This window comes from Dongia soli, assembly GCF_034044715.1.
GTDB classification, from domain to species: domain Bacteria; phylum Pseudomonadota; class Alphaproteobacteria; order Dongiales; family Dongiaceae; genus Dongia_B; species Dongia_B soli.
On record NZ_JAXCLW010000002.1, the window covers coordinates 1,147,112 to 1,231,365 of the forward strand.

Sequence of the window (84,254 nt, forward strand, 5' to 3'; positions counted from 1 at the left end):
TAACGCGGATCCTTGGTGATGTCATCTGAGCGGACGATACCTTCGCCCAGGAATGTCGGGGCGAAAACCGACGTATTGCGCGGCATGGGAAATTTGGAAAAAGCCTCGCGCGGCACGCCGGACAAGGTATAGAGCATATAGCTCTCGCCGTGGCGATCGATCACATTGTAGAAGAACGACCCGAAGGCCGCCCCCGTCAATTCGGTCGCTGCATCGGTGACGATCTGTACCGCCCGGCCAAGATCGAGTTCCGCAGCGACGACAGTGCCGACGCGATTCAGCACTTCCAGCGTATGCGCCTCTTCCCGCAGCTTCTGTTCGGTTTCGCGGCGGATGTGAGCAAGTTGCAGGTTGCTGGAGACGCGGGCGACCAGCTCGCGCGTGGAAAACGGTTTGGTTAGATAATCGTCGGCGCCAGCCTCCAGGCCTTCGACCCGCGCTTCCTCGCCTGCCCGCGCCGATAACAGCAGGACCGGTATTTCGCGCAAGGCCGGATCAGCGCGTAATTCCCGCAACAGGCCGAAGCCGTCCAGGTGCGGCATCATCACATCCGAGAGAACCAGGTTGGGCGGGCTCCGGCGCGCAATCTCCAAAGCCTCGGCTCCATCCGCTGCCGCTTCCACCTGATAGCCATGCGAGTTCAAAAGCCGGCACAGATAGTCGCGCAGATCGGCATTGTCGTCGACCACCAAGATCCGCTTATCGGGTGCCGCTGCCGTGATCGGTTCAGTGGTGGAAAGGAACGCATCGACAGGTGCATCGCTGCCTTGATTGCCGGGGAGCCAGCGCAGGGCTTCCTCGACATAGCTTTGCACCCGCAAGCTGGTGGATGCGGGCATCTCTTCGCCGACGATATGCTCCCCGGCGAGATGTGCTGTTCCAAACGGCAGCGTTACCGTGAAAGCGGAACCCCGCCCGATTGTGCTTTCCACCCCGATGGTGCCGCCATGCAGCTTCACCAGTTCCTCGACCAAAGCGAGGCCGATGCCGCTGCCTTCAATGGTCCGTCCCCTGGCGCCTTCCACCCGGTGAAAGCGATCGAACAGTCGCGGCAATTCCTCGGGCGGGACGCCGGTGCCCGTATCCGCGACCACCAGTTCCGCCGCTCGGCCGTTTTGTGACGGGCGGATCGTCACGGAAACCTCGCCCTCGAAGGTGAATTTGAAAGCATTGGAGAGAAGGTTGAGAACAACTTTCTCCCACATATCGCGATCGACATAGACCGGCTCTGGCAAGGGTTCGCAATCGACGCGAAAGATCAAACCAGCCTTTTCCATCGCCGAGCGGAAGCTTGACGCCAATTCCGAGGTGAAGGTGGCGAGATCGGTCGATGTGTAACTGATCTGTATCCGGCCGGCCTCGATGCGGGAGAAATCCAGCAGGGTATTGACCAGTTTCAGCAGGCGGAGACCATTGCGATGGGTGACTTCGACCAACGGACGAATGTTTGTCGCCGCATCGTCCTGCGGCCGCGCCATCAACTCCTCCAGCGGCCCCAGCATCAGCGTCAAGGGTGTCCGGAATTCGTGGCTGATATTCGAAAAGAAGATCGTCTTCGCCCGATCGATTTCCGCCAGCGCCTCGGCCCGGCGCCGTTCATCCTCATAGGCCTGGGCATTGGCGATGGCGGCACTCATCTGGCCAGCCAGGAGATTGAGGAAACCTTCATAATTTTCGTCGAACAGGCGGAAAGGATTCAAGCCGACCACAAGGACGCCGGCCCGGCCTGTTTCACCCGACGGCAGGATCGGCAGGACCGCCGCCCTGCTCGGCGGCTGGGGCCAGGCGCCGGTTGGCAGGTCCGCATCGAAAAGGGCCGAGAGATCTTCGACCAAGCGAAGCTGATGATCGTTCAAGACTCCGCCGAGCGGCCAGATGGTCTGGCCCTTTTCATCGGCGGTCTCTGGCGCCGCTTGATGACCCCGATCGATGCCACAGCTGCCGGCCAGGGAAATGCGCCCGTCCTCAGGGTCAGCCACATACAGCATGGCAAAGGGAATATCGTAAGGATCTGCCGCCAAGGACCGTGCGCTTCGTTCGCAGGCCTCACGCCAGCTCCGGGCATCGACCGTGGCAGCCGCCGTCTCTCGCAACAACATCAATTGCCGCTCGCCGATGACCCGTTTGGTGTCGTCGGTATTCGCGCAGATAATCCCACCCGCGCTGTCGTCGTCATTCGGAATCGGGCTATAGGAAAAGGTATAATAGGTTTCTTCTGGATAGCCGCTTCGCTCCATGATCAGGAGCTGTTCTTCGACGTAAGTACCCTCGATGCCGGTCATGGCGGTCGCCAGCATGGGGCCGATATCGGTCCAGATTTCCTGCCACACAACGGAGGTGGGCCGGCCGAGGGCATGCGGATGCTTGCCGCCGATGATCGATCTGTAAGCATCGTTGTAGAAAAAGATCAGCTCCTGGCCCCAACCGATCCAGATCGGCTGGCGCGAGGTCAGCATGATGCGGATGGCGGTCTTCAGGCTCTTCGGCCAGTTTTCCGGCACCCCGAGCGGTGTCGCACTCCAGTCATAGGCGCGCATGAGGGCGCCCATTTCCCCGCCGCCAGCAAGAAAACTCGGCATTTCACACCACCGGGCGTACCGGATCCGGGCGAGCCCGCTTTGTTCAAGCCTTTCTCTCCGCTTGGAAGCGTCCATGCTCAGCCCTCAGGTGTAAGGGAATGTCGGTACAAGAGCAATAACCCGAATGACAGCGTGAGATACAAGTGCCGAATAGAGAGTGCAGCGCATCAGTGCACGAACATAAGATCCCAGGAGCGTTGCAGGAACCGGGTGTTCGTAACGGCAAAGTGTATGAAGATAAGTGGCTAAGCAAAAGCCAGCGAGCGCGAGACATCCACGGAATCCCTCGTCGAATGACGAACGGTAATAATTGTGACCATCCCGGCGTCACCCGGCAACTCATCCAACAGGCAGAAATGATGCGGCGAGCGATCGGCATTTGCCGCATCATCTTCCTTACGCGCACTTGCTTTCGCCTCGCTATAGGCGACGGGCCATATGTATCTAGCGGACTGCGCGCCAGGCCTGGATGATGGCTTCGACCGAACGATCGGCATCCGCCTCTGTCGTCGGCCAGGAAATCACCGAGAGACGCATGATCCAGCAGCCTTTCCATTTGGCGCCGCCGGCGAGACAGGTGCCGTCGGCCTGGAGGCGATCGATCACCGCAGCCGTCAGCTCGTCGCCGCGCTCGAGCGGCAGATCCGCGCCGAAACGCACCGCAACCTGATTGAGTGCGACCTCGTTCATGACGGCGATTCCCGGCTCCGCGGCCAAAGCGTTCGCCATGCGGCGCGCGATCCGGCAATGCCGGCCGACCATCTCGGCGATGCCCTCACGGCCCAAGGCGCGGATCATCGCCCAAGTGGCAAAGCCCCTGGCACGGCGCGAGAGTTCGGGAACGAAATAAGACGGGTTGCGCTCGCCTTCCGCCACAGCAGGCAGATAACTGGCGGTGATCGTCATGGCGCGACGATGCGCTTCGGCATCGCGCACAATGGCATAACCGCAGTCATAGGGCGTCTGCAGCCATTTATGACCATCCGTCGCCCATGAATCCGCCAGCTCGCAGCCGGCGGCTAAACTGGCCACCTCCGGACAGGCGCGGGCCCAAAGACCGAAGGCGCCATCGATATGCAGCCAAGCATCATGGCGATGGGCGATGTCGGCGATTTCGCTCATCGGATCGCAGGCCCCGGTATTGATCTGCCCGGCTTGTGCGATCGCGATGATCGGTCCGCTGCATCCGGCGATGGCAAATTTGAAGGCGGCGACCTGCATCCGTCCCATGTAATCGGTCGCGATGCGGATGACACGGTTATTGCCGAGCCCCAGGAACTGCAAGGCGGAAAAGACCGACGTATGTGCATCATCGCCGATCAGCACGTCGACCGGCGGTGCGCCGAACAAACCCTGCGCTTCGACATCCCAGCCGGTCCGCCGCAAGACTTCGCCGCGCGCCGCCGCAAGACAGGTGAAATTGGCGATAGTTGCGCCGGTGACGAACCCGACCGAACACTTGGACGGCAATTGCAGGAGATCGAGCAGCCAGCCGGCTGCAACCTCTTCGCAGGCGGCGGCGGAAGGGGTAGCCGTGTGCGAGCCGGTATTTTGCCCCCAGGCGCTGGTCAGCCAGTCGGCGGCGACACCGACGGGATGCGAAGCGCCGATGACCCAACCGAAAAAACGCGGGCCGGTCATCGCACTCAGCCCATCCGCCGACAGCCGCACCAATTCGTCGATGACCGCAGCGCCGTCGCATCCTTTGGCCGGGAGATCCCGGGCAAAGACGTCGCGCATCTCGGCGAAGCTCTTTTCCGGCCATTGCTTTCGCTTATCCACAGACCTGCGGAATGCCAAAGCATGAGCCGCTGCCATGTTCAGCATGGCTTCATGACCGGCATTCCAGATGGGGTCCGGCAGCGTCGCTGAATTTCGATGAATGTCGGACGCGATCGGAGGCTCGTTCATGGCTTCCCCGCCGGTTACGGATGTAGCACCCAAAGTGCAGCAACGCGGTAAGATGCCTCAATAGGAACTATAGCAGATGCCGCTGCTATGAGCATTTCAATAAGGGACGTCGCCATGCGGGACACCTCGACATGGCAACCGACCGAAACTCGTCATTTCACCCGCCAATGGCGATGGACAGATCCGGCTTGCGATGCTCGGAACAAGGCAGGGCGACCGGCGCCGAGGGCGTATCGTGATCACTACCACAGGGCTCGCGACGTTTCGGGAGGGGTGGCGTTTCTGGCAGACGGGAAGACCACCCCAATACGGCCTGCGGCCAGTCGAAGGTGGCAGGGTCGCGCTAAGCCCTTTTGACGCCCGCTTATGACGAGCGCCTCGGTTCCCTGGAAGATTGATCCACCGCAGAAAGCCCGCCGCCAGGAAACTAACTGTAACGAAAGTCCCGCCGCGGCAACGCGGTCGCACTTCGTTAATTTCTGGAACATTCGGCGATACCTGGTGTTGGCTTACGTCGGCGTCTTAGCTTACGTCGGCAAGCTCAAGATAGGTTCTCTGATGCAAGCTCATAATCGCTCCTCGAACTATTCTCCCGCCGGCGGCCCCCGCTCAACAGTGACGATCGCCAAGCGTCCCATTCATCCGATGCTCGTCCCCTTCCCCATCGTGTGCTTCATCGGCACGCTGATTACCGATATCGCCTACTGGCAGACGGGCAATATCACTTGGTCGAATTTTTCCGCTTGGCTGCTGACATTCGGCATTGTGCTGGGCGCCCTGGCTGCCATCGCCGGCCTGATCGATTTCCTTAGCAACCGGATAATCCGCAACCACAAAGCCGCCTGGATACATATGATCGGCAACGGCATCGCCTGGATCCTCGCGGTCATCAACGCTTTCGTTCACACCCATGATGCCTGGACCTCAGTCGTCCCCACCGGTCTCATTCTTTCAGCCGTGGTGGTGCTCATTCTCTTGTTCACCGCTTGGGCAGGCTGGTCGCTGGTTTATCGACATGGTGTGGGAGTGGCTGAATGATGGCGACCGGTCTTTCCAGAAAACAAGGACTCTGCACCACCGCTCTCGCCTCAATCTGCCTTGTCACGTTGACAGGGTGTTGGGATGACGGTCGCGATCCCAAGGAGCAGATCGGTGCCAATCCGAAACTGCCAGAGCAGCAGGAATATCTGTTCCCACCGATGCATCTGGCGTCAGTCGTCGGCTGGAAGAACGGCGAGACGCCGACTGTGCCGCAAGGCCTGCAAGTCAAGGCGATTGCCACCGGCCTTGCACATCCACGCTCGCTCTATGTCCTGCCGAACGGCGATATCCTGGTGGTGGAATCGCAAAAGCCCGAAGGCGAACCGATCGAGCGGCCGAAGGATATTGTCATGGGCTGGGTCGAAAGCCTGGTGACATCCGGAGGCGATGAACGCGGCAAGGAGAGCAACCGCATCACATTGCTGCGCGACACCAATGGCGACGGGATGCCGGATCAACAAAGTGTCTTTCTCGATCACCTAAACTCGCCTTTCGGCGTCGCTTTGGTCGGCAACGATCTCTACGTCGCCAATACCGATGCGATCATGCATTACACCTATAATCCCGGCGACACGAAGATCACCTCGCCCGGCACGTTGTTGACGGAGCTGCCCGGGGGTCCGATCGATCACCACTGGACCAAGAGCCTGACGGCAAGCAAGGACGGGACGCTGCTCTATGTCGGCGTCGGGTCGAACAGCAATATTACGGAAAATGGCCTTGAGGCGGAAAAGAACCGCGCCGATATCCTGGAAGTCGACCGGGCCAGCGGCCGGTGGCGCATCTTCGCCAGTGGCTTGCGCAACCCGAACGGCCTTTCCTGGGAACCGCAGACCGGCGCACTCTGGACCGTGGTTAATGAGCGCGACGAATTAGGCCCCGACCTGGTACCGGATTATATGACCTCCGTAAAAGACGGGGCGTTCTACGGCTGGCCCTATAGCTATTACGGCCAGCATGTCGATCCGCGTGTCCACCCGCAGCGGCCGGATCTGGTGGCGAAGGCCATTGCACCGGATTACGCGCTGAGTTCGCATGTCGCACCTTTGGGCATGGTTTTCTATACCGGCGACAATCTGCCGGAGACCTATCGCGGCGGTGCATTCATCGGCGAACATGGCAGTTGGGATCGGCCCGACCTCAATGGCTATAAGGTGGTCTTCGTTCCTTTCAAGGACGGCAAGCCGAGCGGCATGGCGCAGGATTTCGTCACCGGCTTCCTCAATGCCGATAACGAAGCCCGCGGTCGTCCGGTCGGTCTTGCAGTCGACAAGACCGGCGGGCTGCTGATTGCGGACGATAGCGGGAATACCGTCTGGCGGGTGACGGCAGCCGGCAAGTGATCCCTTGACCGCGCCAATCAGTCATCGGCTTTGGGCGCGTAAACATCCTGGGGCTCGTCAAAGCCTTTGACGCGGAAACGGCCGATAAAGCGCGTGTTACCAAGACCAAGTCGGCGGGCGAAGACTTTGGAGACGAGGATCGGCTGCTTGGTCAGGTGACAGAGCTTTTCCAGCCGGCTGGTGAGATTGACGGCGGGGCCGATCACCGTAAGCGTGCAGCTTCTACCGGCACCGATCGCGCCATACGAGACTTCGCCCGCATGCAGCGCAATGCCGGCTTGCAGGATACGGCCGGCGACCGGTTCAAGATGCAGACGGTGTTGAATCAACAGCGCCGCCTCGATGGCGTTTTTGCAGCTATTGCCGCCGCGTTCGGCAAAGCGGAAGACGGCAAGGATGCCATCGCCGATAAGCTGGACGACCTCGCCCCCGAACGCCTCGATCACCGGCACGACCAGGCGAAAATAGCCGCAAAGCAACTCGATAAGCTTCTCCTGCGACAAACGGTTCGATAGATCGGTAAACTGCCGAAGGTCGCAGAACATGATAACGGCTTCAATCTGCCTCACAGCCGGCAAAGTCGCTTCGGACAGGCAGAGATCGCCCTTGTTGACGCCGCGCAGGCCCGATAGGTAACAGTGGAGCCGATTGCTGTTGTCGATCATCTCATCTTTCCATCCTCGTCACTTCCTGATGTGCTGCTTTCACAAGGATCATGCGCGGCTGTAGTTCGGCCTCACATAGGCCTTGGTGAAATGCGCCCGCATGTAGTTCCGGTAGGAGTGAGCACTCGGCATGTTGGCCGGTGAAGGCTCTCCGGTTTCGGCCGTGAAGCCCGTGACGCCCGCATTCATGCCGCCGGCAATCCGGCAATTGATCAGCGCCGTTTGCGCGCCGCGCCCGCGATGTGGCGCCAAGGTCGCATCTATCCCCATCCATGCCCATTGCGTCGCCTGATACATCGCACCGCAGGCGACGGGATGTGTTCCGTCATATGCGAGATAACAGCGCCACCCGGGGCGTCCGACCAAAGCGGAAAACCATGGCACGACCGAATATGGCAGGCCGAAGCCGAAAGCGACGACGAAGCCGAAGCTACCAGCTTCGTTGACGTCGATTTCACGGATCTCCAGCCCGGAGGTTTGGGAAATTGCGGGCGCCGCACTTGGCGTATATTCGAATTTCGCCCATCCGCTGCCGCTGCGGTCGAAGGCGCGTTTCTTCATCCAACGTTCCACCCTGGTTGCACCCTCCCCCGGCGGTAATTGGAACACCCAGCCCGGACTTGCATGGGCGTCGAGCCAATCGAAGGCCCAATCGAGCTGCGATCCCGTTGCCGGCTGATCGATATTGAAACCGAAAGCCCGATTGAATTCGGGAATTTGAATGCCGCTATGGGCGAGCAATGCGCATCCGTCGAGTTTCGCGGACTGTACCGAGGCCGCGGCCGCATAGGTAGAGGGTACGGCGACGAATATGTCCAACCAAGCGTCCCGCTCGACCCGTTCGATCGCAAGTCTGTTGGGAGACGATTTCGAGGTGTTCGCGCTATCCATCATTCTAGTGCTTTCTCACTCTCCTGACGTTTCATGCCGGACATTCGGACCTCCCGTTGAGAATATTTATTCCCGCTTAATCGCCACATTGCAGGAGAATAAAGCGCGATATGCGAGGCGTGATCGGGCGCGCGCGATCACGGGCGCTCTAATCGTCAATCGGCGCCAACTGGATTCAGGTCGAGACGATAGCTCGGGGGACGGTGAGTGATTTGCAGGCCGGGCGATGAAAGGCGGTCTGCGGCAATAGGTCTAATGCTGAAGGACGACGTTGCTTCCTGGTTTCCCGAGCTGGTCGATGACGAGCAACTTGACGGGCTCCGTTCCGATATTTTCCGCATGATGCCACTGATCGATCGCCTCGATGATCGGTTGGCCGCTTTTGTAGGTTTCGCTCTTGCCGGTCACCGTATTGGTGACGCGCAGCTCTCCTGAAAGCATATAGCCATATCGTGGATAAGGGTGCTTGTGTTCCGGAAGCTTGGCGCCGGCCGGAATTTCATACATGGAGAAAACAACAGTTGGATCCTTGGGCAGGACAATCGGCTGGCCGGAAGAGGTGACATCGGTCGATAACAGCGGCTGCACCACCACCTTCCCGGCCGCTTCCTCGCCATTGGCAGCATATGCCACCGAGATAGCGCCAAGCGCAAAGCCAGTCCCCACAAGAATCCGTTTCGCAATACGCCCCTGCATCACAAGTCCTTTGTGTCAGTTACATGACTTCGGCAAACGCCGTTACCTGCAGCCAGGATGGATGCGCGTCGCATGACGTTCCCCTGGATCATCATTGCGCGGGTTCCACCCTTTGGATCTGCTATCGGCGTATGTCGTCTTGATGGTACGCAGTTCAAGCCTGCCGCCCAGCTCGGGAATGAAAATTTGCGGACATCGCACAAGTGCTTTTGATCCGCAGACAATACGATTCTGCCGCAAGAATCGCGCGACCAACAGCAAAAAGATCGGCAAAGGGCGCGAATGTGATCGCAATCACCGCGGGCAACCGCCGAGCTATCCGAGGCAATAGGCCGGCGTCGCACCTGCCGGGAAATAACCTAATTCTTCGCCAAGACGATGCCGGCCTCGGCAACCGGCTTGCCGCGATCGAAGCGATCGATCGCAAACGGTCGCATCCGGCTGTCAATGTCGCCTGTCGCAATCGCTTTTGCCAGCAACAATCCGGCGCCGGGTGCACCTGCGAAACCGTAAGACCAGCCGGCGCTGAACCAGAGGTCCTTGAGATCGGGATGTTCGCCGAGCAGCGGACCGAAATCCGATGATACGTGGATCATGCCTGCCCAGTGCCGCAGCACGCGCACTTCCGCCAGCTGGGGAAACATGTCGAGATAGACTTTCGCGGTCGCCGCCATGACTGGCAGATCCGTCGCCAGCGACATACGCGGCCGCTCGGGCACCTCGGTGCCGCCGACGATTTCGCCGCGCGATGTCTGGTGAAAATAGGCCAGGCTGTCGATCAGGGCCAAAGCCGGCTTGATCAGCGGACGGATCGGCTCCAGCGCCATGGCTTCGATCCGCATGGAATAGCCGTCGAGCTTGGTACCGGCGAGATCGGCAAGCTGTAAGTTTTGCCCACCGGCAGCGACCACAACCGTCCCGGCGTCGATGCGGTACTGACCCACATAAACGGCCGATGCGCGTCCGCCGGTTCGATCGAAAGCGGTGACGGCGGTGCGATAAAAAACCTGCACACCGTTCCGCTCACACGCCGCGCGCAAGCCTTTCATGGCGGCGTGATGCGGTGCAACGCCGCCATCCGGTAGATGCAAGGTCGCCGCAACGCGGCGGTGATTGATCGCCGGCAAATGGCGCGGCAGCTCCTCCCGGGAAACAAAATAAGAGTGGACACCAAGGTCCCGGTGCACATCGGCGGCGCGTTCCAGCATGGCTGCCGTCTCCGCCCGCTCCGCGATCATGCTGTAGCCGCGCTTGGTGAACATGACGTTCTCGCCGAGCTTTCTGGAGAGCCGGCTCCATTCATCGCAGGAGAGCTTGAACAATTCGGTCCATTCAGGTCCGCCAAAGCCCGGGCGAATGAGCGTGCCGTTCCGCCCGGAGGCGCCACCCTGCCAATAGCCGGCATCGAGAACGAGAATGTCTTTGATGCCGAATGTTGTCAGATAAAAGGCGCAGCATAGACCCTGGATGCCACCGCCGACGATGACGACAGAAGCTTTTTTGGGCAGGGATGCATTTATCGCCATCGTGCCCATCGGTTTCCCGCTCATCTGTCGGGCTCCACCAGGTCGTGCAGCCCGGCCGCCTGGGCGACCGTGATCGCGCGGCGCGGCGCCCGGTGGCTCGGCCGCGCAAATTCCGTCGGATGCCGTCCGAGGCGGCTGGCCAGCACGGCGATCATGCTGTCCCAGCAGGGAAAGCCCTGGCACGGCCCCATGCCGCAAGAGGTCAGCCGCTTCAGGACTTCCGGATCGGTTTCGCCGGCATCGATATGCATGAGGAGCTCGCCGGCGGTCACATCCATGCACGGACAGATGAGAACGTCATCGGACAAGTCCGCAGGAACGGCGATGTCTTCATCAACCTCTCCTGCTGCTCCCACCACGCGGAGGTTTCCCATGGCTTCCGTCGAAACCAGTTGCAGCAGGCCTGCCGATTGCGTCTGGAAAATGAGATTGGGATCCCTGTGCCACGGCCCCGCATGCACAACCGCATCGCAAGCCACGGTCGCACCGATCTCGATCGAGGTGACATTGGTCCGGCCGTTGATGCGGGTCAGCTTGGCGACATCGCCGACATGAACGACATTCACGCCCAGCGAGGTCAAGCGCTTGGCGATGAGCGTCTGCACGCCGCTCCCCACAACGGCCACCGCCTTGCCCGGCGCAACGCCGTGGTCATGCGCCATCACCAGCGCCGCCTGGGCATCCATCACGCCGGGCACATGGCTGCCGGGAACCAGCGGCGGGATCGACCGCCGGCCGGTTGCTAGGACGATCTCCTGGGCATCGAAAGCGATCGCGCCCTGATCGTGGCGATGCGGTGCGCCAACCAGCAGCGCGCCCTGGCGATAGCTGCCGAACAACTCGATGCCGGTGAAGACCGAGACGCGGTCATCGATGGCATCCTGCTCAACGCCGCAAGCCGCTGCATATCGGCCGCAAATATGTCCGCGCGTCACGATGGCGACCTTCTTGCCCGCGGCGGCAGCCTCGTTCGCCGCCTGCCGTCCGGCGGGGCCGCCACCGACCACGACCACATCATATTGAACGCGCCGGCCGGGTCGTATTGCCGACGGCAGGCTCGGCAGCGGCGGCGGTGACATGCCCGCCAAATGCGCCATCAGTCTTTCCCAAAGGTGATAGCCGCGCTTGCCCTGTGGGGTCCATTCGGCATGTTCGAAGCCGCCATAGAGGGCTTCCGCCGGCACCAATTGGGCAGCCTTCAGCAGATCGAACCTCGCGGAGGGCCAGACATTTTGCGCTTCGACACGCGTGCCCTGTCCGACCGGTTCCAAATCGAGCCTGACATTCGGGCGTCCATCGACCCGCGCCAGCACGCCGGCAATATAACTGCCGGAATGACCCAGCGGACGGTGGAGCTTCCGCGACCTCGCGATCACGCCCATGCCATGGCGACGCAAAGCCGCCGCGATCGGCTCGCCCAGCCGGCCCGATAGCGGATGACCATTCCAATAGAATTCCACGAGCTGCGGATCGGCGCTTTGCCGCGACATCGTTCCTCCCCTTCAGGCACCCAGCTCGACATCGCGTCGATCAGTTCCGATATTCACATTTCTGGTTTGAGCCGGACTCGGTGTCGCAATCCTAATCCAACAACCGACTGGTTCAACGGAAATTTCATTTAAATGAAATCTGTTCATCTGTTTTCAGGCATGCGGGTGTCTCCAGGAAGCTACGAGATTATATAATGCGCCTCATAAACCGAGATTCCAGAGCCGCTAACTCATTGAATTACCGAACAGCAGGTTCTCTTAAATTGAGACTGACACAGCCCTATAATTGAGATTTGTTTCATCCGCACATTCATTTAAGGAGATCATCCAGCGCTTTAGATTAATGATGTGATCGGCGACCACGAGGCGTCATTGCCTCGACTGTCGATCACATGCAGCCATCGCAGAGTGCCTATAAGAGAGCCCATGGCGGCTGGACTGGCATAAGCACCGCCCTTGACCAACGTCGGGAAAGACAGGCGTCTTGAGCGTTCGTTACGAAATCATCGTTCACGGCAACAGGCCGCGCCTGAACGATGACTTTCTGGACTTGGCAAACGTTACATTAATCCACGCCGCCTCCGGCCCTATGCTGTTCGATATCGGCGGGTATATTTCACGGCTTGGATTGATCAAGCAATTAAACGAGCGCGGGCTTTAGCCTGCGGATATCAAGACAGTCTCTCTCTTCCCATCTGCATTTCGATCGCGCCCGTAACATAGACCTCTTCCCGAAAGCGCGCTTTATTCTGAGTGCACTCGAATGGGAATACGCCAAAAATCCCCATTCCGAGGATATTCTGGTGCCCTGGGGCATTCTCGATCAGCTTGCACGCGGCCGTGTCGATCTGATCGACGGTAAAGGCAAAATCGAAGAAAGCATTCGCCATTTCCCGGCACCGGGCCATACCCCGGTAGCCATGCAATCCAGCTGCACATTGAAGACAAGGGCAAGGTCGTTCTCCGGCGATGCCGTCAAGTACGTGAAGGAAATCATCATCTGCCGTTGCGACATGGCTTTCGGCACGGTCGAGCAAGGAACCGCCAGCATCGAGCGCATTCTCTGGACAGTGGACTGCATCGTGCCGGGCCATTTCCCGGGGTTGACCAAGCAGCCGAACGGCTCATTCTTGTGGGACGAACCGGCACATTTTGATCTTCTGGTGAGATGAATAACTTGAGATTAGCATTACTGACTTCATTTCGTGGTCCTCCGACCTCAAATGCTCGCGATCAGCCCGCCATCGATCCGAATGACGCTGCCGGTGACATAGGACGCCCGCTTGCTGGCGAGAAAGGTGACGACATCAGCGTACTCTTGCGGGTTTCCGTACCTTCCGACCGGAATCGAAGACGTGCTTTGTTGAGACACCTCCGCGACCGAGCGCCCTTCACGCTGGGCCTTTTGCTGGTCGAGGAAAGTGATGCGCTCGGTAGCGATGCGGCCGGGGAGGACGATATTTGCTGTGATGCCGTCGCGGCCCACTTCCTGCGCCAGGGTTTTCGACCAGCCGAGTAGCGACGCCCGCAATGTGTTGGACAGGCCAAGGTTAGGAATTGGCGAGATGACGCCCGACGAGGTCGAGGTGATGATCCTGCCCCATTTGGCGGCCTTCATTGCCGGCAGAACGCAGTCGGTGATAGCGATGACCGGGAGAACCATCGCATTGAAAAATTTCTGCCATGTCTCTGCTTCCTGCCCGGCGACGGGAGTTGGCGGCGGTCCACCCGTGTTGTTCACCAGGATATCGATTCCGCCGAGCTCGCGCTCAACGGCTTTTATTTGATCGTTAATAACCGATAGATCAGACAGATCCCAGGTCAAAGCAAGCGCCTTGCCACCGGCACTGGTGATCGCCGCCGCCGTTGCCCCTGCGGTCGCTGCATTGATATCGGCGACGGCGACGCGCGCACCTTCTTGCGCGAGGGTCCGGGCGATCGAGCCACCGAGACCGCCGCCTCCACCGAACACCAGCGCTGTCTTGCCCGTTAGTCCTAAATCCATAGACGCCTCCTTATTGTCTAGTCGTGGCCGAGTCAGCCGGCCATCCATCCACCATCGACCATCAAATTGATGCCGGTGATGTAATTCGCCATGTCGCTTGCGAGGAATAGCGCCGCCCCTGCCACGTCCGAAGGTTTGCCGAGACGCGGCCAGGGTGTCCGCCGACGTGAATAGTCGAGCGCATCCGGATCGTTAGCGACGCCCGGCTTGCCGGTGATGATTTTTCCAGGCGCCACCGCGTTGCAGACAATCCCGTCAGCCGCATGGTCGACGGCGATCTGCCGCGTCATTTGCACGATGGCACCTTTGGTCACGCCATACGGAAAATCGCCCGGGCAGGCGATCATGCCGTGCTGAGATGAAATGTTGATGATGCGGCCGCGAATGTCGTCCACCGGCTCCTGGTCGCGCATCTGCGCGACGGCGCGCCTGGCGCAGAGGAAAAATCCGGTCAGATTAACATCGATCACGCGGCGCCACTGCTCGAGCGAGGTCTCAGTGAGATTGGTCGAGGTATAGATAGCCGCGTTATTGACCAGAACATCGAGACGTCCATGGCGGGTGACGACAGCGTCCACCAGATGATTGACCGAATCCTCGTCGGAAATATCGGTCCTGACGAACCAGGCTTGGCCGCCCTCCCTGGCGATCACCTCGGCTGTCGACACGCCACCTTCCAAGGGTCCTTCCGCTGTATCGGCAATGGTCACCGTGGCACCCTCAGCGGCGTAGCGCTGTGCAATAGCTCGGCCAATACCGGAACTGGCGCCACTGATGACAGCTACGCGGCCTTGTAAAAGAGCCATCATGTCCTCCTAGAACACACCCGCCACGACGACGCCCGTTGGCATTCCCGTCAGCTGCCCCCCACGCACGATTTCCTCGCCCCGCAGGAAGACATGGCGCAAGCTGGCACCAATTTGCCAACCGTCGAAAGGCGTATACCCGGCGCGCGATACTTGCGTCTGATTGCGAACCACATCCGGCTGCCGGCGGTCGATGACGACGATGTCGGCGTCGTGGCCTGGGGCGATCGAGCCTTTGCGCTGCCCGAGACCGAACCGTCGCGCGGGATTCGCGGCGCACATGCGAGCCACGTCACTCAACGTAATCAACTTCTCATCTACCAATCTGATCATGGCTTGCAGCAAGGTCTGCAAACCGGGCATTCCACCTGGAATATCGGCGAAAGCGGCATAGGTGGCAGCTTTTTCGGCCGGCGTATGGGGCGCGTGGTCGGTTGCCATGATGTCAATCAGGCCAGCGCGAACCGCTTCTCGGAGAGCTTCAACATCCTCCGCGCTGCGGAACGGCGGAGATGCCTTGAGAGCTGCCCCTTGCGTTTCATAGGCGGTTGAATCGAAAAAGAGGTTTTGTGGAGTTGTCTCAACGCTCAGGTCGGCGGTGTCTCTTAGGCGGCGCCAAGTGTCGACGCCGAACGCCGAATTGATCTGGCGAATATGGGTCGCCACACCTGTCGCAGCCGCTGCCAACACGGCCCGCGCTATCCCATTCGCTTCAGCCAATGGCGGCCTGCTTGCCAGGAAGGCTGCTACGTCACCACTGTTTGGCAATCTCTCCTGTGCGCGGAGTATGGATTGGTCACCTGGCGAAAGACCCGCTAACATCCGGTTTCTCCCGACATGGCGTAGCGCTGTGGCGACCTCTTCAATACTCTCGAAGCGATAGCGAGCGGGTACATCCGCCGTGAATACCTCGCAGGAGACGGGCCCGAGCTCGGCAAACTCCTCCAAAAGCGACAGGTCCGTGCTGGCCACGACCTGGAAACCGACATCCACATGGATGCGCCCGGTTGCCAACTGGATCTTTGTCCGCAGATGATCAGATGTCGCCGTCCATGGCTTGTCGGTCGGCATATCAAGAACTGTCGTGACGCCGCCAAGTGCCGCGGCATGAGTCCCGCTGGCAAAATCCTCTTTGTCGGTCAGTCCAGGCTGCCGGAGATGCGCATGTGCATCCACGAGGCCTGGCAACAAGTAGCAGCCATTAACATCAACAGCCTCCCTCGCGGCAGCGGACTCGCCGGGGGACAACAATGCAGTAATTTTACCGCCATTGATCGCCACATCAGCACGGCTTTCACCCTTCGCGGTTACAACGATCCCGCCGGCCAGGATAGTTTCGAACACTTTTCCCTCCTACAGGCGCGCCAAGCCGGGCAGTCGTGGCTCTTCATGAGTCACGACCTCAATCAATGCTGCCTGTCCGGCAGTTACGCGGCTGAGGCCGCGCAGCAGGGCACCGTGCAATTGGCCAGGGTCGGTCACGCACTCGCCATAGCAGCCAAGAGCCATGGCGACGGGTGCATAGCCTCCAGACATCCGGTTGGCGCCATATTTTTGTGTCGCGACCGGCATGCTGGCGGCATAACCACCCAGCACATTGTTCCGCATGACTACGGTCAGGATCGGCAAGTTGCAGCGCACCGCCGTTTCAAGGTCGAAACCGACCATGCCGAATGCTGCTTCACCCATCAAATTGACGACGGTTGCTTCTGGCCGCGCCAGCTTGGCCCCAAGCGCGAAACCAAGGCCGCTGCCCAGCTGTGTGGTCTTGCCCCAGCCGATATAGCTGCCGGGCCGCCCCGCACGGTAGAACGGGCAGAATTGGTCACGGGGATTGCCCGCATCATGGGTGACGATGGATGTCTCAGGATCAAGCACCTGCATCATCTCCCACACCACCCGGTAGGGCGAGATTGGTGCAGTGTCGGCGGTCAGCAGCGGCATCCATTGTTCCATGAAGCGCGCATAGACATCGGCGATCTCGGTTTCCAGCCCTGCCCGCTGCGGGATCAGGGCGCGATGTTCCTGTGCCAATGTAAAAATTTGCTTCAGCACGGCTTTCGCATCGCCGACGACGCCCTGGGCAATCGGATAGTCCTTGCCAAGATCGCCTTCATCGATGCTTACCTGAAGTAGCACCCGGTCCTCGGGTAGAGGCAGAATGTAGTGCGACCGGGTCAGACTGGAGCCGATGGCCAGGATGACGTCGGCCCGTTCGAGAAAATGATCGACCGTTGCGGGCCTCGAGCGCCCCGCGGTACCAAGTGACAGCGGATGCGTCTCGGGAAAGGCGCTCTTGCCGTTCGGTGTCGTCATTACCGGTATACGCAGCAGTTCCGCGATCTCGATCAATTCACGCGAGGCGGAGGCGGCGAGCACACCCTGGCCCGCTACGATGACGGGATGCTTGGCAGCGAGCACGGTGGAAACCAGCTCGCTGATCTCCGCATGATTGGCCTGGGGTCGGCTGCGACGCGGCGACTGATAAGCGTCGGATGGCGGCTGGCGGCTTTCAGCCAGGATATCCACGGGAAGTTCCAACAGGACTGGAGCGGGCATCCCATTGCGAACGCGCGAAATTGCCGCATGCATCAGCTTCGGCAGATCCTCTAGCCGGCTCACAGCCTCACACCATTTGGTCACATGATGATAATTGCGGCGTGATTCGAAATTCGGCGTCACGTTCTCCGCACCCCGCGGATAGCCGGTCGGCAAGAAGAGGATCGGGGCCCGGTCGTTGTACGCTTGAGCGATGCCACCAAAAGAGCTTTCGGCACCAGGTCCATATTGCACGGTGACAACGGCGAGCTCCTGTCCGGCTGTGGTCCGGGCATAGCCCTCGGCGATATTGACAGCCACGCGCTGAGAACGTGTGATGATTGGCGGGATATCGAGCTCTGCCGAGGCGTCGAACAACTCACTATTCGGAAAGCCGATGATCTGCTTCACGCCTTCCTGCTTCAGAATCGATGCGATGACCTGCGCACCATTCATGTCTTCCCCACTTCGATGGCTGATGGTTTCGTGACTTGAAATACCGTAGCACTGGCCCAGTAGGTCAGCGGCCTTTACGGAACGTCGTGTGGTTGTCGAGCCAGTGGCGTGCGATATCGAGGCGCCGCATGAATGCGACCCCAGGCGTCTTCTGCACATATTCAATGAAGTCCCGCAGGCCAGAGGCGCGATTGGGCTGACCCGTCCAGCGGGCATGAATACCGATCGTCAACATGCGGCCGCCGATCTCTTCAGCCTCCTCCAACAGATAACCGACGGCCGAGCGGCAGTCTTCGGCGAAGTCGCGGGGATTGCTGTAGCCTGGCGCGATCAGATAGCGGCTGTCATTGAGGGTTTTGGAATAGGGCACGATCAAAATCTGCGTGCCGTTGTGATCGATAAAATAAGGAATGTCGTCATTACAGGGGTCCGAATAATAGACGAACCCTCCCTCGCGCACGACAAGGTCACGGGTATTGACGCTGGGATAGGAGCGGCAGTTCCACCCAAGCGGACGTTCGCCGGTTAATTCCCTATAGAGCGCCACCGCCTGGTGCAGCTCGCGCTCCTCCTCCTCCCGGCTCACCGTCGAATATTCCGCCCAGCGCAACCCATGGCCGAGAAGGTCATGCCCCCGCGCCTTCATCCAGTCGATGACTGCCGGATTCCGCTGCAGGGCGACAGCGCAGGCAGAAACCGTCACGGGCACATTGTAGCGGTCAAAGAGCCGCGCCAGGCGCCAGATGCCGGCTCGGGCGCCATATTCGAAATGTGTCTCCGTACCAAGGTCCCTGACGGTGGGACTGTTGGGGATATTGTATTCGCCCCAATTGTCGTTGCGGCCGTCCTCCAACCAGGAATATTCCGCACCTTCCTCGTAATTCAGCACCAGGTTGACAACAACCTTGGCACCGTTCGGCCAGACGGCATGTGGCGCTTTCGGGCCGTAACCGATGAAATCGCGTATAGGACCCGCCGCCGTATAGGTGGTTGTGGACGCCATCACCGTGCTCCCGTCTTGCTAGGTTGATTTTCGAAGCTGGTGATCCAATCCATGTATTCGTGAAAGACCTGCTTACCCAGCCGCGGCCGCCAGTCGGTATCCCGCAGGATGCGAGCAATGTCATAGGCGCCCCACATGCCGGTTTTGAGCACCGTATCCTGGACGATATTTGCGGTGTCTTCAGGGCTGATCTCAACACGAAGGTTGGGTACCTTCTCTTTCGCCCAGGCGATGATATCGCCGATCGTCACGGTCTCGCCGCTGGCGATATTGTAATGCCGGTAACGTAGGATCGGCGCTTCTAACAGCGCCACGACCGCGCGGCCTACTTCGGCGGAACTGAGATAGTCGCCCACGGGCTCCAGGCTGTTGGGTCGGATCACCTCGCCCGCCAGCGCCATATGTGCGACGCGGTTTGGCACATGCCGGAAGTTGCGGCTTTCGGTGATCCGGTCCATCGGACCGTAGATCGAGGAGAGCCGCACACTGGCCGCGGAAAAGCCGAACAGGTCGACATAACGGTTGACCACCATTTCGGCCGCGTATTTGGAAATACCATAGAGGGTCAGAGGCGCGACATAGCCATCCTCCGGTAGGGCTTCGCCTGTCCAATCCGGACCATGATGTCGGTAAACCGATCCGGAGCTCACATAGATAGTACGTTTGACGCCGGGGCGCTGGCGCACCCAGTCCAACAGGCGGACCGTACCCATGAGATTGACGTCGACGATGCGCGCCGGTGTTTCCGCTTCAGGCTGGCGCTTAGCCTCGGCGGCGCTGCCGCGCGAGAGGGGCGTCACAGTGGCGCCGTGGACGACATGCGTGATGTTCTGTGCGTCGAGCTCCTTTTCCCAATCGCTGGGCGTACAGATATCGCCCGTTACGACAGACAGGCGATCCATCACCGGCGCGAAATAGCGCTGTGCGGTTTCATCCAGCCCCGACCGGTCAAGAATGACGGCCCGTGCGTTCTTGTCGCGGTCCAGCCAGGATTTCGCGACAACACTCATTACAAACCCGGTCCCTCCGGTTACCAGAAGTGTCATTTCGTCCCCATTCCTGAAAAGTCGCCGCCATTAGCGCGCCGCATAGCCGCCATCAGCCAATAGATCCGTTCCGGTCACGAAAGAAGCATCGCTTGAGAGCAGGAAGGCCGCCGCAGCTGCGATCTCCGACGGTTCGGCGATCCGCCCTAAAAGATGCGCCGGCCCCAGGCGCGCGTTTGCCGTCGCAAGATCAGGAGCACGTTGCAGCAAGCGGGCCGTTGCGACCGCGCCCGGCGATAGACTATTGACGCGAATACCCTGCGCCGCATGATCGACCGCCATGGCCTTGGCCAGATGGATTAACCCCGCCTTCGCGGCACAATAGGCCACCGATTGCCCGGTCGCCACACGGCCGAACTGGGAAGCAATGAAAACCACGGCGCCGCCGCCCGATTGCGCGATCAGAGGTATGGCGCATTTACTGACGAGGAAGGCGCCGGTCAGGCTGACGCCGATTTCGAGCTGCCATTGCGCCGGATCGAGGTCTACCACCGTGCCATCCGCCGAAGGTGCTGCCGCATTATGGACGAGCCCATCCAGCCGCCCGAAGCGATCTCTAATGTGGTCGACCGCCTGCTTTATCGCAGTGGCATCCGTGACGTCACATTGCAGCAGCAGAATCTGTTCTTCGGGAAGCGTTTCAAAAGAGCGTAGGGCTACCATGTCACGGTCGAGGCAGGCGAGGCTCGCCCCCTCCTCCAGGCACCGCCGGGTGATGGCACTGCCAATGCCGCTGGCGGCACCCGTCAGCAGGATGACTTTGCCTGCGAGGCGTCCCGGCGGTTCCGCGCCTCCACTCATGACGCCAGAATCCGGGACAGCGCCTGCTGCGGCGGGAATGGCCGTTGGCGCTCTATGAACTGCCCGCGCCCTGGGGCAGCAGTGACAATGCCGTCATCCCAGACCACGTCACCACGAGAAATCGTCATCACCGGCCAGCCCCGCACCGTCTGCCCCTCATAGGGCGTATAATCGGTCGCATGGTGCAGCAGGTTGTTTGCGATGGTGACGACACGATCGGGATCCCAGACCGCCAGATCAGCGTCCGATCCGACAGCGATAACACCCTTGCGCGGATAGAGCCCGAAAAGGCGCGCCGGCATCGCCGAGGTCAGCTCGACAAATTTCTCCAGAGTCAGCCGGCCGCCGTTGACGCCGGCCGAAAACAGCAGCGGGAGGCGCGTCTCGATACCCGGAATGCCGTTCGGCACGCGATGGAAGGGCGTATCGGCCCCTTCGGCGATCTTGTCAGCATAGTTCCAAGGTGAATGGTCCGAACTGAATACCTCCAGAGTGCCGTCGAGGATACCGCGCCAGATTTCCGGCTGGTTGCTCTTGTCCCGCGGCGGAGGGGTGCAAACGCATTTCGATCCGGAGAGATCGTGCGTATCGATATCCTCAGCCGAGAGAAAGAGATATTGCGGGCAGGTTTCGGCATAGACCGGCAGGCCTCGCGCTTTTGCCCGGCGGATCTCCTCCACTGCACCCGCCGCAGAAACATGGCTCACCAGGATCGGCGTCTCGATCAGTTCGGCGAAGCTAATGGCGCGGAAGGTTGCTTCACGGTCACCGATCTCCGGATGTGCCTTGACGTGATATCGCAGCTGAGTCTTGCGGGCAGCGACGAATTTGTCGGTCAGCCAGCGAATGCAGGCGTCGTTCTCGGCATGGACCATCACCATGGCCCCGTGCGTGCGGGCGAGATCAAGCACATTCAGGATCTCGTAATCGTCGAGTTTCAGTCCCTCATAGGTGAGATAGATCTTTAGTGAGGTGCAGCCTTCACGAATGAGGTCCGGAATCTCATGGCGCAGGACAGCTGCCGAGGGATCGCCGACGATCAAATGAAAACCGTAATCGATGCGCGCTTTGGGCCGCGCCCGGTTATGATAGTCCTCGACAATGGTACGTAACGACTGGTCACGCATCTGCATGGCGAAGGGAATGACTGTCGTCGTGCCACCACAAAGAGCCGAAAGGGTGCCCGACTGGAAATCGTCGGCCGTCGACTTCCCTTCCCACGGCTGCTGATCCATATGGCAATGGCTATCGACGCCGCCCGGCAGGATCAGCCGGTCTTTCGCAGAGATTTCCTGCTTGCCAGCGGGAAGTCGTTCATCCAGCGCAGCGATTCGGCCGTCGCAAACACCGATATCAACCGCCTTGACCCCGTCGGGCAGCGCGACACGGCCGCCACGTAAGACGAGATCGAATGTGCTCGCTTCAGTCATTGGCCGGTTCTCCGGTAATGTTGAGGGGCAGGGTCGCGCCATCGGAGACGGTCTGGGTCGCTGTCGGATCAATGTGGCAAAGGATCTCGTGGCTCGACGAGAGGCGCCGCTGAGGTGGCGCCTCTTGATCGCAGATGTCACCCAGCTTGCGGTGGCAGCGGGTCGCGAAACGACAGCCTCGCGGCACATCGACGGGGCTCGGCATCTCCCCCTGGAGTTGAATATGCGCCGCCTTGGATCGATCGGGATCGGTGCTCCGGATCGATGATAACAATGCCTGGGTATAGGGATGCGCCGCACCGCCAAAGATCTCGGCTACGGTCCCCTGCTCCATCACCTTGCCCAGATACATCACCACGACCCTGTCGGCGACATGCCGAACGAGCGCCAGATCATGACTGATGAAGAGCATAGTGGTCTTATTGGCGCGCTGAATATCAAGCAGCAAGGTTACCACCGCCGCCTGAACGGATACGTCCAGGGCCGAGACCGGCTCATCGGCGACGATCAGATTGGGATCTGCAGCGAAAGCGCGAGCGATGGCGATGCGCTGCTTCTGACCGCCGGACAGCTGCTCGGGTTTGCGCTCGGCGAGATCGGGATTCAACCGCACCATCTCGAGAAGTTCGCGCACGCGGCGGTCAACAGCCGCTTTTCCTTTCCGGATTCCGAACTTGATGAGCGAGCGCCGAATCGAAAAGGCAGCGGAATGCGACGGATTTAGCGTGCTGTCGGGATTCTGGAAGATCATCTGCACCGATTGCAACAACTGCTTCGGCCGTGCGCGGGCCTGGAGCTCGGCAATATTCCTGTCGGCTAGGCGAATTTCGCCTGAGGTCGCCTGGTCAAGACCGGTGACGATGCGGGCCAGGGTGGATTTGCCACAGCCTGACTCGCCGACCAGGGCGACGATCTCCCCCTCCTTGGCACTGAAGCTGACCGCCTCGTTTGCCGTGAGGCTGCGACCACGGCTGGTGCCATATAGCTTGGTCACATTGGTGAGACATATGGCGTCGCCCGCGTCACGATCCCTATCAGGGACGATGACAGCTGCCTCCTCGCGACGGCTGAAGTCGCGCCAGCGGGCGCATTTCACCTGGTGACCCGGCTCTACTTCATCAGATCTGAGATCAACCCGGTCGCAAGATCCGGCAACGAAGCCGTCGCAGCGCGGACCGAACAGGCAGCCTTGCGGTCGCTCGTGCGGGAGCGGGATATGGCCGGGTATCGCCGCTAGGCTGCGGCTGTGCTTGTCGCTCTCGACATCCGGAATGCATGCGATGAGGCCCTGGGTATAGGGATGGCGCGGGCGGCGGAAGATCTCCGCTGTCGCCCCCTCTTCCACCAGCTCGCCCGAATACATGATACCGAGACGGTCGCAGCTCTCTGCAATCAGCCCGAGATTGTGCGAAATGAAAAGCAGACTGGTCTGATAGCGATGGCGCAATTCGGCAATAAGATCGAGAACGGCGGCCTCCACCGTCACGTCGAGGCCGGTGGTGGGCTCGTCGAGCAGCAACAAGGATGGTCGCGCGAGCAGCGCCATGGCGATAACGACACGTTGCTGCTGGCCGCCGGAAAGTTGATGCGGATACCGCTTGAGCATGTCACCGGCATCCGGCAACCGGACATCTCTCAGCATTGCTCGCGCCATTTCGAGCGCTTGAGCTCTGCCGGCGCCGAGATGAAGATGGGGGACCTCCGCCAATTGCGCGCCGATCGTGCGAACCGGATTGAGTGCGCTCATCGGGTCCTGGTAGACCATTGCGATCCGGCGTCCCCGGACTTTTCGCAGCTGCCGCGGCGATGCACCCACCAGTTCCTCGCCGTCAAAGCGGATACTGCCACTGGTAACGGCGCCGGTTCGGCCGAGATAGCCAAGGATCGCCATGGCGGTCGTGCTTTTGCCGCAGCCGGATTCACCAACCAGACCGTAGCTTTCTCCCCGCATTACGTCGAGCGAGAGGCCCGGTACGGCAACGACGGTTTCGTCCTGGCCGCGAAATTCGATACGCAAATCGCGGATCTGCAACAGCGGCTCTTGATCAGTACAAGGGGTACCATTGGATAAGTCGAACTGAGAGGCAGATTTTTGCGCGTTGCGTACTTCCATGTTCATGGTTTCCATGCCTCACGAAGGCCATCTGCCAGCAGGTTGAAGCCGAGCACCAGGCTAACGATAGCGATCGACGGTTCGACCGACATGAAGGGCCAGACGTTCAGCACCGTGGTGCTTTCCTTGACCATTCCACCCCAATCGGGATTGGGCGGCGGCAGGCCCAGCCCAAGGAATCCGAGGATGCCGATCGTGATGATGGTGTAGCCGATCCGCAGGCAGCCATCGACGATCAGCATGCCGCGGCAGTTCGGCAGCAATTCCACCAGCATGATGTAGAGCGTACTCTCGGCCCGCAATCTGGCCGCTGCCACATATTCCTGCTGCTTCAGGCCGAGAACGAGGCCACGGGTAATGCGGCCTATTCCAGGCGCCGAGGCAATGGTCGTCGCAATGACGATGTTGATGACGGAGGGACCGATATTGGCAATCAGGACCACGTAGAGAACAAGGACCGGAAAAGCCAGAATGATATCGGAAAAACGGCTGATCACGGCATCGACCCGGCCGCCATAATAGCCGGCGACCATGCCCATGGAGATGCCGACAATCATCGCCACGGCGACCGAGAGCGGCGCCACCAGCAGGACCGTGCGGGCGCCGAAAATGAGCCGCGCCAGGATATCGCGGCCAAGGATATCGACGCCCAGCCAATGGACGGCGGAGGGAAACGGATTGGCCATCGCCATCACATCCGGCTTAGTTGGCGATTGCAACGGCAGGATGGGTGCCAGTACTGCCGCGACGACCCAGAAGCTGACCAGAAACAGGCCAACCAAAGCCGTCTTCGAACGGAAAATGCGCCGCCATTTCGGGCGGGCGGGCCGCTTCGCAACATTCATCAGGGGCGCGGTGCTTTCGAGGGCCATGGATTACCTCACTTCACCCTGATCCGGGGATCGAGCAGCATGTAGCCCAGGTCTCCTACGAGCTGCGTGGTCACGGCAATGGCGACTGTCACCAGAGTGGCCGCTTCCAAAGTGGCAATATCGCCGAACAGGCTTGCATCCAGCAGCAGGCGGCCGAAGCCCGGATAGGCGAAGACCAGTTCGGTGACGACGACACCGCTGACCAGGAAATTGATCTGCAGGAGAAGGACCGTGAAGGGTGCGATCATGGCATTTCGCAACGCATGTCCGAAGATCACCTGACGCGTATCCATGCCCTTCAGGACGGCCGTACGGATGAAGGGACGTTCCATCACGCCGATCATCGAAACGCGGATCATGCGGGCGACATAGCCAAAATCATAGATAACGAGCACAGCCACCGGCAGCACAAGCTGGGAGGGGATCGACCATCCGCTGCCGGGATCTAACTGGCTGGTGCCAGGCAGAAGCGGCCAAAGGATGACAAAGAGGGTGACGAGGAAAACACCCGAGGCGAATTCCGGTATCGAGGTGAAGGTGACGCAGATGACCGACAGAAACCGGTCGAGCGCTCCGCCCTCCTTCAAGCCGGATAGGATTCCGAAGATAATCGACAGGGGCACGATTAACGCAAAGGCGAGCCCGGCCAGCACTGCCGTATGCTTGAGCCGGTCCCAGATCACATCATTGACGGGCAGCTTGTTGAGGGTCGAGTAGCCGAAATTTCCGAAATACTGCGCACCGCGTGGATCGTTGAAATTGAGGCCGCTGTCAGGCGCTTGCAAGGGATCTGGGATGAGTCCGAGCAACACGCCAAGCCAGCGCGAGTAGCGGACTGGCAGCGGATCCGTCGCACGAAGCTTTTTGAATAGCAGGTCCACCTGCTGCTGGGTCGCGAAGGGCCCAAGGGACTTGCGGGCGACGCTGCCGGGTGAAAACTCGCAGACGGCAAAGACGAGGAACGATGCGCATAGCATCGTTACCATCATCATGATCAGCCGGTTGCATAGAAATCGGGTCATTAGATTCCATTTCCGCCGGGCTGAGTTTTCCCCATCCATCACGTGGAGGAAGGGGAAAGCTCGAGTCCTTACACCTGAACGATCGCGTATTGATGAGCAAAGATGTATTGAGACGGATGCAGCTCGAAGCCCTTCACCTTTTTATCCATGACGGTGGAGAAGATGCGCCAGAAGGGCTGCACGATCGGTCCATCATCCTGCATGATGGCTTCGATCTTCGCCATTACCACGCTGCGTTGTTTCGGATCGAGGATGCCCTCGGCTTCGGTCAGCAGTTTGTCAAATTCCGGGTTCGAGTAATTTGACTCGTTCCACGCGGCATTCGAACGATAGGCGAGCGACAGCGTCATCACCGCCAGCGGCCGGTGACCCCAGGCCGTCAGACTGAATGGCGCTTTGGTCCAGACTTCCCAGTATTGGGCGCTGGGCAATGATTTGATATTGACCTTAACGCCGATATCATTGAATTGCTCAGCCAGCACTTGGGCAGTATTGAGCTCCCAGATAGGATCCGGCCGGGTCACCATATCGGTCTCAAAGCCATCGGGGAAACCGGCATCGGCCAGCAGCTTCTTCGCTTTTTCTATATCCCGCGGATATTTGGGTAGAGTCGCATATTCCGGGTGCGAAGGTGCCACGTGGTGATCCTCGGCAGGCGTCCCGGCTCCAAGGAGAGACGTCTGAATCACCTTTTCGCGGTCGATGGCGAAGCGCATTGCCTGGCGGACACGCTTATCCTTGAAGAGATCATTGTCGGGATGCATCCGGGCAACGATCGTCTGCGTCGTCTCCACCTCGTAGACAGCGACATGGGGAAAGTTCTTCATGGAGTTGATCTGAACGGCATCCGCCTCGGAGAGGCCGTCGACTTGCTTCGAGGCAACCGCCGCGATACCGGCGCCAGGATTGTCGCCAAGATCGACGAATTCGAAGGTGTCGAGATAGGGTCCGGTGCCCCAATAGTCAGTCCGTGCCTTGTATTTCGCATTCTTGCCGACGGTGAACTCCGTCATTTCGAAGGGCCCGGTTCCGTTGGCGCCTGGGCCAAATGAACCCTTCTCCTCTGGATCGAGGATGAACATCGGATAATGGAAGAGATGCTCTGGGACGGCGATCTGGGCCGACGAGCAGTTCAGTCGGACGGTATAGTCATCAACCTTTTCGATCGCCTTATCCGACCACAACCGGCTCGATTTCTTAGCATTACCGGCGCTATCTTTTTCGCCGGTATCATATTCCTCGACCAGATAGCCCGTGAAGAGGCCCAGCATTGAGGAGCCAATCGCCGGATCGCAGACCCGCTTTAAGTTCCAGACCACATCGTCAGCGGTCAGCGGCTTTCCCTTATGCCATTTCACATTCTTGCGAACATGTAATGTCCAAGTCTTGAGGTCGTCGCTGGCTTCCCACTTCTCAAGAAGATAGGGATGCGTGATGTTATTGCGATCTGTGAATGTCAGGTATTCGCAGACCTGGCGAATGACATTTGAGCGCTCGGCGAAATCCGCGAGGTGGGGATCCTTGATCTCCATGCAACGCATGCCGATGCGCAGATTGCCGCCCTTTGGCATGTCATCTGCCTTGGCGCCCGCCGGCATTGCTATACCGGCGATCGAATAGGCGGCAGTAGCAGATAGGCCGAGCAGCGTGGCGAAGCGCAAAAACTCACGGCGCGCAAGCTTGTCGTTCTTGAAGTCTTCTACCAGCGCCGGGATTTTTGGATGTGGATACTCTTCCATAGAATGACCTCCCAGGTCTTTGTCTGGCCGTTGGTTTGCTTCCAGAAGCCCGTTATCGATCTGACTTTTTGCTGTGCGCACGGCCTCCCCAAAAGCCGCGGCAGGTCAAAAGCTACGGTGGCATGGCGAAGTATGTAACTCATCAATCCGACATCCAATGTGCGCCGTGCGACATCAGATTCTCGACGCTGATCGACCTTATAAAGAGGGCTTGGCGGTCTAGATTCGGACGCGGATGCGGCGTCGCTAGGGCACTGAGTTAAGCCAGCGACATGCGGCTGCGTGTATCGGCCTTGCGCGTTTCAGCGGGCGTTTCGCCAAAGTGCTGTTTGTAGAAGCGGCTGAAATGGGACGGCGATTCGTAGCCACAGGCTTCTGCGATCTCAGAAACGGAAAGGTCGGTGTCCAACAAAAGCTCCTTTGCACGGAGCATCCGTAGTTCAAGATAGAAACGCGAAGGCGTCTTATTCAAATTATCCCGAAAAAGGCGTTCGAGCTGCCGCGGAGAGAGTTTGACGCTATCGGCGAGCTCCGAAATTTCGACGGGCGCAGAGAGACTGCTTTCCATGCGGCGGATAACGAAACCCAATTTCGCATTGCGGATCCCAAACCGCTGCTCCGGTTGCATGCGCTGCGCGTCATCATGGCGTCGTATGCGCGGATGGTTGAATTGATCCGAGATTTGTGATGCCAGGTCCCGCTCTTCGATTGCCGATATCAGATAAAGCATCATGTCGAGGGTGGCCGTGCCTCCGGACGACGTCAGAAACCTGCCGTCGACGGTAAAAATGTCGTCGGTCGCGAGGCACTTGGGAAATTCTTTACGAAAGCTGGCCAGCGATTCCCAGTGCACGGCACATCTTTTACCATTCAAGAGGCCCGCCTTGGCTAAGTAAAAGGCACCGGTACTTACCGCGCCGAGAACACAGCCTTCCGCAAAGATCTTCCGCAGCCAGGCGAATAATCCAGAACTATAGCTCCTTCGGTAATTGATGCCAGCACACACGATGACGACGTCAAAGCGCCCAGTCTCGCCCACTTGTGCGGTCGTCTGCAGTGCTAGTCCGCTACTTGACCTTGCTTCTTTCCCGTCAATCGAAATAAGTCGCCACTCGAACACATTGCGTTTGGCGAGGCGATTGCCCTGGCGCAGGGAATCGAGAGCCGTCGAAAAGGTCATCAATGGAAAATCGGGGATAAGCACAAAACCGATCTTGATCGGTCGCTCAGCCCCGGAAAGTTGGGCGATTGAAAACGACTCTGCCATCCTTGCCTGCCACGAATTGAGGCACTTTTCCTCCGTGCTCCCGCAGTATAACCACGATGGTTAGTCGATTTGGTAGGAAAGAAAATCGGGGTGTAAATTCTCCGCAGTTCTCCATCTTTCGCCATTATTACGGCTCAGGTGAGCCCGCCCTGGGGCTACCCACCCCAGCGTTCATGCCCCAACAACCCGGCGTAACCCGGCAGCCTTTGCCGGCCGAGCGTTCTTTATCTGTCCAGCCATGTTGATGTGGATCGCATTCGCCTAAATTGCAGTTTTTGGAGGTGGCTGCGCGTCTGCCAGGCGATCGAAGACTTGCTTGGGCCCTAACCCACTCAGCATTGAAAAGTAGCTCATGAGCGTCATTGCCCGTCCCATCACCAGCCGGCGGCTCCGCTTATCGCAGCCGGATCCGTTCGGTGACACGGCGGCAGCACCGGAAGGCTTCATCTACCGTGACGACGTTATCTCAGCGGACGAAGAAGCGGCGCTGATCCAAGAGATCCAGCGGCTTCCCTTCAAGCCCTTCGAATTCCAAGGCTATCTCGGAAAACGGCAGATCGTCTCCTTCGGCTGGAAATACGATTTTGATCGCAAGACGCTACGCAGCAACAGCCCGTTGCCGGACTTTCTGATGTCGCTGCGGGCGACGGCGGCCGCGTTTGCAAGCCTAGCGCCTGAGGATCTGCAGCAGATACTCATCAATTAATATGATGCCGGTGCCGGTGTGGGCTGGCACCGCGACAAGGGCATGTTCTCGGACGTGGTCGGCATCTCGCTGTCATCGCCAGCAACGTTCCGCTTCCGTCGCGAGCGCGGCGAAGATTGGCAACGGATCTCGCATGTACTTCAACCGCGCTCCGCATATCTGATGCGCGGCCCGGCGAGGTGGAGCTGGCAGCACAGCGTGCCGCCCGTCAGCCAGTTGCGCTACTCGGTAACATTCCGGAACTTCGTTGCGGATCCATGAGGGCGCAAAGAACTGCGGACCTCATTCCCTTCATGGGAGGTTGAGTTGGGGTGAAGCACAACGCGCTGATACCTCAGAATTTCCAGGTGAGGTTGGCATTGAAGGTGTGGTTGTAGCTGTCCTTCGCCGCCTGGCCGTCATAGCCGATGCCGAGCGAGAAATTACGATCGACGGTGAGATCGATCCCTGCTTCAGCAATGAGCGCATCGCGTGCAATCGGCAGGCCCCGCGGCTGGAAGCTATCACTGCCTTCAAAGCGGACACTCGTGCTCGGCGTCACATTGCCCAGCATGTGCTGCCAGCCGAGACCACCCCGCAGATTGAGCGACATCGAGTCAAACCGCGCCACTTCGCCATTGATGCGCAGGCCGAGCAGGCTGTAGGGCATGTCCTCCTGGCTGCTCTTGCCTTCCAAGGCCGCCGCCCCGCCCTTTTCCTTGAAGCTGTCGCTCCACAGATGCGTGTAGCCAAAGCCGCCATAGGGCTCGATCACGGTGTTTCCAACCGCGATTGGATAGCCGGCTTCGGCGAAGGCTTGCAGCAGATGCGCGTCGTAATTGGATTTCAAGTTCTCATCGACGGCGCCAAAAGCGACATCGCGCTTGGCCTTCACATGATTCCAGCTATAGCCGAGCCCGCCGCGCAAGGCGATCGGTCCGACCTGGCCGCTGCCATAGGCACCGATGTGAATGCTGTTGATATCGTCGTTGCTATCGGCCTGATCGACCCAGCTATGGCTGTAGCCGCCCAAGGCACCGACGCGCCAGTCCTCGCCGACCGCGACGTCGGCACCGATCACCTGGCCGGCCGTGACGCGATCTAGCGCCTCGGCATTACCGTCGCTATCGTCATGGCCCCAGCCGCCCAGGCTCTGCATCCAGAACTGGATGCCGTCGGAGTTGCCATTCTCCAATGGCATGTCGCTGGCCGTGTTCTGGTCATTGGCCGCCGCCAACTGGCCATCGAGCACATCGCTGCCGACGCGCGCCGCATTCACCTGCGTCTGAGCCTGCCGATTGGCCGACATCTCACGCAGCCGGCCCATCATCATATTGGCGAGCGCCCGGTTGTTGTTCAGCACGGCGTTCTGCGCATTGGCATGGGCATCGCCCGCCAATTGCTGGAACGCAGGCCGCGCGCCCGCCGCATCGAGGTTGAGTACCCCGTCATAGAGCGTGTTCCCCGCCCCCAGGCTCTCCACCGCCTGTGCCGCCTCCTGCTGGTTATGCGACGCCGCCAAGCTGGCGAAGCTGGTGACATTGCGCGTCAGCGTCAGGAACACTTTGTTGGGATCGGTGGCGAAATCGAGCGTGCCGTCCAGGAAAGCGAGATTGGTCACAACCGTGCTGTCGAACGTGCCGTCGATCGCGTTATCTGATGACAGGATGGCGTAGGTCGTCAATGCCCCATATCTGCCACTGCCCGCCAGCACCGAGACCTGAGCGCCATTAAGATGCGCCACCCCGGTCACCGTCAGCTCATCGCCGCTACCATCGGCATCGACCCGCGCCTGGAAGGTTGAGCCGGTCGCCATAATCAGATCGCCGCCGATCGTGCCAAGGCCGCCGACAGCCGCACCGCTCGAGACAGTCACGCCCGAACTCACCGAGCCATTGAGTCCCAAGGCGCCCTCATCGACGGTGGTGCCGCCGGTAAAGGTGTTGGTGCCGTTCAGCGTCAGCATGCCGGCGCCGTCCTTGATCAAACCGCCCGCCCCCGCGGTCACTTCCGCGATATCGCCACTCAAGGTCATGTCATGGCCGTTGGTGTCGACCGTCCCCACGGTGTTCAGGGAAACGGCATTGCCGAGGGTGACGTCATCATTCGCCTGCAAGCCGCCGCCATTGATGGTGACCGCGCCAGTGCCCAATGCGGCATTGTTGCCCACCGCCACGGTGCCCGCATTGACCGTGGTGCCGCCGGTATAGGTGTTGGTGCCGTTCAGCGTCAGCATGCCGGCGCCGGCCTTGACCAAGGCAGTACTGCCCACGGTCCCGGTCTCAGAGATATCGCCTGAGAGGGTCACGTCATGACCGTGGGTGTCGATCGTTCCTGCCGTCCCGCCCTCTAGCGTCACGTTATTGACGAGGGTCATGGCGGCATCGGTCCGCAAGGTGGTATCGGTCAAAATGAGCTTACCGATGCCCAGCGCCATGCCATTGGTGATCGCCAGGGTTCCCGATCCTGCGATGATGCTGCCGCTGAAGGCGCTGTTGACCCCGCTCAGTGTCAACGTGTTCGCGCCGATCGAAACAATCGCGCCAGTGCCGGAGATCGTGCCGGCAAAGGTGGTATCGGTGGTACCCTGGACGAGCAATCCGGTATCAGCTCCGGTCATCAGCTTGCTGCCCGCAACGCCGCTGAGATCGCCCATCAACACGATCTGTGCATTCGTGAGATCGAAAACGGCGCTGGCGCCCACCAGATCGACATTCCCCATCGTCGCAAGGATGTTGCCACTGGCATCTATCCCGAGCGTTCCTTTCTCGATTGTCGTCTGGCCGGTATAACTGATGTTGCCGCCCAAAGTCAGGGAGCCGGCGCCGTCCTTGATCAAACCGCCTGCCCCCGCGGTCACTTCCGCGATATCGCCACTCAAGGTCATGTCATGGCCGTTGGTGTCGACCGTCCCCACGGTGTTCAGGGAAACGGCATTGCCGAGGGTGACGTCATCATTCGCCTGCAAGCCCCCGCCATTGATGGTGACCGCGCCAGTACCCAGTGCGGCATTGTTGCCGACCGCCACGGTGCCCGCATTGACCGTTGTGCCGCCGGTATAGGTGTTGGTGCCGTTCAGCGTCAGCATGCCGGCGCCGGCTTTGATGATACCGACGCTGTTGCCGCCGCCCGACCCGGCTTCGTCGGCGATGATATCGTTCACCGTTTGGGTGTCGCCGGCATCTGGTGCATAGGTAAGCGAGGCATTCGTTCCCTGCAGGAAGATGCCTGAACCGAAAGCCGAGCCGGCGGTGCCATTCGCGCTGGAATTAAACGTGGTGCCGCCGCTGCCGCCCGCAACGCTGCCGCCGTCGATGGTCAGCGAGCCCTTGATGACGATGCTGCCGCCGTCTTGGACAAAGATCGCGCCGCCTATGCCGCCGCCGCCGCCGCCGCCCTGGCCGCCATTGCCGCCACCGAAACCGGCGCTAGCGCCGAGGCCGGCGGCACTCCCGCCGCCGCCGCCGCCGAAACCGCCATTGCCGCCGCTGCCGCAGGCCGAACCGCCGCCGCCGCCGCCGAAACCACCCGCACCGCCCGTATTTACAGGGCTGCAAGAATTACTGTCGCCGCCGCCGCCGCCGCCGAAGCCACCGTCGCCACCCGGTGCCACCGCGCTCGCACTCGAGCCGCCGCCGCCGCTATAGTCTCCGCCGGCACCGCCGGCCGCTCCCGAGCCCTGGACGGAGCCCGCACCGCCTGCCGGTCCCCCGCCATCGCCGCCTTTGCCCGGCGAACCTGCCACGCCTTGCCCCCCATCTGCGAACACGCCGCCGCCGCCGCCGCCGTTAGAGCCGGAGCCATCGCCGCCATCGCCGCCCATGCCACCGCCACCGCCGTTGTCAGGACCGCCTGGCAGGACATTATCGCCACCCGCACCGCCCTGTGCGCTATTGGAGTCAAGTGACACATCATCCAGTGTCACGGCTGCGCCATTGCGCACGAAAATGGCGCCGCCGGCTCCCATGCCACCGCCGGCGCCGCCACCGCCGTGGTTGCCGCCGCCATCGCCACCTTTCGCCAGTGCGTTCTTCACGGCGAGATTGCTAATCGCCACATTGCCGCCGCCGATGAAGAAGCCGCGGTAAGTCGCGTTCCCATCGATCGAATGACTATTGCCATTGATGGTAAGGTCTTTATCGATCACCGGCAGATTGTCGGTCAGCGTGATATCGCCGGTCACATTGATCGTGTCACCGGCATTCGCATTGCTGATGCAATTGGTGAGCTCGCTGCCATTGCTGGCATCGCAGGAAGCCGCTTCGGCTGACGAGGCCGGATAACCTGCCGTCAGCAAGGTCAGAAAGGAAATCGCCAGCGGCGAGGCCGCTATCATCAATCGCTGCCGCCGGCTGCCATTCGCAGACACGGTTCCCCTGGCTCTTCCGCCCACCATCTTTTCCCCCAATTCGGGCAAATCAAAGCGGGGGGCATGGCGGCGCGGCGCATGTGAATGCATGCAGCCCGGCAGTCGCACGACTCAAGGCGCGTCTTCTGCAGAACCCCCAAATTTCAGCAGACGCTGCCCAAAGCCCGTAGCATCAAAGTGCTTAATAAACAAGGAATCCAAACCGGCATGATGGGTTTATCATCGTTCGGAAGCGGAGAATTTTCCTTTCCCTTCATTGGTGCAATAAGGCGACAAGAAAAGAAACATGGTTAATGGCGTCACCGGCACGGTTCGGCAGCTATCGCCAAGGCGCCGTCGCTTCCAACCATTCGCGTGTGCGCGCTTCCGGATCGGCATTGCAGATGATATCGGTCACCACCGCCGCGCTATCGGCGCCATGTCTGAACACGCCAGCAAGCCGCTCCGGATTGAGGCCGCCTATGGCCACCAACGGCCGTGGCCCGACGCACTGCTTCCATTCGGCGAGGCGCTCAAGCCCTTGCGGCTCCCATCTCATTTTCTTCAAGATAGTCTGATAGACCGGACCGAGCGCCACGTAGTCCGGATTAGCGTCCAGCGCGGTCGCAAGTTCGCTATGGTCGTGCGTGCTGAGACCCAGCCTTAGACCCGCCCGTCGGATAGCGGAGAGATCGGCTTCAGCGAGATCTTCCTGCCCTAGATGCACGAAATCGCATCCTTCCTCGATTGCCAGTTGCCAATAGTCGTTGATGACGAGCGTGCAGCCGGCGCTGGCGCAAATCGACTTAGCTCTGCTGATTTCGGCCCGCAGCGCAATCTCCTCCATATCTTTGATGCGGAGCTGCACGAGCTTCACGCCGAGCGGCACCAACCGCGCGATCCATTCGGCGCTGTCGACGATGAGGTAAAACGGGTCAAGTTTCACTGGAACACGGCCTTGCCGATAATGGGGGTCGAGGGAACCGCCATGTCGCGCGGCTCCAGCATGCCGGCGCGGAAGGCTTGGCGGCCCGCCTCGATGGCGAGAGCGAAAGCATGGGCCATGGCGGCGGGATCCCCGGCTGCGGCGACGGCAGTGTTGAGCAGAACGGCGTCAAAACCCAGTTCCATGACAACCGCAGCATGTGACGGACGGCCGATGCCGGCATCCACGATCAGCGGAATCTCCGGGAAATTGGCGCGCAGGGCGCGCAGGGCGGACTGATTGACCGGCCCCATCGCGGAACCGATCGGCGCGCACCAAGGCATCAGCACACGGCACCCGGCTTCCAGCAGCTTTTCGGCAACGACGAGGTCGTCAGTCGTATAGGGAAAGACCTGAAAACCTTCACCGGACAATATGCGCGCGGCCTCGATCAGCGCAAAAACGTCCGGCTGGAGCGTGTCGTGATGGCCGATCACTTCCAGCTTGATCCAGTCGGTACGGAAGACCTCGCGCGCCATCTTGGCCGTCAGCACCGCCTCGGAGATGCTGTGGCAGCCGGCGGTGTTTGGCAGGACGCTTACGCCAAGCTCCTGGATCATTTCGAAGAACGCGCCGCCCGACCTGCCGCCGGCCGTCTCACGGCGGAGTGAGACCGTCACAATTTCCGTCCGTGACTTCCGCACCGCTTCCGCCAGAGCGGCGGGCGAAGGATAGCGCGCCGTACCAAGCAAAAGGCGCGAGGCAAATTCGGTTCCATAGAGCGACAGCACGTTCAGCCTCCCTGCATGGGAGACAGGATTTCAATGCGGTCCCGTTCCGCGAGGGTGCGCTTGATGCGATCCTCGCTGTGCACCAGTTCGCCATTCACCGCGGTGGCCAACCACCGGCCCCGATAGTCGAGTAGCGATAGCAACTCATGCAACGTCGTGGCGGCGACTTCCCGCTCCTCACCATTGACGATGAACTTCATCGAAGGGCTCTCCTTTGATTCTACGGTATTGGTCGCGTCTTCCAGCCTCCCTCGCCAGTTCCGCCGCAGCTTCGGCTGCCATGGCTGGAGCGAGCAGGAAGCCATGCCGGTAAAGGCCGTTGACGCGGATCGCATCGGCACTGACGATCACACGGGGAAAATTGTCTGCAAAGGCGGGGCGGATGCCGGTTCCCGTCTCCACGAGCCGCGCCTCCCCAAAGGCTGGATGCAGCGCATAGGCGGCATTGAGCAATTCCATCACCGAACGGACGGTCATGGGCCCGCCCACCTCGCTTTCGATCATGGTCGCCCCGATCATGAAGCGGCCAGCCGCGCGCGGCACGACATAGAGCGGATGGCGCGGATGTAGCAGCCGCACGGGCCGCGACAGGACGATCTCCGTGCTGTGCAGGTAGAGCATCTCACCCCGCACGCCGCGCAACCCCTGCATCCTGCCGATCGCACCATCTCCTATGCAGTCAACCACTCGATCGAAGCTTCCGTCTGCAGGCGCAACGTCGCTCCTGCCCAGCCGGAAACGGACGCCCCGATCGGCCAACCTCGTTTGGAGGCCGGTCAACGCCTCTCGGGGATCCAGATGCGCCTCACCAGGAAAGAACAAGCCACGGCAGAAACGGCCGGCAAGTGCAGGCTCCAGCCGGGCGATACCCTCTTCGTCCAGCCATATCGCCCCGCCCATGGTGCGGTCGGCGAAGCGGGCCAACTCACCGACGTCACGCGGCGGTGCAACCACCAGCGTGCCGTTGCGTCGGACATGGCCGGGCAATGCGGCTTCCCACCAATCCGCGGCGGAGCGGCCGAGATCGAACACCGCCTGTTCGGCGCTTTCGCGCTCGCACCAGGGTGCCAGCATCCCACCGGCGAACCAGGATGCACTGCCCTCAATCGACGGACGACGATCGGTGACGGTAATCGCCATGCCTCGTGAGACCAGTTCGAAGGCAACGGCCAGGCCTGCCACGCCTGCACCCCTGACGAGGACGTTCACCGCCGTGTCGCAACGCTTGCAACTTCGATCGGCATGTAGAGGTCGCCACCTTCGCGGAACTTCTCGGCCATAGCGGCCATACCCTCTTTCTGCGTCTGGGCGCGGATGTCGTGCGATATGCGCATGGAGCAGAATTTCGGCCCGCACATGGAGCAGAAATGCGCCACCTTGTGCGCCTCCTTTGGCAGCGTTTCATCGTGTAAGGACCGCGCCGTCTCAGGATCAAGCGAAAGGTTGAACTGGTCCTCCCAGCGGAACTCGAAGCGGGCGCGGCTAAGCGCATCGTCCCTGATCTTCGCCGCTGGATGGCCCTTGGCGAGATCGGCAGCATGGGCGGCGATCTTGTAGGTGATGACACCTGTTTTCACATCGTCGCGGTCGGGCAGGCCCAGATGCTCCTTCGGTGTGACGTAGCAGAGCATTGCCGTGCCGAACCAGCCGATCATGGCGGCGCCAATGCCGCTGGTGATGTGGTCGTACCCTGGCGCAATGTCTGTCGTCAGTGGTCCGAGCGTATAGAACGGCGCCTCACCGCAGACGGCGAGCTGCTTGTCCATGTTTTGCTTGATCTTGTGCATCGGCACATGGCCGGGGCCTTCGATCATCACCTGACAGTCCTTTGCCCAGGCGATTTTTGTCAGTTCGCCCAAGGTCTCCAGCTCGGCGAATTGCGCGGCGTCATTGGCGTCGGCGACGGAGCCCGGCCGCAATCCGTCCCCCAGTGAGAAAGAGACGTCATAGGCGCGGCAAATGTCGCAGATTTCCTCGAAATGCTGGTAGAGAAAGCTCTCTTTATGATGATACAGACACCACTTGGCCATGATCGAGCCGCCACGCGAGACGATGCCGGTGACGCGGTTGACGGTAAGCGGGATGTAATGCAACCGCACGCCTGCGTGGATGGTGAAATAATCCACGCCTTGCTCAGCCTGCTCGATCAGTGTGTCGCGATACACCTCCCATGTCAGATCCTCAGCAATGCCTTTGACCTTTTCCAGTGCCTGGTAGAGTGGCACCGTGCCGATGGGCACCGGCGAATTGCGGACGATCCACTCGCGGATGTTATGGATGTTGCGGCCGGTGGAAAGGTCCATGACCGTATCTGCGCCCCAGCGGGTCGCCCAGACCATCTTATCCACCTCCTCGGCCATGGAGGAGCTGACGGCGGAATTGCCGATATTGGCGTTGATCTTGACGAGGAAGTTGCGGCCGATCGCCATCGGCTCGCTCTCTGGATGGTTGATGTTGGCCGGGATAATCGCTCGTCCGCGGGCAACCTCGTCGCGCACGAATTCCGGCGTAACGAAATCGGGTATCGCCGCGCCGAAGCTTTCTCCGTCGCGCGCCATCGTGTTGCGCATTTGCTCCCGGCCGAGATTCTCGCGAATGGCGACGAATTCCATTTCCGGCGTGATTATGCCCGCTTTTGCATAGACAAGCTGGGTCACTGCCTTCCCGTCCCGCGCCTTCAAGGGGCGGTGGCGCAGCGGAAACTCCGGCGTCAGTTGCTCGCCGGCGACAAAACCGTTGTCCGCCGGTTTGACATGGCGCCCGTCATAGGCCGTCACATCGTCGCGCGCTTCGATCCAGGAGGCTCGAACACGTGGCAGCCCTTTTTCTATCTGCGTCTCACTTGCCGTATCCGTGTAGGGACCGGAAGAATCGTAAACTGTCACAGGTTGCTCGCCAGCGGTTGGATGTACCGCTATCTCCCGCATAGGAACGCGTATATCAGGATGAAGAAAGCCGGACCTGAAGACTTTGGTCGAGGCGGGCAGCGGCCCCGTGGTGACAGCAGGTCTGGTCGGTGGGTTGGCCTTGGTGGCCTGAATGAACGTCATGATCGAGGCTCCTCGCTTTGCAAGCAATGGAGACCCAGCTCTGACAGGAAGGAGAAAGAGCGCCTAAGTTGGAATGGTCGCATATGACCTGTCAGGCGTCCGCACCGTCCCTACGCCAGTATGAACTGGATCAGGTTCATAGGGTTCCGGCGCTGCCTTGCGGCCTGCCGTATCTCAGCCCCTTGTCGGGGCACCCCTGGTGATAGTGCAAATCTGCCCGCTGCCACCTGGAATGTCAACGCAGCCGTGCGCCCGCTATAAGCGAGCGGTCGACTCCCTTCGCAGTGACGGCTCGAAGGGCGCAACTTCAACGATGCGCCCCTTGCAGCAAGCACCATGTTGAACTGATCATCACCTCCGGCAAGGTCCGGCCCCAGCGGATAATTTGCCGGCGCGCGCCAAGTTTCTCCCCAAGCCGTTTGCCGCTCGCGGTCTGAGCGCACCGCTGCACGGTTTTTCCAGGCCGCCTGCGCCTTAGGCGCCGGTCAGTCTTTCTCTGAACTCCTCGGTTACCTATTTCCCCATATCGCCGATGGCGCAGTGAGGGGCTCGGCTGCGTGACGGCCGGGTTCGGTTCGGCCGAGGGCCCTGCGCCGAGCCTGATGCCGTCGGCGAGGACCGTGGCCAGCAGACAGCACCTTCGAGCTGGATAAGGGGACACGGCCATGGCGCGGTGGTACAGGCAAAATTGCGAGTCTTGGTGCTGTTTCATCACCAGGGCGGTGCGCATGTTTTCACCACAACTAGCGATCCGAGACAACTGCGATAGCAGCTCGGCATATTTGAAATGGAGCCTCAAAATGAAACATGCACTTCTTGCTACGGCCGCGGTTATCCTCGCCGCCACGGTAACGCTGACTGACGCGGGCGCAACAGCGCCGGCGACAACGCAAGCTAGGGCCGAAGTCCATGAGATGATGACGCAGTCGTTCAAGGGCGCACAAACCGTCTCAGGTAAGGAACTGATCTTCGCCAGGGGGGCGGGGTGTTACCGACCGGAGCCGGGTTCTCATCGCACGCGCATCGGAAATGGGTGTTAAACGGTCGACCTATCATCGAGCCATTGATGAAGAGAAGCCCGCTATAATCCTCCGCCGGCTCGAGGCCGGCGATCGATAGGAGCAGATTAAAGGAGCCCCGTGCATGATTGCACGGGGCCAGTCAACGTTACGAGTTGTGGGGAATGCTCGCGATGACCAACCGGTCGATTCACGTAAGTTCCGATTATTTCCGCCGATACTTCCGCGGAACAGCGGCCCTCGCTTCCCAATTCGCGAGGTATTGACGCGCCAGATCTGCGTCGCGAACGACAAGCAACTTTTCAGCGTTCTTCCCCTGCGCAGCTTTGGTGAAATTGAAGCTGCGAGTGATCACGGTTTCGCCTTCGATCACCATCACGTTGTTATGGGCGATGGCGACCTTGTAGTCGATTGCCACTGGCACGCCGGCATTTTGCAGATAGGTGGCGCCGGTGTATTTGGCGGTCGCCCGGCTCTTGTCGAGGATCACCTGCACCTCGACGCCGCGACGATACGCATCGTCGAGGGCCTTGGCAATCGGCGCGCGGAAGTGAAGCTATAGGCCTGCACGCGGATCTGCCTTTTCGCAGCACTGATCGCGGTGACAATCAAATCGGTGCAAGGCCCGCCCGGCGTAAAGCAGGTCGTGATGGATGGCGTAGCTACTGCTGGCGCCGCCGCTGTTATCGCAAGGCCGATCGCAAGAAGACTGATTCGTAAAAGCCAGCGCATCGCAACCCGGAATCTTCGATCGGCCTCCGCATGGCGGCCGGCTGCATCGACGAAGTTCACGGCTCCAAACGCTTTCGAATTTCATCGCTAGATGGGTTGATGAAGACGTCGGGGCGCCCTGGTCATCGCGGATGGCCCAGTTGTGGGACGGCTCGGCTGGGTGGCTGTGGGGTTCGGTCTGGCCGAGCTGCTGGGGGTGCTGGCCAACGGCCGAGGGCCTCAGGTCGAGTCTGAGCGTCGGCAAGGACCGTGGTCAGCAGACAGCATGATCGAGCTGGACAGGGGGACTCGGCCATCGCGCGATGGTACAGGCAAAATTGCGAATCTCGGCGCTGTTTTATGACCAGGGCGGTGCCCATGTTTTTTACTACTACTAGAGGTGCTGTCGCCCGGTACAACGCTCCTTGCTTTCAGGAGATGACAGAAGAACGCGGCGACGTCGGCAAGTGAAGCTGTTGCCAAAACAGGCGTGCCGGATGGCGAATACGAAGCCGGGGTCGCCATGTTCGACCAAAAGCAACTGACCGACCTCACGATCGCGTTCGATCTGATGAATGCCTACAACCGGATGGCGCAGCTTCCGCAGTCACCTGCTGCGACCAAGCAATAGCAGCCTCGGCACTATTTAAATTGGAGCCTAAAATGAGACATGCACTTTTCGCCGCTGGCGCGGCTATCCTCGCCGCCACTACGATGCTGACCGGCGCGGGCGGAACACCGCAGGGGACAACGCAAGCTGGGGGCAAGCTCCAGGAGACGATCACGCCGCTGTTGAAGGACGAACCACAAAACGTCCCCGGTAAGGCACTGCTCTTGGCCGACGTGGTGTTCCCGATAGGCGCCGCCTCCCCATCGCACACCCATCCGAAGTCGGTGTTCATCCGGTCGACCTATCATGAGCGCCATTGATGACGAGAAGCCCCGGGTCTATATAGCCATCCCGCCGGCGGCTCGAGCCCGGCGATCGATAGGAGCGTAATGTCATGACTTTATTGTTCGCCGATGACTTTTCGGCCGACCGCGCCGCCTTGGTGACACGTCGCGATTTTGCCTGCCGTGTTATCGGCACCGCCGCTCTGACCATAACCTTCGGTTTTGCGGCAGGGAGGGCCGTCGCAAACGATCGCGCGATCTTTGGAAATGTCCGGCAAAAGCGTCAGATCGCAGGTGCCTCTTTCGGCAAGTACACTCGCCTTTTACACGTCGACGACAAGGTCTTCCAAAGCGATCTGCTGTGGACCGGGAAAGATGGGCAATTACAGGTGGCGATGCTCGACGGCAGCAGTTTGAGCCTCGGCGAGAATGCTGAAGTTCAGTTGAATGATTCGCTTGCCGGCAATACTTTCTCCAGCTTCCTCCATATCCTCGACGGCGCCTTCTGCTTCAACAGCGGTAAAGCAGAAAGGCCCCCGGCATCCCCGAAAATCGAGACGCCCTTCGCTATATTGAGCTTGCGCGGCACCGAGGTCTTTGCTGGCCGCTTCGAAAGCTCTTACGACATTTTTGTTTCCAGCGGCGAGGTTGAAGTGCAAAACGATGCGGGGGCGGTCACCCTGAAAGCCGGTCACGGCACGTCGCTGCGGGCGCGCAATGTTCCGCCGACACGGCCCGAAGTCTGGAGCGATGCGAAAATCAAACGCGCGCGCGCATTGGCAGGGGAATAGTGCCTGTCAGCCCGGCGAGGTTGACCCAGCATCAGCCATTTGTATGGTTCGATCCGGAAGATATCGTTCAATTCAATTAGCGATGAAATCGCCAACTTCATGCAGAAGTGAGCGCCGGACGGGGCCAGTGAAACGCATGATAGCGCCTCGAACCGCTGATCAGGATCGGGTCCTGGGAGTGTATGGCCAATGGCTTCGGAAGCTGAGCGTCGGGTCCCAGCCGAAATGAGGACAGCTCGATGTCAGGAGGTGGCCTGAGGATCGGCAAGTTGGTACCCGCCGCTTCATCGGTTCTCGATATGGCAACCCCATCGTAAACTCCATTCGGAGCTTCAGCCAATGCCACGGGCCGCTCTCTCCGGAGCCTTATGTGCGACGCCGCTTGGATCGAAGGCACTTGCGGTCGCGCGAGCCAGAGCACGGGAGCTTTTCAGCGAACTGATGGAGCACCGTGAGTGCGTGACGTTGGCCTAGGAGGATAGCGATGACTGCCAGAGCTCCCCACAAATCCTGGACGGCACAGGTCGGCCGTCGAAAAGTGTTGGCGGGGACAGGCGCCATGGCGTTGGCGTACCTTGCGGATCGCTGCGTCAGCTACGCCAAGGCTACTGTTCCGTCCGCCGACCACACGATCCGTATTGCGCCGATCTCCCTAGAGATCGCGCCGGGCAAGGTGATCAAAACGACCGGCTACAATGGCACGGTCCCTGGCCCATTGCTGCGCCTTCACGAGGGCAAGCCAGCAGTCATCAACGTCATCAACGAGTCCGGCTACTTAAATCTGGTCCACTGGCACGGGCTCATCATCCCCTCGCAGCAGGACGGCTCCGCCGAGGAGGGCTCGCAAGCCATCCCGCCCGGGGGCTCCTTGCGCTACGCCTTCACGCCGGGGCCAACGGGAACTCGCTGGTACCACAGCCATGCGATGGCGATGACCGATCTCACTCGGAGCACCTATTCCGGCGAGTTCGGCTTTCTGGTGGTGGAGCCCACGCACGATCCCGGTCGCTATGACCGTGAGGTTACCCTCGCCGCCCATCACTGGGAGGGACATTGGGTCAGCATGCAAGATATCCGGAAAGGCCCGCCGCCGGACAATGGCCTGGAGGCGATGTACCGCTCGGCAACGCTCGGCGAGCGGATGCTGGGCCACGGTGAACCGATCCGGGTACGTCAAGGCGAACGGGTGCTGTTCCGGTTGCTCAACGCCAGCGGCAGCATGGGCATCTCGCTGGCGCTGTCAGGCCACCGTTTCACCGTCATCGCCCTCGACGGCAATCCTGTACCGACGCCGATGACGGTGGATGCGGTGGAACTCGACGTGGCCGAGCGGGCGGACGTCATCGTGGAGATGAACAACCCGGGCGTCTGGGTGTTCGGTTCGACCGACGAGGACGACCGCAACATGGGTATGGGTGTGATCATCGAATATGCCGACCGCGGCGGCGACCCGCAATGGGTTGCACCGCCGAAGGCGCCTTGGAACTACACGGCCTTCGGTCGGACCAGTCCCGCCGCGATGCCGGACGAGGTCATTGATCTGAAGTTCGAGAAGATCCCCGGCGGCCGTGGCCGCTATAACCGCTGGACCATCAACGGCAAGTCCTGGCCCGACACGAACCCGCTATTCACCGTTCACCGGGGAAAGCGCTATCGGCTTGTGATGAACAACAACAGCGGCGACACTCATCCGGTGCATCTCCACCGGCACAGTTTCGAGATTACGAAGATCGGCAACAAAGCGACCTCGGGCGTGATGAAGGACACGATCAGCCTACCGCGCTACTCGGCTGCAGAGGTCGACTTCGTGGCCGACAATCCCGGCAACACGCTCTTCCATTGCCATCATCAGGACCATATGGACGAAGGCTTCGCCGGGCTGATCATCTACGGCTGAAAGCACGCAAGGGTAAACGAGAAGGGCGTGTTAGCGAATGATTCCCATCGGCCCGGCGAGTAGTTCATTCGCTAATTTTCGCTGATCGTCACTGAAGGAGGCAAATAACGGGTCGGCTGCTTCCTTTACGGACTTCAGCAGATCCAGACGGCTCTGCAGCCTCTCCTCATGCCTAGCCAGCCGATCCTGCCAGGGCATCGAGCGTTCACCGCTCCTCTGTCCGTTCATCATGTTCTTTTGCATTGCCGCCTTTCTGAGGGCCTCGGCGAACGTATTCCATTTATCCTCCTGATTCGGGGTGATCCTGATTTCGGCCTTCAGATAGGCAATTCGCCCCTCGATATGATCAATCGACTCTTCGTGCGCCATGCCCCCGCCGTGATGCGCCATGCGCATCATGTTCATCATCCCCATCATGGGACACATGCCAGCTCCGTGCATCATGCCGCCCTTCATCATGTCCTCAGGCGACATCATGCCTGGCGTCTGCCCCGTCATCTGCATGGAGTTGCCGTCCACATCGGGCTGCATACCGTCCGTGGATTCGCCGGAGCCAACACCAGGCTGGCTCTGATCAGTGCCCTCATCAGACTGTGCGAGGGCACCGGTTGCGCTCAGAAGAAAAGTCAGCGCGACGAGCAGAAGCATAATTGGTGAGGTTTTCATCATGCACCTCCATGCTGCGGATCATTTCACATTGGGCTACAACTGTGTCCGCCATACACGGCCGTCGCCGAGCATTTATCTAACGAGCGCTTCTCGCCATATAAAAGAGAATCATGTTGATGCCTGCTTCAAAGCACCTTTTTTGGGTACTGATCATGTGGCAACGAAGCGAGGTGCTGCTCTCGCTATCCCCGCCTCTCGCTTTGAGCTACCCGCGCCATAGCTTATTAATAGCATAGATCTTGGACGCTTTGCCGTCTTTCGAAGCCGTCGCGACCGCCGCGCAGTATGTCCGTGCGGCTATGGCTGAGCCAAAGAGTGGCCTGTTCGCCCGGATCAAGGCCGCAACCTTCTCGTTCGCGAGATGGTTGTAGCAGCCGAACACCATGGCGAACGGCAACTCATTGACCATTGGAATCCGGTTTGTGTGCTTCAGGGGTTCTTACGTTGGGGTCCTTTAAATGTCCCAGCAATGCTTTGCAGTCGTTGGTCCAGGCATCGGTTAATCAACGACTACCATGGCGAGCCGTTGGTACCTCTTAAAACTGATTGACATCGATCTGTGCTTTACGCGCTTGAGCCCAACCATCTTGCGATCGGACGGTCGGCAAAGACACACTCACGACCGTACCCTGCCCCACCGCACTTGAGATCGTCAGATTGCCACCGTGTGCCTCAATTACGCCATTAGCGATCGCCAGTCCCAAACCTAGCCCCCCTCGCTCTCGATCTAGCACATTTTGCACCTGATAAAACGGCTTGGTCACATGGTGGAGTTCTGTCTCAGGGATACCAATTCCTCTATCCACAACTTCGAGAACAACCGACTCACCTCGCTGGTGGCACCTCACATCGACACGTTCACCCGAGGTCGTAAACCTAATAGCGTTCGACACAATATTAGTGATGGCTTGGTTCAGCCAGACGGCGTCGGCCAGTACTTGGATGGCGTCGGATGGCATGTGCGCGGCCAAGATTACGCCGACATCCTTGGCACCTGACTGCAATGCAGAAACACAGTCATTAAGAATGCTGCGGATATCCACGGGTTCCAATTTGAGTGTCAGTTTGCCGGTCGAGATCTTCGACATATTCAAGGTGTCATTGATGATGCGGCTCAATTGCCGACCGCTGGAGATAATGTCTTCTAAAAATCTATTTCGAGAGTCCTCTGTCAGCGCGTGCGCCCGGGACCGGAGCAATTCGGAAAACCCGATGATGGCATTGAGCGGTGTCCTAAATTCGTGACTGGCTATGGCAAGGAACGTATCTTTGGCACGATTCGCGTGGTCCGCCCGTTCACGGGCCATATGCTCGGTATGAGCAAAAGCTTCTGCTTTAATAATGGCTTGACTCAGCATCCAGATCAGAATGCTCCCCGCGCTAATTACGCCCAGGAGCGCACCTAACACCGGATAGTATGAACTGCGCAACGTTTCCAGAGCTTGATTGTGTAACAGAACGCCCATCGTCCATGCTTGAATAGGATGTCCCAATGCGGTCAGGAGTTTCCTAACTGCAACGTGCTGCGACGGGTTAGCGCTATCGAGTCCATTGAGAGCTAACTGAATTTTAGCAACTGCAGGAACCAACAGATCCATTAGAGGCTGATAGTTTTTAGTGGTCCGGAGCTCGGATCCCTCCTCTCCAGTCGCAATCGTATTTATTCGGCTTTCGAAAATTTCGAAGCGCTCCCGGACACTGTCAGCGGAGACCTCTGGGTCTTGGCTGTAGAAAGCATCCAGCAGACTCAAGGTTCTGAAATACTCAAGTTCAAGTTGGGCAGCCAGCCAGCTAGTGCTCCTTTGAGCCTGCGACAGTGCGGTGGAATTCTTGACCAACAGGTAGGTGCTAAGGCCAAGTGCGCCCGCAAAGATTAGGGTGACGGCAAAGGCAGCCCAGTACTTCCGAACGATACTCATTCAGGGCCGACCTCCAGCGTTCTGAGTTGCCATATCATTCTCGACTGAACATCCTTTGAGCCGAGGCTATCTGGATAGATGATCCATAGTGGTCCTTTACTCGCGATCGACATGTATTGGCCATTCCGGCGGTAGGCGATCAGAACCGTGGTCGCGTGCAGGTCTTCTTCCGGGATTGCGACGGAATAGTCGTTGAGCGCGTAGGCCATCACAGACATATTTTTGGCCCGAAGGTAGGTCAGGAGATCAATAAGCTTGACGCCGTCGAAGGTTTGCGGCCCATCGGTCCAGGCTGTTGCCGTTGTGACTGTTGTGTTGGGCAATGCTTCCAGCATCTTCATATCGAAGTTTGCCACGCCCCCTGCATTTGTGCGCGAAATAGCACCTGAGACCGTCAGCACCACCTTGCCGGTCGGCAGCTGCAAAGGCTGCGCACGCCCAGAAGCGGGAGACGCTATCAGCGATAAAGCGGCAATAACGATAGATAGGACTGCCCGGAGTGTCGGCTGGCAGGAAGCTTGGGCACGGATCGACATTTTTTACCTTGATTGAATTGATGCCCCAGGGGCCTGCCTGGACGCCAAATGATAGTGATGGCTCCTTTTGGAGATCTCACTTTGCGAAGAAGCCAGCCTCGTCAGTTGCTCTACCAGTTCGACATCAGCTGGACTCGCTTCGATTGATCGCATGGAAACGGACGATCTTCAGCAATCCCGCCTCCAGCGTCCGCAGTCGATTGGTCGGCGTGTTAGCTCCGCAGCAACTGCACATCCCATGTCCCACGACTCGATCCCCGATGATTACGAACGGGATCCTAGAAAAAATTGCGGCGAAACTACTCCGTCAGGCCACATCGAGTGAGAAGTTTCAATAAGATTTTTATTTGCATTAGAGCTAAATGTTAACAGAACTGGAGCCTTGTGCTGTTATGAGCCCGACTGCCGGCCGCGCCGGGAGGACGCCCCCGTTCACGCCCTCGCTATGAATTTGCAGTTATCTTCGAAGTTGAACGAGATCTCGTGGGCCCGGAACCTGCCCCCAGCCGCTCCGTCGTCCTGTCGTCGACGCTTTGTCAGGTGCCGCGGGTTCCCTCATCACGGCCGCAGGCCTAGAAGCGATTTTACGCTTATCGTAGCTGGCGGTTGGCCATATTGCCGATCGGCATAATGTCGGAGACCTGCGCCGATCTCAGCCGGAAAGCGTGCCGGAAGACGATCGTTCAGAGCCCATCTCACCGAAATGAAAGACATTCTCAGGATCGAAAAAGTAACGTCGGTTTCCGCGATGTCGCCGCATATTTGTTTATCGTGCGTTGCTTCGTCGGTATAGGAACGCGTGAACGAGATAAGAAAATACTGAGGCCGTCGGGGCGTGATATGTGGGTTTAATGGCAGCGGCGCCATCGCGAGGTTGTCCAGGCCGCTGCCATTGAACTGCACTGCATCCGAAAATACGGGGCCATTGCATGGCCCTTGCGGCGCATAGCCTATAAACCAGGCCACCGGATCCGTGATCGCGCCAAGCGCAGCGGCAACACCCTTGCCTACTGCAGCCGCAATCCCTTCGCCTGCTAAACTGCTTCCGCCCGAGAGTGCCGCAATCGCGGCCGTTGCGATTGCGCCGAGAAGCTTGAGTTCTATCTCATCCTGCTGCTTCCTGGTGAGGCTCGTCAACTCAGCATCGCTTATGTTTGTAGCGGTATAGACAACGTGAACGCTGCTTCCCGGATCAATTTCTAGGGGCCCAATATCCCAATCGTTGTCCATGTTCGCTTTGTTGTTTGGGCGGACTGCGTTAGCAGGAGTGGAATGAGCAGAAGGACCGAGACCCGGGAAAGTGCCCGTCCCGTGCCCACGATCTACTTGATCCACGAAGACACTGAATGTCACCAGATCAGTATCGGGTATTTTTCCTCGATTATTCTTGACGTGGATTTGATCCAGTTTGAAAACATAAAAACCCATCTCGTCACTCCCACTAAGCGGACACCAAGGGAGATCGCTCCATCACATGCGGAGAGATTCCGGGTGCGCAACGCAAAGAGCATCAACGAAGTGAGATTAATATCGGTATTACTCCGAGGCCGTCTTTCAGCGGTCGTAAAGCCTTACCGATCACAGCGCCGAACGCCTTCAACGGATCGGTCGCTTTCATCGCATGACCAGGAGTTGGAGAGGTAGTCAATAGGTCTCCCGTTTCTATGGCCGAAAGGGTGGCATCGGCTTTGCAATAAACCTTTCCCAACAAACCTATCGGGAGCCTGTTCGTGGCGCCTTCCTGCTTGTCCAATATGATTCCTGGCCTGTAGTTCCCAGCACCGCAAACCACGCCGGCAACCCGTTTGTCATAGGCTTGCTTGCTCTGAAGCAACGTGCCCTCCTCAGCCAGTACGACTACCGTTCCAGGGTCAAGCTCCTCTCTTACGTCAAACTCCTCGGCACAGTCGGCGTTAATCAAACGAATGTCCCCAGTGACTTCAACGTCGCCCTTAAAATATCCGGCGAGCCTCCCGCCTTCACCGTAGACGCCTATGCCTGTTTGGGTAGTCCCGAAAATGCCCGCACCGCTCTCACAGAAGCCGCGCACGCCAACTCCGGCCTTACTCTCGCCGGCTACGCCCCATCCGGGTTCGCAGTATCCGCGTACGCCAACCTGGTTCTTGCTGTCCCCGCTCACGCCCCAGCCATCGTCGCAAACACCGCGCACACCCACCTGCTTCTTGCTTTCGCCCGAGATCGCCCAACCATCTTGGGCCGTTCCGACGATGCCCACATTTGCACCGTCCCCCCGAACCGCCGGGATATTAAGGGTTGTTGAATTTCCCACTACTGGATTTGCCATTTGCCGTCTCCCACTCGTCGTTCGGAACAACGAATTCACGCAGCCAGGCAATGTCGATTTCGATCATCGATCGTTCTTTTGGAGCACGATTGTGCAGTTTGCGCTCGTATTGCGCCGAACGCAAGTCTCGACGGGCTTGCCGCCAGGGTGTCTTCCGTAGGGGACGGGACATCAGCGAAATGAGAGATGAGCATCAGACGTTTCGCCGCCAGGACGCCCTCGCCTCCTTCATTCATCTGGCGATGAACTTTCCATCGTCATCCAGGATGAACGAGACCTCGCCGGCCCGGAGCGGGGCTGCCAGCTCCTTAAGCGTCCTGCCTGGGACACGGATATGTGGCAAGGCGCCGCGCAGTACCTGTTGCATGAACATTCCAAAGATCCGCTTGTCGCGCTTCGCGAATGCCGGCGACGCATCGTGACGCCCGTCTTCGCATGCTCCCGGAGCGAGGCGTCTTTCAGATGCGCTTTCAGGAAGATGAGCGCCATCCAGGCGAACAGACGGTGCGATACTTCCGCCTTAAGATACCTTGAAGATACGGAAAAGAGCGCTCCTGTCTGCCTAACGGAAGTTGGCGGACAGAAGTTTTTTATGGCGCCTGACGATGCGCTTTAGCCAAAGCTGGTTTTGGCGGCGACGTCGAGGCGCGGCAGCTGCGCGCTCAACAGCTGACCGGAGCTGGTGTAGTTGAAGGTCCAGACGCGGGTCTGGCCTTTGGTCGAATAGCGCAGCAAGCAGTTCTCTGCGGGCGCGAAGGAGGAAGTCATGTCCAAGCTCTTCACACCCGTGAAAATAGGTCCCTAACGAAATCGCCCACGAAACGACCAAGACTTGGAATTGATCTCGAACTTCAGACGCTTCGCAAAAGTCCAGGCAGCGGATGCACCGGCCACGGAGATAGAGGCACCGGAGCTTGAGCCCACCTGGCATGACATAGCCCAATCGCTTGAAGCTGGTCTCGGCCAAGCGACATATTCCGGCTGGATTATGGAGCTCACTTATCTCGGTGTAGATAGCGACCCGTTGCGATTGCTTGCACCACCACGCTTCATCGCCAAGTGGGAAGCGGGGTGACGCCATCGCCGGCTATCTCGGCAAAGCAGCTAAAAAACGCCCCGCGCAGTGGAACGCGGGGCGAGGTGGGAGGGAGGCGAGGTGAGGTCGTAATTGGTTTCCAACATCCGGTCATTTAAGTCACAGGGCGGATAAGGTCCCAACTATTTATGCTTACAAGGCTTCGATACGGCTGCCCTGGCTTAGCGTCATCGTCGCTCAACCAGCAACCGCGCGGGCCACGGTCGCAGGCCGCTACTACTTCGACATCTGGCCGCGGATTTCTCCGCCCGGGTTTTTCTCGGTATGGATATTGACGTAGACGCTCCCGGCCGCAAAGTCGGCGATCTCAGCATCGGTAAGCTTGGCCATACCGTTGATCGGACTGCCAAGCGGCGCCATTATCGGGATGAGCACCGCTGCGTTCTTGCCCACAGCAGCGGGGCCATGAAAATGTCCCGCCGTTGCCGGACCCGACAGACCCGTGTACTCCACCTTATAACTCAGCATCTTGAGATCGGTGTCAATCATGGCCGTGGCGGTTCCGGTGCCTGCGGTCTTGTTTGGCGGCACTTCGGCAGCACTGCTGAGAGTCGCATGGTAGGTAACGGTTTCAGCCCCCGCCGCAGCGGGCATCAACAAGGTGACAAATGCGGTTAGGCCGAGAGCGGAGCGAAACATCAGCACATCTCCCTCAAGAAGAAGCCGTGTTAATTATGGACCTCGTCAAAAAAGCAAAGATCCTGGAGATGTGTCCAAAAGTCTTTTTTAGATACAGCGCGATTGTCCAGAGGCAACGACGGCGCAGTCGACACCTTTCCTTGCTTAGATTATATTACGCCGTTCAGATTGCGCATCAGTAAGTGGGTATGTGTCCGTTCATCACATGCATGATGCTTGAGTACTCGTGAACGGCTGAAACTGCTTAGCCGGCGCTGATCAGCGATGCGCGGGCACCGTCCATCTATGGTTCTTGGTTCTACCTGGCGGTCGGGGTCGAATACAAGACACGGTTCGACAAGCGAATTTCCAAGTCCTGGCTATAACTGTCGACGGCATCGAGATCGATCTGTATTCCGAGCCCCGGACCCTCGGACAATGAAATAAAGCCATCTTGTCCAGCAAACAGATGATTTCGGCTAATCTTCCAGGAAAGTGATGAGTCGTTGAACGGGTACTCACAGAGATCCGATCCTGCATGGCCCGCAAGCGCATGCAAGCAAGCGCTGAGCGCCAAGTGCGAGGTGTAAGTGTGGTTGATAATCTTTACTCCATCGGCCCCAACTTGCTCTGAAATTTCATGAGCAGGAGCAATTCCACCGAGATGGCCACAGTCAATTTGAAGGACTCCGACCCTACTCTCCTTGAGAAATTTCAAAGCACTGTGGACATCATGTAGATGTTCCCCTGCCGCGACGCGGCTCGATCCCATCAATGTAGTAAAGTCCGAATATGCATCTGTTGCAGCCGGATGAAATGGCTCTTCGATCCATTCAATGTTGGCTTCGTCGATAATAGATCGATATCGTAGCGCGCTCGAAGCGTTGTTCTTCCAAATTTGTCCCGTATCCAGAAACAGCCGCCCATCTGGCCCAAGTGCCTCTCGAGCTGCCACCAGGTGTTCGCGGTCGCCTTTCAAATTCCCTTCACCAAATCGACCCCAGCCGACTTTGACCGCATGAAAACCCCGGGAGCTCATTTCAGCCACGCGAGCGTGGGTTTCTTCTGCGGTCTCTCCAAAAGGCGCTACGACATAAGGCAGCCTGCGATGTACGGTCTTGATACCGAGAAGGCTGTAGACCGGTTCATCCAGGCTTTTTCCAACCACATCCCAGAGCGCCATCTCAACGCCGGAAAAGGCGTGGGGTGCTTGAAGCAAATGGCCAGTTGAGCTTCGTGCAAGATCAATGAGTCGATAAATATCCGAGGGATCTTGAATCTTTTGACCTAGGAGTGCCGCATTGATCGGCCGACAAGTCTCATGTGATTGCGGCATTATGAATGATGCCAGTGAAACAAACGGTGCCGCTTCGCATTCTCCCCATCCTTCGCACTGACCAGCTCGTACGCGAACAAGAAGGGTGTCTCTAACAATTTTGTATGCCGGATCCGACTCCGGCATTTGCAGAAAAAAGAGATCAACCGAGTCAATTTTCACTTTGGGTCCTTCGATCCAAGATCAGCAAGGATGAAGTCCGCGCCGCGCTCCCCAATCATCATTGACGGCGCGTTGGTATTGCCGCTGACCAGATGAGGCATGATGGATGCATCAACCACACGCAGACCATCGATCCCACGAACCTGAAGCTTATTATCCACGACAGCCATAGGATCCTCGCCCATTTTGCAGGTTCCAACCGGATGAAAGATCGTAACGCTGTCGCGACGCAAGAAAGCCTCCCAGTCGGCATCGGTTTCCGCCTGTGGTCCTGGGGACAGCTCCTCGACAACATGTCGGGCCATGGGTTGTGCAGCAAAAATTTTCCGAATGTAGCGGCATCCCGCCGTGAGAACCGTCACATCTGATTGATCGTCGAGCAATCGACTGTAGATCAGAGGGGCATCTCGCCAGTCAGCGCTGCGCAACTCAATGCGTCCTCGGCTTTTAGGACGACTGACGTTTGGGATTGCCGTGACAACGGGCTCATCAAGCACGATGAGTTCGTCCGGGGTGAGTTTGTAGCCGATGGGCGTGAAATGTAGCTGCAGATCCGGATCCCGGAGATCGGCGCTCGATTTCACAAATGCCATCGCTTGGGCGCCTGGCGCTGTGCCGGGCCCCTTCCCCCTCAACAGCCAATTCAAACCATGGAGTGCCGACCGAAATATTCCTTTTTCCGAATTGTAGGTTGGCTGATCAACCTTATAAGTTAGATAGACGCCAACGTGGTCTTGCAAGTTGCGTCCCACACCGGGCAAGTGATGACTGATCGAAATACGACCCGCCAGCTCGGCCCCGTCTCCAATTCCGGAGAGCATCAAGAGTTGTGGCGATGCGATTGCCCCGGCGCTCAAAATAACTTCTCGTCGTGCACGGATTTTCTGGGCTGACCCGTCCGGCCGGAAGACCTCGACCCCGCAAGCCCGGCGCCCTTCCAAAACGATCCTTCCCACCCTCACCTTGGTTCGGATCTCCAGATTGCTGCGGGATTGGATGGGCCTCAGGTAAGCGTCGGCTGCACTGTGGCGTCTTCCGAAAATCTGGTTTGCCTGAACTAAACCAGCACCTTCCTGGGTTTTACCATTAAAATCTGGATTTCGCGGCAACCCTGTTGCAATAGCCGCATCGACAAATTTGTAAGCGAGAGGATGGCAGCTTCGAAGATGCGATGTCCGCAGTGGGCCGTCACCGCCACGGAACTCATTTCCCCCGGCCTCGTTGGTTTCGCTGCGTTTGAAATAGGGCAACACATCCGTATAAGACCATCCTGTGTTGCCAAGCGCGGCCCAGCTATCGTAGTCGCTGGCCTGACCTCGCATATAGACAAGGCCGCAGATGGAACTGCTGCCACCAAGCACCTTTCCCCTCGGCCAGATGTCCTTTCTGTCATTTCGAGTGGGATCCGGCTCCGTCAAGTATCGCCAATCATATTTCGGATTGCCAATCCCGTAGAGATCGGTTGCAGCAGGCATTTTGATGACAGGAGACCGGTCGCTTCCCCCGGCCTCCAATAAAAGGACCGAGAGCCGAGGATTCGCAGAAAGTCGATTCGCCACGACGCAGCCTGCCGAACCCGCTCCAATAACGATAAAATCGAATTCTTCCATTGCCGCTAGGCGAGCCACTTGTTCGCTAAAATGAGATGTTGTTTAACCGCCCACGGGCCGCTACAGGCATCACGCCACCGCCTGTGGATTGCGACTGATCACTCGACTGTTCCCAGCAATTGCAATCCTGCGGCCAAACCGTCCCGCAGGGCGGTGAGGTCGTCCGTCATCGCCATGAAGTCGATATTCAAACCCCGGGCAAACTCCAGGTCCTGCGCACTGGCAATCGGCATCGCCCATGGCTTTTCATTGGCGCGGGCTGCCAAAGCTATTCTTTTGATATCGTCATGATCACGGCCATCCGCCATGTATTCACCTCGCCCCCGAGCGAGCGATAAGTCGTTGGGGCCAATGAAGAGACCATCGACGGTATCAAGGGCAGCGATTTTTTCAACTTCCTCCAATGCCTGTACCGTTTCGATCATCGCCCAACATTTGATGCGCCGGTTTTCGGCCTCAACAAACTGCCGCGGCGCAGGCATGTAATTGACCGTCTTGCCACCGCCAAAGCCCCGCGTACCTAGCGGCGGAAACTTCGCGAAAGCCGTCGCCGCCTTGGCGTGCTTAAGGCTCTCGATTTGCGGGAGGATGACACCGTCGCTGCCGAAATCCAGCGCATGCTGGATCGGAACGCGCTCGGCGCTGTCGACCCGGGTGTAGACGGTTAGGCCTAAAGCTTTGGCAATGGTGACGCTTCGCGCCGCCGTTGATGGCTCGAAGGTCCCGTGCTCCATGTCGATTATGACGGTCCCATAGCCAAGAATAGCTGCAATCTCACATGCATTCTCGTTTGGTGTCATAAGCCAAAAGGCGAGTTCTGTATGGCGACCTGCCAAACGAATAACAGTCATGCATCTGCTCCAAAGGGACCTGCCATCGCGCCACCATCGACTGGATAGAGCCCACCAGTCAAATAGCTTGCAGCGGGGGAACAAAGAAACATCACCAAGTTGGCGACATCCTCAACCTGGGCAAAGCGCCCCATCGGAATCGCGGCCTTCCAGTTTGCCGAGTCTTGGGGTGTAGCAACTGTGCGAAACATATCGGTTTCAACGACATGCGGAAGAATGGCGTTGATGCGGATGTTATCCCTTGCATGGTCCAGCGCCAGAACCTTTGTCAAACCAATGACGCCGAACTTGCTCGCACAGTAGACCGCTCGCCGCTGGAAGCCGGTGATGCCTGCTGTCGATGAAATCTGGATAATCGAACCGCCGCCACCTCTGGCTTGCGCATGCATGATAAACCGCTTCGAGAGCCATAGGACGCTGTTGACATTCAGCTCCATCAATTCGTTGGTGCGATCAGCGCTGATATCGTTTGTTTCGACACCCCAAGATCGTCCGGCATTATTGACGAGGATGTCGATTCGCGGATGCGCGGCCAAGGCTTGGTCAAAGAGTTTCTCGGCAACGCCCGGAAGGGCCAAGTCACCTCCGATGCGGGTAGCTGTGACGCCAAGCCGAGCTATTTTCTCAGCCACGTTGCTAAGCCGCTCAAGGTCGAGATCGTGCAATATGACATTCGCGCCGAGCTTCGCGAATTCGAAGGCAATTCCCGCTCCAATTCCGGTGGCCGCGCCGGTGACCAGCGCGACTTTGCCTCGATAGAGGTCGTTGTTGAAGGTTTCACCTATCATGGCTGCACGACCCATTGGGAGAGGGCAACCTCATCTATATCGAGGCCAAGGCCGGGGCGGTCAAAAGGCTGAACGATGCCATCATCAAAGGTGAAAAGAGGAGATTTGAGAAACTCCTCGCGCCACGGTGATGGATCTGCATCACACTCGAAGAAATCGGCATTGGGCAAGGCATAAAGCAGATTGATGCAGGCAGCTAAACTTACCGCGGTACTGTAGTTTTTGGATGAGAAAGTCAGGTGGCGCATCTGCGCATAGGCAGCAATCTTCCTCGCTTCGGTAATGCCACCGACCTGGATTACATCCGGCTGAACAACCTGGATTGCCCCTGCATCCATCAGGGCCGCGAAATTGAACTTGTTCGTCTCTGTTTCAAAGCCTGCGATTGGGATCCGCGTGCGGCGGGCCAGCTCGGCGCAGCCAGAAATATTTTCGGGTTGCGTCGGCTCTTCAAACCATCGAACGCCAATACGTTCGAATTCATCCGCATAGGCCATGGCTGTTTTGGCATCAAGCGACGTCGTTGCGTCGCACATCAGATCCAGATTTGGTCCGAGCGCCTGTCGTGCAGCTTCGACGCGTGCGATGTCTTCCTGGAAGCTTACCCGCAGAGGTGTTTCATGCAGCACACGACTATGAACAGCCGCGCCGAGGTTTCCAACCTTCATTTTGTATCCGCGATACCCGGCAGACTTCGCTTTTCCGACATCCGCTGCGAGAGCATCGAGCCCGTAATCGCGCCGGTAATATCCCGACGAAGCATAAGCCTTGATTGGCCGTGCGAACCCTCCAAGCAGCCGCCAGAGCGGTTGTCCCGCGACTTTGCCCAGAATATCCCACAAGGCAATGTCGATACCGGACAGGCAGGACAAGAGGATGCCCTTGCGGCCGTGATAGTAAGTTTCCTGATAGATCTTCTCCCAAAGAAACTCAGGGCAGCATGGATCCTGGCCGACTATGAGCGGCTGAAGTTGCTTCTCGAGAACCGTGGTCGTGGTTGAAAATGGCCCACCCCACATAGCGGCTTCGCCCCAACCATAAATATTTGGGTCATCCGTATGAACCTTGACAAGGACAGCCTCCCGTTCCTGATACTCACCACGCGGGTAAGTCAGCGCATACGGCATCCGGTATCTGAGGCAGAATGTTTCGATTCCTGTGATCTTCATGCTTGCTCGCTCATTTATTTCGCAGACAGACCACCCGTTCCGGATGGAGTTTAAGGCCGACCACATCCCCGACTTTGAAGGTGGTGTAGCTGTTGCTTCGGACCGTCATAGAAATGCCGCTGTCAGTGATAACGTATTCGGTGACTCCGCCGAGGAACCGGGTTTGAATTATTCGCCCCGTCAGTTCGGCAGCCGCGCCCAATTTGACGAGCTGTATGTCTTCCGGCCGGATAGCGATGTGCTCTACATTGCCTGCAGGATCATCTGCCAGGTTGATCACCTGACCGCCGGAACAGACGAACGTACGATTCCCATTGATACTCCCCTTGATGACATTTGCGCCGCCGATGAAATCCGCCACGAACGCTGTCTGTGGATAGCGATAGAGGCGGTCCGGCGTATCGAGCTGTTCGATTGAACCACCGTTCATCACGGCAACAAAATCGGATAGAACGAGCGCCTCGCTTTGGTCATGCGTTACGAAGACTGTTGTGATCTTGAGTTCCCGGACGATGCGATTAATCTCATCGCGCATTTCCTCCCGCAACTTTAAGTCAAGGGCGGAAAGTGGTTCATCAAGGAGCAGAATATCGGGCTTTATAACGAGGGCTCTTGCCAGCGCGACGCGCTGCTGCTGGCCACCCGACAAGCGTTTTGGAGAACGGTCTGCGAACTGGCTCATCCGCACGATGTCTAGCGCCTCCTTGATGCGCGTATCGCGATCCGCACGGCTGATATTGCGCATTTTCAAACCGAAGGCCACATTGTCCGCAACGCTCATATGCGGAAAGAGTGCGTAGGACTGGAACACCATACCGATGTTCCGCTTTCGCGCGGGGGTGTGGGTGATGTCCCGACCAGCCAGTGTGATCGTGCCAGCCGTCGGTTCTTCGAATCCGGCAATCATTCGAAGGGTTGTTGTCTTTCCGCAGCCCGATGGCCCAAGGAGGCTGAGCACCTCACCTTGCGAAAGCGAGAAGCTGACTCCTTTAACCGCGCGCGCTGCGCCGAAGGACTTCTCAATATTTTCCAGTTGTAACGTCACTATTCACCGCCACGAGTTGAGGATCGGACGCTTTATCGCCCGATCCACCAATTCCTACTGAGCTTTAGCCTTGGCCTTCTGCCAAACTTCGGTCGCCTTCCGCTCGTAGGCGGCTCCCAGATCGCGCTGGAACTGAACATGCGACATGTTTGCCGTCAGGTTATCGAGGTCGAGGGTGCGTTTCGTGTCGCTGTCCATCAGTGCAACCGCTTTGGCGTTTGCCGGTGAATATCCAACTGCCTTGCCAAGTTGAGCTTGGGTTTCGGGCGAGATTACATGGTCGATGAAAGCGTAGGCCGCCTCTGGATGGGGTGCTTCCTTGATGAGGCAGGGTCCATCATACCAAGCGATGAACCCTTCTTCAGGATAAGCGAGCTCAATTTTAAGTCCCTTGGCCTTTGCCTGTCGGAAGCCGCCGTCATCGGTGTCGGCGATCCAAATCTCCCCCGTCGCCAGAAGCTGCGCCATTTCGTCGTAATGTTGGTAGACGGTTCTGACCTGGCTCATATCCGCCGCAAGCGTTTCCGCCACTTTCTTCCATTGGTCGTCGCTCAATGGGCCATAGGTGTAGCCAGCCTGGAAGATGGTCCGATACGCCTGTTCATTGGCCTTATCGATCTTGCCGATACGGCCTTTATACTTGCCTGAATAGACATCCTTCCAGGAGGTGATCCGTCCGCCGGTCTTTTCGGGATTGTAGGCGATCAGGCCGTTGGTGCCCCATGAGTAAGTCACATGATCGTAGACACCATCTGCCTTCGGTTTCTGGAATTGAGGATAGAGGTCTTTGAAGTTCGTCAGCTTTGAGACATCGATGGGATCGATCAGGCCCTGCTTCATTGCAACTTCCTCCTGACCGACTCCGAGGAAGACCACGTCATATGTGCCGAGACCAGCAGCCCGAACCTTGTTCATGGCTTCTTTTTCATCAGCGTAGTAGTCGATATTGACTTTGGTCCCGTATTTTTTCTCGAAGCTGGGCAGCGCATAGTCAACATAGTTTCCCCAGCTCAAGACGTTGATTTCGCCGCCGATCTTTTGTTCAGCCCACGCCTTGCGGCTGAGTCCGACCGTGATCGCTGCGGCAGACACGGTGAGCATTTGACGTCGATTCATGTTTTCCTCCCTGACGCTCTATTTTCTCTCTGACAAAGTGAGACGGAAGGCGGCAATACTGAGAACCAGTGTTGCCACCAGGATTAATGCCGAGACGGCATTGATTTCCGGTGTAATGCCAACCTTGACTATGGAGTAGATTCGAATTGGCAGCGTGGTTGTGCCTGCAGTCGTCAAGAAGAAGCTGACAACGAATTCACCGATTGAAATGGTGAATGCAAAAAGTGCCGCACCGATAATGCCCGGCGCGATGCCTGGTATTGTGATCCGAAAGAGCACTCCAAGCTCGCCTGCGCCGAGGCCGCGTGCCGCTTCCTCCAATGACTTGTCGAACCGCGCCAAACTCGAAATGAGGATAAAGGTGCAGTATGGCAGCGCCAGGAGAATGTGACCTAAGAGGACCGCGAAGAAGCCCGCCTGGAAACCCACGAAGCGGGCGAACAGCAGGAGCGAGACCCCCATGATGATGCCGGGCGCCAGCATCGGCAGTGTCGTCAGCAATATGAAGGCGCTTTTGCCGCGGAATTCGTGGCGCACGATTGCCAGAGCGGCAAAAAGTCCAAGCGTCGTAGCAATCAACGTCGAGGCCGCACCGACCTGAAGGCTTGTCCACAAAGACTGCAGCGTTTTAGCGTTCTGGAGAAGCGCCCCATACCAGTGCCATGTCAGATGCTGGATCGGCAGGGTGGTAATGGTCGCCTCGTTGAAGCTCGTCAGAACCACCAGTCCAATCGGCAGATAGATGATCATATAGACGAGAAGTGTGAAAAGTCCGAGTAGCCAGCGGGCCAACATGTCACTCGTCCTACTGCTGCCCAAGCAAATTGCGGTTGATATTGAGGAAGCGCCCCACGATCAGCAAACAAGCTAGGATGCTGGCAAGTAACACCATCGAAAGTGCTGCGCCGAGCGGCCAATTGAAATCCGAGAAGGCGGTGGTGATAAGATTGCCATACATCATGCCCTTTAGGCCCCCTAGCATATTCGGAACCACGTATTCACCGATGGCGGGAATGAAGGTGATGACGCAGCCCGCCAGAATACCGGGAGCGATCAGCGGCAATGTCACATAGATGAAACGGCGAACTGGATCTGCGCCGAGGTTCTCTGCCGCTTCCAGGACTGAATCATCGAGGCGCTCGATGGATGCGTAGATAGGCACGAGCATATACGGCAGGTATATGTAAACCAGGCCAATGACGACAGAAGCTTTGGTGAAAAGGAGCTTGATTGGCTCATCGATAAACCCCAGCGAGCCAAGCGCCCAATTCAGCAGGCCGGATTCCCCAATTACGAGATTCCAGGAATAAGTGCGAATGAGGACGCTGACCCAGCCGGGCACAATCAGCGCCAAAACCAGCAAGACGCGCCACCGCACTGGCACGAACCGGACGATGAAATAAGCCAGCGGCAACGCCAGCGCGAGCGAGGCGAGCGTTGTCAGCAACGCCATATAGGCGGAGGAGACCAGCGTGCCGAGATAGATTGGGTCCGAGAAGATCGCCTGATATTGGGTAAGCTGTATTTGTTGCTGGACCAGATAGTTCTCATCGGTGGTCCAAAAGCTATAGATCGCCATCAGCGAGATCGGCGCCACAAAGAGCACAATCAGCGTCAGCAATGGCGGCATCAAAAAGCACAGGAACTGCCTTTTCGAGTGAACTGCCTGGCTATTTGCTTTTCGACCCAATGGTTCAACTCCGTCCCTGCTTGTCAGAAAGAATATGAAGTCTTAGAATATTTAACAAATTTATTAGATTAATAATAAGCATAACAAACTGAAATATAGGAATGACGGCGGACCTCGATATTGATCTCTTGCGAACCTTTGCCACCGTCCATCAGGCGGGTGGCTTCTCGCAGGCGGCCGACGTGCTCTGCCGCAGCCAACCGGCGATCAGTTTGCAGATTAAGCGTCTCGAGGAACGTGTCGGCGCGAAGGTGTTCGAGCGCGGCGGTATGCGTGGCGTTCCGCTAACCCCCGCCGGACTTATCCTTCTTGAATATGCCCGGCAGATCATTGCGCTTCATGATGAAGCCCTTGCCCGGCTCACCTCGCCGAAGATCAAGACATTTATTCGGCTCGGTATCTTGGAGGAGCTGGGCAACTACCGACTACCTGCGGTTTTGCACTCATTCTCCAAGGTATTCCCCGACGCAAATTTGCAGGTTCAGGTGAAACTGAGCAATCACCTCCTGATCGAGATGCTGCAGGGACGGCTGGACATCATCGTGATCGCATCCGAAGCAGATGTGCCGGATGCCGTGCCACTTTGGTCGGAGCAACTCGTGTGGGTGGCCTCGAGCAGCACATCGAATTCGGTACAAGTTCCGCTGCCCCTGGTAACGCTTCCGGAGCCAAGCTTTTACCGAAGGGCGGCGATACGAGCTCTTAACAAAAGTGGCCAGCAGTGGGCCTCCGTTTGCACGAGCAGCACAATGGCAGGCATTCGGGCGTCAGTCATCGCGGGCCTCGGCATCACGGCGATGGGAAAGACTGAAGTAACAGAGGGCCTCCGTATTCTCGGACCGGAATATAGCTTACCCAAACTTGCTGACGCTGATGTCGTCATTTATTTCAGAGACAAGGAATTCGAATCGGTTGCCCACGCGCTTGCGACGCATATCCGCAAGAGCATTGCATAGTGCTCGGCCGCGATTCTGAGAATTAAGAAGGACGATCATGACAGAGAAATTTGTACCCGCTGCCGCCTTCTGGCTCGAAACGGATAATCAAAAAGCCTGCGAGATCGCCAAGCTCGCAGATTTCGAAATTGTTCTCTTTGACATGGAGCATGGCACGATCAATTTGGAAACGCTCGATCGATTGCTACCGTTTTGCCAGGCGATTGGCCTGAAAGCCTACGTACGTTTGGCCGAAGCCACACGATCCAATATCCAGAATGCCCTCGATATCGGCGCCGATGCGATCATCTTGCCGCAGCTGCGAGACACTGAACACGCGCGCGAAGTTACCGAATACGCAAAATTTGCGCCCTTGGGCAGTCGAGGCGTCGGATACAGTCGCACTCAGAGATATCAAGGCGCGGACAACGCATTCCTGGCCGCTGAGAACCAAAGACTTTGCTATGCAATGATCGAAACGGAGCGCGCGTTGATGGAAGCATCTGCCATTGCCCGCTTGCCCTGTGTCGATGGCTTATTCATGGGACCCGCTGACCTTTCAGTGGCCAGAAGGCGTGGAGCTTTCGGCGGAACGGAGGCCGACATTACCGATCTCGTTGCTATTGCTACCGCGGCACGGGAGGCCGGAAAGCATTGGGGGGTGCCCGTCGCGAATCCGTCGCTGCGAAAGGCTGCACTGCCCTTCCGACCAGCTTTCGTTACATTGGGTGATGATCTATCCGCACTTTCAGCCGGATTTCACGCTCTTCGACAGCAATTAAATAAGTGATTTAGGCATCACGGTTCCAGGAAGCTGAACGCCGCCTCACTGTGTTTCAGCACCGAAGTGGGACCCCGACCAGAACAGCCCTAATACCTTGAATCGACGAAACCGAAAGCCGTGCAGGGCCTGACGAGACGCGACCGCAACCGCGATGATTTTCTTCTGTTGGACTGAGAGAGCGCCTTCAGAAAACACGGCATTGTCGAAAACCCAGAAGGCTTTGATGCTATCGGGTCCGCTCTCGTCCAGCTTCTTCAATCGACTCAGATTTTTTATATCAAACATCAGTATTCTCCCTGATTAGATCAATCCTCAGGCAAATCGTCTGTGTTTAATTCACGCCGTGCCCGAGCGTGCACGCCGGCTAATCGGTGAAGTGTCGATGATGTTCCGGCCGCAGGGTATGGATTTTTTGGATCGTGGGACACCAATTGCCGACCCCCGGATCGTTTGTTTGAGGCAGCATATGGCCGCAACCTGAGTTTAGCGATGGTGCGCCGTCCATTGGCATCGCCTGGTCCTTCCAATGCAATTGACGAGGAGAGAGCAGTATGAATAGAAAAGCAATCTTTACCTTTCTCGCACTGGCTGGTGGCGCATTCCTAAATGCGAAACTTCGTCGGGCGCACCGGTAGAATGAAAAAGACGCTTTTACGCCGTGAAAATTTGGTCAAACTATTTGCCGAATTTCTTGCCGTAATGTTTTCGGGAGGAATTGGCCTTGCTGCAGGTTCCACGGGAATATCGTTGATTCTATTTCCGGAAATTGCGGCGTTATCGTTCGATGTATTTTCCCGTCCTAGAGGAAAATGGGCAACTCAACCTGTCAGGCTGATCATTACCCCGACCATAACCGCGGCGCTAGGTGTGATCGTCACCCGTTATTGGGAATATGGCGCATTCGCTATAACAGCTATTACTCTTCTTAGTCTTATTACCATCAAATTGCTGCGGTCGAATATTGGGGCAGCGATCTCCGCAGGCGTGCTCCCAATGGTTCTCGGGGTGACAAGTTGGGTCTATCCCATCGCCATTTTCTCAGGACTTGTTGCGCTTGCAGCTGCACTGACCCTTTGGAAGCAATTCGATCCTCATATTTACTTGTCTGAAGGAAAAAAAGAGAGTCAAATTATTGACGCTGCCGAAACGCCACCCAAAGATAAATTTTGGATTTTCGCGTTGACGGGATTTGTATTGGTCTCTGGTGCGGCGGCACAAGCAACTGATTTACGATTTCTCTTGTTTCCCCCCTTATTGTCGTGGCCTACGAATTGTTTGGCCACCCAGAGCTTCCGGGCTGGATGTCGCGGCCGGTACTGTTTCCTCTCGTATGTTTCCTGACAGCCTCGGTCGGCTTGTTTGCCAACTCTACACTTCACGCCGATTTTTTGGGAGTTTCGTTCACGATGGTTTGTTCGATTGCGATTTTGAGGGCGTTCAAGGTCCATATGCCACCTGCGTTGGCAGTCGGCTTGATACCGTTTGTGATTGTCCATCCCACCTTTTGGTATCCAATATCGGTGTCTCTGGGCGCTTCCGCTTTGATCGCGTCCGCTGGCGTCTACACATCCCTCAACCGCAGGCACGCAAGCTGAGCACACACGGCGCTTGACAGGATAGACCAGCGGCTAGAAGCGATTGAAACAGGGTGTTGGGGCTTCCACGGTGGCCTTGATAGGTGCGAGCTCGGCGATCCGCTCCAGGGCCTCCTTGGCGATGGCAGAGCCCTGCGCCAGATGGATGTCGAAGAACTTGCGCCGGACGTGCGCCAGACAGGCGACCTCCTTGATCTTGGCTGTTCGATAAAGCTCCTCGAACCCGGCATAGCCATCGGCATGCAGCCAGCCCTCGAAGTCCTTGAGGTGCTGCCGGGGCCACTTGCCCTTGCGGGTAAGCGCCGATTGCGGGGGACACACAGCCTGAAATCCGACCCTCTAAGGCTCTCGGTGAAGCTAAACGCAACTTGTGTTTAGCAACCGATAGAATCGCCTAAACCTCGCCCTATTTCACGCTCGCAAGCTGGCAGAATGCTCGGCCTCCTTGATGTAAACCATGGTCGGTACTGCCTTGCTTACAAAGCGGACGAAATCGACCTGGCGCTGCCATCTGTATTCCCAACACCATCTGAGTCTTCAATCGCTAGAATTGCACCAGAAAAACTACAAATCTAATCGGCGCGTCGACGGCTCTGTTCGATATTCATCTTGGTTTCGCGCGATCGCGCAGGTTACTGCATGTTGCCGAGATCATGTTTTACCGAAGTCAAAGTCATCTGCCGATGCGCCTACGCGGGGACAGGTGCTAGTTTTCAATCACCCGATGGCCAGTTCAACTTCCCAATTCTCCTTGATCGGAGCCTTGGCTGCACATTCACATTCGACATTCAGGTAGTGCGCTTGTGTTACGAGAGAATAGGCAGCTGCTCTGCTCATATGGTCCTGAATATGTGCTAAATCGTCTCTGCTTCGAGCTGAAGGCGGATTTGCGCAGGAACAATCCAGCTGTCTCACCGGATCTATGGCAACCAGCCAAGCATGCGAATTACGCCAGCGTCGCCTCCAGCTACACCAAGGCGCTCTCCGACCTCTGGTCACAAGAACGAGTCTATGAGCACCGAAGATAATCAAAGGACGTTTGGACACACAATCAGGCCCCTCAAGTTCGCTCGACTACATACATTCACTGCAGCAAAGGATAATAACTTCCGCATCGGCGCGGTGGTCAAACCTCGGAGACGGGAGATGCAGGTAGCTGGGATTCGCCGTGTGGGCGCACCGGTGGAAATGATTGAGCTCTAAGAACGTGATGATAATGGCCTGGGTGACCGACCGATTTCAGCGACAAACAGCTGAGGTCGTGGAGTAAGGAGTCCCTGCAACGCTAGGAAGGCAATCATGTCGCTCACAGTTTGCTCTAGGACTGGTGGCGCGATGGCGCGTCTCCCGATGTTGCTGCCCCCACTTGCAGCACTGCTCTATCCCTTCGCACTGGAAGGCTTCAACGCCAGCGTCTCGCACATCGTCGCCTCAGACGCCTCTATCTTATCGTGGTTCACCGCAGCAGCATCGCTTGCCCTGGCCTTTGCCTCGTCACTTATCTCTATGCTCGTCGCGATGTCCTTTTCCGAGATCCGTCGTCCGTCTGTGGTGCAGTTGTACGCAAAGCGCACAGCACTGTTTGCCATCGCGGCGCCGACCTTGTTCACCTTCGTCGGCGTCGTTCTCACCATGCTGCACGATCCGGTACCCGATACCTACCTATGGGTCGCGTGTTGGATGACCGCGTTCCTGCTTCTACTTCGCCCCGACAATGGCGCGCCGGCGTCGATCTCGCCGCGCTCTATTCCGGCATTTCTCCGTATTGCCCACGGTGTCGCGGCACTCACCCTCATTATGGTTTTTCTAGCGCTCCATCTCACCAACCATTTGATGTTTCCCGCGGGCCAGGAAACGTACGATGCGGTGATGAAGGTGTTCCGCCACGTATATCGCAACAACATCCTCCAGCCGTTAGTGGTCGCGCTCGTCCTTTTCCAGGTTTGCTCGGGCCTGTTCTTCGTCTGGCGGTTGACCGCGGCACCCAGTGACCGCTTCCGCACCTTCCAAATCGGATCAGGCGTCTATCTTGCATTTTACGTTGTGGGCCACATGGATTCGGTCTTCATTTTCGCACGGACATATCTTGGTATCGACACTGGATGGGGCTTCGCGACAGGCGCGCCCACAGGGCTCGTCAATGACAGCTGGAACATCCGCCTCGTGCCGCACTATTGGCTCGGCGTTTTCTTCGTCCTCGCGCATCTTGCTGCCGGCGCCCGAGGGGTTATGATAGCGCATGGCCTCAGTAAGGAGTTTGCCGACCGGTTTATGGTCGGCGGCACGATCGTCGCCGGGCTCGTCGCGACGGTGATCATGCTCGGTATGTGCGGGATGCGCATTCAGTTTACTTGAAAAGAGTGGGCAATGGCGATCAATGAAAGGCGGTCACCGGCTGACGCTTACGCTGCATGTGACGACCGCCCCTTCAGAAAGACTTATCCAAAGATGCAATGAGAACATCCATGCGGGTAAGTCACCGATCATCGTGACTCTTCACGACAGAACTCGCGGAGCCAAGGACCTGACCGAAAATGCAGGCAGACTTGGAGAGATTGAAGTCTTAGGCTTTGAGGAATTCATGGTCTCAAATCTGATAGAGATGTCTGAGTTTCGAAATGCGAAGCGCCATCACTCTGCGCAGAAGATTATAGATAAATACAATTCACTCATTGACCTTGCGGTCCTCGGTGAAGCGATACCAGGCCCCCGGCGGGCCGTGCCGCCCCAATCATGCTCATCGCGGAGATAGACCCACAACCGTCCGGTCCGGGGTACCGGTGCCGGGCGCCAACACGTTGACCGGCGTATCGTCGGCATGAATGGCGGTTCCCGCCATGACGTGGCGGCCGATGGCATCAACCAGAGGCGTAAGCAAGGAGGCGGATTTGCCGACCCAGTCGGCCAGGGTGGAGCGCTCCAGATCGACGCCCTCGCGGGCATAGATCTGAGATTGCCGATAAAGCGGCAAGTGATCCGCATACTTCGAGACCAGGACATGGGCCAACAGGCCAGGACCCGGCCGTCCATGCTCTATTGGCAGCACGGGGGCCGCGACCTGCAGAACACCATCGCAGCATCGACAGGCGAGCTTTGGGCGGACCGTTCGGATCACCTTGAACCGTGCCGGAACGTATTCCAGGGTCTCGGAAACATCCTCGCCGATCTTCCGGAGGTGACCGCCACACTGTGCGCAGGTATCGCCCGGGCTGAGGACGATCTCTTCCCTTGGCAGATGTTCCGGCAAGGGCTTGCGCTTCGGCTGGGTCTTGGTTGGCGCGGCGGGACTATCAAAGTTGGCTTGTACGACTTTCACCGCCTCGGACGCCTCAATGTCCTCGAGCATCAACTCCAGTTGCTCGATGACATGGTCCAGGGCTTCAGACTTCGAGCCAAAACGATGCCGCCGGAGATTGGCAAGTTGCAGCTTCAGCTTCTCAATCAGCAGGTCTTTCGCGCGGATCTCTGCCTCCCGCTGGGCGACAAGCTGAAGCAGAGTGGCGCTGTCTGGAGGGGAAGATGTGACGATCTCAGCCATCGTCACCATCATACTTCTGCAGGCCGGTCTCGTGAATCCACAATGTCAAACAGCACGCCGGAAACGGGCACTTATCCGGCCGTGAGAGGCATCCAGGTTCGACGCGGCGTGCGCCAGTCGATACCTTCCAGCAGCATCGCCAATTGCGCCTGGGTGATGGCAATCCGGCCATCCGCCGGTGATGGCCAGACAAAGCTGCCGCGTTCGAGCCGCTTGGCGAAGAGACACATGCCCTGTCCATCCCACCACAGCACCTTGACCAAGTCGCCGCAGCGCCCGCGAAAGACGAAGAGATGGCCCGAGAACGGATCTTGTGCCAGCACCGACTGGGCCAGCATGGCGAGGCCGTCGAAGCCCTTGCGCATATCGGTCTTGCCTGCCGCCAGCCAGACCTGGGTATTGGCCGGAACCGGGATCATGCGCGCGCCATCAAGACATCGACGACCAGTGCCAAGGCTTGCCGGTCGACATGCTGGTCGCAGCGCAACCGCACACCACTCGGAAACTCGATCTCGATGATACCCTGGCGCCGGTCGGGCTTCCGTGGCCGAGGCAATTCTGGGATGTCGGCAGTGGCGTGTGTATTGGGGAAACCACCCGAGACTTCGACCGGAACGAATTGCGGCTCAACGGACGCTTCGGGCTGGCCGTCAGAACTGAACTGTCGACGCCACCCAAATAGCTGGTTTGCATTCAGATCGTGCTGCCGAGCGACGGCGGCAAGCGAGGCACCGGGAAGCCCAGTCTCAGTTACGATGACGCGCTTCTCTTCTTCGCTCCAGCGCCGACGGGTGCGGCGCGGCCCAGCCTCAGCTTTGCCCATAGCAAGTGTCCATCAATAAAATACGTGGACACTATGCCCACCTGATATCGACAGTCTCAGGCAAAGCTATGGGGATTGGAAGGCGGCCGGGACCGTACGGTTACGATATACAAAGCGCTCGGCGTGAAGCTGGAGCTCGAAGTCTTTGAGCCGACTAGAGCACTATGAAGCAACCACAATCGCTCCGAGCACCACATTGATCCTTTTGGGCATCTTTTTGAGCTAATCAAGTCTCGAAATTTGCGAGACTTCCCTTAAGTTCTGGTCGTGGCGCGATCAAAGCGCCCGCCAAAAGGGGGTGATCATGCTTCGTATTCCGGCTGCTGTCGCTGCGTTGGTCGTCGTCAGTGCCTGCTCCCGCCAAACGCCGCCTACTCCGCCTCCGCCACCAACGGTTTCCGTCGCCAATCCTCTTTTGAGGAATGTCGTCGATTGGGACGAATATATCGGCCATTTCGAGGCGCCGCAGTCGGTCGAGCTTCGCGCGCGAGTGACCGGGCAAGTGACGCAGATCCTGTTCCGCGACGGCCAACCTATCCAGGAGGGCCAGCCGCTTTTTGTCATCGATCCGCAGCCCTACAAGGCCGAGCTCGATCAGGCGCGGGCGGCGGTGGAGAGTGCGGAGGCCACGCGCAAGAACGCAATGGCGATGGAGGCACGATCGGCGGCCCTCGAACCGAATCGTACGGTCAGCAGGGAGAAACTGGAGACCGACCAGACGCGGGTCCAGACGGCGACCGCCGCACTCCATGCCGCGCAGGCGGCATTGGAAACTGCCGAACTGAACTACAATTGGACCACCGTCCGGGCCCCTATCGCCGGGCGCGTTTCGAGCCGTCGCGTCTCGATCGGAGACCATGTCGAGGCGGGGACCACCATGCTCACAACGATCATGTCGCTCGACCCGATCTGGTTCGTTTTCGACGGCGCCGAGAGCTTTTATCTGAAATATCTCCGGCAGGCGCGGCAGGGCCAACGTCAGACCTCGAGAGACTTTGAAAACCCCATCGATATCAGGCTGTCCGATGAAACCAGCTTCTCTCATCGCGGCATGATGGCGTTCGTCGACAACGCCATCGATACTGATTCGGGAACGATCCAGGCTCACGCCGTCGTCGACAACCACGATCATTTTCTGACCCCCGGAATGTTCGGAAGAGCACGCCTTCTCGGATCCGGCAGCTATCGCGCCATGCTCGTACCCGACGAAGTGATCATCACCGAACAGTCACTGAGGGAGGTTCTCGTCCTCGCGCGCGATGGCACCGTCACAAAGCGAACGGTCGAGCTGGGGCCGGAGGCTCTCGGGCTGCGGGTAGTAAAGGACGGCCTTGCTTCCACCGATCTCGTTATCCTCGACCATATCACGCAGCTCAAGCCGGGTATGGCAGTCGTCCCACGCCACACGACGATCGAGGCGCGCAATGCAGACGCCGGCCCGGCGATGCCGCCAGTCAATGCGCCCGAGCCGTCCGTCGCGACTGTCTCCGACGAGCACTGAGGAGCGATCAATGCGCTTTCCGCATTTCTTCATCGAACGACCGATCTTCGCGGCAGTGCTCGCGGTCCTGATCACCGTTGCCGGTCTTGTCGCCTACCCGTCCCTGCCGGTCGGTCAATATCCGGAGGTCGCGCCGCCGACGGTCGTCGTCACCGCGCGGTTTCCCGGTGCGACTGCGGAGACGATGGCGTCGACCGTATCCGTTCCTCTCGAACAGCAAATCAACGGCGTCGAGCACATGCTCTACATGTCAAGCTCTTCGGTCGGGGAAGGCTCGGTTGCGATCACCATCACGTTCGCAATCGGCACGGATGTCAATGAAGCACAGGTGCTCGTGCAAAACAGGGTTGACGAGGCGCTCCCGCGATTACCCGAGGAGACCAGGCAAATCGGCGTGACTGTCCGTAAGGTCTCCGCGGAAGACCTCGTGGGCTTCGCGTTCTACTCTCCCGACAACTCGCTCGATACCGACTTCATCTCGAACTATGTGACCCTGCAGATCAACGATCGCATCAAGCGAATTCCCGGCGTGGGCGATACGGTGCGCTTCGGCGGGCGCGAATACGCGATGCGGGTCTGGATCGATCCAGATCAGGCGGCAGCGCGGAATTTGACGGTCGATGAGATCATCTCCGCCATTCGCGCCCAGAATGCCCAGGTCGCAGCCGGCATCATTGGCCAGCCGCCATTTGGTGCAAAGGCCAATGCCTATCAACTTGGCGTGGATACCGAAGGACGTCTCGCCACGCCGGAAGAATTCGGCAATATCGTTGTTAAGCGGCGTGACGGCGGCGGACTAACCCGACTGCGCGACGTGGCGAGAGTCGAGCTGGGCGCTCAGGACTATTCGACCAATGCCTTCCTGAACGACCGCAATGCAATCGGCCTGGTCGTTAAACAACAACCCGGAACCAACGCGCTTGCGACCGAGGAACGAGCTAAGGCCCTCGTTGCCGAGCTGTCGAAGGACTTTCCGCCAGGCATGGCTTATTCCGTCGCCCACCATCCGCTCGACTTCGTGTCAGACTCCATCCGGGACGTGAAGGACACACTTTTTATCGCACTGCTGCTGGTCTCATCGATCGTCCTGCTCTTCCTGCAAAGCTGGAGAGCAGCAATCGTACCGTTGATTGCCATCCCGATCTCCCTGACCGGAAGTTTCGCTACTATGGCCGCGTTCGGCTTCTCGCTGAACACCCTGTCGCTTTTCGGAATGGTATTGGCGATCGGCATCGTCGTGGATGACGCGATCGTCGTGGTAGAGAACATCGAGCGGCTCATCGTCGAGGCAAATCTTTCGCCCAAGGAGGCGGCTCACAAGACGATGAGTGAAGTGTCAGGCGCGCTCCTGGCCATCGCCCTCGTGCTCTGCGGCGTGTTCCTGCCGACAGCCTTCATTCCTGGCTTTTCGGGCGAGTTCTACAAGCAGTTCGCGTTGACGATCGTATCGGCAACCGTGGTCTCGGCCTTCATCTCGCTGACGCTGTCGCCGGCACTGGCGGCGTTGCTGCTCAAACCTGCCGGCCAACGATCAGAGTCCAAGCCCGGCATTCTCGGCTTTCCAGGCCGATTTGCCGCCTGGTTCAATCACCTGTTTGACCGAATGTCGGTTCACTACGGGCGTCTCAGCAGCAAGCTTGTCCGGCGCCTCGTGATCCTCGTCGTCATCTATGGCGTGCTCATCGTCATGACAGGGTGGCGCTTCTACGTCACGCCGCAGGGATTCATTCCTTCGCAGGACCAGGACCTGCTGCTCAACGTGCTCCAACTGCCTCCTGGCTCGTCGCTCGAACGGACGACGCAAATCTCAAAAGAGGTCCAAGCTGCAGCGGCTACCGTTCCCGAGGTCGAGCACTCATTGACTTTTGCTGGGTTTGACGGCGCGACCTACTCCAACGCCTCGAACACGGCCCTTATTCCCGTTCACCTGAAACCGCAGTCCGAGCGCAAGGCGACGATCGACGAGGTTGCGGACAAGCTTCGCAAGGCCTTTTCGAATATTACTGGCGCCAACGTACTGGTGATCTCGCCACCATCGGTCCGAAGCATCGGTACCGCCGGCGGATTCAAGATGGAACTGGAAGATCGCACCGGCCTGGGCTACGCAGCCCTTGAGAAGGCGGCGCAGGTTGTGATCGCCGAAGCGAACAAAAATCCTGCGCTACAACGCGTTTTTACGACCTACAACACCGGGACGCCACGTCTCCACCTGTCGCTCGATCGAGAGAAAGCGGAGCAGCTCGGCGTGCCCGTGGATCGCATATTCTCGACCCTCGGCACCTATCTAGGCTCGACGTACATCAACGATTTCAATTACCTCGGCCGCACCTGGCAGGTGATCGCCCAGGCGGACACTTCGTACCGGCAATCGGCCGCTGACATCCTTCAACTCCGCACCCGCTCGGAAAGTGGAAAGATGGTTCCGCTGGGCGCCATCGCGGATGTTCAAAAGCAATCCGGCCCGTATCGCGTCGTCCGCTACAACATGTTCCCGGCCGCGGAGATACAGGGCGGGGCCGCCCTAGGTTATTCGTCCGGCCAGGCGCTGCAGGCGATGGAGGAGATAGCGGCGCGCGTTCTGCCGAAGGGGATGGGCATCGAGTGGACCGAGCTCGCCTACCAGCAGAAGCAAGCGGGCAATACCGGCATCTACGTCTTTGGGCTGGCCGTGCTGTTCGTCTTCCTGCTTCTGGCAGCTCAATATGAGAGCGTTGTACTGCCGCTGGCGGTGATCCTCATCGTTCCAATGTGCCTCCTCGCCGCGATCTTGGGCATCAACCTGCTCGGAATGGACAACAACATTCTTACGCAGATCGGCCTCGTGGTGCTTATCGGTCTCGCCGCGAAGAACGCGGTTCTGATCGTCGAGTTCGCGAGACAAGGCGAAGCCGAAGGCTTGACCCATTGGGAAGCTGCGACCCGAGCGGCCCACCAGCGTCTTCGTCCGATCCTGATGACGTCGATCGCGTTCATCCTGGGCGTGCTTCCACTCATTATCGCGGACGGCGCCGGATCGGAGATGCGCAAGGCGCTCGGCGTCGCGGTGTTCTTTGGGATGATCGGCGTGACCTTCTTCGGGCTGATTTTCACGCCGAGCTTCTACGTCATCAATCGCCTCATGGCGGACTGGATTGCCACGCGGGTAAAGCGCCTGCGCACCCGCCTTGGAGGACATGCCGCCGCCGACTCATCCGCGGCCACCCCCACCGCGCCGGCGCGAGACGTAGCGTGATGGCTTTAGGGACGACATAGGACTCCGGCGGACATGATGAACTAAGCGCTGTCAGGGACAAACTTGCACTCGATACTCAAACTGCAGGACCTACGCGCGCACCGAATGTTCAAATTGGCACGATTGAATGGCCCGATACGTCTACATGCGACTGAGCGAGACTTGATAGAGCCAACGCGTCGTCGCGCTGCACCGCGCCAACCATCCCCCGCTTGTCACCCTCGGCCTTGATCCCCGCCGGCGCAGGCCGACAGTCGGCGGCGGGGTCTGCGGTTGAGGAACAGGCATGGCGATCTGTTAACCATGTTGTTTTCTATCCCGCAAAAATATTATTAAGGAGCAAGGGAAATGTGCCATGCCGGCGAGATGATAAACCCGTAGAATCGGCTTACTTTCCTTGTTCTGTCATGTTTTTGATGCTACTTGCCTTAGGTAGCGTCTGCCGAAATTTGGGGGGTCCGGCAGAAGACGCGCGAAAGCGAGTGCGACTGCTGGCTGAATACAATTAGTGCAGCCGGGCCGCCTGCCCCAGCTTTGAGTTTCGGGAATTGGGGGCAGAGCAATGGGTGGCAAGGCTGGTGGAACCGCGGCGGCGATGGGCGGCCGGCGGCAACGATTGATAATGGCGGCCTCGCCGCTGGTGTTTTCCTTCACAGCGACATTGGCGACAACCTATCCCGGGCAATCGGCTTTGGCCTGCGATGCCGGCGACCAGGCAAGCCTTGCCGCCTGCATCAGCGGTGCGGGATCTGACCCGGTGATCAATGTCACCGGCGATATCACGCTGAGCGGCAACCTGCCGGCAATCACCACAGATGTGACGATCAATGGCGGCGGCCATGCGATCGATGGCGGCAATGCCTATCGCGGCTTCTTCGTCACCGGCGGCACTGTGGAAATCAATACGGTCTCGGTGCAGAACACCAAGGCGCAGGGCGGCGCTGGCGCCGGCGCTGATGCTCTTGGCAGTGGTGGCGGCGGCGGCCTCGGGGCGGGCGGCGGTGTTTTCGTCGGGGCGGGCGCCACGGTCACGCTGCGCGATGTCAGTTTCGATGGCAATAAGGCGGCCGGCGGCAATGGCGGCGGCGTTGCCGACGGCTCTGCCGGCGGGCTGTTGGGCGGTGGCGGCGGTGGCGGCGGCGGCCTGGCTGGCAATGGCGGCGACGGGCTTCACGGCGGCGGCGGCGGCGGCGGCGTCAATGGCGATGGCGGTAGCGGGAATTGGGGCGGCGGCGGTGGCGGCGGCGTCAATGGTAACGGCGGTACCGGCGGCGATGGCGACGGCCTCGGTGGTGGTGGCGGCGGCGGCGGCGTCACGGGCAATGGCGGCGCCGGCGACCTTGGCGGCGGCGGTGGCGGCGACATCGCCGGCGGAACTGACGGCTTCAGTGCCAGTGGTGGTGCCGGCTCGGGCGGTGGCGGTGCCGGCGGCAACTATCCCGGCAGCGGTGGCGGCGACAGCAGCGGGACTGGCGGCGGTGGTGGCGGCGCCGGTAGCGCCGCTAACGGCGGTGCCGGCGGTGCCGGCGGCATGAACGGCGGCGGCGGCGGTGGCGGCGCGGGTAGTCAAGGCGGCGCGGCCGGCGCCGGCGGTACTGGCGGCGGCGGCGGTGGCGGCGGCTATGGCAACAATGGTGGTGCGGGCAGCGCCGGTGGCTTCGGCGGCGGTGGCGGCGGCGCTGGCGAAGGTGCTGGCGGTTCAGGCAGCACGGGCGGTGGTGGCGGCTTCGGCGGCGGTGGCGGCGGTGCCAGTTACGGCTCCACCGGTGCGGGTAATGGCGGCGGCGGTGGTTTCGGCGGCGGCGGCGGTGGCGGCGGCCTCAGCTTTAGCGGCGGTGGTTTCGGCGGCGGCAGTGGCTTCGGCGGTGGCAAGGGCGGCAATGCCGATGGCATCTACGGCGGCGGCGGCGGTGGCGGCGGCGGCATGGGCGGGGCGATCTTCGTGCAGGATGGCGGCCAGATCGTCATCGAAGGCTCGCTGACCATCGATGGCGGCAGCGTCTCGGCCGGTTCAGGCGCTAATGGCGGAACCGCCGGCTCGGCCTTCGGGTCGGGCATCTTCCTGCAGGGGGCGGGCGCCTCGCTCACCTATGCGCCGGATGCCGGGGTGACGCAGACAGTGAACGATGTCATCGCCGATGAAGCCGGTTCGGGCGGCAGCAGCGGCAACAGCATCGGCCTCATCAAGGAAGATGCCGGCACGCTGGTGCTGAATGGCGCCAACACCTATAGCGGCGGGACAACGGTCAATGGCGGCACCTTGTGGGTTGATGGCTCTCTGAGTTCCGGTGTCGATGTCTCCGGCGGTGCGGCGGTTGGCGGCCATGGCACGATCACCGGTGATCTGAATATGTCGGCCGGTTCGCTCTTTCAGGCGCGGGTGACGCCGACGGCTGGAGATACGCTGCATGTCACCGGCACGGTCGACGCGCAGGGTGCCCAGGTCTTGGTGCTGGCTGGCAGCGGCAGCTATGCCGATTCAAAGGATTATACGATCCTGACCTACGGTTCCATGTCGACGATTTTCGACAGCACGGTGTCGACCAATCTCGCTTTCTTGCAAGGCGCGCTCGATTACGCGACGCCGGGTGAGGTCCATCTGATCCTGACGCGCAACGCGACGGCCTTTCCCGATGTGGCGGTATCGCATAACCAGCAGGGCGCAGCGGAAGCGGTGGAGAGCCTCGGTTCCGGCAACACGCTCTATGATGCGGTGCTGGATCTCGATGCGGCGGGGGCGCAGCAGGCGTTCCAGCAATTGGCCGGCGATGCCCATGCCAATACCCAGAACGCGGTCCTCAACAACAGCCGGGCGCTCGCCAATATGATGATGGGCCGGCTGCATGAGGTTTCCGCGGGTCAGCAGGCACAGACGCAAGTGAGCGCGGCGCATGTCGGCAGCGACATTCTCGATGGCCAGCTCGCGGCGGCCAATGACCAGTCGACGGCCAGCGACATGCCGATGGAAAATGGCAAGTCGGACGGCATCCAGTTCTGGATGCAGAGCCTGGGCGGCTTCGGTCATGACGACAGCGACAGCAATGCCGAGGCGCTCGACCGGGTGACGGCCGGCCAGGTGATCGGCGCCGATATCGCGGTCGGTGACGATTGGCGGGTCGGTGCCTTGGGTGGCTATAGCCATAGCTGGGTCGATCAGGCCGATAGCAATGGCGATATCAACAGCCTTCATGTGGGCGCCTATGGCAGCGGCCAGGTCGGGCCGATCGCGCTGCGCGGTGGCCTTGGCTATAGCTGGAATCATGTGAAGATCAAACGCGATGTCGATTTCGGCACCGTCGATGAAAACCTGAAATCGAATTACGACGCCCATCTGCTGCAAGTCTTCGCCGAAGCAGGCTATCCGATTGCCGTGGGCAACACTGTGATCGAGCCCTATGCCGGTTTCGGGTACACCCATCTGTGGAGCGGCAGCTTCAAGGATAAGGTTGCGCGGCGGCGCTCGACGGCAAGAGCAGCCAGGAGGACATGCCCTATAGCTTGCTGGGCCTGCGGGTCGATGGCGAGGTTGCACGCTTCGACAGCATGAGCCTCAACCTGCGGGGTGGCTTGGGCTGGCAGCATCTGTTTGGTGATGTGACCCCGAGCACCAGTGTCCGCTTCGAGGGCAGCGACAGCTTCCAGTCACAGGGTTTGCCGATCGCCCGCAACTCGCTGGTGGCGGAAGCCGGCATAGATCTCACCGTCGATCGCAATCTGTCGCTCGGCCTCGGCTATGACGGCCAGGCGGCCAAGGACAGCTACAACCACACGTTCAACGCCAGTTTGATTTGGAATTTTTGATGGGTGAGGTGACGTTCATCGCGGATAGGTGAGGTTCATCAGCCATTACCCAGGACTCTCGGATCAAGCAACTGTGAACGTCTTAGGTGGCCGATTTGCACCAGTTTCTTCAGATTGTCTAAAGCGAGGGGCCTGCGGATCTTTGCAGTTGTCTCCACAACCAGCATCCCTGTACCCCTCCGATCTCGTCGGGGGACAGTCTGAACACCACCGTCAAAGTGGTCCCTTTTGGAGGCCAATCACCCCTTAAACGGGGTCCTTATTGCATGCCGAATAACACAGTGCATCGCCTAGCAGCAGATCGACTTTACGAAAAGCACTCGTTGAAGTAGGTAGCAGTTCGCCTCAACGCATCACTGCGTTCAAGTGACACGCAAACTTCGACGGGCTTTTTCGCGTTCGCTGGCGGCAAGCCTCACCGCAAGAGCTATGCCTTCGGCCGCCAGCCCGACTTCATCCGCTGACAACGTGGTCGGCGCTACGCGAATGTGGCGATCGTCCGGATCATTGCGGTAGGGAAACGCCGCACCTGTCGGGGTGAGTGCGATGCCCGCCTCGCCCGCGAGTTCGACCGTCCGGCGGGCACAGCCATCAGCGTACAGACTGATGAAATAGCCGCCCTTTGGACGTGTCCAGGTGGCCACCCGCGGGTCGCCAAGTAAACGGTCAAATGTACCGTACACGGCATCAAATTTGGGTGCAATGATGGCGCGGTATTGATCCATCAGGGCATACAGCGCGCTTTCGTCAGGCAGCGCGCACATATGCCGAAGCTGGTTGATTTTATCTGGACCAATGGAGCGCCTGCTCGCGCTGGCAAGAAACCATCGCATGTTGGTCTCGGAACTGGCGAAGACCGCAAGCCCGGCGCCCGGGAACGTGATCTTGGAAGTAGACATGAACATCAAGGCCCGATCAGGATTGCCAGCGCGTTCGCATGCGGTGAGCAAATTCGCCGTCTCGATGCGCTCTTCAGTGAGATGATGCATGATATAGGCATTATCCCAGAAAATGCGGAAATCCGGCGCCGCGGCCGGCATGCGCGCGAGGCGCTCGATCACGGCGTCGGAATACACCGCACCGGTGGGGTTGCTGTATTTCGGAACGCACCACATGCCTTTGATGGCGGCGTCCTCGGCCACGAGCGCCTCGACCCGATCCATGTCCGGGCCGTCTTCGCCGAGCGGCACCGAAATCATCTGGATGCCGTATTCCTCGGTCATGTTGAAGTGGTAGTCATAACCGGGCGTCGGACAGAGAAAGCGGATCCGGCCCGCGCGGTTCCACGGCAATGGACTGCTGGGATTGCCCTTGAGCATACTGTAGACGATATTGTCATGCATCAATGCGAGGCTGGAATTGCCGCCCACCATGGTATTCTCCGGTCGCGCACCGATAAGCCTAGCGTACAGCGCACGAGCTTCGGCCAACCCCTCCATGCCGCCGTAGTTGCGGCAATCGGTGCCGTCATGCGCCACGTGGTTGCCACGACCGGGTAAATCGAGCAGGCGTTCGACCAGATCAAGCTGCCCCAGAGCGGGCTTCCCGCGCGCCATGTTCAATCGCACTTCGCGCTTTTTGAATGTCCCGTAAGAGATGGCGGCTTGTTCATGCAGTGCATCAATCGCCCGGTCGTCAAGTTCAGTCAGTGCGCCCATCGATCACCCCTGCCCCATTGCCTAAATTGATCATGCAAGTGCCGACATCGCGATCGGCTCGCTCGTAAAAATCTTGCCAGGGTTAAGAATTCCACGCGGGTCCAATGCATGCTTAATGGCGCGCATCACGGTCAAGCTCTCATCTGTCACGCTGTGGCGCAAGAATTCCCGCTTCAGCAAGCCAATCCCGTGCTCGGCCGAAATAGAGCCGCCTCGCTTGCCGACAAGACCATAAACCAGTGACTCTATCGCATGATGGGCGGCCGCGTCGTTGACCGGCAGCGAATTGGCATCGACGGTCAAGTGCAGGTTGCTATCGCCGATATGACCGAAGAAGGCGCTGCGGCATCCCGGCCAGCGCTCATTCAAGCTTTCGCATATCGCCGCCGCGAATTCGCCGATGATCCCGATGGGCAGGCTGATGTCGAAATTGATAGGGGCCAGCCTGGACGGAAACTCGGCCGTAGCCTCGCGGATCTTCCAGAGCTGCCGCGCTTGGGCTTTCGAGCCCGCAACGACCGCATCGGATATTTCTCGCTCCGCCATGGAGAGTTCCAGAATGCCCTGGAGCCGGCTTTCGTCGCCCTCCAGCTCGCACAAAACGTAGAGGGGGAGCCCTGCATCCAACGGCGGCGCCATCGCCGACCAGTTGCAGCTCATGGCGTAAAAATCCTGCCACATCACCTCGAACGCCTCCAGCGACAGGCCGGAGCCGCGCAGGCGACGCAGCAGCTTCACCACGCCCGCATAGTCAACGGCCGCGCAGAGCACGGTATGTGTATCACCCAAGGCCGGCGCCAGCCGCAATACGGCGCGGGTGATAACGCCGAGCGTGCCCTCGGAACCGATGAAATGCTGCTTCAGATCATAGCCTGCATTGTTCTTGATCATCGAATTCATCAAATTTAGCACACGCCCATCGGCCAGAACGACTTCCAGACCAAGCACCTGGTCTCGCGTCATACCGTGACGAACCACCGCATGCCCACCGGCATTGGTGGCAATATTGCCGCCGATCTGACAGCTCCCGCGGGCTCCAAGGTCTACCGGATAACGCAATCCCGCACTTTCGGCCGCATGTTGGGTCGCCTCCAGCGTCATCCCGGCCCAGGCCGTGAGCGTACCGGCAGCCGTGTCCACCTCCGTGGCACCAGTTAAACGCTCAAGGGAGAGCGCGATGGAGTTGCTCGTCGGCACCGCGCCGCCAGCGAGCCCCGTCATTCCGCCCTGCGGGATCACCGGGCATCGATGCGCGTGACACAGACGCATGGCTGTTGACACCTGTTCGGTAGAGATAGGCCGGATCACGGCCAGCGGTCGGCACGGCGCATGCCCGGTCGCATCGCTGTAGTGGCGTTCGGGTATTGCATCGCCGCTCAAAACGGCAGCGCCCAATGATGCTTGTAGAGCTGAAACGCAATCTTCAGACATGATGTATTTCCCGATCGGTACCGTCAGCGATCAAATATGACGCCGCCCTTCAGTCGCTGCCAGCCCGGGTTCCGTAAACTCCTCAGCGATCACCATCGCCGATAAGCCACGAAACATTCTCCTACAAAACCTTGGAGAGGAAACTCCGGGTTCGTTCGTGTTGCGGATTGTCAAATAGGGCCGACGGCGAACCCGTCTCGACCACCATCCCGTCGGCCATGAAGACGACACTGTCAGCCACTTCACGCGCGAACCCCATCTCATGGGTGACGACAATCATCGTCATGCCGGATTTGGCAAGACCGCGCATCACGTCGAGCACCTCACCCACCAATTCCGGGTCCAATGCGCTGGTTGGCTCATCGAACAACATGAGCTTGGGCTGCATAGCAAGCGCCCGAGCTATAGCCACTCGCTGTTGCTGGCCGCCGGAAAGTTCGGCCGGGTAGGAGTCCACTTTGTCGCTCAAGCCGACCCGATGCAGCAATTCTAGGGCCCGCTTCTTAGCCTCCGCCTTCGTCTCGCCGTTCACGCGGATCGGAGCTTCGATGGTATTCTGCAAGGCCGTCATGTGGGGAAAGAGATTGAAGTGTTGGAACACCATGCCGATCTCCCGCCTTTTACGGGCGATGTGCCGCTCATGCAGCTCGTAGAGCTTGCCGCCGTGCTCGCGGTACCCGACAAACTCGCCATCGACCAACAATTCTCCCTCGTTGATCTTCTCCAGATGGTTGATGCAGCGAAGGAATGTGGATTTGCCGGCCCCGGACGGCCCGAGCAGACACGCAACCTCACCTCTTGGGATCGTCAGATCAATGGCCTTGAGGACCTCGATATGGCCGAACCGTTTCGAGACGCCAATCGCCTGGACCATTGGAATATCAGGCATCGCTTCCTCCCGCCGCATGCGTGGCGCCGGCGGTCGCAGAGCGATTGAACAATCGCGCGCGGGTTCGAGCCAGCCGACCCGGCTGCCGGCGTGGCATAAACCCGCGGCCGAATCGACGCTCAATACCGGACTGAACGAACATGAGCACGGTGGTAACAGCGAGGTACCAGATACACGCGACAATGAGTAACGGAATCGTCTCGTAGGTGCGGGCGTAGATCAGCGATACCGAGGTCAGAAGATCGGTGTAGGCGATGACGATCACCATCGAGGTGTTCTTCAACATCCCGATTGTTTCGTTCCCGGTCGGCGGGATGATGATCCGAAGCGCTTGCGGAAGTACGATCCGACGCATCGTCAGAAAGCCTTTCATGCCGAGCGATTTTGCCGCGTCGTTCTGCCCCGGTGACACCGATAGGATCCCCGAGCGAACGATCTCGGCCATGTAGGCTCCCTCGCTCAGGCCAAGTCCGAGAATGGCTGCCGTCAGTTGAGTGATGACATGATTGGTGTCGACCGACAGTAAGCTCGGGCCAAATGGAATGCCGATCGATAAGCGCGGGAAGAGCGCGGACAAAAAGTACCAGAACAGCAACTGTACCAGGACCGGAATCCCGCGAAACACCCAGATGTAGACGCCGGCCGCCGTCGAGATCACCGGATTTGGCGACAGGCGCATGACAGCAAGGAGAATCCCCAGCGCAATCCCGATCGCCATCGACCCCACGGTGAGTTCCACCGTATGTGACAACCCGGTGAGTATCGGCGCCGAGAACAGATAGCGCCAGACAACGTTCCACTGATAGTTCGGATTGCCGCTGGCCGAGGCGACAAGGCTCGCAAATACCACCGCGATAATTGCCACGGCCACCCATCGCCCGGGGTGTCGCAGCGGGACTGTCTTGCGAACGAGCCGGCCCGGGGAGGTTGCACTCCCCGAGCGGGATGTGGATGGATCAGCCGGCATGATCAATCGGTCACGCCACCGTTGATGGTCGCCGTGGTGATCGCGTTGTTTTCCTGCCCGTACTTTTTCAAAATTTCCAGATAGGTGCCGTCATCCATGATTTTCTGCACGGCGGCCTGAATCGCTTTCGCTAACTGGTCGCTGCCCTTGGGAATGACAATGCCGAACACCGACTTCGTGTAGGCTGGACCGGTCAATACAAGCTGACCCTTGGAATTCTGGGCGGTGGCCGCTGCGTTGGGAGCATCCGCCATCACGACGTTAACTCGGCCACTCTGAAGCGCGAGGATCATCTGATCTTGACGCGCGAAGACCTGACTGTCGATCGCCGGTTTACCTTGCTTCTGGCACTTGGCGCTTTGCTGCTCCGCGTCGTTGACCTCCGTCGTACCTTTGGCGAGTCCCACGGTAACACCGCACAGATCGTCCAAGGTCACGTACTTGTCCTTGTCAGCCGTGCGCGCCATGATCCCGCCACCCGACCCGAAGTAGTCGACAAAATCGACCTGCTGCTGCCGTGTTTTATTGTCCGTCATAGCGGACATGGCCATATCGTAACGCTTGGCGACCAACCCTGGGATGATGGCATCGAAACTGGTGCTCACGAATCGAAGCTCGACACCGAGCTCCTTGCCGATCGCAGCCGCGATATCGGCGTCAATACCCACCACGGTCTTGTTGTCCTCGGCGAACGTCTCGAACGGCGGGTACTGAATCTCGCTGGCGACACTCAAGAAACCCTGGGATTGGATCGCGTCGGGCAGCAAGTGCTTGAACGGCGCGTCATCGGCTCGTGCGGCAACCACGGCGACCGTTGACGCCGCCATCAGACCGATGAGCGAGCGCTTGAGAATGACCGATACTCGAGACATTAGAAAACTCCCCTATGGTTGATTGACTCAAAGCAGGCTCGGATTCATGTTTTCGTTTCTTCCGCAGATGTGCCCAAGCGGGCAAGATCGTTGGGTGCGAGCAAATCTTGCCCGGATCGACCCAAACCTGCTCGGCCTGAGCGCTGCCATGCTGAATTACTTGCGTCAAACACGACTCGCCTCTGAGCACGATTCGCGCCCAGCCACGGCTGAATAGTAGGCCATATCCTCGTGTCGCTCATAAGAGAATTTAGCCCAACCGAACCCACAGGAGATCGCCCTGGTCGGCAACACGCCACCATCCGGTCGAGATCCGGAAGCCGCGCGATCACCAGCCTCTTCGCCTCTTTACAAACCAAGAGTCCGGCAGAAACTGGGGTGTCGGCGAGAACCTGGAATGGCTGAAGACCTGGAGCCATTCGCAATAAGATATCATTCCTGGAATGCCAATCACTTATTGCCTTACAGGTATAATTTATCCTCGATCTGTAACGGATTCTGTTGCTCTTAGACGTTACGATCGCATTGGGGGCCTCTTGGTTAGACGGACTTACTCATCGCTGGCGCGAGCAAGGTATCGGGCACACGCTTTCAAACCGCCTCATCCCCTGCAAAAAGAGAGCAACTCGAAGGCTAAAAAAATCCGTGCGAACTGCACGGGGCGCGAGGAGCGATGTGGAAGGTCGGAGGGGCCGTGGGTGCACAGTCGTGCCCCATCACCGTGAAACACAATGATGGGTACAGCGCCGATCCTGAGAGAATTCTTCGGCGCTTCAGGCTGAGACAAGGGACCTCCTTGCCGCATCGCGCGGAAAGCTGAGGCAACATCCGTCGCAGCGCCACATGCTAGGCCGGAATGGATCCCGACGGCAGCATAAAGATCGGGGTAGTTGAAGCCCATGATGGCCGCTGCCGCACCACCCGCAGACAATCCGGCAACATAGACACGCGTCGGATCCACCTTCAG

Annotated in this window: 72 protein-coding genes, 3 pseudogenes and 1 riboswitch (1 of these 76 cut by a window edge); of the genes and pseudogenes, 20 read left to right on the plus strand and 55 right to left on the minus strand. The window is 58.9% G+C overall.

Translation table 11 applies throughout. The annotated features are described in order from the left end of the window. Together SMD27_RS11830 and SMD27_RS11835 are read right to left on the minus strand one after the other, a co-directional pair. A protein-coding gene (locus tag SMD27_RS11830) for a response regulator (RefSeq protein ID WP_320508566.1) crosses the window boundary here: on the minus strand, nucleotides 1-2,579 show its 5' portion. The gene continues 2,242 nt to the left of window position 1, outside the view; only the first 2,579 of its 4,821 coding nucleotides appear in the window; its start codon is at nucleotides 2,577-2,579; its stop codon lies off the left edge, out of view. A gap of 444 nt (nucleotides 2,580-3,023) precedes the next feature. Next, nucleotides 3,024-4,490, minus strand: coding sequence for a pyridoxal phosphate-dependent decarboxylase family protein (locus SMD27_RS11835; protein ID WP_320508567.1), 1,467 nt, complete (start codon nucleotides 4,488-4,490; stop codon nucleotides 3,024-3,026). A 366-nt stretch (nucleotides 4,491-4,856) separates the two neighbouring features. Between SMD27_RS11835 and SMD27_RS11840 the strand changes: the two genes are divergently transcribed. Both SMD27_RS11840 and SMD27_RS11845 read left to right on the plus strand, forming a co-directional pair. Continuing rightward, nucleotides 4,857-5,528 (plus strand): DUF2231 domain-containing protein, encoded by a 672-nt coding sequence (locus tag SMD27_RS11840; protein ID WP_320508568.1) that lies wholly within the window; start codon nucleotides 4,857-4,859, stop codon nucleotides 5,526-5,528. Then, a complete protein-coding gene (locus SMD27_RS11845; protein ID WP_320508569.1) occupies nucleotides 5,525-6,874 on the plus strand; it encodes a PQQ-dependent sugar dehydrogenase in 1,350 nt (449 codons plus the stop codon). The genes SMD27_RS11840 and SMD27_RS11845 overlap by 4 nt, the downstream gene beginning before the upstream one ends. Before the next feature lie 17 nt (nucleotides 6,875-6,891). Here SMD27_RS11845 and SMD27_RS11850 read toward each other — a convergent pair whose 3' ends face one another. The 5 genes from SMD27_RS11850 to SMD27_RS11870 all read right to left on the minus strand — a co-directional run bounded on the left by SMD27_RS11850 (nucleotide 6,892) and on the right by SMD27_RS11870 (nucleotide 12,142). Beyond that, a complete protein-coding gene (locus tag SMD27_RS11850) occupies nucleotides 6,892-7,539 on the minus strand; it encodes an adenylate/guanylate cyclase domain-containing protein (protein WP_320508570.1) in 648 nt (215 codons plus the stop codon). A 48-nt stretch (nucleotides 7,540-7,587) separates the two neighbouring features. Beyond that, nucleotides 7,588-8,433, minus strand: coding sequence for a GNAT family N-acetyltransferase (locus SMD27_RS11855; RefSeq protein ID WP_320508571.1), 846 nt, complete (start codon nucleotides 8,431-8,433; stop codon nucleotides 7,588-7,590). Between the two features lie 249 nt (nucleotides 8,434-8,682). Continuing rightward, nucleotides 8,683-9,126 (minus strand): cupin domain-containing protein, encoded by a 444-nt coding sequence (locus tag SMD27_RS11860; protein ID WP_320508572.1) that lies wholly within the window; start codon nucleotides 9,124-9,126, stop codon nucleotides 8,683-8,685. A gap of 359 nt (nucleotides 9,127-9,485) precedes the next feature. Further along, nucleotides 9,486-10,676 carry an NAD(P)/FAD-dependent oxidoreductase gene (locus tag SMD27_RS11865; RefSeq protein WP_320508573.1) on the minus strand — a complete coding sequence of 397 codons (1,191 nt, stop codon included), beginning with the start codon at nucleotides 10,674-10,676 and terminating at the stop codon, nucleotides 9,486-9,488. After that, nucleotides 10,673-12,142, minus strand: coding sequence for an FAD-dependent oxidoreductase (locus SMD27_RS11870; protein WP_320508574.1), 1,470 nt, complete (start codon nucleotides 12,140-12,142; stop codon nucleotides 10,673-10,675). The genes SMD27_RS11865 and SMD27_RS11870 overlap by 4 nt, the downstream gene beginning before the upstream one ends. Before the next feature lie 484 nt (nucleotides 12,143-12,626). Between SMD27_RS11870 and SMD27_RS11875 the strand changes: the two genes are divergently transcribed. Together SMD27_RS11875 and SMD27_RS11880 are read left to right on the plus strand one after the other, a co-directional pair. Continuing rightward, a complete protein-coding gene (locus tag SMD27_RS11875) occupies nucleotides 12,627-12,803 on the plus strand; it encodes a hypothetical protein (protein ID WP_320508575.1) in 177 nt (58 codons plus the stop codon). A gap of 142 nt (nucleotides 12,804-12,945) precedes the next feature. Further along, nucleotides 12,946-13,314 carry an MBL fold metallo-hydrolase gene (locus SMD27_RS11880; RefSeq protein WP_320508576.1) on the plus strand — a complete coding sequence of 123 codons (369 nt, stop codon included), beginning with the start codon at nucleotides 12,946-12,948 and terminating at the stop codon, nucleotides 13,312-13,314. A gap of 47 nt (nucleotides 13,315-13,361) precedes the next feature. Here the strand turns inward: SMD27_RS11880 and SMD27_RS11885 are convergent, their stop codons facing one another. From SMD27_RS11885 to SMD27_RS11945, 13 genes are all read right to left on the minus strand, one after another. After that, nucleotides 13,362-14,147 carry an SDR family oxidoreductase gene (locus SMD27_RS11885; RefSeq protein WP_320508577.1) on the minus strand — a complete coding sequence of 262 codons (786 nt, stop codon included), beginning with the start codon at nucleotides 14,145-14,147 and terminating at the stop codon, nucleotides 13,362-13,364. Nucleotides 14,148-14,179: 32 nt separating this feature from the next. Then, a complete protein-coding gene (locus SMD27_RS11890; RefSeq protein ID WP_320508578.1) occupies nucleotides 14,180-14,956 on the minus strand; it encodes an SDR family NAD(P)-dependent oxidoreductase in 777 nt (258 codons plus the stop codon). A gap of 6 nt (nucleotides 14,957-14,962) precedes the next feature. Then, nucleotides 14,963-16,297: a dihydroorotase gene (locus tag SMD27_RS11895; protein ID WP_320508579.1), complete on the minus strand. Its 1,335-nt coding sequence runs from the start codon at nucleotides 16,295-16,297 to the stop codon at nucleotides 14,963-14,965. Between the two features lie 9 nt (nucleotides 16,298-16,306). Continuing rightward, complete coding sequence (locus SMD27_RS11900; protein ID WP_320508580.1) at nucleotides 16,307-17,947, minus strand: thiamine pyrophosphate-requiring protein; 1,641 nt, start codon at nucleotides 17,945-17,947, stop codon at nucleotides 16,307-16,309. 64 nt (nucleotides 17,948-18,011) lie between these two features. Further along, entirely contained in the window at nucleotides 18,012-18,950 is a 939-nt protein-coding gene (locus SMD27_RS11905; protein WP_320508581.1) for an allantoinase PuuE, read from the minus strand. Next, nucleotides 18,950-19,996 carry an NAD-dependent epimerase/dehydratase family protein gene (locus SMD27_RS11910; RefSeq protein ID WP_320508582.1) on the minus strand — a complete coding sequence of 349 codons (1,047 nt, stop codon included), beginning with the start codon at nucleotides 19,994-19,996 and terminating at the stop codon, nucleotides 18,950-18,952. The genes SMD27_RS11905 and SMD27_RS11910 overlap by 1 nt, the downstream gene beginning before the upstream one ends. A gap of 30 nt (nucleotides 19,997-20,026) precedes the next feature. Then, nucleotides 20,027-20,797, minus strand: coding sequence for an SDR family NAD(P)-dependent oxidoreductase (locus SMD27_RS11915; protein ID WP_320508583.1), 771 nt, complete (start codon nucleotides 20,795-20,797; stop codon nucleotides 20,027-20,029). Beyond that, entirely contained in the window at nucleotides 20,794-22,227 is a 1,434-nt protein-coding gene (gene hydA, locus SMD27_RS11920) for a dihydropyrimidinase (RefSeq protein WP_320508584.1), read from the minus strand. The genes SMD27_RS11915 and hydA overlap by 4 nt, the downstream gene beginning before the upstream one ends. Further along, nucleotides 22,220-24,259, minus strand: coding sequence for an ABC transporter ATP-binding protein (locus SMD27_RS11925; RefSeq protein WP_320508585.1), 2,040 nt, complete (start codon nucleotides 24,257-24,259; stop codon nucleotides 22,220-22,222). The genes hydA and SMD27_RS11925 overlap by 8 nt, the downstream gene beginning before the upstream one ends. A gap of 83 nt (nucleotides 24,260-24,342) precedes the next feature. Next, nucleotides 24,343-25,212, minus strand: a complete 870-nt coding sequence (locus SMD27_RS11930; protein WP_320508586.1) for an ABC transporter permease — start codon at nucleotides 25,210-25,212, stop codon at nucleotides 24,343-24,345. Nucleotides 25,213-25,220: 8 nt separating this feature from the next. Continuing rightward, nucleotides 25,221-26,234, minus strand: a complete 1,014-nt coding sequence (locus SMD27_RS11935) for an ABC transporter permease (RefSeq protein ID WP_320508587.1) — start codon at nucleotides 26,232-26,234, stop codon at nucleotides 25,221-25,223. Between the two features lie 68 nt (nucleotides 26,235-26,302). Beyond that, nucleotides 26,303-27,973, minus strand: a complete 1,671-nt coding sequence (locus SMD27_RS11940; protein WP_320508588.1) for an ABC transporter substrate-binding protein — start codon at nucleotides 27,971-27,973, stop codon at nucleotides 26,303-26,305. Nucleotides 27,974-28,232: 259 nt separating this feature from the next. Further along, nucleotides 28,233-29,240, minus strand: coding sequence for a GlxA family transcriptional regulator (locus tag SMD27_RS11945; protein WP_320508589.1), 1,008 nt, complete (start codon nucleotides 29,238-29,240; stop codon nucleotides 28,233-28,235). A gap of 352 nt (nucleotides 29,241-29,592) precedes the next feature. Here SMD27_RS11945 and SMD27_RS11950 point away from each other — a divergent pair, with 352 nt between their 5' ends. Further along, entirely contained in the window at nucleotides 29,593-29,946 is a 354-nt protein-coding gene (locus tag SMD27_RS11950; RefSeq protein ID WP_320508590.1) for a hypothetical protein, read from the plus strand. Between the two features lie 12 nt (nucleotides 29,947-29,958). Further along, nucleotides 29,959-30,207 (plus strand): annotated as a pseudogene (locus SMD27_RS24155) (alpha-ketoglutarate-dependent dioxygenase AlkB); the annotation flags it as partial. A 73-nt stretch (nucleotides 30,208-30,280) separates the two neighbouring features. Here SMD27_RS24155 and SMD27_RS11955 read toward each other — a convergent pair. The 7 genes from SMD27_RS11955 to SMD27_RS11985 all read right to left on the minus strand — a co-directional run bounded on the left by SMD27_RS11955 (nucleotide 30,281) and on the right by SMD27_RS11985 (nucleotide 40,548). Further along, on the minus strand, nucleotides 30,281-34,261 hold the full coding sequence (locus SMD27_RS11955) for an autotransporter domain-containing protein (RefSeq protein ID WP_320508591.1): 3,981 nt from the start codon (nucleotides 34,259-34,261) through the stop codon (nucleotides 30,281-30,283). Nucleotides 34,262-34,613: 352 nt separating this feature from the next. Next, nucleotides 34,614-35,219, minus strand: coding sequence for a thiamine phosphate synthase (locus SMD27_RS11960; RefSeq protein ID WP_320508592.1), 606 nt, complete (start codon nucleotides 35,217-35,219; stop codon nucleotides 34,614-34,616). Beyond that, nucleotides 35,216-35,989, minus strand: a complete 774-nt coding sequence (locus SMD27_RS11965) for a thiazole synthase (RefSeq protein WP_452094329.1) — start codon at nucleotides 35,987-35,989, stop codon at nucleotides 35,216-35,218. Before SMD27_RS11965 ends, SMD27_RS11960 begins: the two co-directional genes overlap by 4 nt. A gap of 2 nt (nucleotides 35,990-35,991) precedes the next feature. After that, the gene (gene thiS, locus SMD27_RS11970) at nucleotides 35,992-36,189 is read right to left on the minus strand and encodes a sulfur carrier protein ThiS (RefSeq protein ID WP_320508593.1); all 198 of its coding nucleotides are present in this window, start codon (nucleotides 36,187-36,189) and stop codon (nucleotides 35,992-35,994) included. Next, the gene (thiO, locus tag SMD27_RS11975; protein ID WP_320508594.1) at nucleotides 36,167-37,198 is read right to left on the minus strand and encodes a glycine oxidase ThiO; all 1,032 of its coding nucleotides are present in this window, start codon (nucleotides 37,196-37,198) and stop codon (nucleotides 36,167-36,169) included. The genes thiS and thiO overlap by 23 nt, the downstream gene beginning before the upstream one ends. Next, entirely contained in the window at nucleotides 37,195-39,039 is a 1,845-nt protein-coding gene (gene thiC, locus SMD27_RS11980) for a phosphomethylpyrimidine synthase ThiC (protein ID WP_320508595.1), read from the minus strand. Before thiC ends, thiO begins: the two co-directional genes overlap by 4 nt. 89 nt (nucleotides 39,040-39,128) lie before the next feature. Then, nucleotides 39,129-39,247, minus strand: a riboswitch (TPP riboswitch). A gap of 1,016 nt (nucleotides 39,248-40,263) precedes the next feature. Next, on the minus strand, nucleotides 40,264-40,548 hold the full coding sequence (locus SMD27_RS11985) for a phospholipase D-like domain-containing protein (protein ID WP_320508596.1): 285 nt from the start codon (nucleotides 40,546-40,548) through the stop codon (nucleotides 40,264-40,266). 711 nt (nucleotides 40,549-41,259) lie between these two features. Between SMD27_RS11985 and SMD27_RS11990 the strand changes: the two genes are divergently transcribed. The 4 genes from SMD27_RS11990 to SMD27_RS12005 all read left to right on the plus strand — a co-directional run bounded on the left by SMD27_RS11990 (nucleotide 41,260) and on the right by SMD27_RS12005 (nucleotide 44,351). Next, nucleotides 41,260-41,400, plus strand: coding sequence for a hypothetical protein (locus SMD27_RS11990; RefSeq protein ID WP_320508597.1), 141 nt, complete (start codon nucleotides 41,260-41,262; stop codon nucleotides 41,398-41,400). Between the two features lie 32 nt (nucleotides 41,401-41,432). Continuing rightward, nucleotides 41,433-41,699, plus strand: a complete 267-nt coding sequence (locus SMD27_RS11995) for a cupin domain-containing protein (RefSeq protein ID WP_320508598.1) — start codon at nucleotides 41,433-41,435, stop codon at nucleotides 41,697-41,699. 83 nt (nucleotides 41,700-41,782) lie between these two features. Then, nucleotides 41,783-42,454, plus strand: coding sequence for a FecR family protein (locus SMD27_RS12000; RefSeq protein ID WP_320508599.1), 672 nt, complete (start codon nucleotides 41,783-41,785; stop codon nucleotides 42,452-42,454). Between the two features lie 559 nt (nucleotides 42,455-43,013). Then, entirely contained in the window at nucleotides 43,014-44,351 is a 1,338-nt protein-coding gene (locus tag SMD27_RS12005) for a multicopper oxidase family protein (protein ID WP_320508600.1), read from the plus strand. A 30-nt stretch (nucleotides 44,352-44,381) separates the two neighbouring features. On the opposite strand, the gene SMD27_RS12010 is transcribed toward SMD27_RS12005, so the two are convergent. The 7 genes from SMD27_RS12010 to SMD27_RS12040 all read right to left on the minus strand — a co-directional run bounded on the left by SMD27_RS12010 (nucleotide 44,382) and on the right by SMD27_RS12040 (nucleotide 50,548). Further along, a complete protein-coding gene (locus SMD27_RS12010) occupies nucleotides 44,382-45,020 on the minus strand; it encodes a Spy/CpxP family protein refolding chaperone (RefSeq protein ID WP_320508601.1) in 639 nt (212 codons plus the stop codon). A gap of 536 nt (nucleotides 45,021-45,556) precedes the next feature. After that, entirely contained in the window at nucleotides 45,557-46,939 is a 1,383-nt protein-coding gene (locus tag SMD27_RS12015) for a sensor histidine kinase (protein WP_320508602.1), read from the minus strand. Continuing rightward, the gene (locus SMD27_RS12020; protein WP_320508603.1) at nucleotides 46,936-47,475 is read right to left on the minus strand and encodes a molybdopterin-dependent oxidoreductase; all 540 of its coding nucleotides are present in this window, start codon (nucleotides 47,473-47,475) and stop codon (nucleotides 46,936-46,938) included. Before SMD27_RS12020 ends, SMD27_RS12015 begins: the two co-directional genes overlap by 4 nt. A 558-nt stretch (nucleotides 47,476-48,033) precedes the next feature. Next, nucleotides 48,034-48,903: a hypothetical protein gene (locus tag SMD27_RS12025; protein ID WP_320508604.1), complete on the minus strand. Its 870-nt coding sequence runs from the start codon at nucleotides 48,901-48,903 to the stop codon at nucleotides 48,034-48,036. A gap of 82 nt (nucleotides 48,904-48,985) precedes the next feature. Next, nucleotides 48,986-49,780, minus strand: a complete 795-nt coding sequence (locus SMD27_RS12030; RefSeq protein WP_320508605.1) for a hypothetical protein — start codon at nucleotides 49,778-49,780, stop codon at nucleotides 48,986-48,988. A 232-nt stretch (nucleotides 49,781-50,012) separates the two neighbouring features. Further along, nucleotides 50,013-50,147, minus strand: a complete 135-nt coding sequence (locus tag SMD27_RS12035; protein ID WP_320508606.1) for a hypothetical protein — start codon at nucleotides 50,145-50,147, stop codon at nucleotides 50,013-50,015. A 245-nt stretch (nucleotides 50,148-50,392) separates the two neighbouring features. Beyond that, the gene (locus SMD27_RS12040; protein WP_320508607.1) at nucleotides 50,393-50,548 is read right to left on the minus strand and encodes a hypothetical protein; all 156 of its coding nucleotides are present in this window, start codon (nucleotides 50,546-50,548) and stop codon (nucleotides 50,393-50,395) included. Nucleotides 50,549-50,618: 70 nt separating this feature from the next. Between SMD27_RS12040 and SMD27_RS24160 the strand changes: the two genes are divergently transcribed. Next, on the plus strand, nucleotides 50,619-50,855 hold the full coding sequence (locus SMD27_RS24160; RefSeq protein WP_379990555.1) for a DnaA N-terminal domain-containing protein: 237 nt from the start codon (nucleotides 50,619-50,621) through the stop codon (nucleotides 50,853-50,855). Nucleotides 50,856-51,092: 237 nt separating this feature from the next. Here the strand turns inward: SMD27_RS24160 and SMD27_RS12045 are convergent, their stop codons facing one another. The 10 genes from SMD27_RS12045 to SMD27_RS12090 form a co-directional block, all read right to left on the minus strand. Continuing rightward, a complete protein-coding gene (locus SMD27_RS12045; RefSeq protein WP_320508608.1) occupies nucleotides 51,093-51,515 on the minus strand; it encodes a CHRD domain-containing protein in 423 nt (140 codons plus the stop codon). 298 nt (nucleotides 51,516-51,813) lie between these two features. Then, complete coding sequence (locus SMD27_RS12050) at nucleotides 51,814-52,992, minus strand: mandelate racemase/muconate lactonizing enzyme family protein (RefSeq protein ID WP_320508609.1); 1,179 nt, start codon at nucleotides 52,990-52,992, stop codon at nucleotides 51,814-51,816. Beyond that, nucleotides 52,989-54,602, minus strand: coding sequence for a GMC family oxidoreductase (locus SMD27_RS12055; protein WP_320508610.1), 1,614 nt, complete (start codon nucleotides 54,600-54,602; stop codon nucleotides 52,989-52,991). Before SMD27_RS12055 ends, SMD27_RS12050 begins: the two co-directional genes overlap by 4 nt. A 98-nt stretch (nucleotides 54,603-54,700) precedes the next feature. After that, the gene (locus SMD27_RS12060) at nucleotides 54,701-55,537 is read right to left on the minus strand and encodes an HpcH/HpaI aldolase family protein (RefSeq protein ID WP_320508611.1); all 837 of its coding nucleotides are present in this window, start codon (nucleotides 55,535-55,537) and stop codon (nucleotides 54,701-54,703) included. Next, a complete protein-coding gene (locus SMD27_RS12065; protein ID WP_320508612.1) occupies nucleotides 55,450-56,256 on the minus strand; it encodes an SDR family NAD(P)-dependent oxidoreductase in 807 nt (268 codons plus the stop codon). Before SMD27_RS12065 ends, SMD27_RS12060 begins: the two co-directional genes overlap by 88 nt. Beyond that, entirely contained in the window at nucleotides 56,238-57,410 is a 1,173-nt protein-coding gene (locus tag SMD27_RS12070) for a mandelate racemase/muconate lactonizing enzyme family protein (protein WP_320508613.1), read from the minus strand. Before SMD27_RS12070 ends, SMD27_RS12065 begins: the two co-directional genes overlap by 19 nt. Before the next feature lie 10 nt (nucleotides 57,411-57,420). Beyond that, a complete protein-coding gene (locus SMD27_RS12075; RefSeq protein ID WP_320508614.1) occupies nucleotides 57,421-58,455 on the minus strand; it encodes an ABC transporter ATP-binding protein in 1,035 nt (344 codons plus the stop codon). Between the two features lie 54 nt (nucleotides 58,456-58,509). After that, nucleotides 58,510-59,571, minus strand: coding sequence for an ABC transporter substrate-binding protein (locus SMD27_RS12080; RefSeq protein WP_320508615.1), 1,062 nt, complete (start codon nucleotides 59,569-59,571; stop codon nucleotides 58,510-58,512). Between the two features lie 18 nt (nucleotides 59,572-59,589). Next, the gene (locus SMD27_RS12085) at nucleotides 59,590-60,366 is read right to left on the minus strand and encodes an ABC transporter permease (protein WP_320508616.1); all 777 of its coding nucleotides are present in this window, start codon (nucleotides 60,364-60,366) and stop codon (nucleotides 59,590-59,592) included. Nucleotides 60,367-60,376: 10 nt separating this feature from the next. Continuing rightward, entirely contained in the window at nucleotides 60,377-61,192 is an 816-nt protein-coding gene (locus SMD27_RS12090; RefSeq protein ID WP_320508617.1) for an ABC transporter permease, read from the minus strand. 170 nt (nucleotides 61,193-61,362) lie between these two features. Here SMD27_RS12090 and SMD27_RS12095 point away from each other — a divergent pair, with 170 nt between their 5' ends. Together SMD27_RS12095 and SMD27_RS12100 are read left to right on the plus strand one after the other, a co-directional pair. Further along, a complete protein-coding gene (locus SMD27_RS12095) occupies nucleotides 61,363-62,217 on the plus strand; it encodes a LysR substrate-binding domain-containing protein (RefSeq protein WP_320508618.1) in 855 nt (284 codons plus the stop codon). Nucleotides 62,218-62,254: 37 nt separating this feature from the next. Then, a complete protein-coding gene (locus SMD27_RS12100) occupies nucleotides 62,255-62,986 on the plus strand; it encodes an HpcH/HpaI aldolase family protein (protein ID WP_320508619.1) in 732 nt (243 codons plus the stop codon). 36 nt (nucleotides 62,987-63,022) lie between these two features. Here SMD27_RS12100 and SMD27_RS12105 read toward each other — a convergent pair whose 3' ends face one another. Then, complete coding sequence (locus tag SMD27_RS12105; RefSeq protein ID WP_320508620.1) at nucleotides 63,023-63,265, minus strand: hypothetical protein; 243 nt, start codon at nucleotides 63,263-63,265, stop codon at nucleotides 63,023-63,025. Nucleotides 63,266-63,616: 351 nt separating this feature from the next. On the opposite strand from SMD27_RS12105, the gene SMD27_RS12110 reads away from it, so the two are divergent. Continuing rightward, entirely contained in the window at nucleotides 63,617-64,321 is a 705-nt protein-coding gene (locus SMD27_RS12110; RefSeq protein ID WP_320508621.1) for a hypothetical protein, read from the plus strand. Between the two features lie 287 nt (nucleotides 64,322-64,608). On the opposite strand, the gene SMD27_RS12115 is transcribed toward SMD27_RS12110, so the two are convergent. Continuing rightward, nucleotides 64,609-64,896 (minus strand): IS66 family transposase, encoded by a 288-nt coding sequence (locus SMD27_RS12115; RefSeq protein WP_320508622.1) that lies wholly within the window; start codon nucleotides 64,894-64,896, stop codon nucleotides 64,609-64,611. A 978-nt stretch (nucleotides 64,897-65,874) separates the two neighbouring features. On the opposite strand from SMD27_RS12115, the gene SMD27_RS12120 reads away from it, so the two are divergent. Together SMD27_RS12120 and SMD27_RS24165 are read left to right on the plus strand one after the other, a co-directional pair. Then, on the plus strand, nucleotides 65,875-66,930 hold the full coding sequence (locus SMD27_RS12120; RefSeq protein WP_320508623.1) for a hypothetical protein: 1,056 nt from the start codon (nucleotides 65,875-65,877) through the stop codon (nucleotides 66,928-66,930). A 22-nt stretch (nucleotides 66,931-66,952) separates the two neighbouring features. Beyond that, a pseudogene (locus tag SMD27_RS24165) lies at nucleotides 66,953-67,240 on the plus strand (DUF4928 family protein); the annotation flags it as partial. Between the two features lie 12 nt (nucleotides 67,241-67,252). Here SMD27_RS24165 and tnpC read toward each other — a convergent pair. The 3 genes and pseudogenes from tnpC to tnpA all read right to left on the minus strand — a co-directional run. Then, nucleotides 67,253-68,113: pseudogene (gene tnpC, locus SMD27_RS12125) on the minus strand (IS66 family transposase); the annotation flags it as partial. 71 nt (nucleotides 68,114-68,184) lie between these two features. Then, nucleotides 68,185-68,532, minus strand: a complete 348-nt coding sequence (gene tnpB / locus SMD27_RS12130; RefSeq protein ID WP_320508624.1) for an IS66 family insertion sequence element accessory protein TnpB — start codon at nucleotides 68,530-68,532, stop codon at nucleotides 68,185-68,187. Beyond that, complete coding sequence (tnpA, locus tag SMD27_RS12135) at nucleotides 68,529-68,936, minus strand: IS66-like element accessory protein TnpA (RefSeq protein ID WP_320508625.1); 408 nt, start codon at nucleotides 68,934-68,936, stop codon at nucleotides 68,529-68,531. Before tnpA ends, tnpB begins: the two co-directional genes overlap by 4 nt. Before the next feature lie 304 nt (nucleotides 68,937-69,240). Between tnpA and SMD27_RS12140 the strand changes: the two genes are divergently transcribed. The 4 genes from SMD27_RS12140 (at nucleotide 69,241) to SMD27_RS12155 (ending at nucleotide 77,470) form a co-directional block, all read left to right on the plus strand. Next, on the plus strand, nucleotides 69,241-70,437 hold the full coding sequence (locus SMD27_RS12140) for an efflux RND transporter periplasmic adaptor subunit (protein ID WP_320508626.1): 1,197 nt from the start codon (nucleotides 69,241-69,243) through the stop codon (nucleotides 70,435-70,437). Between the two features lie 10 nt (nucleotides 70,438-70,447). Continuing rightward, nucleotides 70,448-73,669: an efflux RND transporter permease subunit gene (locus SMD27_RS12145; protein ID WP_320508627.1), complete on the plus strand. Its 3,222-nt coding sequence runs from the start codon at nucleotides 70,448-70,450 to the stop codon at nucleotides 73,667-73,669. 562 nt (nucleotides 73,670-74,231) lie between these two features. Then, nucleotides 74,232-77,216, plus strand: a complete 2,985-nt coding sequence (locus tag SMD27_RS12150) for an autotransporter family protein (protein WP_320508628.1) — start codon at nucleotides 74,232-74,234, stop codon at nucleotides 77,214-77,216. Next, the gene (locus tag SMD27_RS12155) at nucleotides 77,156-77,470 is read left to right on the plus strand and encodes an autotransporter outer membrane beta-barrel domain-containing protein (RefSeq protein WP_320508629.1); all 315 of its coding nucleotides are present in this window, start codon (nucleotides 77,156-77,158) and stop codon (nucleotides 77,468-77,470) included. Before SMD27_RS12150 ends, SMD27_RS12155 begins: the two co-directional genes overlap by 61 nt. A 362-nt stretch (nucleotides 77,471-77,832) precedes the next feature. On the opposite strand, the gene SMD27_RS12160 is transcribed toward SMD27_RS12155, so the two are convergent. From SMD27_RS12160 to SMD27_RS12185, 6 genes are all read right to left on the minus strand, one after another. Then, nucleotides 77,833-79,128: an aminotransferase class I/II-fold pyridoxal phosphate-dependent enzyme gene (locus SMD27_RS12160; protein ID WP_320508630.1), complete on the minus strand. Its 1,296-nt coding sequence runs from the start codon at nucleotides 79,126-79,128 to the stop codon at nucleotides 77,833-77,835. A gap of 30 nt (nucleotides 79,129-79,158) precedes the next feature. Beyond that, a complete protein-coding gene (locus SMD27_RS12165) occupies nucleotides 79,159-80,559 on the minus strand; it encodes an FAD-binding oxidoreductase (protein ID WP_320508631.1) in 1,401 nt (466 codons plus the stop codon). Between the two features lie 121 nt (nucleotides 80,560-80,680). Further along, nucleotides 80,681-81,448, minus strand: coding sequence for an amino acid ABC transporter ATP-binding protein (locus tag SMD27_RS12170; protein WP_320508632.1), 768 nt, complete (start codon nucleotides 81,446-81,448; stop codon nucleotides 80,681-80,683). Beyond that, a complete protein-coding gene (locus SMD27_RS12175; protein ID WP_320508633.1) occupies nucleotides 81,441-82,313 on the minus strand; it encodes an amino acid ABC transporter permease in 873 nt (290 codons plus the stop codon). The genes SMD27_RS12170 and SMD27_RS12175 overlap by 8 nt, the downstream gene beginning before the upstream one ends. Nucleotides 82,314-82,417: 104 nt before the next feature. Further along, nucleotides 82,418-83,287, minus strand: a complete 870-nt coding sequence (locus SMD27_RS12180) for an ABC transporter substrate-binding protein (protein WP_320508634.1) — start codon at nucleotides 83,285-83,287, stop codon at nucleotides 82,418-82,420. A gap of 601 nt (nucleotides 83,288-83,888) precedes the next feature. Continuing rightward, a partial coding sequence (locus SMD27_RS12185) for a PHB depolymerase family esterase (RefSeq protein WP_320508635.1) occupies nucleotides 83,889-84,254 on the minus strand: 366 nt, incomplete at its 5' end.

Bases quoted from the DNA above. Each gene is read 5' to 3' on its own strand.
- SMD27_RS11835 (WP_320508567.1), bottom strand. From the start codon at position 4,490: ATGAACGAGCCTCCGATCGCGTCCGACATTCATCGAAATTCAGCGACG.
- SMD27_RS11840 (WP_320508568.1), top strand. From the start codon at position 4,857: ATGACGAGCGCCTCGGTTCCCTGGAAGATTGATCCACCGCAGAAAGCC.
- SMD27_RS11845 (WP_320508569.1), top strand. From the start codon at position 5,525: ATGATGGCGACCGGTCTTTCCAGAAAACAAGGACTCTGCACCACCGCT.
- SMD27_RS11850 (WP_320508570.1), bottom strand. From the start codon at position 7,539: ATGATCGACAACAGCAATCGGCTCCACTGTTACCTATCGGGCCTGCGC.
- SMD27_RS11855 (WP_320508571.1), bottom strand. From the start codon at position 8,433: ATGATGGATAGCGCGAACACCTCGAAATCGTCTCCCAACAGACTTGCG.
- SMD27_RS11860 (WP_320508572.1), bottom strand. From the start codon at position 9,126: ATGCAGGGGCGTATTGCGAAACGGATTCTTGTGGGGACTGGCTTTGCG.
- SMD27_RS11865 (WP_320508573.1), bottom strand. From the start codon at position 10,676: ATGAGCGGGAAACCGATGGGCACGATGGCGATAAATGCATCCCTGCCC.
- SMD27_RS11870 (WP_320508574.1), bottom strand. From the start codon at position 12,142: ATGTCGCGGCAAAGCGCCGATCCGCAGCTCGTGGAATTCTATTGGAAT.
- SMD27_RS11885 (WP_320508577.1), bottom strand. From the start codon at position 14,147: ATGGATTTAGGACTAACGGGCAAGACAGCGCTGGTGTTCGGTGGAGGC.
- SMD27_RS11890 (WP_320508578.1), bottom strand. From the start codon at position 14,956: ATGATGGCTCTTTTACAAGGCCGCGTAGCTGTCATCAGTGGCGCCAGT.
- SMD27_RS11900 (WP_320508580.1), bottom strand. From the start codon at position 17,947: ATGAATGGTGCGCAGGTCATCGCATCGATTCTGAAGCAGGAAGGCGTG.
- SMD27_RS11905 (WP_320508581.1), bottom strand. From the start codon at position 18,950: ATGGCGTCCACAACCACCTATACGGCGGCGGGTCCTATACGCGATTTC.
- SMD27_RS11910 (WP_320508582.1), bottom strand. From the start codon at position 19,996: ATGACACTTCTGGTAACCGGAGGGACCGGGTTTGTAATGAGTGTTGTC.
- SMD27_RS11915 (WP_320508583.1), bottom strand. From the start codon at position 20,797: ATGAGTGGAGGCGCGGAACCGCCGGGACGCCTCGCAGGCAAAGTCATC.
- hydA (WP_320508584.1), bottom strand. From the start codon at position 22,227: ATGACTGAAGCGAGCACATTCGATCTCGTCTTACGTGGCGGCCGTGTC.
- SMD27_RS11930 (WP_320508586.1), bottom strand. From the start codon at position 25,212: ATGGCCCTCGAAAGCACCGCGCCCCTGATGAATGTTGCGAAGCGGCCC.
- SMD27_RS11935 (WP_320508587.1), bottom strand. From the start codon at position 26,234: ATGACCCGATTTCTATGCAACCGGCTGATCATGATGATGGTAACGATG.
- SMD27_RS11940 (WP_320508588.1), bottom strand. From the start codon at position 27,973: ATGGAAGAGTATCCACATCCAAAAATCCCGGCGCTGGTAGAAGACTTC.
- SMD27_RS11945 (WP_320508589.1), bottom strand. From the start codon at position 29,240: ATGGCAGAGTCGTTTTCAATCGCCCAACTTTCCGGGGCTGAGCGACCG.
- SMD27_RS11950 (WP_320508590.1), top strand. From the start codon at position 29,593: ATGAGCGTCATTGCCCGTCCCATCACCAGCCGGCGGCTCCGCTTATCG.
- SMD27_RS11955 (WP_320508591.1), bottom strand. From the start codon at position 34,261: ATGATAGCGGCCTCGCCGCTGGCGATTTCCTTTCTGACCTTGCTGACG.
- thiS (WP_320508593.1), bottom strand. From the start codon at position 36,189: ATGAAGTTCATCGTCAATGGTGAGGAGCGGGAAGTCGCCGCCACGACG.
- thiC (WP_320508595.1), bottom strand. From the start codon at position 39,039: ATGACGTTCATTCAGGCCACCAAGGCCAACCCACCGACCAGACCTGCT.
- SMD27_RS11995 (WP_320508598.1), top strand. From the start codon at position 41,433: ATGAGACATGCACTTTTCGCCGCTGGCGCGGCTATCCTCGCCGCCACT.
- SMD27_RS12005 (WP_320508600.1), top strand. From the start codon at position 43,014: ATGGCGTTGGCGTACCTTGCGGATCGCTGCGTCAGCTACGCCAAGGCT.
- SMD27_RS12010 (WP_320508601.1), bottom strand. From the start codon at position 45,020: ATGATGAAAACCTCACCAATTATGCTTCTGCTCGTCGCGCTGACTTTT.
- SMD27_RS12015 (WP_320508602.1), bottom strand. From the start codon at position 46,939: ATGAGTATCGTTCGGAAGTACTGGGCTGCCTTTGCCGTCACCCTAATC.
- SMD27_RS12020 (WP_320508603.1), bottom strand. From the start codon at position 47,475: ATGTCGATCCGTGCCCAAGCTTCCTGCCAGCCGACACTCCGGGCAGTC.
- SMD27_RS12025 (WP_320508604.1), bottom strand. From the start codon at position 48,903: ATGGGTTTTTATGTTTTCAAACTGGATCAAATCCACGTCAAGAATAAT.
- SMD27_RS12030 (WP_320508605.1), bottom strand. From the start codon at position 49,780: ATGGCAAATCCAGTAGTGGGAAATTCAACAACCCTTAATATCCCGGCG.
- SMD27_RS12035 (WP_320508606.1), bottom strand. From the start codon at position 50,147: ATGCAACAGGTACTGCGCGGCGCCTTGCCACATATCCGTGTCCCAGGC.
- SMD27_RS12040 (WP_320508607.1), bottom strand. From the start codon at position 50,548: ATGACTTCCTCCTTCGCGCCCGCAGAGAACTGCTTGCTGCGCTATTCG.
- SMD27_RS12045 (WP_320508608.1), bottom strand. From the start codon at position 51,515: ATGTTTCGCTCCGCTCTCGGCCTAACCGCATTTGTCACCTTGTTGATG.
- SMD27_RS12055 (WP_320508610.1), bottom strand. From the start codon at position 54,602: ATGGAAGAATTCGATTTTATCGTTATTGGAGCGGGTTCGGCAGGCTGC.
- SMD27_RS12065 (WP_320508612.1), bottom strand. From the start codon at position 56,256: ATGGGTCGTGCAGCCATGATAGGTGAAACCTTCAACAACGACCTCTAT.
- SMD27_RS12070 (WP_320508613.1), bottom strand. From the start codon at position 57,410: ATGAAGATCACAGGAATCGAAACATTCTGCCTCAGATACCGGATGCCG.
- SMD27_RS12080 (WP_320508615.1), bottom strand. From the start codon at position 59,571: ATGAATCGACGTCAAATGCTCACCGTGTCTGCCGCAGCGATCACGGTC.
- SMD27_RS12085 (WP_320508616.1), bottom strand. From the start codon at position 60,366: ATGTTGGCCCGCTGGCTACTCGGACTTTTCACACTTCTCGTCTATATG.
- SMD27_RS12095 (WP_320508618.1), top strand. From the start codon at position 61,363: ATGACGGCGGACCTCGATATTGATCTCTTGCGAACCTTTGCCACCGTC.
- SMD27_RS12100 (WP_320508619.1), top strand. From the start codon at position 62,255: ATGACAGAGAAATTTGTACCCGCTGCCGCCTTCTGGCTCGAAACGGAT.
- SMD27_RS12105 (WP_320508620.1), bottom strand. From the start codon at position 63,265: ATGTTTGATATAAAAAATCTGAGTCGATTGAAGAAGCTGGACGAGAGC.
- SMD27_RS12110 (WP_320508621.1), top strand. From the start codon at position 63,617: ATGAAAAAGACGCTTTTACGCCGTGAAAATTTGGTCAAACTATTTGCC.
- SMD27_RS12120 (WP_320508623.1), top strand. From the start codon at position 65,875: ATGTCGCTCACAGTTTGCTCTAGGACTGGTGGCGCGATGGCGCGTCTC.
- tnpB (WP_320508624.1), bottom strand. From the start codon at position 68,532: ATGATCCCGGTTCCGGCCAATACCCAGGTCTGGCTGGCGGCAGGCAAG.
- tnpA (WP_320508625.1), bottom strand. From the start codon at position 68,936: ATGGGCAAAGCTGAGGCTGGGCCGCGCCGCACCCGTCGGCGCTGGAGC.
- SMD27_RS12140 (WP_320508626.1), top strand. From the start codon at position 69,241: ATGCTTCGTATTCCGGCTGCTGTCGCTGCGTTGGTCGTCGTCAGTGCC.
- SMD27_RS12145 (WP_320508627.1), top strand. From the start codon at position 70,448: ATGCGCTTTCCGCATTTCTTCATCGAACGACCGATCTTCGCGGCAGTG.
- SMD27_RS12150 (WP_320508628.1), top strand. From the start codon at position 74,232: ATGGGTGGCAAGGCTGGTGGAACCGCGGCGGCGATGGGCGGCCGGCGG.
- SMD27_RS12155 (WP_320508629.1), top strand. From the start codon at position 77,156: ATGCCCTATAGCTTGCTGGGCCTGCGGGTCGATGGCGAGGTTGCACGC.
- SMD27_RS12160 (WP_320508630.1), bottom strand. From the start codon at position 79,128: ATGGGCGCACTGACTGAACTTGACGACCGGGCGATTGATGCACTGCAT.
- SMD27_RS12165 (WP_320508631.1), bottom strand. From the start codon at position 80,559: ATGTCTGAAGATTGCGTTTCAGCTCTACAAGCATCATTGGGCGCTGCC.
- SMD27_RS12170 (WP_320508632.1), bottom strand. From the start codon at position 81,448: ATGCCTGATATTCCAATGGTCCAGGCGATTGGCGTCTCGAAACGGTTC.
- SMD27_RS12180 (WP_320508634.1), bottom strand. From the start codon at position 83,287: ATGTCTCGAGTATCGGTCATTCTCAAGCGCTCGCTCATCGGTCTGATG.